Raw genomic sequence first — 115,343 nt, 5'->3', positions numbered from 1 at the left:
GAGCCTAGCAGACACTAGATTGCAATTTTAAATTGTATATCAGCATAAAACCACCATGACCAAACTCAGCTTTGCGCGCAAGCTTCGGCAGAACGGAACGGATGCGGAAAGACGTTTGTGGCACCATCTGCGGAACAGAAACCTGAATGGCTGGAAGTTCCGGCGACAGGTGCCCATCGGCCTATTCGTGGCCGATTTCATGTGTAAGGAAGCCCGTTTGATCGTCGAAATCGACGGCAGCCAGCATGCGGATGATTTGGCTCGGGATGGAGCACGCACAGCTCACTTAAACGAACTGGGCTATTCGGTCATCCGTTTCTGGAATGCAGACGTTCTGACCGCGACTGACGCTGTCCTCGAAACCATTCTGGCGGAGTTGAACCGGAAGACGGGTATTGAGAGGTAAATTCACCATCGGGATAATTCCCTCACCCTAGCCCTCTCCCAGAGGGAGAGGGAACCGGCTCAGACGTGCGGAGATGCACCAGCCCGAAAAAACCGTTCCCAATCAACGCCCTCATCTCAAATCCAGCCCCTCCGCATTCCCAAAACCTCTCCTCCGGACACCTCTCCCAAGAATGGGAGAGGTCGGCGCGAAGCGGCGGGTGAGGGTTGGGCGTCAGAAGTGACGGAACCCGGGGATTGTTTCGAGGTCGAGCGGTTGATCGTTTCGCATGAGAGAGATTGCCCCCTCGCCTTCGCATGCCACGCCGATGCAGGTGACCGGGCAGCCTGAGGACAGCGCAGCCGCCTCGAAGGCTGCCGTTTGTTCAGGCGGGACCAGGGAAAGGATCTCGTAGTCATCCCCGCCGCTTAAAGCCGAAAGGAAGAGATCGGGAGCGGATCCTTGAAGCACCTGCATGGGTGCAGACAGGGGCACCTTGTCCAGGTCGATGGTCAGGGACAGGCTTGAGGCCTTGGCCATGTGGGCCGCATCGGCCAGAAGCCCGTCAGAGACATCCATCGCGGCGCTCGCATGAAGACGTATGGTCCCGGCCAGCCGGACCCTTGGCTGAGGCAGGAGATAGCGTGTCAGAAGATGCTGGATGCCAGCCTCGTCCAGACCATGGCGGGAAAGAAGCCCCGGATCCAGCCGCTCCTTCAAACCGGCCGCCGCATCGCCGATGGTGCCGGTCACATAGAGAAGATCGCCTGCCTGCCCGCCGGAACGGCGGACAGCCGTTCCCTCGGGCACTTCACCAATCGCGGTGATGGAAAGCTGCAGGGACTGGCCGCTGCGGATCGTATCGCCGCCGATCAGGGCCACGTCAAAGGCCGCCTGATCGCCACTGAGGCCGGAAGCGAAACGTTCCAGCCAGGAGGCGGACCAGTCATCCGGCAGACCGAGCCCCAGGAGATAGGCGCAGGGGCGCGCGCCCTTGGCCGCAAGATCCGACAGATTGACCCGCAGCGCCTTGGCCGCAATCGCTTCCGGCGGATCGCCCGCAAAGAAATGCACGTCCGCCGCCAGCATGTCCTTGGTCAGAACCAGTTCCATGCCGGGGGCGGGCTTGAAGACGGTCGCGTCGTCGGTCAGCCCGAGGCTGCCCGGGTCCGTCGCCAGGGGCGCAAAATAGCGCCGGATCAGCTCGAACTCATGCGGCCGGTCTGCGGCCATGCTTATGCCTCGCCGGAAGCGGCATCCCCATCCGCGCCGACCGTGCTGTCTTCATCGATCTCAGCGGGCGGCGGCGGGGTGAATTCGGCATTGCGCAGATCATGGGCAAGACGGTCGAGAACACCGTTGACCAGTCCCGGTTCGTCATCCTCGTAGAACGCCTTGGCGACGTCGATATATTCGGAGATGATCACGCGGGCAGGCACATCCCGGCGGCGCAGCAGCTCGAAGGCACCCGAACGCAGGATCGCGCGCAGCAGGCTGTCGATGCGCTTCAGCGGCCAGCCTTCCATCAGCGCCGTGTGGATGAAAGGGTCGATCAGGCGCTGGTCGGCGACCACACCCTTCACGATATCCTTGAACCACTGCTCATCCGCATCACGGTACTGGGCACCGTCCAGCTCCTTGCCGAGACGGAAAGCGGTAAACTCGCTGATGACCGTGCTCAGCGGAACTTCGCCCACATCCATCTGGTAGAGCGCCTGCACCGCGCCAAGACGGGCCGCGCCGCGCTTGTTCGCAGGACGCGGGCCATTGTTGTTCGCCTGATTGGTCTTTTCAGCCTTCTCGGACATATCCATTACACTCCGAGGCGGTCGCGCAGCTTGATCATGGCCAATGCCGCTTCGGCTGCTGCGCCGCCCTTGTTCTTTTCGCTTACCCGGGCACGCGCCCAGGCCTGATCGCTGTTTTCGACAGTCAGGATGCCGTTGCCGAGCGCGAGATCCGCATCGACAACCAGATCCATGATCACCCGGGCAGATTCGTTTGCCACGATGTCATAATGAGAAGTTTCGCCGCGGATCACGCAGCCGAGCAGAACGAAGCCATCATAGAACTCGCCCTCGTCGCTTTCCATGGACGTCAGCACCATGGAAAGGGCAGCCGGGATTTCCAGAACGCCCGGAACGGAAATCCGGTCATAGCTGGCGCCCGCGGCCTCAAGAGCCTTCTGCGCCCCTTCGACCAGGGCGTCGGCGATGTCTTCGTAAAAACGGGCCTCAATGATGAGGAGCTTCGGGGCTGCGGTCATGGCGTCGTTCTCTCGTCTTTAGGGCGGCGAGAGGAACCACGCCAGCCGGGATTTGTCCACCCTGTATTCCCCATTCCCTTGCGGAACTGGGGAGAACATAAAGCATCGCGCGCTCTGAAGAACGCCCTAAGATGCGTCGGTATTCTAGAACCGATCCGTTTGCAGTCCATCAACCGTTACCGGCCGGGACCCGCAAATCTCTCTGGTGGTAAACGCGGATCACGGTCGCCCGCGCCCTGCTCGTGCACTCAGTTACGCCTCGCGGGGAAATTCCGCAAGCCGCGCGGCATACCGCGCCATCATGTCAACTTCAAGATTCACCTTGTCGCCAACCTTGCGCTGCGACCAGGTGGTCACTTCAAGCGTATGGGGAATGAGGAAAACGGAGAAGAGAAGCCCGTCGGCCTCATTCACGGTCAGGGACGTGCCATCCAGCGTGACCGATCCCTTCTTGGCAATGAAGGGGGCGCAGGCCAGAGGGGCCTCGAACTGGAAATAGACCGAATCCGGGTGGTCTTCCCGCTTGGTGATGGTCGCAAGACCGTCCACATGACCCAGAACCAGATGACCTCCGAGCTCCGCCCCGAGGGTCAGGGAGCGCTCCAGATTGATCTTCTGCCCCACCGCCCAGGTGGAGACATTGGTGATTGCCAGCGTCTCGGCGGCCGATTCCACTTCAAACCAGTTGCCGTTGGACGAATTGGCCTTGGCCGTCACCGTGTGGCAGACCCCGGCACAGGCGATGGAGGCGCCGATGTCGAACCCGTCCGTGTCATAAACCGTGCGGATCCGGGTGCGCAGGCCCGCAGGAACCTGTTCCACCGAGAGGATCTCACCAAGGTCAGTCACAATACCCGTAAACATGTCAGGCTCCTCGCCGGCGCAGAATTTCGATACGGTCGCCGCCAAGCGAACCGATATGGCAGACCCCATAATTGGGGTTGGCGTGAACCTCATCAAGGCTCAATCCGGCAAAGGGCGGAATGCCCCCCTGCCCCACATTGATGTTACCGGTCACGAGCGAGAAGACATCCACCACGCCGGACTGCCAGAAGGAGGCGGCGACGGATGCCCCGCCCTCGACCATCAGCCGGGTAATGCCCCTGACGCCAAGCGCCCGCAGCGCCGTCATCGGATCGACCCGGCCTACGGGCGCAGGCACCTTGATCACCAGAACCCCTGCTTCGCTCAGCTCCGCCAGACGATCCCGGTCCGCGTCATTGCCACAGATCAGCCAGACCGGAACATCAGCCGCCGTGCGCACCAGTTTGGAGGTGAGCGGCAGACGGGCATCCGTGTCCAAAATAACCCGAACCGGCGAACGGCCGGAAAGCCCCGGAAGGCGGCAGGTCAACTCAGGGTCATCGGCAAGTGCCGTACCGATTCCGACGAGAATGGCATCGTGATTGGCCCGCATGCCATGGACGAAATCACCGGCTTCCGGACCGGAAATGCGGACCTGGCCATCACCCTCACGGCCAATGAAGCCGTCGAGCGACATGGCCATCTTGAGGGAAACCATCGGGCGCTGATCGGTAATCCGCCGGATGAACCCGCTTTGAAGATCCCGGCAGGCGGTTTCCTCGACACCGGTGACCACCTCGATGCCGGCCTCCTTGAGCATGGCAACACCGCGGCCGGACACCCGCGGATTGGGGTCAAGACAGCCGATCACCACACGGGCAACACCAGCGGCGATCAACGCGTTGGCGCAGGGTGGCGTGCGGCCATGGTGGGAACAGGGCTCCAGGGTGACATAGCAGGTCGCCCCGCGCGCCTTTTCGCCAGCCTGCCTCAGGGCATTGACCTCCGCATGGGCAGAGCCTGGACGGGAGGTCACACCGCGGCCGACCAGGATGGGCGTGCCATCCTCCGCTTGCCCCACCACCAGGGCGCCGACGGACGGGTTCGGCCAGACCCGGCCCAGCCCCCGGCGGGCCAGCGCGACGGCGGCCTGCATGAAGCGGCTGTCCTGACGGGTCCTGGCGGCTGAAGGCTTAGGGGCTGTCATGTCACCGGAGAGTTCAGAAGAGAGAATGAGGCTCACGCCCTCGGAAGAGGCTGGCCGTCCGGTCCGCTCAATTCATCGAGCAGAGCTTCGAAGTCCTTGGCCTCGCGGAAATTCTTGTAGACGGAAGCAAAGCGCACATAGGCAACGTCATCGATGCCCTTCAGGCCTTCCATGACGTGATTGCCAATGGTTTCCGCCGTGATGTCGTTTTCGCCGAGGCTTTCCAGCTGGCGGACAATGCCGCTCACCATGCGCTCGATCCGCTCCGGCTCCACCGGTCGCTTGCGCACGGCGATCTGAACGGAGCGCATCAGCTTGTCCCGGTCGAAGGGAACGCGGCGCCCGGAGCGCTTGACCACCATGAGCTCGCGCAGCTGCACCCGCTCGAAGGTGGTGAACCGGCCGGCGCAGGTGTTGCACACCCTGCGCCGGCGGATTGCCGTGTTGTCTTCGGTCGGACGGGAGTCCTTCACCTGGGTTTCATCGCCGCCGCAATAAGGACACCGCATTCAGGTCTCTCCGTTCAACACACCCTTGTTCAGGGTCTTTCGGTTCAGGCTGGCGGTTCAGGCCGGGTAGATCGGGAACCGTGCCGTCAGGGCTTCAACCTTGGCCTTCACAGCAGCTTCCACGGCTGCGTTGCCTTCTTCCGAATTGGCTGCCCGCAGACCATCCAGAACTTCGGTGATCAGCAGACCGATCTCGCGGAATTCGGCAACGCCGAAGCCACGGGTCGTGCCGGCCGGGGTGCCGAGACGGATGCCGGAAGTCACGAACGGCTTTTCCGGGTCGAACGGGATGCCGTTCTTGTTGCAGGTGATGTTCGCGCGGCCAAGGGACTTTTCCGCCACCTTGCCGGTTGCGTTCTTCGGGCGAAGGTCGACCAGCATCAGATGGTTGTCCGTGCCGCCGGACACAATGTCCAGACCCTGGGACTTGAGCGTTTCGGCCAGCGCCTTGGCATTGGCAGTCACGGCCTGTGCATAGGCCTTGAATTCCGGCTGCAGCGCTTCCTTGAAGGCAACGGCCTTGGCCGCGATGACATGCATCAGCGGGCCGCCCTGAAGACCCGGGAACACAGCGGAATTGATCTTCTTGGCGATGTCTTCATCGTTGGTGAGGATCAGGCCGCCGCGCGGGCCGCGCAGGGACTTGTGAGTAGTGGAGGTGACCACATGGGCATGGGGCACCGGCGACGGGTGTTCACCGCCAGCAACCAGACCGGCAATGTGAGCCATGTCGACCATCAGGTAGGCGCCAACGCTGTCGGCGATCTCGCGGAACTTCTTCCAGTCCCAGATGCGGGAATAGGCGGTGCCACCGGCCAGAATCAGCTTCGGCTTGTGTTCCTTCGCCAGACGCTCGATCTCTTCCATGTCGAGCAGGTGGTCTTCCTTGCGAACGCCGTAGGACACGACGTTGAACCACTTGCCGGACATGTTGACCGGAGAGCCGTGGGTCAGGTGACCACCGGAGTTCAGGTCGAGACCCATGAAGGTGTCGCCCGGCTGCAGCAGGGCCAGGAACACGGCCTGGTTCATCTGGCTGCCCGAGTTCGGCTGAACATTGGCAAAGGCGCAGCCGAAGAGCTGCTTGGCGCGCTCGATGGCCAGCGTTTCGACCACATCGGCATATTCGCAGCCGCCGTAGTAGCGCTTGCCCGGATAGCCTTCGGCATACTTGTTGGTGAAGATGGAGCCCTGAGCTTCCAGAACCGCGCGGGAAACGATGTTTTCCGAAGCGATCAGTTCGATCTCATGCTGCTGACGGTGCAACTCGTTGCCGATCGCGCCGAAGATATCGGCATCGGTGTCCGCCAGGTTGCGGTTAAAGAAATCGTGGAGGAATGACTGGCTGGCTGCGCTATCAGACAGGGACATCGTAGCTTCCTTTTCAACTTGGCTCGCCGGAGTGTCACGCGCTTGAAACAGCGCAGTGACCCTCGAACACTTTTGGATCGCCCGGCAGGTTCTGGCCGGTCGACACGGTCTGGATCCGTCGGCGAGGGACGTAGCATAGTGCTGCCCCGGAACCAAGTAGTCCCTTGCGGTTTATGGTCACAAAACGGGCATATCTAGCCTGCGGAATTGTCACGGCTACAAGACCTGCCAGCCAGGCGGCAAGTCAAACAGGACCGGACTCCCCCACCAAAAGGCAGAAAGGCCGTCTCAGCCCTGCAGCTGTTCCAGGCGGCGCTGAAGCTTGCGTATGGCAAGGGTCTGGAGATCGGCCTGGGAAGCGGTAGATGGCCCCATGATGGAGACCTCCACGCCTGTCGTGGCATCAACAGCGGTCACCTTCACCTGACGTCCGATCGGGTGAAACTCGATATAGACTTCCGACTTGCCAGACTGCGTCGACATCTGTGGTCCAGATCCCTGAAACATCCATACTGCATCCGCCACCAAACCTTCCCGCCTGCATTCAGGGCAAGCGCGACTCGGCAGCCTTCGCAGCTTCAAAACGTAAAAAAGCCACGCCCGCCCCTGACTGGCAAGGGCGGGCGTGGCGAAAGCTTGAACAGGTTGTGAAAAGCCCCTGCCCTGGCCCCGTCTCAGGCGCTTTTGATCACAGACGAGCCTGAACCGCGGATGCGCCCTGATCCGGAACATCGCCGAACACGCCATCCCGGTTATAGATGTCATCGCGGAAGTTCACGACGCCATCGGAATTGGCCCATGCGGTGATGTAGGTCAGATAGAGCGGGATCTGGGTCTTCAGCTTCACGTCTTCACGGGTGCCGACGCGGATGACGTCATCGACCTTGGAGCGGTTCCAGTCTGGCGTGGTCGATTCCAGCAGCCAGGTCACCAGTTCGCGGACGTTCTGAACGCGCACGCAGCCGGACGAGTGGAAGCGGTAATCGCTGCCGAACAGGGTCTTGGACGGCGTGTCGTGCAGATACACCTGGTGGGTGTTGTGGAAGTTGATGCGGACCGAACCCAGGGAGTTTTCTTCGCCCGGCTCCTGGGTGAAGCGGTACTGGGTCGCTTCATCCGTGTTCCAGTCGATGTCCTGCCAGTTCAGCTCATTGCCCTTCCAGTCGAAGATACGGATCTTGTTCTTCGCCAGGTACTGCGGATCCTGCTTCATCTTCGGGATCAGATCCTTGCGGATGATGGAGACCGGAACCGTCCAGTAGGGATTGAAGTTCAGCTCATAGATCTTGCTGTTCAGGATCGGCGTCTGGCGGTCGATCTTGCCCACAACCGCCGTGTGGCGCGACCGCACGCGGCCGTTTTCGACAGCCTCGATCTCGGCAGCCGGGATGTTCACCATCACATAGCGGTCGCCCAGGAAGCCGGACATGGCGCGCAGACGCACCAGATTGGTTTCCAGCTGGCGCAGGCGCACATCTGCCGGAATGTTCAGCGCGGTCAGCGTGCCCTCGCCCAGAACACCGTCCGGCAGCAGGCCGTGGCGCATCTGGAAGCGGCGCAGGCCACCATCCACATAGGAATCGAACGTGTCGGACATGCCGGCGGTCTGCTCCAGATCACCGGAAGCCATCAGGCGGTGGCGCAGCTCGACAACGCGGCCGTCACGGGCACCGATGCGCAGCTTGTTCTTGCCGTCGCCGGAGACAGTGCCCCAGCCACCGTTCTGAACGATGCGCGAATACTGATCGATGGCAGCAGCAATATGGTCGGCGGTCTCGGGCGACAGGGTCGGCGACGAGGACTGCATGGCCTGAAGGCTCTGCATGGTCTGGTCGAACTTGTCTTCCCATTCCACCCGCTGCTTGTACTGGCGAAGCGCCTCAAGCGGCGTCTGTGCCATGGAGGGCGATGCGGCAGCCAGCGCGGCGAGCGCAACGGCACCAGCCAGAAGCGTGCGTCCCTTCAGGAACAGGGCAAGCGGAGACAAGGCGGCTTTGACACTCTTCACAGACTTCCCGGCCGGAAGGAGAGCGTTCAACGTCGGCATCGAAACAATCATTGCGCACATCACCAATCAATTAGACGGGGCCAGAGGCGGCCCCGGAAACCTTCTACCACCAAGGTCATTAATATTTTGGCGGCAGACAAGGCTGTTTGGCCCGTCCGCATTCTGCATGGTCAGGCCCTGATACTCAGTCCATACACATCCAGCCGGACGATTGTGACGTTCTGGCCCGGATGTCTCTGACGCAGCGGCACTGCCCCCTTCGGCCAGCCAGTCACGCAGAATAAGGCATTGTAAGCCATCCCATTGTGTCCAGATCATGTCGCAGTGCCGCAAATCCTAACGGCACCCGAAAGGAAAGCCGACTCGCTGTTTTCCAGGGCTTCGGTGTGTTGATGCTGCCACATTGTCGGAGATGCGGAGCCCAGACATGCGAACGCCGCCCCGGTTGGCCGGGACGGCGTTTCTCATCTGGATCTGCCGCTGAAAATCAGAGACGGTAAAGGATCTGGTCGGTCCAGAAACGCTCCAGCCGGCGCAGCGAACGGTTCAGGGTCACGAAATCGTCTGCCCCGATTTCCCCGACCTGCTCAACCGACAGCATGTGACGCTCATAAAGATCATTGACGATCTGAGCGACGTCGCGACCCTTCTCCGTCAGGCTGACACGAACCGAACGGCGGTCCATGCGCGAACGCTGATGGTGAATGTAACCGGTCTCGACCAGCTTCTTCAGATTGTAGGACACGTTCGAGCCCAGGTAGTAACCACGGGTCCGCAGCTCGCCGGCCGTCAGTTCCGAGTCGCCGATGTTGAACAGAAGCAGTGCCTGCACACTGTTCACGTCGGACCGGCCCATACGGTCGAACTCATCCTTGATAACGTCAAGAAGACGTCTGTGAAGTCTTTCTACAAGCGTCAAAGCTTCAAGATAAAGCGGCTTGATTTCCGCTTCATTCTCTACTTGTGACACTGCATCGACTGCCCTTGTTGCGGTGATCATTTGTTTGCGCCTCTTTTGCCTGTTCTGTAGGTGGATATTTTTCCCACCTTGAGATCGACACTACCGGAGCGTTTCTAAGAACCGCTTAAGAGACACACTGAATCAACGGTAAATTGCTTCCGGACAATTTGGGATCGCCCGGAAACTATTGATTTACGATGTTCCGCGCAGGTACTTCACGATGCCCGAGAAATCCACGCCGCGCCCGCCTGAGTTGCAGAAAAGCGCATAAAGGGCAGCCGCCTGCGCCCCCAGCGGAGTGGCAGCTCCAGCGGAACTTGCAGCCTCCTGGGCCAGTTTCAGATCCTTGAGCATCATCTCCGCGGCAAAGCCCGGCTGATAGTCCCGGTTGGCCGGAGAGGACGGCAAGGGTCCGGGAACCGGGCAATAGGATGTCAGGGACCAGCACTGGCCGGATGCGGTGGAGGAAATATCGAACAGCTTCTGCGCGTCGAGGCCCAGCTTTTCCGCCAGAACGAAGGCTTCACTGACGCCGATCATCGAGATGCCGAGGATCATGTTGTTGCAGATCTTGGCTGCCTGTCCCGTGCCTGCATCGCCCGTGTGAACGATGGTCTTGCCCATCACGTCCAGATAAGGCTTTGCCTTGCCGAATGCCTCCTCAGGACCGCCGACCATGAAGGTCAGCGTGCCGGCTGCAGCGCCGCCAACACCGCCGGAAACCGGCGCATCGACCATGGGCATTCCCTTGGCGCTGGCCGCTTCCGCGACAGCGCGGGCGCTGTCGACGTCGATGGTGGAACTGTCGATCATCAAGGTGCCGGGACGGGCCGCCTCCAGAATACCGCCCTCCCCCATGTAGACCTTGCGCACATGGGCGCCTGCCGGAAGCATGGTGACGATCACATCGCTGGACGCTGCAAGCTCCTGGACCGAGGCCGCCCGCTTGCCGCCGGCTGCTTCAAGCGCGGAAAGGGCCGCTTCCGAAAGATCAAATCCGGAGACTATGTGCCCGGCCTTGACCAGATTGGCCGCCATCGGGCCACCCATGTTTCCAAGACCGATAAATCCGATAGTGCTCGCCATGTCAGTTCCTCCCGATGGCACTCAAGACACGCCGTCCCCTCCCGGGACGTATACATTAAGGCTCAAAAGCCCTTGAAAAGGGATTTTGATGGTTAGCAAACCTTTCCAGCAGCATCCCAATCTGGCCCAGCGCACGACCGGATGACATGTTGGGAGGGGTTTGCCAGTGTCCCAATCGGTAACGCGGACCGGATCGGGACACTTTTTTCTGCTGCATTTTTTTAATGGCCTGGCCGATTCCTCACCGGCCGAGACGTCTCTTTTCCCGTCATTTGGAGAAATGCACCCGGAAATCGCACCCCAAGCCCTTCGCCTGCATGGAAAGACAAGCTGGACGTCAGGTCTTCCGGTTTTCCCGTTCCATCAGATAGACGATCAGGAGATAGATCCCGATCGTAAGCAGATAGAAGGCGATCTCGTAGGGACGGCGGCCGAAGACGTCGGAAAACAGCGAGTGCATGACGATCTGGCTGATTGCCCGGAACAGCCACATCACGGTACCCCAGGAGACCGCCAGCCAGAGGCCCGTTGCCGCCACAAGGTCGAGAACCGCAAAGAAGACGGTTGCCGCCTGCCATTCCACCGGCATGTCCCAGAACCACTGGCCGCGCCAGGGCACCATGCCCACGATCCGCGCCCAGTGAATCACGCCGCCACCGATCAGCAGGATGGCCATGGCCCTCAGATACCAGACCAGAATCGTGCTCCAGGGCGGACGGGTCTTAACGATATCCTCGAAACTGGTAATCATGGCCGATATCCGGTCCCTGTTCTTGGGGTGCTGGAAAGCACTCAGGAGAGCGCCAAGTCTCCCCCTTCAGGCTCTTGGAAATACGACGCAATCTCTGCGCTGTCCACCTGATCAAGCTGTGCCGGCTTCCAGTCCGGTGCATGATCCTTGTCGACCAGCACTGCCCGCACCCCTTCAAAGAAGTCATGTCCCTGAAGGATCCGGCTGACAATCCGGTACTCCATGCGCATGTTGGCATTGAAGTCGAGGCTGGCGCCACGGCGCACCTGCTCCAGGGCCAGATGCACGCTGGTCGGAGACTTGGCACGGATATCTGCCGCCGTCTTTTGCGCCCATTCGCCTTCCGCCGCATCCAGACGACTCATGATTTCGGCAACTGTCGGCGCGCAGAACACACTTTCAATCAGGTCAGCATGGGTCATGAGGTCGGAGGCTCCCGGGTCCTGATGGAAGGCCGCGAGCAGCGCGTCTACATCTCCGGCAGTCTCGAGCGCCTTGGCGAGCTCCGCTATCTTCTCGCGCGGCACCGCATGAGTCAGGATGCCGGCGGCCAGACAGTCTGCCTGCTTCAGGCGGCCGGCGCTGAGCGCACAATAGGTTCCGACGAACTGCGGCAGGCGCGGCAGGAAATAGCCGCCGCCCACATCCGGGAAGAAACCGATGCCTGTTTCCGGCATGGCAAAGAGTGTGAATTCGGATCCGACCCGATACCGCCCATGGACGGACAAGCCCACGCCGCCGCCCATGACAATGCCGTCGATCAGGGAGACATAGGGCTTGGAATAGGCCTTGATCCGGGCATTCAGCACATATTCGTCACCGAAGAAGTCGGCCAGTCCCGGTTCTCCGGCCTTCTTCATCTCATAGACCTTGCGGATGTCGCCGCCGGCGCAAAAGGCCTTCTCTCCTGCACCGGTGATGACCACGTGGCGGATGCTGTCATCCTTCTCCCATTCATCCAGCTTGGCGGCCATGGCCTTGACCATCGGGTGATTGAGCGCATTGAGCGCCTTCGGACGATTGAGAATGATGAAGCCTGCAGCCCCACGCTGCTCAAACAAAATCTCGTCGGTCAAACCGGCATTCCTCCAACTGGCGCCTCTCCCGGGCGCAGGTGACAATGGACCGGATGAGATCCGGTGAAGATTGATCGCACCCCTCTCCTCCGTCATCCTCGGGCTTGACCCGAGGATCTGCAAGCCATTGACTTGTTTAGGTCCTCGGCTCAAGGCCGAGGATGACGGTGGAGAGGTGGCAGCTTTGTAAGCGGTCTGGGAAGCTTACGCCTCATCAGAAGGAGTGGCATCCTCCTCCCCCCTCTCCCCTCTCACCCGCGCAAGAGCTGGCGGGCGATGATGAGGCGCATGATCTCGTTGGTGCCTTCCAGGATCTGATGCACGCGGACATCGCGCAGGAACCGCTCGACCGGATAGTCGCGCAGATAGCCGTAACCCCCGTGAAGCTGCAGCGCCTCATTGACCACCTTGAAACCCGTGTCCGTCGCCAGCCGCTTTGCCATGGCCGCCATCATGGTGGCATCCGGTGCCTTGGCATCCACCAGACTGGCAGCCTTATGCAGGAGAAGCCTTGCAGCCTCCAGCTCTGTCGCCATGTCTGCCAGCCGGAATTGCAGCGCCTGGAATTCCGCCAGCGCCTTGCCAAACTGCTTGCGCTCCTTGAGATAGGCCGTTGCCCGCTCAAGACAGGTCTGCGCCGCGCCAAGGGAACAGGCACCGATGTTGAGACGTCCGCCGTCGAGCCCCTTCATGGCGATCTTGAAGCCGTCGCCCTCATTCCCCAGCCGGTTGGCCTTTGGCACGCGGCAGTCCTCGAAATTCACTTGCGCGGTTGGCTGGCTCTTCCAGCCGAGCTTCACCTCCTGAGCGCCGAAGCTCAGACCCGGCGTGTCCTTGTCGATGACCAGACAGGAAATACCCTCCGGTCCACTGCCGCCGGTGCGCACCATGGTGACATAGACATCGCTGACACCGCCGCCGGAAATGAAGGCCTTGGAGCCGTTGACGATATAATGGTCGCCATCGTCCCTGGCAGACGTCCGGAGGCTGGCCGCATCCGAGCCAGAGCCGGGCTCGGTCAGGCAGTAACTGGCAAAGCGGTCCATTGTGCACAGATCCGGCAGATAGGACTGACGGGTCTCTTGCGAGCCGAAGCTGTCGATCATCCAGCTGGCCATGTTGTGAATCGAGATGAAGGCCGAGGTGGACGTGCAGCCCTTGGAAAGCTCTTCGAAGATGATCGCCGCATCCAGCCGGGTCAGCTGAGACCCGCCCACATCCTCGCGCACATAAATACCGCCGAAGCCAAGACTTGCAGCCTTGCGCAGGGTCTCGGCCGGAAAATGGCTCTTCTCGTCCCACTCCCGCGCATGGGGCTCCATTTCATCGCGGGCAAATGCCGCTGCCATGTCCTGGAACGCGCGCTGGTCCTCATTCAGGGAAAAATCCACGACTCATCCTCCCGACACCCCGGCGAAAGCCGGGGCAAAGCCTTGGTTTTCAATTGCAAATAGAGCTAGCGCGTTTTGACGTAAACGTCAATCAGAGCCATTTTCATCATATTTTCCTGTTGCATTACCGGGAGTTGGAGCGAAGGACCTGTCGTGATAGTGTCTCGCCGAATTCCAAAAGCCCGACGGCCTGTGACCAGCCCCTGGCAAGGCCGCCCTGACCACATCAGGAAAACCGAGACCCATGACGTCCTCTCACCGCACGCCGCCGTTTCCTTCCGCCCGTATGGACGAACTTCTTGCCGGAAGGCGCATGCGCCGCAACCGCCGCACGGATTGGTCCCGTCGGCTGGTGCGCGAGAGCACTCTGACCGTTGACGACCTGATCTGGCCGATCTTCATCGTCGACGGCACCGGCGTGCGTCAGCCTGTCCCCTCCATGCCGGGCGTCGAGCGCCTGTCGGTGGACGAAGCGGTCAAGGACGCCATCAAGGCGGAGAGCCTCGGCATTCCGGCGCTGGCCCTCTTTCCCTATACGGATCCGTCCCTGCGCGATGCCATGGGCAGCGAAGCCCTGAACCCGGACAATCTGATCTGCCGCGCCTGCCGGGCGATCAAGGCAGCCAAGCTGAACATCGGCCTCATCACCGACGTGGCGCTTGACCCCTATACCAGCCACGGCCACGACGGCATTCTGGAAGGTGAGCGGATCCTCAATGACGAGACCGTATCCCAGCTGGCCCTGCAGGCTCTGATCCAGGCTGAATCCGGCGCGGACATCATCGCCCCTTCGGACATGATGGACGGGCGCATCGGCGCGATCCGCACGGCGCTGGACGAAGGCGGGTTCCGCGATCACCAGATCATGGCCTATTCGGCCAAATATGCCTCTGCCTTCTATGGCCCGTTCCGGGATGCCGTCGGCACCAACGCCACCCTGATCGGTGACAAGCGCACCTATCAGATGGACTATGGCAACACCGACGAGGCGCTGCGCGAGACCGAACTCGACATTGCCGAGGGCGCAGACATGGTGATGGTGAAGCCGGGCATGCCCTATCTGGACATTGTCTGCCGCATCAAGGACACGTTCCGGGTGCCCACCTATGTCTATCAGGTGTCCGGTGAATACGCGATGATCTGCGCGGCCAGTGCCAATGGCTGGATCGACGGCCACAAGGCCATGGTCGAAAGCCTGATGGCCTTCAAGCGCGCCGGAGCGGACGGCATCCTCACCTATTTCGCCCCGCAGGTGGCCGAGATCCTGGCAGGAAAGAAGTGACCGGCACCCCGACCAGCGATCAGGCAAGCAGCATGGCCAGCTCCTTCTCGACTGATCCGGCGCAGATCACCCTGGAGCGGATCCAGGCGGCGGCAAATGTGCTGAAGGGCGCGATCCTAGAGACGCCCTGCCTTCCTGCACCGCGCTTGTCCGCCCTGACCGGTGCCGAGATCTTCGTCAAATACGAGAACATGCAGGTCACCGGCGCGTTCAAGGAACGTGGTGCCCTGGTCAAGCTGCTCAGCCTGACAGATGACGAACGCAAACGCGGCGTGATTGCGGTTTCAGCCGGAAACCACGCCCAGGGCGTTGCCTATCACGCCGGCCGTCTCGGCATTCCGGCGACCATCGTCATGCCCGCCATGACGCCGTTCGTAAAGATCGCCGCAACCCGCGGCTTTGGCGCAGAAGTGGTTCTGGCCGGAGACACCCTGGCCGAAGCCAAGGCGGAAGCCGACCGGCTGTCCGAGGAAAAGGGGCTCATCTGGGTCCACCCTTACGACGATGCCCATGTGATCGCAGGTCAGGGCACCATCGCCCTCGAGATGCTGGCCGCCCGGCCGGATCTCGACGTTCTGGTGGTTCCGGTCGGCGGTGGCGGCCTGATTGCCGGCATGGCCGTTGCGGCCAAGTCGATCAAGCCGGAGATCGAGGTCATCGGCGTCGAAACTGTGCTCTATCCGGGCATGTGGGGCGCCCTGAAAGGCAAGGATGTGCGCTGCGAGGGACCGACCATTGCGGAAGGCATTGCCGTGCGCGACATCGGCCTCCTGACCCAGGAAGTGGTCAAGCTCTGGGTTGACGACATCATCCTTGCCAAGGAAAGCACGCTGGAACAGGCGATCAACGCCTATCTGGTGCTGCAGCGGACCATCGCGGAAGGCGCAGGGGCTGCCGGGCTCGCCGGTCTGCTCACAGACCGGGAACGCTTTGCAGGCAAGCGCGTCGGCCTGGTTCTGTGCGGCGGCAACATCGACCCGCGCCTGCTCTCCTCCATCGTAATCCGGGAACTGGCCCGCGACGGCCGCCTTGTCTCCGTGAGAATCGACACGCCGGACCGTCCGGGCGTTCTCGGCGACATCACCACCGTGATCGGCCAGTTGCAGGGCAATGTGGTGGATGTGGCCCACCACCGCCTGTTCCTGAATGTTCCGGCCAAGGGCGCAACGCTCGACGTCACGTTCGAGGCCTTCGATGCCACGCATGGCGAGGAGATCGTCACGGCTCTGCGCTCAAGAGGCTATACGGTCCGCCGTCTGGATGTGGCCGAAGCCATCGACTGAGCCATTTGCAACATCAAGGCGCAATCCCCACATGTGGATTGCGCTTGAACCATGGCTGGAGCCTTGCCAATGACCACACAGACCGAGCCGATGATGCAGACCGGACATCGTTTTGATCCCTTGAGCGAACCGGATCTTTTCGACAATGTCCGCACGAAGCGGATCTTCGCGTTCTTCATCGACGTGATCGCGGTCGCGATCCTGACTGCCTGTGCGGCCGTCGTGGTGTTTCTGCTCGGCATCTTCACCTTCGGACTCGCCTGGATCCTCTATGCGTTTCTCGGCCAGGCCATCGCACTGATCTACACGGCCGTGACCCTGGGCGGCCCGGCAGCCTCCACCCCCGGCATGCGCGCCATGGGACTGGAGATGCGCCTGTGGCATGGGGCCCGCCCCTACCCGCTTCTGGCCGCCATGCATGTGCTTTTGTTCTGGTTTTCCGTTTCGCTGCTGACGCCCTTCGTGCTGCTGGTGTCGCTTTTTGCCGACCGCAAGCGCCTGCTGCACGACCTCGTTCTGGGCACAGTCGTGATGAATTCGGAAGCACTTCGCCAAAGACACGCCTGAGACGGAAATTCGTTTCCACAATCAGGCTGCTAACGCGCTCATTATCCTTCCTATCGGGCTTGCCCCTGTTCTAAAGTGCCCCCGATAGGAATCCGGATAAGGCGGCAGCGGACCCTGAATGCAGGCACTTGATATTCCAATGGCAATGACCTTCCTGATCATTGCCGCGACAGTGGTTCTCTATGCGACCGAGCGCTATTCCATTGAACTGATCGCGCTCGGTTCCGTCGTCGCCTTCATGGTGTTATTCGCGGTCTTCCCGGCCAGCGGGCCGGACGGACCGATCACCGCAGGGTCTCTTCTTTCCGGCTTTTCCAACCCGGCCGTCGTCACGGTTATCTGCCTGCTGATCATCGGCCAGGGCCTGTTCCAGACAGACGCATTGGAAAAGCCTGCACAGGCCCTCGTCAAATGGAGCCGTGGCCGGTCCCAGATGGCGACCATTCCGGTTCTTCTGGTCGTGGCTGCCCTCAGCGCCTTTTTGAACAACACCCCGGTCGTGGTGATGTTCCTGCCGATCCTGAGCGCCGTCGCCGCCACCATGGGCACCTCCCCGTCCCGGGTCCTGATGCCTCTGTCCTTCATGACGATCCTGGGCGGCATGACCACTGTGATCGGCTCCTCCACCAACCTGCTGGTGGCCAATTATGCCGCGCAGACTTCGGACCTGAGGCTCACCTTCTTCAGCTTCACGCCCATCGCGCTGATCCTTGCCACCGCCGGCTCGATCTATGTGCTCTTCATCATGCCGCGTCTCCTGAAGGCCCGCCGCACGATGGCCGAGGAAATCCAGAACTCCTCCGGCAAGCAGTTCATTGCCCAGATCAACATCGGCTATGGCCATCCGCTGGTCGGCGTGGAATCGATCTCCGGCATGTTCCCGGCCCTCAAGGACATGACCGTCCGCCTGGTCCAGCGCGGCGAGCAGCCGCTGCTTCCCCCGTTCGAGAATGTCATCCTGTCCCCCGGCGACACGGTGATCGTGGCTGCGACCCGCAACGCGCTCGCCAATGCCCTGTCCCGCCGCCAGCCCCTTCTGGAGGCAGATCCGTCCGGACAGACAAGCGCTGCGGATGCCGCCCCGTCTTCCGCCCAGCCCGGCACCATGACCCTTGCCGAAGTGGTGGTTGCGCCCGCCTCCCGCATGACCGGGCGAACGCTGGTCCAGACCGGATTTCACGCGGACACCGGCTGCGTGGTCATGGGCATTCAGCGCCGCAGCCGCATGCCGCGCATGGCCATGAACGATATCCGCCTGGAAGCCGGTGACGTGCTGCTGATCGCGGGGACCTCCGCCCAGGTCTCCAGCCTGCGCGGCAACCGGGATGTTCTGCTGCTGGACTGGTCGACCGCCGAAGTGCCACGGCGCCGCTATGCCCCCCGTGCCCTGGCAATCTTTCTCGCAGTGGTCGCGGTTGCCGCCGTCGGCATTGCACCGATTGCCGTCACCGCCGTCGCCGGCACCTTCGCGATGATTGCCTCCGGCTGCCTGAACATCCGTCAGGCGCTGCGCGCTATCGACAGCCGCATCCTGATGCTGGTGGGTTCGTCCCTAGCGGGCGCCGCCGCGCTGGAAGCAACGGGCGGCGCGGCCTATATCGCCAACGGACTTGTTGAGATCCTGCGCGGTTCCTCGCCGACGGTGATCCTGTCGTCGCTGTTCATGATCGTGATGATCCTGACCAACTTCCTGTCGAACAACGCAGCAGCCGTTCTCTTCACCCCGATCGCGATCAAGATGGCCAATCAGCTCGGCCAGTCGCCGGAAGCCTTCGTGGTCTGCCTGATCTTCGCGGCCAATGCGTCCTTTGCCACGCCGATCGGCTATCAGACCAACCTGATCGTGATGGGCCCCGGCCATTACCGTTTCTCGGATTTTCTGAGAGCCGGAACCCCGCTGTCCCTGATTTTGTGGTTGACCTTCTCTTTAGTCGCTCCATGGTATTATGGTTTGTAGAAGGTCCCATTTATTCCGGAACAGCATTTGACACGGCACCCGACCGATCATCCGCAGTTTTACCTGACCGCTCCGGCCCCCTGCCCCTATCTGGAGGGCCGTCAGGAGCGGAAGGTCTTCACGCATCTCATCGGCCAGCACGCCAGCGCCCTGAATGACGTCCTCACCCAAGGGGGCTTCCGGCGCAGTCAGAACATCGCCTACCGGCCCGCCTGCGAAGACTGCAAGGCCTGCGTATCGGTCCGGGTCAGGGTGCGGGATTTCGTCTGGACCAAGTCCTTCCGCCGTCATCTGAAGCTTGGTCAGGAACTCGTCGGTGCGCGCCTGCCCGCCTCCCCGTCTGCCGAACAATATGACCTCTTCCGCAGCTATCTGCTCGCCCGGCACGAGACCGGCGGCATGGCGGAAATGAGCGTCCTCGACTATGCCATGATGATCGAGGACACCCATGTGGAGACCATGGTCATCGAATACCGCCGCAGGGGACCGGACAGTTTCCTGACTGGAGCTGGCGAAGGGCCCTTGATGGGCGTGGCCTTGACCGATCAGCTCGCCGACGGCCTGTCGATGGTCTATTCCTTTTATGATCCGGACGTGTCCGGCCTCAGCCTCGGCACCTTCATGATCCTGGATCACATCCAGCGGGCGCGGCAGATGGGCCTGCCCTATGTCTATCTGGGATACTGGGTCGATGGCTCGCCGAAGATGGCCTACAAGGCCAGGTTCCAGCCACAGGAACAGCTCGGCCCCAATGGCTGGGCCATCAGCTCCCCGGACAAGTAATACCAACCTTAAGAAATAACGACCTATTTGATGGCCTCAGCCGGGTTCCCGGCTAGGCGCGGTGCGCCGCCCGATGCCGGGCATCGGGCAAGCAGCGTAACGACGTCCGGGGAGCCGGAAGTGGCCACCGGAGGCCGCGTTTTCGAACCGCCCGGGCTACGTCGCGTCCCTTGGAAGATGCACCGCATCGCCCTGCGAAACGCTTCTTGCCGGACAATCCGAAAACGCGGTCAAATAGGTCGCTATTTCTTGAGGTTGGTATAATGCACCAACCTCGGGTCAGACCCGCGGCAGATCGATCCGGATCGACGTGAACACGGACTTGAACATTTCCGGGGTCAAACGGCCCGTGTTCGTGTTGTAGCGGGAGCAGTGATAACTGTCGAACATCAGCAGATTGCGCGTTCCAAGATCATGGCGGGCGCCATGGGCAAAGGGAAACTGCGCCTTGCGGAGGTTCAATGCTGTCAGGAATGTGTCATGGGCGATCCGGCCAAGGGCCAGGACCGCACGGACCTGCGGGTTCGCATCGAGCGTCGCCATGAGATAGGGCCGGCAAGCCTTGATCTCGGGCCCGGTCGGCTTGTTCTCCGGCGGAAGGCAGCGCACCGCATTGGTGATCATCGCGTCGGTCAGCGTCAGGCCATCATCAGGACGGGCCTGATACTGCCCCTTCGCAAAGCCGAACTCGACCATGGTCTCGTAGAGAAGGTCTCCGGCATAATCGCCGGTAAACGGACGGCCGGTGCGGTTCGCCCCACGCATGCCCGGCGCAAGGCCAATCACCAGCAGACGCGGGTTCTCACCCAGAAAGCTGGGTACGGGAGCATTGAACCAGTCAGGAAAGTCCCGTTGCAGCCCCTCGCGGAATTCCACGAGACGAGTGCAGACGGGACAATCCAGAGGCGGATCCGTAACCAGAGTCGAGGTCATCGGCAAAAGACGGCTTAGTAGTCGTCGTCTTCGTCAGCGTTGTCGACCGGAGCCTGACGAACCGGACGCTCGGAAGGGTCGCGGCCGATCTTGTTGGCAAGGGTCGCAAGGTCGATGAAATGGTCGGCCTGACGGCGCAGGTCATCGGCGATCATCGGCGGCTGTGTCTTCAGCGTGGAGACGACGCTCACCTTGCGGCCCTTGCGCTGCAGCGCTTCGACCAGGGAGCGGAAGTCACCGTCGCCGGAGAACAGAACGATATGGTCGACATGATCAACGAGTTGCATCGCATCGACGGCGAGCTCGATGTCCATGTTGCCCTTGACCTTGCGGCGGCCCGAGCTGTCGACGAATTCCTTTACCGGCTTGGTGATGACCTTGTAGCCATTGTAGTCCAGCCAGTCGATAAGCGGACGGATCGAAGAGTATTCCTGATCCTCAATCAAGGCCGTGTAATAATAAGCTCGAAGAAGATAGGCCTGCCCCTGAAATTCCTTCAGGAGACGCTTATAGTCAATGTCGAACCCGATTGCCTTAGCAGTCGAATAAAGGTTCGCACCATCAATAAATAAAGCAACCTTTTCCCTAGCATCAAACATATTATTGGGAACCTTTCTTATTGTATCTTAAGACTTCCCGAAGCTACAGGACAGAGCTTCATCCCCAACCAATGCTCAGAAACCTGCGATTGGAGTCTTATATAAGAGGGTCGAAAGACCCTCTCTGGCGATATTGCATTCTACCCGGCGTCTGTTTTTGTTTTTAACAGTTCGCGATAATGCCCCTACACTAGAAATCGGCACTATCGCAATCGGAAAGTCCGCAGGACGCCGTGCTTCACGATAGTTAAGCACCCAAATGCTTGGCTTCCATACCTAACTGAAAATAACCTATTCTGTGAGTTATGACAGATTGTGGCCGATCCGTGCAACGCGAGATATACGCCACAGTAAACAAAGACTGCATGATTCCCTTGATCAGCAATGACCTGAGGGGTTGCATTAGCACCGGACCAACAGTATACGCTGGTCGTTCTGGATCCCTAACTTATGGAGACGTCGTATGGCGCGCGTGACCGTCGAGGACTGCATCGACAAGGTCGAGAACCGATTTGAGCTGGTACTTCTGGCCGCTCATCGCGCTCGCATGATCTCGAGCGGTTCGCCGCTTACCGTTGACCGCGACAACGACAAGAACCCGGTCGTGGCCCTTCGCGAGATCGCCGAGCAGACCGTCAGCCCGGAAGACATGAAGGAAGACCTCATCCACTCGCTGCAGAAGTATGTGGAAGTGGACGAGCCGGAAGCCGAAGCCGTGCCGCTGGTTCCCTCTTCCAACAGCTCCGTTACCCAGGTCAACGCCGTGGACGACAGCGCCGTCGAATTCGACCGCATGTCCGAGGAAGACCTGCTGCGCGGCCTGGAAGGCCTGGTGCCGCCGGAGCGCAACGACGACATCTGATCCCGCATTCTTGCGGATCACACGGACTTTGAGGCAGGCGGTGACAAACCGCCTGCATTCCCTCAAGATCGTAATTAGAGACTTGCCGGTCTCTGTTCTCCGGCTGTCAGACGAGTCGGTTCAGTTAAGTCGGTTCCGGCCATGATGCGCCAATATGAACTCGTTGAACGAGTAACCCGTTACAATCCCGAGGCAGATGAAGCCCTTCTGAACAAGGCGTATGTTTACGCCATGCAGAAGCACGGCCATCAGATCCGCGCCTCCGGTGACCCTTATTTCTCCCATCCGCTTGAAGTGGCCGCCATCCTCACGGACATGCGCCTGGACGACGCGACCATTGCCGTCGCACTCCTGCATGACACGATCGAGGACACGGATGCGACCCGCACCGAAATCGACACGCTGTTCGGCGAAGAGATCGGCAAGCTGGTCGAGGGCCTGACCAAGATCAAGCGGCTGGACCTTGTCTCCCAGCAGGCCAAGCAGGCCGAGAACTTCCGCAAGCTGCTTCTGGCGATCGCCGATGACGTCCGGGTTCTTCTGGTCAAGCTTGCAGACCGTCTGCACAACATGCGCACCCTCCACCACATGCCCGAGCACAAGCGCGGACGCATTGCGGAGGAGACCATGGAAATCTATGCGCCCCTGGCGGGCCGCATGGGGATGCATGAAATGCGCGAGGAGCTGGAAGACATTGCCTTCCGCACCCTCAATCCGGATGCATTCGAAACGATTTCCGAGCGGCTCAACGAACAGCGCGCCACCAACAAGGACCTGATCCACGAGATCGAGGAGACCCTGACGGAACGGCTCGCAGAGCGCGGCATGGCTGCCAGCGTCAAGGGCCGGGAAAAGCGCCCCTACTCCATCTTCCGCAAGATGCAGCAGAAGTCACTCGGCTTCGAGCAGCTCTCGGATATCTACGGCTTCCGGGTCATCGTCGGCACCGTCGAGGCCTGTTACCGGGTACTCGGCGTGATCCACACGGCCTGGCCGACCGTTCCGGGCCGCTTCAAGGATTACATCTCCACTCCGAAGCAGAACGACTACCGCTCGATCCACACGACGATCGTCGGCCCCTCGCGCCAGCGTGTGGAACTGCAGATCCGCACGGTCGCCATGCACCGGGTCGCCGAATACGGTATTGCCGCCCACGCCCTCTACAAGGACGGCGAGATGGGCGGGCGCAACATTGCCCGGCACACCGATGACAGCCGCGCCTTCGAATGGCTGCGGCGGACCATCGACATGCTCTCGGATGGCGACACTCCGGAAGAGTTTCTGGAGAACACGAAGCTTGAGCTCTTCCACGACCAGGTTTTCTGCTTCACGCCGAAGGGCCGCCTGATTGCCCTGCCGCGCGGCGCCACCCCGATCGACTTTGCCTATGCGGTTCACACTGGCGTCGGCAACACCTGTGTCGGCTGCAAGGTCAACGGCAAGATCATGCCGCTGGTGACCGCGCTCCGGAACGGCGACGAAGTCGAGATCATCCGCTCCCAGGCACAGACGCCGCCGCCGGCATGGGAATCCATCGCTGTCACCGGCAAGGCCCGCGCCGCGATCCGTCGGGCAACCCGCGAATCCGTGCGCAAGCAATATGGCGCTCTTGGCGAGCATATTCTGAAGCGGGCTTTCTCCCGGGCTGAAAAGGCCTATTCGGAAGACCTCCTCGAAACCGCCCTGAACGATCATCATCAGGACACGATCGCCGATCTTCTGGCGGCCGTCGGCAGAGGCGAGATCAACGCCCAGGCCGTCCTGAAGTCCGCACACCCGGACTACCAGGACCAGCGCGTCCATCACATCGAAGCCCGGCCCGAGGATGGCTGGTTCGATCTGGAAAAGGGTGCAGGCCTCAAGTTCCGCATTCCCTCCACCGACGTCGGTCAGGAAGGAAGCGAGAATGATGAGACTCATGGCGCCTCCCTGCCGATCCGCGGCCTGACGGGCGACGTGCCCGTAACCTTTGCCCCCAATGGCGGCGCGGTTCCGGGCGACCGGATCGTCGGCATCCTGATGCCGACCGGCGGACTGACGATCTATCCGATCCAGTCTCCGGCGCTCAAGGAATTCGACGACCAGACAGATCTCTGGGTGGATGTGCGCTGGGATATCGATGTAAACAATCCGGAACGGTTCCCGGCCCGCCTCGCCATCAACGCGGTCAATGAGCCCGGCTCCCTCGCGACGATTGCCCAGGTGATCGGTGAGAACAGCGGCAATATCGACAACGTGAAAATGATGCGTAAAGCACCGGATTTTCACGAGATGATCATTGATCTTGAGGTATGGGATCTGAAACACCTGAACCGGATCATCAACCAGCTCAGATCCAAGCCGAATGTATCGAGCGTTTCCCGCGTGAACGGTTAAGTGCCGCGGACAGGACAAGAAGGACACCCCACACTCATGACCCGCGACGAAGTCTTGCAGCAGTTCCGCGATTCAGGTGCGATTCTGGAAGGGCATTTCATCCTTTCCTCCGGCCTGCGCAGCCCTATTTTCCTGCAGAAGGCCCGCGTGTTCATGTATCCGGACCGGACCGAGGTGCTCTGCAAGGCCCTCGCCGAGAAGATCAGCGCTTCGGGTCTTGGCCAGATCGACTACATCGTTTCGCCGGCCCTCGGCGGCCTGATCCCGGGCTATGAAACCGCCCGCCACCTCAAGGTTCCGGCCATGTGGGTCGAGCGCGAGGATGGCGAGTTCCGCCTGCGCCGGTTCGAATTGCCGGAAGGCGCCCGCGTGATCGTCGTCGAGGACATCGTCTCGACCGGCCTGTCCAGCCGCGAAACCGTCGATGCGCTGACCAAGGCTGGTGCCAATGTGCTGGCCGTCGCCTGCCTGATCGACCGCTCCGCTGGCGAAGCCGATGCCGGCGTGCCAATCATCGCCCTGGCACAGTACAAGGTGCCCGCATACGAGGCCGACAAACTTCCGCCGGAACTGGCGGCCATTCCCGCTGTGAAGCCCGGCAGCCGAGGTCTCTCCTGAGCCTTTGGCGCCAGGATCCCTGATCTTTAACCGAAGGCCCAGCAATGCTTTTCCGCCGCCGCCAAAAGCCAACACGGATTGAAAGCCTGCGGGTTGCAGTGTGGCCGCGGCATAGCTGGGTTCGCTCCACGCGCTATTACGGCAAACGCGTCTTGCGCCTGACAGCCACCCCGCATGCAATTGCCCTCGGCTTTGCAGCGGGGGCCTTCACGTCCTTCACCCCGCTGATCGGGTTCCACTTCGTCATCTCCTTCGCCATTGCCTATGTGATCGGCGGCAATCTGATTGCCTCCGCTCTCGGCACGTCCGTTGGAAACCCGCTTACGTTCCCGTTCATATGGGCCTCGACCTACAAGCTCGGGAACTGGATCCTGCACGGGGAGGCGGCACGTGGCCATGGCGGAGAGGTTCACGAGCAGTTCCAGCAGCGTCTGCTGGCCAAGTCCCTCGACGTGCTTCTGCCCATGCTCAAACCCATGATGGTGGGCGCTGTCCCCTTGGGTCTGATCTGCGGGGCTATCTGCTATGTAATCGTCCGCAAGAGCGTCGAGGTCTATCAGGCCCGCCGCCGCAAGACGATGGACGAGCGCCGATGCTGCCTGGGTGGTCCCGGCGAAGACCAGGGCAGATCTTCCGAGTGAGAACCGGCTCCAGGAACCCTGCAATGCTTGCTCGGAACCTTGAATTACCACGTGCGCGACACAACTTTCTCACTCATGTGGGGCCAAAACATCTGGCCCATCCGCGGACAGGAACCCCGTCATGATTCTAGGTATCGGCAGCGACCTGATCGACATCAGGCGGATTGAAAAGACCCTTGATCGCTTTGGAGACCGGTTCACGAACAGGGTTTTCACCGAGATTGAACGTGCCAAATCCGACAAGCGCAAGGAACGTGCAGCGTCCTATGCCAAGCGGTTTGCCGCCAAGGAGGCCTGCTGCAAGGCCCTTGGCACCGGCATCCGCATGGGCGTTGCCTGGCGGGAGATGGGTGTCGTCAATCTGCCGTCGGGAAAGCCGACTGTGGCTCTGACAGGCGGCGCGGCGGAACGCCTCACTTCAATGATCCCGGACGGGTTCAAGGCACGGATCGACCTGACCATCACCGACGACTATCCGCTCGCACAGGCCTTTGTCGTCATAAGTGCCTGGCCTGCGGACTGGCCCGAACCGCATGATGCCGCCTAAATTCAGGCAACTCCGGCATCGGGTTCTGATTGCCTATGGCGCCCCAAGCGTCTAAGACTGGCGCAGCATTCGGCACCCATACATTGACCCAATACGGCCCTTTCCGGCCCTGCAATTCATCCAAGGACAGACATGAGCGCGACGGAAAACAAGAAGGACGAAGACGGTGGCCTTTATGAAACGGTCAAGATCATCGTTCAGGCCCTGGCTCTTGCCCTGATCGTCCGGACCTTCCTGTTCCAGCCGTTCAACATTCCGTCCGGCTCGATGAAGGACACGCTCCTCATTGGCGACTACCTGTTTGTCTCCAAGTTCAGCTACGGCTATTCCAGCCTGTCCCTTGGCCTGCCCTTCTCGCTCGTGCCGTTCGATGGCCGCATCATCGGTTCCGAGCCGGAGCGTGGCGATGTTGTCGTCTTCAAGCTGCCACGCGACACGTCTGTCGACTATATCAAACGCGTTGTCGGTCTGCCCGGCGATCGCATCCAGGTCCGTGAAGGCGTGCTTTACATCAATGACGAGCCGGTCAAGCGCGAACGCATCGATGACTATATCGAGAACACCGGCTATGGCGTTCAACGAGTCGCCCGCTATCGCGAAACCCTGCCCAACGGCGTGACCTATGACACGCTGGATCTGACCCAGAACGGCAGCCTGGACAACACCCGGGTCTATGAAGTCCCGCAGGGCCAGTATTTCATGATGGGCGACAACCGCGACAATTCCACGGACAGCCGCGTATCGCCGCTGGAAGGTGGCGTCGGCTTCGTGCCGCTGGAAAATCTGGTTGGCCGCGCCGAAGTCATCTTCTTCTCCGTCGAAGAAGGCAATGCCGCATGGATGTTCTGGAAGTGGCCGTGGTCGGTCCGCTGGAGCCGCCTGCTCTCCGGCATCTGACCGGACCCGTAACTGACAACGTATCAAGGACGCAGCGATGTCGCGCGACGATACGGCGAGGATCATGGCCAGCCTTCAACAGAGGCTCGGCCATACCTTTGCCGACCTTAAGCTTTTGACCGTAGCCCTGACGCATGCCAGCGCGCTGGATCCATCGGACAGCGTCAATGGCAGCTATCAGCGGCTGGAGTTCCTGGGAGACCGGGTGCTCGGCCTTGTCGTGGCTGCCATGCTGCACAAGCAGTTTCCGAATGCGGACGAAGGCGAACTGGCCCGCCGTTTCAACCATATGGTCAAGCGCGAGACCTGCGCCGAGATCGCCGTGGAACTGAAGATCGGCGACGCCATGCGCATTGGCCAGAGCGAGGCGCAGACCGGCGGGCGCAAGAAGACCGCCCTTCTCGCCGACATCTGCGAGGCCGTGATTGCCGCGATTTACCTCGATGGCGGCTTTCCGGCAGCCGAAGCATTCGTGCAGCGCCTTTGGACGCCGCGTATGCTATCCTTGAGCGGTCAGCTGCGCGATGCCAAGACCACTTTGCAGGAATGGGCCCAGTCCCGTGGCCTGCCAACCCCGCGCTATGACGTGATCAGCCGGGATGGCCCCGACCATGCCCCGACCTTCGTCGTTGGCGTGACCGTGCAGGGCCTTGCCCAGGGCGAAGGCCGCGGCGGATCCAAGCGGATTGCAGAACAGAATGCGGCGGAAGCCGTCTTGCGCCGTGAAGGCGTGTGGAACGAATAGGACCAGACTTGAACGAGACCAGCAACACGGCCGGTGAAGGCCGCGAAGATGATGAATTTCATGAAGATGCTCTTCACGAGGAAGAGCTTCTTGATGATGAGGACGAAGAGGATGAGGGCTTTGACGCCCCGCGCTTCGACATGCCCCTGCCCGAGCCTCTGGCGGCCATGCCCGAGGACACGCGCGCAGGCATCATCGCGCTGATCGGCGCCCCGAATGCAGGCAAATCCACCCTGATCAACCAGCTGGTGGGCACAAAGGTCTCCATCGTCACCCACAAGGTTCAGACCACCCGCGCTATTGTCCGCGGCATCGCCATGCACGACAAGGCGCAGCTGGTATTCGTCGACACACCGGGCATCTTCCAGCCCAAGCGTCGGCTTGACCGGGCCATGGTCGACACGGCCTGGGGCGGCGCCCGCGACGCGGATGTGATCGCGCTTCTGATCGACTCCCGCAAGGGCATCGACGAGGAAGCCGAAGCCATCATGGAAAAGCTGGAAGCCATCCAGACGCCCAAGGTGCTGATCCTCAACAAGATCGACATCACCAAGCGGGACAAGCTTCTGGACCTTGCCCAGGCGGCCAATGAGAAGCTGCGGTTCGAGCGCACCTTCATGGTCTCCGCCCTCAACGGTTCGGGCACGGACGACATCCTGTCCTATTTCTCCGAAAAAGTGCCCGAAGGTCCCTGGCTCTTCCCCGAGGACCAGCCCTCGGACCTGCCGCTTCGCATCCTCGCCGCCGAAATCACCCGCGAAAAGCTGTTCGAGCGGCTCCATCAGGAGCTGCCCTACATCTCGACCGTGGAAACGGAACTCTGGCAGGAGCGCAAGGATGGCTCCGTCCGCATCGAGCAGACCATCTACGTGGAGCGCGACAGCCAGAAGAGCATCGTTCTCGGCCGCAAGGGTCAGACGATCAAAACCATCTCCCAGCTGTCCCGCAACGAGATCTCCGAGATCATCGAGCAGCCGGTGCATCTGTTCCTGTTCGTGAAGGTGCGCGAGAACTGGGCCGACGACCCGGAACGCTACCGCGAAATGGGCCTGGAATTCCCGCGCTGAGGGCTTTCCCCTCACCCGGACCTTCAGTCGGGCCTCTCCTTACGGGGAGAGGCCGCCATTGCTGCAAGGCTCGGGACACACACAGCGGAAACTCAGCAGCCTTTCCAGGCACTCTGCGCGCTTCCTCTCCCTCAGGGAGAGGGCTGGGGTGAGGGCGAAATCTCTCTGCAAGCCCCCCTCACCCGGACCTTTCGGTCCGGCCTCTCCCCACCGAGGAGAGGTAGTCACTGCCGCAAGGCTCGGGACAAATACACCACGAGAGCTCCGCAGCCTTTCCAGGCACTCTGCGCGCTTCCTCTCCCTCAGGGAGAGGCTGGGGTGAGGGCGAGTTCTCTCTGCAAGCCCCCCCTCACCCGGACCTCCGGTCCGGCTACTCCCGACCGGGGAGAGGTCGTCACTGCCGCAAGGCTTCGCCACCCAATTGAGATCCTGATTACCCTTCCCTCAATGAGGGCTCTTGAAGCTTTCTACAACTTATGATTTAAATTTATCATAGTTCGCGTGAGTGCCGCACAAGAAACTGACTGCGGAGTTCCTGGAAGACATCAAGTTCCGGCCGGCCGAAGCCAAAATCCGCAGGGCCTGGAAGCAATGGGGGGAACGATCATGACCAATGCAGCAAACGCTTTTCCAGGTCTCCGGTTCGGTCTTGCGGCAAGTATCAAGCCAGCTGATTTCAGCTATGCGATTTTCTTCCGGCAAGGTCCGCATGAAAACGATCCCTGGAGTTATTGGAGTGCAGCGAACAGCGCCTATGAACAGTTCAGCAGCGCAGCAAGTCCCCAAACCGATTGCCTGAACACAGCTCCCGGATCGAACTTCACCGTGTCCTTGCCCTCAGACACAAGTATGAACAGCGGCGTGGTTGTGATGTTTCACGGTCAAACAAAGGGCATCCCGGTCCATGACAGCAAACCCAGCTCTCCAACACCATCGTCGAACCCGGACGACCACTTTGCCCTGTTCGAGTTGACCTATACAGCCCCATCCTCAAATGGGAGCGGTGCGCTTCTCGACGTCGATATCTCCAACGTCGACCAGATCGGCCTGACCTTCACGGCGGCGAGTTCCTCGGCCCCCTTCCCGCTGGAGACCGTTGGCATTCCCCTCAAGATCGGAGAGCTTGTCAGCAAATATCAGACGCGGTTTCCGGGTAGTTCTCCCTATTCCGACTGTTTGAATGTTCCGAACAACCAGCTCATTGCGCCGCAGGACGTGCTTAATGCGGTACGCGCCCCCAAAACACTCTCCTATGTAGCCCCGAGCGGGGTGCCGCCGGGGTCCAAAACCGGATTTCTCAGTCACAGCTACTTCTACATGGTCAGCGAAACGAACTCCTCGGGCGAGACGGCCGCGTCTACCCACGTCTTTGGCGGGCCTTTGCTGTCTGACAGCGGTGACCCCGCAGCCTCAGAAATAAAGCTTGGCTGGCAACAGGATGGCACCCCGGTGGCCTATACTCCGGAAAACCCCCTTGCTACTGGTCTTAAAATCTATCGTGCAGCCGTAGCACCGCAGAATGCGCCGCTCCCTGGACAGCCCTTCAAAGTTCCACCTACGCCAGCCTTGTCCGAGTTCGGTCTGCTCACCTCAATGACGATTAAGGCGTGGAACGAACAGAATGACTATTGCTACGTCGATGAAGCAATAAGCGTCAAAAGCCCGTCGCAAAATCCGAAGACGACGTCTTACGGCTTCAGCCCATTGTCAACCTGCTTGGATTTACCGCTGCAAAACTTCTTCGCGCATTACATGAAAGAGACTTTCTGGATCTATCAGTCGTCGCAAATGAATGGGACCAGCAACGGCACCATGTGGACCGGACAGGTCACGCTGGTGACACCCGATCAGGGAGAACCGATCACAAGCTCCCAATATGTCTCAAGCGACGGCACGCAGAAGTCCATCGCCGCCACATGGCAATGGGGAGACGGCAAACAGAGCTATTATGTGCTCCAGCTTGTCGGCAATGCCTATGATCAGAACGACCTGAGCAATCACAAATTGGCCGGCAAAAGCAGCCTCACGAAAGGGGAATATGAGGGCGCCGTGATCAATCTCTACTTCCCCTATTTCCAGGATAATACTGGCCGTACGAAAATGCCTTTTCCCGCGCCTACCTCCCCGCCTTATACCCTACCAACTGCGCCTACGTGGCTAGTAAACGCAACGAGCAGCCCCTCAGAACAGGTCTTCGCTTGCAATGGCGTTTTTTCCACGGTCAACGATCCGGACGCGACTGCGCAGCAAACAAGTTTCGCAGGTCTGGCGGTGAACGCCCTGACCAACCTGGAAAACGTCATTGTCTCTGGTCTTAACCGGGGCCTTGCAACCGACAAACAGGGCTGGCTGGCGCCAATGCAGTACACGTCCTTGTTTCAGTTCTCTCAAGCCGCAATCGTGACGCCTGCACCGAAAGGAACTTCACAACTGTCAGCAGGGCGTTACACCTATGCCCTTGCCGGAGTTCTCAAGGCGGGCGGGCAGACGGCCCTGTCCTGGACACAGACCGTTGTGTTGACATCAGACAGTTCGGTCGAGCTGTCCTGGTTGCCGCAATCTGCTGCACTTTATGAAAAGGCCCTCGTGTACCGGCGTAGCGGTTCCGGCTCTTACGTCTTGATTGCCGAACTGGAGAACACCGGGGAAAATCAGGCAACGAGCTACACAGACACCGGAACTTCGTGCAAGGGGCCGGCCGCAATTGTCTTTTACCCGGACTTCGACGGCGTTACGGCCCCGCTTTCAAATCTCTATTCAGCCTTCCTGCACCAAAATGTCTCGGCCGACCCGGTGAACGGCATCAGCATCAACGGCCTGGTTTACGGTTATCCGTTCGATGATCAGGGAAGTTTTTCCACCAACATCAATTTTGGCAAGGCCTTGCCGACATCGATCACGATCGCCGTCAACAATTGAGCCTTTCAAAGAACAACAACGTGCATACAACCCCGTTCGAGGAAACAGCGCGCCCAACCTGACAAGCCGCAGGACAATTGCCCACCGGTGCTGCTAAAACAGCGCCATGGAATGGACCGGTGAAGCAATCGTTCTGACGGCCCGCAGGCTGGGTGAGAGCAACGTGATCCTCGAGATCATGAGCGAAAGCCATGGCCGACACGCAGGCGTGGTGCGCGGCGGGAAATCCCGCCGCCTTCAACCGGTGCTTCAGCCCGGCAATCAGGTGCAGGTGACCTGGCGCGCGCGGCTCACGGACCAGATGGGCCAGTTTGCCATCGATCCGGTGAAGTCACGCGCCGCCCGATTGATGGAAACACCGCTCGGGCTCCATTCCGTCCAGCACCTTGCCGGTCTCCTGCGCCTGATGCCCGAGCGCGATCCCCATCCGCGGCTTTTCCATGCCCTGTCGGTCGTTCTCGACCACATGGACAGCCCGCAGGTGGCTGCCCCGCTTCTGGTCCGCTTCGAGCTGGAACTATTGGCCGAACTGGGCTTCGGCCTGGATCTGACCGCTTGCGCTGCAACCGGGCGGATGGATGACCTTGCCTATGTCTCCCCCAATTCCGGCCGGGCGGTAAGCCGGGAGGCGGGCCTGCCCTATCACGACAAGCTCTTGCCCCTGCCCGGTTTTCTGGTGGAAGGCCAGCGCCAGCAAGGTGGTGAGATCAGCTTTACCGATATTGCGGAAGGCTTCAGGCTCACCTCGTTCTTTCTGGAGCGGATCCGCGAGGCCGGGCACGACACCCTGCCTCAGGCCCCGTCCCTGGCGCTTCTGCGCGCGCCCGTGCTCAGCGCTGTCGAGAAGGGCTACCGGGAGGCCCAGCCCTGGGATTTCATGACCTGACGATCCGGGCCTGATGATCTGGCCTGACTTTCTGGCGTTCCCGGTCTTTTGAAAACGTGGAAAACCCGCAGAACTCCGCGATTTCCCCTCCCCTCTGATTGTGTCAGCGCCCCAAGCGCGTTAGCTCTTGAAGCATGGGAAAAGAAGTAGCTCCGCCAAGCGGCATTGAAGGAATTGAACTGCGGGAAGCGCTGGAAGAGCGCTACCTTGCCTATGCCTTGTCGACAATCATGCACCGGGCCCTGCCCGATGTGCGCGATGGCCTGAAGCCGGTTCACCGGCGCGTGCTTTATGCCATGCGCCTCCTGAAGCTGGATCCGGGGTCCGGCTTCAAGAAATGCGCCCGTGTGGTCGGTGACGTGATCGGTAAGTATCACCCGCACGGTGACCAGGCGGTCTATGACGCCCTCGTGCGCCTGGCGCAGGATTTTGCCCAGCGGTATCCGCTGATCGACGGCCAGGGCAACTTCGGCAACGTGGACGGCGATAACGCTGCCGCCATGCGTTACACCGAAGCCCGGATGACCGACACGGCCAAGCGCCTGCTGGACGGCCTGGACGAGAACGCCATCGACTTCCGCGAGACCTATGACGGGGAAGACAAGGAACCGATCGTTCTGCCGGGCGGCTTCCCGAACCTGCTCGCCAACGGCTCCTCCGGCATCGCCGTGGGCATGGCAACTTCCATTCCCCCGCACAATGCCTATGAGCTGTGCGAGGCCTGCCAGCATCTGATCAAGAACCCGGATTGCGATCCGCTCCAGTTGCTGGACCACATCAAGGGCCCGGATTTCCCGACCGGCGGTCTGCTTGTGTCCGACGAAGGCTCGATCCGCGAGGCCTATGCCACGGGCCGCGGCAGCTTCCGCGTTCGCGCCCGCTGGGAAGTGGAAGACCTTGGCCGGGGCCAGTGGGTCATCGTCGTCACCGAGATCCCCTATCAGGTGCAGAAGTCGCGCCTGATCGAAAAGATCGCCGAGTTGCTGACCGCCCGCAAGCTGCCGCTTCTGGAAGATGTGCGCGATGAATCCGCCGAGGATATCCGCGTCGTTCTGGTGCCGCGCTCGCGCAATGTCGACCCGGCCTTGATGATGGAATCCCTGTTCAAGCTGACGGACCTGGAAAACCGGTTCTCGCTGAACATGAACGTGCTTTCCATGGGCAAGGTGCCCATGGTGATGGGGCTGAAGCAGGTCTTGACCGAGTGGCTCGCCCACCGTAAGGACGTGCTGATCCGCCGTTCCGAACACCGGCTCGACCAGATCAATCACCGGCTCGAAGTGCTGGAGGGCTATCTCAAGGCTTATTTGAACCTTGATGAAGTCATCCGCATCATCCGCGAGGAAGACGAGCCCAAGGCCGAACTGATGCGCTTCTTCGACCTGAGCGATGTTCAGGCCGAAGCCATCCTCAACATGCGCTTGCGGTCCTTGCGCAAGCTTGAGGAAATGGAAATCCGCAAGGAGCACAGCAAGCTTTCCAACGAGAAAGACGAGCTGACCAAGCTGCTTGGCTCGGATGCCCGCCAGTGGACCCGGATCGGCAAGGAAATCGGCGAAATCGCCAAGGCCTATGGTCCCGAAACCGAAATCGGCAAGCGCCGCACCAGCCTGACGGAAGCGCCTGAACACGATCTGGAAGACATCCACCAGGCCATGATCGAGAAAGAGCCGATCACGGTGATCGTGTCCCAGAAGGGCTGGATCCGCGCTCTCAAGGGGCATCAGAGCGATCTCGGCTCCGTCGCCTTCAAGCAGGGTGATGCGCTGAAGCTGTCGTTCCATGCGGAAACGACGGACAAGGTGCTGATCTTCACCACCGGTGGCAAGTTCTTCACCCTGGGGGCTGACAAGCTGCCGGGCGGGCGCGGTCATGGTGAGCCGATCCGCCTGATGGTGGAAATGGACGAGGCGCAGGACATCGTCAGCGCCTTCGTGCACAAGCCCGGCCGCGTTCTCCTGGTTGCCAGCGATGAAGCGAGAGGCTTCGTGGTGCCGGAAGAGGATGTCATCGCCAACACGCGCAAGGGAAAGCAGGTTCTGAACCTGACCCTGCCGAATGAGGCGGTGATCTGCGTTGAAGCTGCCGGCGACCAGGTTGCCATCATCGGCGAGAACCGCAAGCTGCTGGTCTTCCCGCTGAACCAGATCCCGCAAATGGGCCGCGGCCGCGGTGTCCGCCTGCAGCGCTACCGCGATGGCCGGGTGTCCGACATCAAGGTCTTCAAGGGCGAGCAGGGCCTGATCTGGACCGACAGCTCGGGCCGCACCTTCAACCGGTCGATGGAAGAGCTGACCGACTGGAGCGGCGAACGCGGACAGGCTGGACGTCTGCCCCCCACCGGCTTCCCGCGCACCAACAAGTTCGGTACGGGCGGTCTTTAAGACCGCCCCAAGCAGCACGAGTAAAAGAGGAAAGATGCGTATTTGTCTTGCAGGCAGTGTCCGGAACTGCGCGTCCTATCTGCCAGGTCTGTTTGCGGAAATAAGCGAACAGAAAGACATCTTCGATGAATTCCATTTTATCTTTGCCGAAAATGACTCGAGCGATGGATCCGCGGAGCTCCTGGCAAGCTTTGCAAGGGAATTCCAATGTGGCCAGGCTCTTCTACTCCCCTCTCTGGAAGAGCGTTTTCCCCAGCGCACAGACAGGATCGGCTACACGCGGCAGCTCTGTCTGGACGAAGCCCGCAAACTGAACTGGACCCGTGAGGACGACTATTTCATCCTCATCGATTGCGATGACGTAACAAACGGACTGTCACTTCAAAAGATACGTGATGTCATTGTGCGCTCGACCTTCGAGTGGCATGCGCTCTTTGCAAATACCGAGGGTGCTTACTACGATCTGTTCGCCTTGCGACATCCGGTCTGGTGCCCGAACGACCCACTTCAGGAACTTGAGCAACGGCCGTCTTTCATGAGCTGGGACGATGCTCACAGATTATATATCCGCTCCAGACGTATAACGATCAGCCCTGATCAGGCGCCAATTCCGGTGATCTCGGCCTTTGGCGGAATTGGGATTTACAAACTGAATGCCCTGGCTTCCGCAAGCTATGCTCCGTCGCAAGTGAACGACTACGAAACCTGCGAGCATATCTGGCTACATGAAACGATGCGTCAGAGTGGGCATGGGAAGCTTTTCATCCACCCTGAACTGTTGGTCCACCCAAAGACAAAACGCCTGACCCGGATTCAAAGACTAAAAAGAAGCATCAACAAGAGACTTCGCAAAACAGTACGGTCGTAGTTCGAATTTTATCAAATTCTGAAAATTGAAAATAACCAATATAAAATTCATTTTCCTCCATAACCTGATGAAATCTGTACGGACCCGACCTCCAAGCACTTACTTCGACGCATTTCAAGACATCTAGAGATCTACCAGACAGGCCACATCTTGAAAGCCTCCGGGCGAATTAATGACAGGATCGCCGTCCGGGGACGTTTAAAAGCAGCCGATTAAAGAACTTCGAGACTTTCAAGATTTGTTTTGATCCAATTTTCTGGAAAGCCATTTTATGCGCCTTTGCCTCGTCGGATGCGTGCGAGATTGTGAGCCCTATCTGCAGGCCTTGTTCTCCGAGATCGAGAACCGGCACCATATTTTCGATGACTTTCGATATATATTTATCGAGAATGACTCCAAAGATTATTCGGGTCGAATACTCGAAAGGTTTCAGGCGAAGAACCCTTATGGGAAAATCCTTCGCCTACCGTCACTGCTTGAAACCCTGCCCGACCGAATTGCCCGGATTGCTCACGGAAGGCAACTTTGCCTCGACGAGGCGCGAAAACTTGGCTGGGACAGGCCAAGCGACCTTTTCCTCATTCTGGATTGCGATGACGTCTCCAGGGGCTTCTCCCTTCAACATGTGAAAAGCATTGTTGAAGGCTCAGAATTTGAGTGGGATGCGCTCTTCGCCAATAATGCTGGCTGCTACTACGATATCTTTGCGCTCAGGCATCCGCAGTGGTGCCCCGAGGATTGCTTTTCCGAGATGCGCGACAAGCCTGTTTTCATGTCAGATGCCGATGCCTACAACCTCTATGTCAAAGCCAGGCAGATAGTGATTTCCCCGAAAGGCGACCCGATCCCCGTCAATTCCGCATTCGGGGGCCTCGGGATTTACAAGTTCTCCTCGCTCAATGGATCGAACTACTCTGCCATAGGGAAGATCTGCGATGAAACCTGCGAGCATGTTCGGCTGCATGAACACATGAGAAGAGCGGGTTTCGGCAAATTATTCATTCACCCCGAGCTTCTGGTGCACCACAGGCATAAGCGGCTCAGCTTCCCGCAGAAGCTCAAACGCAGCGTGCTCAAGCGCTGGCGGCGCCTCAAGAGCAACCTCGATCTGACTTAGTGTGCCAATCTGTCGAATGGAGCAGACGTTGCCAATGCCCCGGAGTCATGCCGTAAGTTCTCTTGAAATGCCGGCTCATGTGAGCCTGATCGGCAAAACCCGCATCCACCGCCGCGGAAGCCAAGGGCACACCGGACCGGATACCTGCCCTTGCCCGCTCCAGCCTGCGCATCACCTGATAGCGGTGGGGCGATGTGCCGAAAGCTCTTTTGAACTGCCGGGCGAGCGTGAACCGGTCCAGTTCGGCGACGGTCTCAAGTTCCTCTGACTGGACACTGCCTACAGCATTCTCGCGCAGATGCTCCGCACAACGCTGCAGGCCGGGCCAGTGCAGCACGGACTTGCGCAGCCTCGCCCGCCCGCCATGACGCTGCAGACATTGGGTCAGTGCAGCGATGAGACTGTCCCGCCGCAAGCTGCCAATCGGCTCATCAAGATCGCTCAAGCCTTCGCGCAGTGCCAGCTGGAACTCCGGATCGGAAATAACCGGCGTGCTCACGAAGGGAAGTTCCGAGGCCTGTCCGGCGCTGAGAGTTGCTTCCGCCACATCCTCAGGCGGCAGATAGAGCATCCGGTAGCTCAGCCCCTCGTCTGTGCCCGCCCCGCCATCATGAAGTTCATCCGGGTGCAGCACGATGATCTGCCCCGGCAGGGAAGCCCGCGCCGCGCCCCTGTAGTGAAAGGTCTGCACGCCGCGGACGGTCAGCCCCAGCGCATAGGTATCATGGCGATGCGGCGCATAGCCCTTGCCGCTGAAACGGGCGTCGATCCGCTCAATGCCGCCCTCCTCCGCAGCCATCAGGATCCGGTCACCCGGCCGCTTGCACAAACGTTCAAGATCGACCTGATCCTCAGCTGCTAGTGTCCGCTCCATTTCCGGATTCAGGAAGCCCTTGAAGGAGTTATGCTTCATGTTCGACACCAAGTTCGTGATCACGGTCCGCGAGGATCTCGCCACCTGGCAGAAACTGAATGTTACGGCGTTTCTGGCCACCGGCGTTTCGGCCGGAACACTCGGGCTTATAGGCGAGCCCTACAAGGATGCAGCCGGTCATGATTACTATGCCATTTGCCGCCAGCCAATCATCGTTCTGAGCGCCGATGCAGCGGGCATGGACAAGATCCAGGAACGCGCCCTGTCGCGCGGCGTAGACGCAGCGCTTTATATCGACGACATGTTCTCCACCAGCCACGACGCCGCCAACCGGGAAGTCTTCAGCAAATGCGCGCCCGGCACCGCGAGGATCGCCGGCATTGCCTTTCATGCGGACAAGAAGCTGGCAGACAAGATCACCAAGGGAGCGAAAATGCACCCCTGACCAGGGGAAACTCTCCCGGTCGCAAGTTTCGCTCGACGGACGCAGTTCCTGCGGCCAATCTGGAGAGGCATGGTTCTTCATCCCAATTCCAGACTGCCCGCAGGACATCCCTTCATGACCAGCCCATCCAAGCCGGAGCGCCCCTTGCCCTTAGGCAGGGACGCCTATCCGGCATTCCAGAATATCCCCACCCGCTGGATGGACGCCGACATCTACGGCCACGTCAACAACGTCCAGTATCTGAGCTTTTTCGACACGGCTGTGAATGGCTGGTACGTCAGCCAGGGGCTGCTTGATCCGCGCAGCTCACCGACGGTCTTCCTCGTGGTCGAAACCGGCTGCCACTATTTCTCCGAACTGATCTTCCCCGAAACTGTTGAGGCAGGCATCAGAATCGAGAAAATCGGTTCGTCTTCAGTGATTTATCAGATCGGACTGTTTCAAGCGAGCAAGGAAAAGCCCGCAGCGCAAGGCCGGTTCGTACATGTTCACGTCGACCGTGAAACGCGCAGACCTCTGGCTATCCCGCAGGAAACCCGGGACAAGCTCACCCTGTTGACCGCTGGTTGAAAAGCCGTGCAAACATAGTGGACAGCATGGGAATTATCCCAAAACTATCCACAGGCTCCCCACAGCTTATCCGAAGGTTTTGAACACCCGAGCCTTTTCCCGCTGCCAATCGCGCTGCTTCTCGGTCTCGCGCTTGTCATGCAGCTTCTTGCCCTTGGCAAGGGCCAGTTCGATCTTCGCCCGGCCGACCTCGTTGAAATAGAGCTTCAACGGAACGATGGTCTTGCCTTCCTTCTGGACAGCGCCTGCCAGCTTGCCGATTTCGCGCTTGTGCAGGAGCAGCTTGCGCGGACGGCGGGGCTCATGGTTGAACCGGTTGGCCTGAAGGTATTCCGGGATATAGACGTTGTAGATCCAGATCTCGCCCTGATATTCGGCGGCATAGGACTCGGCGATATTCGCCTTGCCGTTGCGCAGCGACTTCACCTCGGTGCCCTTGAGCTCGATCCCCACTTCCAGTGTGTCTTCGATCTCGAAGTTGAACCGGGCCTTCCGGTTGTCGGAAATGATCTTCCGACCGGGCGCATCTCCGCGTTTCGGGGCCATTGTCTCTACTCTTCGGTCTTCGTTTCAAAAACATTGCCCGGCGCAGGAATGAGCCGGGCAATGGTGTCTCTATTCATTTAGCGCATGTCCTGGTCCCAAAACCGGTAGCCACTTTTGGGAGACAGGCTCTAGATAGTGCTCTTCGCCGCTTTTTAAAGCGGCAGTCAGTTCAGCAGGCCGGCATGAACCATGGCTGCGCGGATTTCGGCCTGGGTGCTTTCGGCAACAGGCACCAGCGGCAAGCGCAGGTCATTGTCCATCTTGCCGATCAGCGACAGGGCATATTTCACCCCGGCCGGGTTCGGCTCGATGAAGAGCGCCTGATGCAGAGGCGCGAGGCGGTCCTGGATCTCCAGAGCCTTCGCATAGTCCCCTGCCTTGCAGGCTGCCTGCATGTCCGCACAAAGGCGCGGCGCAAGGTTTGCCGTCACCGAAATGCAGCCCGAACCGCCATGGGAATTGAAGGCCAGAGCCGTGATGTCCTCACCGGACAGCTGCACGAAATCCGGTCCGCAATGATGGCGCTGCATGCTGGCCTTGGCCATGTTTGCGGTCGCATCCTTGACGCCCTTGATGTTCTTGCAGCTCTTGTAAAGCTCCGCCATCGTTTCCGGCAGCATGTCGATCACCGAACGGCCCGGAATGTTGTAGATGAAGATCGGAATTCCGACTTCAGCATCAATCGCCCGGTAATGCGCCTTCAGGCCCGCCTGATTGGGCTTGTTGTAATAAGGCGTGACGATCAGAAGACCATCTGCCCCGGCCTTTTCGGCAAACTTGGCAAGATCGATCGCTTCCGCGGTGTTGTTCGAACCGGCACCGGCCATGACGGGCACGCGCCCGCCGGCAGCCTCGATGCAAAGCTCGACAATCCGCTTGTGCTCATCATGTGTCAGCGTTGGGCTCTCACCGGTCGTCCCGACCGGAACAAGCCCGTCAGAGCCCTCTTTTATCTGCCAGTCGACGAAATCCTGGAACCGTTTCTCATCAAGCGCTCCGTTCGTGAACGGGGTAACAAGCGCTGGAATCGATCCGCTAAACATTTCTGGTTTCCTTAATCGTACTGACAGTTTCCACCTGCCGTCTTGGTAGGCTGGACCGGCACCATAATCCTCAGAATTGCCCGGAGCAATGGCGAAGTCCTTCGCCAGATCAGGTTCTTGATCAAGGCTGCAGCGAAGCAACAGAAACCCGTCTGGCCACCTGACAAACCACGCAGTAGTCTGCCTGAAAGCATCCCTTTCAAAGGCCTTCCTGATGTCCGTTTCCCACGCTTCTCTCACCACCGACTCACTTGCCCTGGATGTCAGCCGTTTTGCCTGGACAGGGTCTGGCGGACTTCTTCTGAGCGGCACGCGCTGGACGGCGAAGACCAGCGCCTCTGGCCAGATTTCAGGCCAGCTGGACGATCTTTGGGAACGCGCAGCAAAGCTCCCCCTCCTCTGCCTGCCCGGACTTTCGAGAAACACCCGGGATTTCGACGCTATAGCCCGGGCGATGGCAGCCAAAGGCCATCCGGTCATAGCCCTCGACTATCGCGGCCGCGGTTCCAGCTCCTGGACGAGCGACTGGCAAAGCTATTCCATTCCAGTGGAAGCAGAAGACATCGCGGCCGCGATCAAGCATCTCGGGCTGGAGCGGTTTGCAGTCCTCGGCACCTCACGCGGCGGGCTGCATGCCATGGCAATGGCGGCAACCTATGGTCCCGAGCAGATGGCCGGAATGATCCTGAATGACATTGGACCTGTTATCGAGTTCGATGGATTGAAACGGATCTCAGGCTCTGTTGGCTCAAAGATGACCTATGACAGCCTCGCATCTCTGGCCTCCAGCCTGAAGTCCGGGCTCAAAGGTCAGTTTCCAGACCTCGACAGCGCGGGCTGGGAGCAGCTTGCAATGCAGCTCGCCTCCCTTTCGGAGGCTGGCGTGACGCTGAATTACGATCCAAATCTTGGCAAGACGCTGGAAGGCTGGGACAAGGGCGGAGCGTTTCCGGACCTTTGGCCTCTCTTTGAAGCCTCAAGCCGCATTCCGGTTCTGGTCATCCGTGGTGCCCTCTCGGACATTTTGTCCGCTGAGACCGCTCAGACCATGTGTCTGCGTCATCCGGACACAAAGTGCCTCGAAGTCTCAGGCGAAGGCCACGCGCCACTTTTGTGGGATCAGCAAACACAGAACGCCATTGGCGATTTCCTGGAGCGGCTGATCTGAGCAGCACACTCCGAGTTGCAATGCCTCTGCACTACTCAAGGGCGCAGGATTTCCGCATTGAGCCGACTGATATTCTGAAGATCCACGCCTCACTTCGAGGCGCAGCAGGGCTGTGGCTTTAGGGGCCCGAATGAGTGGGGTGAAAAATCCACATTCAGAACCATGCACAAACCATAAGCCGAACTTCACATCACAGACGGCAAGAAAAAAGCCCGGCGTTTCCGCCGGGCTTTCTCATTCAAACCTTAGGAAAGGTATGAATTAGAAGGTGCGCTGTACGCGAACACCGAAGAGCAGCTCGTCCAGGTCGGCGTTGCTGTTCTTGACGTCGGTGGAAGCGTAACCCATGTCAGCACCGATCTGCAGGCCGGAAACCGGCTCCCACACGACGGAACCATCAAGAGCCCAACGGGTGACGTCGTTGTTGCTGTTAGCAACGTCTACGTCGAGGTAGGTGCCGTCCAGGGCCAGACCAACGGTCGAGGTTGCCTGGAAGTATACGCCGGCGCCAACGTTCCAACCGGTGTTGGTCTTGTTGCCGTTGTAGTCAGCAATGCCGGTGCCGAGGTAGTTCAGAGCGCCGTCTGCGTAAGCAGCCTGGAACGCAATGTTCGAACCGGAAGACAGCATCGGCAGGTTGATGGTCACGCCACCCTGGATTGCGTAGCCGGTGTGATCCTTGGTGGTGTTAACAGCCGGGTTAACGTGGTGCAGAGCACCGGCCAGCTGTGCGTTACCCCAACCCTGGTCAACACGCAGGTTAGCAACGATATCCGGGTAACGGTTGCCGCCGTATGCACCGTTTTCACGGAAGTCGCCGTCTTCGAGAGACAGGGTAGCGGAGAAGCCGTTGCCGAATGCAGCGGTGTAAGCTGCCAGGTTAACGGTGGTGTCGGACCAGTTACGGCCAACAACGCCCATGAATGCCTGACCGGTGAAGTAGTCGAAGAACGACGTAGCATGACCGAAGGTCAGGCCGCCCCACTGGATGAACGCCTTGTCCAGATCGAAGCCTTCAGCGCCATTGGTGTTGGTGCCGTAGATCGAGGTGTAGGTGCGCAGCAGACCGAATTCGGTGTTGGTGCGGCTATCGAGGTAGATGTAACCGCGAGCGCGGAAACGGTAACCATCGGCAGCGTGGTTGTTCCAAGCGCTGAGGCCCTTGGTGGTGTCAGCGAAGTTGTTGATCTGGTAGTCAGCGCGGATACGGCCGCCGACGCGCAGGCAGGTGTCGGTGCCCGGGATGTAGTAGAAGCGTGCGCCGTAAGCGTCGCAAACCTTGACGTAATCAACCGGCTCAGCAGCGACCGGCAGGTCGGCAGCCTGGGCAGAAGTGGCAGCAGCAACAGCGGCGGCGCCGAGCATAAGGCTCTTAAAGTTCATTTCTGACCTCCAAACAGTCATGTTACTGACGACTTCCTCATCTGAGGTCCGGCGCTTGCCGTAGTCATCGTTTCCCCGCGAAATTCTCTGACTTGGCCGCCGGTCGGAGGTTGGACGTCCGAGGCGGGCAAAGCAGCGCGACCCGAAAGCCGCTCGCAGTTCGAACATACGCATCCGCACCGGCGGCGCAATCTCGAAAAGCGGCAAGTACGCCTCCAGACGGCCTTTCAAAATCCGGTGTTGCCCGAATGTCACAAAATCAGGGTCAAAAGTAAGAATTCGTTAGGAATTGAGGGACTTGGCGGGGATTTTCGCTCCAACAGACGAGACTCCCAAACCGTTTCAGCCAACCGGACCCGGCGGTGCTTTGGGCAGATTTCCGCCCGATTCCGGTCTCGATTCGAGTTTCCAGCCTCTGCCTTGCGCCAGTTGGCAGGAAGGTTTTCTGATCCCGGCCTTGGCCGGCCTCATTCTCAAACGGAAAGAAATACCGGATCGGAATCACCCCGGGCGCGTCTCTTCCATGCCTTTGGCGCAGAAAGGATTCGCGAGACTGGCGGCGGAAGGAATCAACATCTCGATTTTTATCAACTCTGTTCTCAAGAGTGTTGAAAAGAGAAACCGGCCTTTCCTCTCGCCGTCGATCCGGGCTTGATCCGGCATCCATGCCGTTCCGCCTCCTGAAGGCACAGCTTTTCTGTGGGGTGAGGTTACGGCATGGATGCCATGGTCAAGCCATGGCAGGACGAAGACGGATGGGACTTCTCATGCGGAAAGGCTGACTTGGCCAGCTCCCCTTGCAAACCCATCCGCTTGTCACCCCGGGCGAGCAATGCGAGACCCGGGGCCTGCTCGCCTAGCTTTTCGCGAGAGAGCTACAGGATATCGCCCGACGCTGAGAATTGCACTTCGGTGTAAAAGTTCAGCTGAGTGTGTCTGTGCTGAAACTCTGCAAATGAGTGGGTCCCGGATCTCTGCTTCGCTGCGTCCGGGAAGACGGTTTGAGAGGTTTGGTATCAACCTCTGAATCGAAACCCCTATTTCAGGGAGATATCGATCCTGGACGCCTGACCGTCCGCATCCAGCACCGAGACACTCGCGAATCCTGCCCCGTCCGGTGTCCAGACCAGCTCCTTGCGGAACAATGCCGTTTCGACCGGCGCGCCGTTGACGAACCAGGTATAGGGACGCCGCCCGCCTTCCAGCTTCACGGTCAGGGCATGCTGCTCCTGAGGGCCTTGGGCAAGCCCGAGATCCACCAATGCGCCATCCGGCGGATAGGTGATCTTGAGCGGACGGGACTGGGCAGTGCTCTCCGGCTGAGCAACGCGGGCATGGCGAAGCGGGATCGGCAACTCGCCCGTGGTCATGGCAAGCACTCCCGCTGGGCGCTCTTTCAAGGGCTGCCTTTCGCCCTTCAGTCTCTGAAAGGCTTCGAACAGAAGCGGAGACGCACTCAAGGCACCAGTCTGCCCCGGAACCGGGGTCCCATCCGCCCGCCCTGTCCACACCGCAATGACATGCCGCCCGTCGAATCCCACGGCCCAGGCGTCTCTATAGCCATAGGATGTGCCGGTCTTGTAGGCGATCTTGGCAGCTCCGGCCGCCCAGGGCTGGGGCAGGCCGGTCAGAATGTCGCCCACATGCCATGCGGCAATCGGGTCAAGCAGCGGCAGCAGCGGATCTTGCCCGCCCCTGTCCGGGCGCACGGGCAGACCATGAGAATCGCGATAGAGGCTCAAGGGGCGGATCCGCCCCCCTTCCGCCAACGCCGAATAGAGCGTCACCAGATCCTTGAGGCTGAGCCCCAGTCCGCCGAGACCAATGGCGAGGCCCGGAGCCTTGTCCCCGGACATTGCCGGCGACACCCCTGCCCGCTTCATTCGCGCCATCAGCTTGGAAGGACCGACAGCTTCGAGCAACTGGATGGCCGGCGTGTTCAGCGACATCTGCAGCGCTTCACGAACCGTGACCCGCCCCTGATAGCCCATGTCGAAGTTGGTCGGACGGTAGCCGGCAATGTCGATCGGCCGGTCATCAACGAAGCTTTCCGGGTGGGCAATGCCCTCTTCAAAGGCCAGGCCATAGATAAAGGGCTTGAGCGTCGAGCCCGGAGACCGCAGCGCCTCGGTCATGTCTACATGGCCAAGACGCGCCTCATCCAGAAGACCGGGCGAACCGACGGAGGCGAGAATCTCGCCCGTGGCATGGTCGGCCACCAGAACGGCGGCAGAGATGCGCGGCCCGAGGCTCTGCACATAGCGCCGCACCAGCGCTTCGAGATTTGATTGAAGGTCCCGCTCAAGCGTCAGACGATGGACCGTCGCCTCCGGATTACTGGTCACGGCCTGCCGGGCGGCGTGGGCTGCCAGGAAGGGCATGTCCCGCCGTGCAGCCGGAACACTGTCTTTCTTCGCAGCCTCTGCTTCCTCGGCACTGATGACAAGAGCTCCGGCAGCCCGGGCCAGCACCCGGTCACGGGCAGCGCGAGCATTGTCCGCAAACCGGTCCGGCCGGCGGGCCTCAGGCGATTGGGGCAAGGCGACAAGCAAGGCGGCCTCTGCCGGTGTCAGGCGCGACGGCTCCTTGCCGAACCAGACGAGACTGGCGGCGCGGACACCTTCCAGATTGCCCCCGAAAGGAGCCCTGAGAAGATAGAGATGAAGGATCTCTTCCTTGGAATAGGTTTCCTCCAGCTTCAGCGCCGTGATGGCCTGATCATATTTGGCCTGGAGGGAGCGTGTGGAGCCTTCCCGGAGCAGGCGGGCAACCTGCATGGTCAGGGTCGAGCCACCGGATACGATCCGGCCGGAGGTGAGCATCTGACCGCTTGCGCGCAGAACGGCCAGAGGATCCACGCCGTGGTGCTCATGGAAGCGGCCATCCTCATAGGCCAGCAGCATCCGGATATAGAGTGGATCGACGTCGGCGAGCTCGACCGGCAGCCGCCACTTGTCATCCTTGCTCGTAAAGGATCTGAGCAGCCTGTCATTCCGGTCGAGAACGACCGGCGACAGGGTAATGCCTGCGGCACCCGCCAAGGGCGGCAGGCTCGAGACATCATAGGCGATCTTCGCGCCCGCCCCGATGGCCAGCGCGAGACAGAGAGCAGTCCCGCCGGCGGCATAGCGCATGCGCCGCCGCCAGCTTGCCCGTCTCCCGTCCCGCGCCTTGTCTTTCATCTGGGTGACAGCTCTTAGCGGACCGGTCCGAGAACCGTGAACTGGCTGGTTTCACCAATCGCGTGGCGCTCGGGGCGGTACATGTCCTCAACCGTTGCCGGCGGATGGGCATAGGTGCCGGGCGTCACCGCACGGGCCAGATAGACGAAGCTGTGCTCCGACCCATCCATGCGCGATTCATTGATGGCCACTTCAAAGCTGTCGTTCCGGAACTGGGCATGTTCGGGCTGATCCACAGAGGTCAGCCAGTCCAGAGCCGCAATGCTGCCCGACCGCACCAGCCGCGGGTTGTCGATGGCAAGGCCTGCCGGAATCCGGTCGACCACCATCAGACGTCCCGGCACTTCGCTCAGAGCCCGGACGGTGATCACCACGGCAATGCGCGTGTTGACCGGAACCGCATCCGGGTCGACCGGATTGCCGTCGAGATCATAGAGCTGACGCTCGATGGTATAGTCGTTGCCGCCTGCGGGTTCCGGCGTCACCGGCTGACCGGCGACGCTGACCAGAAGATCCGAGGCCGAAGAGCCCTGATTCTGGATCACCGCACCGTCATTTTCCAGGCTGGCCGCATCGAAGGACCAGACCAGCCGGCCATCCGACATGGTGCCATTGACCGAAAGGCTCGTCGCCTGCGCCTTGGCATTCAGCTCCTGAGCCGCCATCAGCAGCCAGGCCATATCCTGTGTGGAATAGCTCTTGGACGCTTCCTGCTCCTGCTGGACGATCTGGCTTGCCTCTTTCTGTTCGGCTTCCAGAGCGGCAGTTGATCCCGCCACATAGGTCAGGACGCCGGCACTGTCGCGCAGCGGCGTGCCGTAGTCTTCCCGGTAGTTGCGCGACGGCATCATGTCCAGAGCCTGGATCGCCGCGTCAAAGCCGGTCTTGGCACGCGCCTGCTCCCCATAGAGCGACAGGCTTGCGGCCAGCTGGGCCTTGGCAAGCGGCGTTGCGAACTGGGCAAGCTTGGCATCCAGATAATAGCGCAGGTCCCCCATGGAGGCGCGGCCATTGCGGGACAGGACATAGAGCCCGTAAGCAATCGCTTCACCGCCATTCTGGAAGTCGGACGCATAGGACAGCTGGTTTTCCAGATTGTCGAGCGCCTGGGTAAAGGCCAGATCCGGAACGGAATAGCCCTTTTCCTTGGCCCGGGTCAGGAAGTCCGCCACATAGGCATCCAGCCATGGGTCGTCATTGCCATAGCTGTTCCAGAGGCCGAAAGAGCCGTTGGAAGACTGGTTGGCCAGAACCCGGGCGATGGCCTTTGTCACCCGTTCCCGGATTTCCGGATCGGACCCAAGGCCAGCCGCACTTGCCACTTCATTGAGATAAAGCAGCGGCAAGGCCCGGCTGGTGGTCTGTTCCGTGCAGCCATAGGGATACCGGTCCAGCGCATCCAGAAGACCCGCCACATCAATACGGGCAGCCCCGCCCGCCGTGACAGTTACCTTCACCGAGCCCGGACGCAGGCCCTCATAAAGGTCGCGGTCCAGGGTCACGCTGTTGCCCGCATTGAGCGAGAAGAGCGAGCGGCGCGTCAGTTCCGGCTGGGTGTCCTTGATCGGCAGCGACATGCGCTTGACCGTCTCGGAGCCATCGGGTGCCGTCAATGCGGCATAGACCGTGGCCATGCCGGTTTCCGTGCCCGCAGCCAGCGGAACCAGAACACGGGCTTTCTTGCCAGGCTCAAGCTCAAGCTGACGGACCTCGGCAGCCCCTTCCCCGAGCTCTGCCTGTCCTTCCACCGACAGGGTCAGGTCATAGGATCCGGCGGCCCCGTCCACATTGTCGATCTCAAGCTGCATACGGGAGGTGTCGCTAGGCGCAAGGAAAGCCGGGAGGCTGGAGGTCATGACCACCGGCGCCCGCACTTCCACATCCGCCACACCGTGGCCGACGCCCTTGGCCGACCAGGCCACAGCCATGATCCGCACCTTGCCGTTGAAAGCCGGGATGTCGAAGCTGACCGTCGCCTTGCCTTCATCATCCACCTTGATCAGGCCGGAGAACAGCGCAAGCGGCTCTTCTTCCGGCGGCGGAGCATTCAGGCGCATGGCACCGCCATCCCCGCCCGAGCGGACCTTGCCGAGCGTTCCGACGGTCCGGTCGATGAGCTGGCCGTAAAGATCCCGCATCTCTGCGCCCAGACGGCGCTGGCCGAAATACCAGTCTTCCGGTGCCGGAGGCTCGAAGCCGGTGAGGTTCAGGATACCCACATCGACAGCCGCAAGCGTGACATAGGCTTCCTCGCCCGCCTTCAGATTGGCAATGCGCAGCGGCACGTCCAGCGTGGTCGACGGCAGGATATGATCCGGCGTGTCGAGCTGAACATCCAGATCCCGGTCGCCCGGCTCCACCTGAAGCCAGGTCAGGCCGACAGAGCGGCTGGGCATCCGTCTTTCCGCCAGATCCATCGGGCGGTAAAGGCTGGCCGTGACATAGGCCCCTGCCCCCCAGTCGTCGGTGACCGGCAGGGAAACTTCCGCCGTGCCTGCATCGACCGTCACTGTGCGCGAGCTGATCAGACCGCCCGAGACCACGTTGACGAGCGCAATGCCGCCTTCCTGGGAAACAAGCCGCAGAACAGCTGTTTCACCGGCCCGGTAAGTCTTCTTGTCGAGACCGACGTCGAGATAGTCCGGGGTCTCGGAAGTTGCGTCCGCGCTGTACCAGCCGGCCGAAAACTCGACGCTGGTCGCCGTCGGCATATCGCCCCGGGCCTGGATTTCCAGACGGTAGCGGCCCCATTCGACAGGCAGCGCCAGGCGGGCCGGCTCACCAGCCCCCAGATCCAGCTTGCCATTGGCAACGCGGGAGACGGAGGTAATGGGCTCGTAAGACCAGGACCCGTCACTGCGGTACCACTGATAACGGCGGTTGATCTTGGACAGGGACCAGGCGAGGCCATCGGCGGCAATCGTCTTGCCTTCCGCGTCTACCAGGATCACCTGGAATTCAGCCTGTCCGCCTTCATCCACTCCGCTTTCAAACAGCGGACGGATGCCGACGCGCGGGCCATCAGCCGTCACCGGCAGATCCAGCCGGCGCTCGACGTAACGGCCGCCGGCCTCGACCAGACGGGCAACCAGCTGGCCCTTGTAGAGCGCCGTGGTTTCCTGCAATTCCGGCAAGGTGACGTTGAAGCTCAGCTTGCCTTCGTCATCGGTCGTGAGACCGCCCGGCAGGCTGTCGCGGGACGGGTAGGTTTCGCTGTCGGCAAGACCGAACACATAGCCAGGGCGGGCCGCAAGGCTGCGCACCGGGGTCACGATCACATCCCCTTCAAGGCTCTGGCCGCTGGCCGGGGAGCCATAGAGGAACCGGGCCTCAAGCGATATCGGCGTCGGCGCCTGACGGTCGAAGACCTTTGCTTCGGTTTCCAGGGCGAAATCCACGCGCTCCGGCTGGTAGTCCTCAACGAGGAACGTCGCCTGCGACAGGGACGCGCCCTTGGGATCTGCATAGACCTCCCAGGACCAGACGCCCTGCTGGGTTCCGGAAGCCAGCGGCACATCGAGAACATAGCCGCCAAGGCCCTGATCCTGCACCACCTGACGGGAGTGCTCGACCCCATCCGGGCGGATGATCTTGAAGGTCAGCGGCAGTCCTTCCTGCGACACGGCCTTGGCCGTGCGGATCATGGCCTGGGCGTGAACGGTCTCGCCGCCCTTGTAGATACCACGGTCGGTCCAGGTGAAGACATCAAGCGGACCTGGAGCCGGACGGCCTTCAACGCCTCGGTCGGACAGATCGAAGGCGGGCTTGCGCAGATCTAGGAAGGAATAGTCCCCTTCCGCCGTCTCCGCGATCACGAGACCGGGCGCCATTCCGCCCCGGCCACGGGTGAGACCGGCCGCAAAGCGGGCCAGACCATCGCTGTCGCTTTTCGCTTCGCCCAGAATCTCGTTGTTGATGGCGACCAGACGGACGGTCACGCCTTCCAGGGCCTTGGCCGTGTTGAGCGACCGGACGTTGACGGCCACCCCGTCAGGCGCGCTGAGCGAGGTCAGCCCCAGATCGGACACGATGAACCACTGGGTCGCCATCAGGCCCCATTCATCCTTGTCGAGTTCGGAGCGGGCAGTCATGAGATAGACGCCGGGCTTCATCTCGATGCCCAGGTCCTTGAACGGAATGGCCGTGGTCACGTCGTCATTGAGGCGGTTTTCCGTCTCGACCGTGCCGGTCCAGACCTTCTCCCCCTGCTCATCGGTGATCTGTTCGCTGCCATAATTCGAGATCTGGTTCAGGAAGCGGTCATCCCGGATGGCGCTGGCCAGGGACCGGTCGCCAATGCGGAAGACTTCCGCCTTCACCTTCGAAGTGTTGACGGAGACGACCGGAATGGTCGGCTCGCCGCCGGAGGGCAGCACATAGGCCCGGCCAAGGAAATGCACGGCCGGAGACCGGTCGCGGACATAAACGGTCAGGTCGGACGACTTTTCCAGAACCTCACCATCGGCCGCGGGAAGACCCGAACGGACGGTCACCTGGTAGCGTTCCCCATGCTGGACGCCATCGACGCAGACCTGGGCATCGCCGGTCTCGACGGAAACCGAGCCCTTGCCGGTGACGGAGACATAGGGAGACATGTCCTCGCCCTTGGGCAGGGTATCGGACAGGATGATGCAGATCCGGGGCGCGGCGGCATCGGAATCCACCTGGTGATCGACAATACGGAAGCCGTATTTGTTGACCGCATCCTCATAGCGGCTGCGGACAGCGGTGCTGTCGTTCAGGGCCAGAGACGCCCGCCAGGACTTGATGGCGACCTTCCAGAGACTTTCGTTCGACAGGGCTGTTCCGAGCAGATCAAGAGACCGGGCGCGCTCATTGGGTTCGATCGAGCGCAGATAAGCGTTGATCGAAGCGGAGATGGCGTCGCGGCGCAGGCGCACGCGCTCGTTCCAGTCATCCGGGTTCTGCTGCACAAGGGCAACGACCATGCCTTGCCAGGCCTCCAGATCGGAGGGAGCAAGGGAAAGCAGGGACATCAGGCGGGATTCAGCGGTCGAGAAACTGCGGCTCGACAGAGCCTGCGCGGCCTCATCGCGCAATTGCTCAACGGTGCGGCCGCCCGGGTCCCCATTCTTCTCCACTTTCCTGGCGTAGGTGGTGGCAGCCTCAAACTGCGGCTTGTTCAGGAAGGTCAGTTCCGCCTTGCGGTCTGCTTCCTGGCTCGGGCGGCTCTGGGCCACTTCCACCACACGGCCGGCAATCGCGCCGCCAAAGCTCTGGAGCTGGCCGTAGTCCGATTTCAGGAAACACCAGCCAGCGGAGGTGTTGAAGGTGAAGGCCCGGCACTGATTGTCGCCAAGGCAGGCCAGCTTGCAGCCGTCCAGATCCACATTCTTGACCGTGCGATAGTCGGATCCGAAGAAATCGGCATCATCGATCGTGACGATGCGCCGGTCCTTGCCCGACTGCTGGGCACTGGCAGTTGAAAGGGCATCTGCGCCCAAAAGGGCGGCCGAAACTGCCGCGAGGGCAAGAACACTCCGCCAACGCGCGGACGTCTTGCGATGTGGCTGATCTGCTTTCGAAAAATGGCTCAAAAGGTTCGTGGCGCGTAAAAACATGACGCCCTCCCAGACTGAATAAAAAAACTTCAGGGGAACGGAACACGAGAACGCCGCCCGGCTCAAGGTCAAAAGTTCCCGCGTTGCGGAAAACCATTTCAATTCACCACTTGAACGAGTCTTTTTTCGCTGGCCGCCGAAGCGCGGAAATCAGAGTTTTCCGACGAGCTCTGCAATCATGGCACTGACCTCGGCCGCAGCTTTTCCTGAAGCATCAGTTTCCAGAACCGTGCGCCCGCTGCCCATGGAGGCGGCATAGGCCGTCCGGTTGCCGAGGCGCGAAGCCAGGGCCTCGTAACCAGATTCGCCCATGGCCTGCGCCATTTCGACAGTTAACGCTGCGCGTGGCGGCACCCGGTTCAGCACCAGAATGGCCGGAGTGTCTTCCCTGGCCGCCAGCTGGATGGTCTGGCTGGTCGCCCACAGATCCACCGGCGTCGGCTGGATCGGCACCACGACAAGATCCGCCGCATCGATGGCAGGCTTGGCATCCACATCGGTTTTCGGCGGCGTGTCGATGATCACATAGGCGTGATCCCTCGCCAGAGACCGGGCCTCGCGCCGGGCACCCCAGCCGGAGGCCGTGCGGAAGACGAGACCGGTCTCATCTTCGCCAAGCATCTGCTCGCGGGCCTCGAACCAGGTTCCGAGCGAGCCCTGCGGATCGACATCAAGAATGGCGACAGGGTTTCCGGTCTGGCGGGCAAGGCCGACTGCAATATGCGCCGTGAGCGTCGTCTTGCCGGAGCCGCCCTTTTGCTGCGCAACCGTGAGTATTCTTCCCGACATCCGGTGTCTCCTGTTTCCGGCTCCCATATTGCGCCGCAATATCGCCGCTGACAACAGGTCACGCAGCGGCAGAACAGACAAGCCCTTTTCTGCACTGGACGGCCCTCTCCAGATCCGGTCTGCTGTGCCCAGACTGGCAATTCAAGTTCTGGGAGGAATTCATGAGACTCAAGCCTTTGGGACAGACCGGCGTCCAGGTGTCGCAGCTTTGCTTCGGCACCATGTCCTTTGGCGGGGATGCGGATGAGGCAACGTCCGGACGCCTCTATGGCGCCTGCCGCGATGCTGGCATCAACTTCTTCGATTGTGCCGATGTCTATTCCTCAGGCGCGGCCGAAACCATTCTCGGCAAGCTGATCGCCCATGAACGGGACGAGCTGGTCATCACGTCAAAAGTGCATGGCAAGATGGGGAGCGATGCCAATTCCGGAGGCACCAACCGCCGCCACGTGGCCCGTGCCGTCGAGGCCAGCTTGAAGCGGATGAACACCGACCGGCTGGACGTTTATTTCGTGCACCGGTTCGACGACACCCTGCCGCTGGAGGAAACCCTGCGCGGACTTGAAGATGTGGTGCGGGCGGGCAAGGTTCTTTATCTCGGCGCCAGCAACTATGCCGCCTGGCAGGTGGCCAAGGCCCTGGGCATCAGCGAGCGGCGCGGCTGGAGCCGGTTCGACGTGCTTCAGCCCATGTACAATCTGGTCAAGCGCCAGGCCGAAGCGGAAATCCTGCCGCTTGCGAAATCCGAGGGTCTTGGCGTCATTTCCTATAGTCCCGTCGGCGGCGGCCTTCTGTCCGGCAAGTTCCGCCCCGGCGTGAAACCGGAGGGCACACGGCTTTCAGACAACAGCATGTATGCCGCCCGCTATGGTGAGGACTGGGTCTATGAAGTCGCCGAGCGCTTTACCGTGTTTGCGGAAGAGATGGGCGTTCACCCGGTGTCTCTGGCTGTCGCCTGGGTGGGTGCTCACGACGCGATCACCGCCCCCATTATCGGCGCGAGAAACCCCGAACAGCTTGCTCCTGCCCTGAAAGCGGCAGAGATCCAAATGACCGCGGAGTTGCGCAAGGAAATCGCCAACCTCTCCCGCACCCCGCCGCCGGCCAACGACCGGCTGGAAGATCAGAAGGGCTAACGCCGCCCCCTCACCCTAGCCCTCTCCCATCGGGAGAGGGGATCTTCTCAGGCATGGTGAGAGACCAATTTCCAAATCTCGATCGCGGAGCTCCCTCCGCTTTGCCCCTTTAACTTGGCAACGCCTCTCCTCCTCGCACCTCTCCCAAGCCTGGGAGAGGTCGGCGCGCAGCGCCGGGTGAGGGTTGACCGCTTACTTGCCACCCAGCGCCATATAGACCTTGTAGGCAGGACGGCCGGTAACGGGCAGGCCGTGGCGGGCCTCGGCCTGTTCGATTGCCTTGCGGGTTGCTGGACCAACCTTGCCGTCCGGTTCCCCGACATTGAAGCCGTTCCGGTTGAGGAGATGCTGCAGTTCCAGCCGCTGGGCCCGGGACAGGCCCGGATCATCGGTCGGCCACGGGGACTGGAACGGCTTGCTGCCTTTCACCAGCTCCGACAGGAGCGCGATGGCCAGACCATAGGACTGGGAGGCATTGTAGGACCGCAGGGCGTCGAAGTTGCGAGTCACCAGAAAGGCCGGACCCTTGTTGCCAGCCGGGCGGATCAGGCCGGTTTCAAGACCGCCGCTCAGTGCCTTGCCATCGATCCGGGTCATGCCGCGCTTGGCCCAGGTGGTCAGGTTTGCCCGCTTGGTGCGCCCCTCCGGACCGTCATAACCATCAGGCACCTTCACTTCTATGCCCCAGGGGCGGGAGTTGCTCCAGCCCGCATCCTTGAGAAAATTCGCCGTTGAGGCCAATGCATCCGGCACGGAGTTCACCAGATCCCGGTGCCCGTCGCCGTCAAAGTCGACCGCAAGACGGTTGTAGGTCGTGGGCATGAACTGGGTCTGTCCAAAGGCACCTGCCCAGGACCCGACAAAGCCTTCCACCGGCACGTGACCGGCGGAGGCGATCTTCATGGTGGTGATCAGTTCGCCCTTGAAATACTTGGCGCGCTTGCCGCCCGCACAGGCAAGGTTCGCGAGAGCATGGGGCGTATAAAAGTCGCCGCGGAACTGGCCGTAGTCGCTCTCGATGCCCCAGACCGCCAGCACCACATGCCGGTCCACCCCATACCGCTTTTCAACCGAAGCCAGCGTCTTGGCGTGTTTCTTCAGCAGCGCCTTGCCGTCCTTGATCCTCTGCTCATCCACGAGGAAGGCCATGTAGTCCCAGATCGGGGTTTCATACTCGGGCTGGGAGGAGGAAAAGCGGATGACCTTCTCATCGAACTTGGCGCCATCCAGCATGCGGGCAGCCACCTGTTGGGACACACCGGCGGAAATGGCCTCTTCCTTCAACCCCGCAACGCACCGGTCGATCGAAGACGCTTCCACGGCTTCTGCACTGGCCAAAGCCGCAAAAGCTGCTGTTACCGTTCCCAAGGCTTGCCGTCTGCCAAACATAGTCACCCCCGCATTTTGCTCAAATCAAAGGTGATTCTGTCACGTGGCAGTGCCGCAATTGGGGCAAAACCAAGTCATCCACGGCTTTCGCACCGTTTTGCGAAGTTTTTCTGCCTTTCTTGACCGTGCCCTCACGATTTCGTGAGCACCTCCAGCTTCGGGACCAGCTTCCGCAATGTTAATATTGTCTCAATCCGACACCCCTAGGCTGGACCGAGTAATTCTTTGACCAACTTGTAATATCGATCACTTCAGGAGACTTTCAGAATGCGGAAAGGTCTAGTTGCAGCCGCCATTCTTGCTTTGGCTGCCTTGACAGCCACTGCCAGCGCGAACCCGGGTGGCCAGTTCTTTGATCCCAATACGAAGAAGTGGGTGGATTTCGGCCCGGCATACGGCGGCAAGTCTCCGATCAAGCGGCAGACTGTCCGCTACGACGGCCCCTATTCCGCAGGCACCATCATCGTCGACACCACCGAGCGCCGCCTCTACCACGTGCTGCCCGGCGGCAAGGCGATGAAATACGGCATCGGCGTTGGCAAGGAAGGGTTCCAGTGGGCCGGATCCAACCGCATTTCCCGCAAGGCCGAATGGCCGGGCTGGACACCTCCGCCGCAGATGCGCGCCCGTGAGCGCGCCAAGGGCCGGATCCTTCCGGCTCACATGGTCGGCGGCCCGAACAATCCGCTGGGCGCCCGCGCCATGTATATCGGCTCGACCCTGTACCGCATCCACGGCACCAACCAGCCCTGGACCATCGGCAGCGCCGTTTCCTCCGGCTGCATCCGCCTTGCCAATGACGACGTGATCCACCTCTACAATCACGTCCAGGTCGGCTCGAAGATCATCGTGAAGCGCTAAGCTTCTTACCGCAAAGTCCCTGCGCCCCGTCGCTTTTGGCGGGGCGCAGACGTCCTGGTTACCCGGCCGCTCCCGCGCCCAGCGCCTGAGCCAGAAGCGCTTGCGCGGCGGACTTGGCCGCCTGTGACGGATCCGGATCAAAGCCCATGTGGGCTGCAACGATTGCCCCTTCCTTCAGGATCAGAAGCTGACGGGCCAGCAGACCGGGATCAGTGGCACCCGCTGCCCTGGCCATCGCCTCAAGATCCTTTTTCAGAAGCCGCTTGTGCTCGGCAGACTGGGCGTGGATCGGATGTCCGGCTTCCGGATATTCCCCGGCCGCCTTGATGAACATGCAGCCGCGAAAATCCGGCTCGGCAAACCACTCTCCCAAGGCGTCAAAGACTGCGATCAGCTGTCCGGCAGGTGACGGAGACAGGTCCGCGATCCGCCGCATCAGCCAATTGCGGAAGTTCTCGTCGCGCAGACGCAGGACCGCCAGGATCAGCTCTTCCTTGGTGCGGAAGTGCTTGAACATGGTGGTCTTTGAAATGCCCGTCTCCAGCACCAGCGTGTCCATGCCTGTGGCATGAAAGCCATCCCGGTAGAACACCGTCAGCGCCTTGCGGACAAGCTCGTCCCGTTTGCTTGGTCTCATTCTTCCCATTCCGAACTGACCTGTACAGTTAGCAAGCCGGCCTGCCCTTGGCAAGAAGGGCGGGTTTTCTGTTGTTAATCCGCATTCTGAGCGAAACCAAAGCGACCCTGACAGCTCCAGACGGAAAAAACTTTCTGGCTCACCAATTGACAAACTGTAGAGATCTGTCCACTTATAAGCAATCAAACTGAACAGATCAGTTCATATACAGGAGATTGTGATGTCCCGCCCGCCCCTGCCGCCCTTCACCGAGGAAACTGCCCGCCAGAAAGTCCGTACCGCCGAAGACGGCTGGAACAGCCGGAATCCGGCCAAGGTCGCCCTCGCCTACTCGCCGGACAGCCAATGGCGGAACCGGTCTGAGTTTCCGAAGGGCCGGAGCGAGATCGAGGCCTTTCTGGCTGCCAAGTGGGAAAAGGAACAGGACTACCGCCTGATCAAGGAACTCTGGGCCTTCACCGGCAACAGGATCGCCGTGCGGTTTGCCTATGAATGGCGGGACAAGACGGGCCAGTGGTACCGGTCCTACGGCAATGAAAACTGGCAGTTCGACGCCGACGGCCTGATGGAGTTGCGCTACGCCAGCATCAATGATCTTCCTATCGAGGAAGGTGACCGCCTGTTCCACTGGCCGCAGGGCCGCCGCCCGGACGATCATCCGGGTCTGACCGATCTCGGTCTCTGACAGCTCTCCGGAGCACCAGAACCGGAACCTGAAAAGGAACCAGCCATGTCTCAAGGTCTCGCCGATATTGCCTTCACCCCCGCCGTGAAGGCCCGCCAGGAAGAAGAGGGTGTCAGCGGCCTCTATGCGGACAGCGCTTATTTCGTACCGGGCAAGCCGGTGCTGGGTGACGCAGAGCGTGAGTTCATCGAGGCGCGCGACGGGTTCTACCTGTCGACCGTATCCGAGACGGGCTGGCCCTATTCCCAGTTCAAGGGCGGTCCTCAGGGGTTTTTGAAGGTGCTGGATCGCCACACCCTTGGCTACGCGGAATTCCGGGGCAACCGGCAATATATCTCATCCGGCAATCTGACGGTGAACGACCGGGCCTTCCTGTTCCTGATGGATTATGCCAACCGGCGCAGGATGAAGGTCTGGGCAAAGGTCCGGGAACTGCCGCTTACCGGCAATGAAGATCTGGCAGCCAGATTGATCCCGGAGGGCTACCGCGCCCTGCCCGAACGGCTCGTGGTGCTGGACGTGGAAACCTATGACTGGAACTGCCCCTCGCATATTCCGCAAAAGGTCAGCCGCCAGGCCGCTGAAGCCCAGATTTCCCGGCTCCTGCTGCATATCCGCCAGCTGGAAGAGGAAAACGCCGAGCTGAAGTCATTTCTGGCGCCAGGAGAGTGACGGCACGGAATACTGGATCCCGGATCTCCGCTTCGCTGCGTCCGGGATGACAAACGGTTGCGTTTGTCTGCTCCCCGCCTCAGCGCTCCCGGCTCAGGCCCTTCTCGCCGAGCTCCTTGAGATACCCGCCCCAGTGCTTGTCCTTCTCATGGGCCAGTTCCAGGAAATAGTTCCAGGTGAAGATGCCGCTGGAATGCATGTCGTCGAAATGGATGCGCACGGCGTAATTGCCGACCGGATCGATCCCCATGATCTCCACGTTGCTCTTGCCCGGGATGGTCCTCTTCTGGGAGGGATTATGCCCCTGCACCTCGGCGGAAGGGGAACAGACGCGCAGATATTCGGCGCTGTAATCGTGGGTCTCGCCATTGTCGAAGCCAACGGTCAGGGTCTTCTTGTCGGACTTCAGCCGGATTTCAACCGGCCATGCCTTTTGCGCGTCACTCACGTCTCATTCTCCGGTGCAGCAAGAGCCCGTGACCATAAGCCCCTGACTTCAAAGATCAAGACGGGGATGAGCGGCAAGCACGAACTGGTATTGTTCCAAACAAAATACCCTCCCTGAAACCAAAGCCCGCTGCCGTTCCCATTTGGGCTATTCTGCCCGGAGAGGTCACTGCGTGGATGCCATGGTCAAGCCCTGGCAGGACGGATGAGAGGGACTTTCTCTTTCAGGAGGCTGATTTCGCTAGTTCTCCCGTCCCGAACCCAGCAATCCGTCGTCCCGGACGAAGCGGAGCGGAGATCCGGGATCCACTCGTTCGCAGAGCTTGTCTTGGAGCACCAACGGCTCGCAGTCCAAAGGACTCAGAATGCCGTTTCGGCAGAACTGCTGCAGCGTCCCTTGACCGCTTGCGCTCCCGGACAAGCAAGTGGGCCCCGGGTCTCGCCATGCTCGCCCGGGGTGACGTGGTTGGGTGCGGAGAGGTCTCCAAGTGACTGCGGCTCATGGAAGGTGCATCACCCGTCCTGCCCGGCCTCCTTTACCGCCTCATAGCCGTCGAGAGCAGCCTGGCGGGCCTTGGTGTGGTCGACGATGGGCTTCGGATAGGTCTTGCCAAGCTCGACCCCCGCCTTGCGCAATGCAGCCTCCGGAGCATCAAACGGCGCATGGAGATAGGCCGTGTCGAGCTTTGCCAGTTCCGGCACCCACTTGCGCACGTAATCTCCTTCCGGATCGAATTTCCCGCCCTGGGTCATGGGATTGAAGATCCGGAAATAGGGCGCGGCATCCGCGCCGCTGCCGGCCACCCATTGCCAGCTGGCCGAGTTGTTGGCCAGATCCGCATCCACCAGCGTGTCGCGGAACCACTCCTCGCCATGGTGCCAGTGAAGGCGCAGATGCTTGATCAGGAAGCTGGCCACGATCATGCGCACCCGGTTGTGCATCCAGCCGGTCTGCCAGAGCTCGCGCATGCCGGCATCCACGATCGGATAGCCGGTCTGGCCAAGCTGCCAGGCCTTCAGGTCCTCCGCGCTGTCCCGCCAGGGATAGGCATCGAAGGTTGGCTTCCAGTTTTCTTCCGGCAGCTTGGGGAAGTGATAGAGCAGATGATAGGAAAATTCCCGCCAGGCCAGTTCGCTCAGGAACTTCCAGCCATCGCCCTCGTCCTTCGGAGCCTGTTCCAGATGGCGCAGGGTCTCGTGCCAGACCTGCCGCGGCGAGATTTCGCCGAAATGGAGATGGGGCGAAAGGCGCGAGACATTTGGCAGATCCGGCCGGTTGCGCAGCTCGCCATAGCCCGTCAAGCCATCTTTCAGGAACCCGGACAGGCGGCGGGACGCCCCCTCCTCGCCCGGTGACCAGAGGACGTCCCAGCCCTTTGCCCAATCGGGACGCTTCGGAAGCAGAGAGAAGCTCTCCAGATCGTCGCTGCCGCAACCGGATACGACCTCGATGGTTTCCGGCTTCGGCAAGGCCTCGGGAACCTCGATCTCCTTCGCGGCGCGCCAGAAGGGCGAATAGACCTTGTAGGGGCCACCGGTCTTGGTCTTCAGCTCGAAGGGCTCATGCAGCAGCGCCGCCTTGAAGCTGCGCACCTCGATGCCCTTTGCCTTCAGATCCGCCTTGATGTCGCTGTCACGGGCAATGGCATGAGGCTCATAGCACCGGTTCCAATAGACGGCCTCAAGCCCCATCTCCTCCACGAGATGAGGCAGGATCAGCCGCGGATCGCCCTTGCGCAGCACCAGACCGGGCAACGCCTTTTTCAAGGCGGCCAGAGAGTGATGCAGCCACCAGTGGCTCGCCCCCGTCAGCGGATGGGTGTCCCCCACGGCCTTTGCGTCTTCCAGAATGAAGAGCGGCAGGACCTTGCCTTTTGCGGCGGCTTCACAAAGGGCGGGATTGTCGGCAAGGCGCAGGTCCTGGCGGAACCAGACAAGGGTGGTCATGAGATCAGCGGTCCAAATCATCTAGCAAGATCAGATAGGTGATACGGCATATGGCGCGATCGGATCACGTGAACAGATTGCCAGATGACGCAAATCCGCACATTTGTGATGCCCTCTACGCATATGCCCGCCTTGAAGCCGGTCACGTTAGGAGACATATTGCAGTCATGATGACGCGCCGGGCCAAACCGGCGGGTATGAGGGAGCATGCAATGAGCAATGGTGAAACCGGGCAGCCGATCCTGGCCGCGAGCGCAGCAATGCGCCCAGCCGAGCCTGCCAATGCGGCCACCAGCCCTTCCCCGCTGATGATCGACCCCTTCGGCCGTGCCGTGACCTATCTCAGGGTCTCCGTGACAGACCGTTGCGATTTCCGCTGCGTCTATTGCATGGCGGAGGACATGACCTTCCTGCCCAAGCGCGAGGTTCTGTCGCTGGAAGAGCTGGACCGGCTCTGCACCGCCTTCATCGAGAAGGGCGTGCGCAAGCTGCGGCTGACCGGCGGCGAACCCCTGGTGCGCAAGAACATCATGACCCTGATCCGTGGCCTGTCGCGCCATCTGGACAGCGGCCTTCTGGAAGAGCTGACGATCACCACCAACGGCTCCCAGCTCGCCCGCCTCGCCAATGAGCTTTATGATGCGGGCGTGCGACGGATCAATGTGTCGCTGGATACGCTGGACGAGCAGCGCTTCAAGGCGATCACCCGCTGGGGAGAGCTGGGCAAGGTGATGGACGGCATCCGCGCTGCCAAGGAAGCCGGACTGCAGATCAAGATCAACATGGTCGCGCTCAAGGGCGTCAATGAGCATGAGATCATTCCGATGATGGAATGGTGCCATGCCAACGGCCATGACCTGACCCTGATCGAGACCATGCCGCTTGGCGAGATCGACGGCGACCGCACCGACCAGTATCTGCCCCTGTCGCTGGTCCGCAGCCGGCTGGCCGACCGCTTTACCCTGACGGACATCCCCTACAAGACCGGCGGCCCGGCCCGCTATTCCAAGGTGGAGGAAACCGGCGGGAGGATCGGCTTCATCACGCCGATGACCCATAATTTCTGCGAGAGCTGCAACCGGGTGCGCGTCACCTGCACGGGCCAGCTCTACATGTGCCTCGGCCAGGACGACATGGCGGATCTTCGTGCCCCGCTCCGGGCATCCGAAGGCAATGAGCTCTTGAGCGACGCCATTGACGAGGCCATCGGCCGCAAGCCCAAGGGCCACGACTTCGTCATCGACCGCCGCACCCGCCAGCCCGCCGTCTCCCGCCACATGAGCGTCACAGGCGGCTAAGCCCCCTCACCCGGACCTTCGGTCCGACCTCTCCCCAGGGGGAGAGGTGGAGCTTGCCGCGGGTGTTTGGGACCACTCCGACGCTCACGGCATCCTGCCTTCAGACACTTGGCAGCCCTTCACGGCACAGCCCGCAGCCTCTCCGTCAGGGAGAGCGCTGGGGTGAGGGACCGCTTTCTCTGCAAATCCCCCACACCCGGACCTTCGGTCCGACCTCTCCCCAGGGGAGAGGTGGCGCTTGCCGCGGATGATTGGGACCACTCCAACGCTCACGGTATCCTGCTTTTCGGAACTCAGCACATTCTCATGGCACAGCCTGCCCCCTCTCCCTCAGGGAGAGGGCTGGGTTGAGGGAATTCTGCTGAGCAGCCCTCAGGCTTCAGGCTGCCGCTCTCTGGAAAAAATCCCGAGAATTCCGAACCATGTCAGCAGGATATAGACGGCCATGACCGCGATCATCGGCCAGGTATCCTGCGGATACATGGCATCGGACAGGAGCCAGGCGACAATCGTGCTGCTGACCGCGCCCATCCCGATCTGAAGCGAGCCGCTGAGACCGGAGGCGGAGCCTGCCAGATCCGGGCGCACACTGACGGCACCGGACAGGGCGCTCGGCAGGCACAGGCCATTGCCGAGACCGACCAGAACCATGGGCAGGAACAGCATGAGTTCGGAACGGATGCCCATCCCCATGGTTCCGATCACCAGACAGGCGATGGCAAGGCTTGGGAACACCGTTCCGGCAACCACCATCGGCACCAGCCCAACCCTTGAGGCAACCCGGCCGGATATGCCGTTGCCGACGAAATAGCCAAGGCCCACGAACATGAAATAGAAGCCCATTTCCTCAGGCAGCATGCCCAGCTGCCCGGCAGCGATGAAGGGCGTTCCGCCGAGATAGGCGAAATAGACAGAAGAGGTGAAGCAAGCCGTCAGGGCAAAGGCCCAGAACACCGGTTCGCTGACGAGAGACTTGTAATTGCGCACAAGACCCTGAACGCCTCCGGAGGCCTGGCCGCGCAACTTGTTGGTCTCATGCAGGGTCAGATAGGCGACCGCCAGCACGGAAATGCCCAGGATCAGCATGAGCCAGAATCCGCCACGCCAGCCGTAGCTGGCATCCAGAAAGCCACCGATCGCCGGGCCGAAAGTGGGGCCGACCGTCATGCCCATGGTGACATAGCCGATCATGCTGGCTGCCTGATCCCGGTCATAGAGGTCGCGCACGATGGCGCGGGCAAGCACCATGCCCGCGCTGCCGCCGACGGCCTGAATGATCCGGGCGGCAATCAGCGCTTCAATCGTGGGCGCCAGAAGGCACAGGACGCTGCCCAGCACGTAGAAACTCAGGCCGATCAGCACCACCGGACGCCGTCCATAGCGGTCGGACAAGGGCCCCAGCACGATCTGGGACAGGGCAATGGCCACGAAGGACAGGGACATGGTCAGCTGCACTTCGGCAGCCGTCGCCTCGAAGGCCTGCATCATGCCTGAAAGGGACGGCAGGTAAATGTTCATGGACAAGGGCGAAAGGGTCGAAATGGCGACCAGAACCGGAATGGAGGGCGCACTTGCCTGAGCGGTAGGGGACGGCTGCAACATGATCTTCTTTAAAGGCGGCGAACAATGAGACTGAGAAAACGGCGGCAGAGCCAGCCCCTCACCCTAGAAACAGTTCGTTTCCCTTACAAGTCATCACTTGCGCCGCAGCGCAACCAGACCGATTGCCGGTGGTTTGTCAGGCCTTGGCCGGAAGACGCGACAACCGCCGCTCGCGCAGGAAGGTATAGATGCCTGTCAGCACGACGATGATCGTGCCGGCGACCGTCATCAGATCCGGCACCTCGCGCCAGATGAAATAGCCAAGGCCCAGCGCCCAGAGAACCGATGAATAACGGAAGGGGGCAACGACGGAAATATCGCCGGAGCGCATGGCCAGAATGATGAAGATGTAGCCGACGGTGACAAAGCCCGTTGCCCCGAGCAGCAGTGCCAGGGAGGTAACGTTCAAGGCAGCCCAGCCCTCGGTGAGGGACATGGTGCCGCCCAGGGCCGCCACACCGATGCTGGTGGCAAGCGCCACGCCGAAGGTCGGCACGGTGGCCGGCATCTGCCGGGTCGCCAGATCCCGAAGGGCCATGAACATGACCGCAGCCAGAGCCAGCAGTGACCAGGCGTTGAAGCCCTCCAAGCCCGGCCGCACGATCAGCACGACACCGCAAAAGCCGACGAGGATGGCCGTCCAGCGCCGCCAGCCCACCGGAGCCTTGAGAAAAATCGCAGCGGCCGCCGTCACCACCAGCGGCAGGGCCTGAAGGATCGACGTGATGTTGCCGATCGGCATCTGCATCAGGGCTGTCAGGTAGAGGACGGTGGAGCCCACTTCCGCGAAGGTGCGCAGCAGAACCAGCGGATGCACCAGCCCGCGCCAATTCCGGAACACGCCGGTGAAGTGGCAGACAACGGCCATGATCAAGGCCGTCATGACCCCGCGCAGGAAGATGATCTGGCCGAGCGGAAGCTCATCGGCGACCACCTTCACCAGGCTGTCATTGATGATGAAGGCTGCATTGGCAACCAGCATGGCCGAGATCGCACGGCCGTTCCCCATCAAATCCAAGGTCGCTCTCCCAGCAGGGCACCGGCCCGGTCAGGGTTGCCTGCCGGGCTTTTCATAATCTCTCGAGTTTCCGGCTTGAAGCGGCGTTCGGGAGGCTTGTCCATCCCCTTCGCCAATCATGCAGGCACTTGCCGGAGCCTCCGCCATGCGGCCCGTTCCGGCAAGTGCGTTTAGCACCAAATCAGGTCCGTTGAAAATCTGATTCAACCACCTTGCGGATTGATTCAAACGAACCGGATAAATGGTTGGAATTTAATATAAATCCCAGCCCTGTCAGCGCTGAGGCATCACTCGAAGACGATTTTGGGGGCCGCTCTCTGGCCGCCTTCTTCGTTCTGACGCACCTCATCCATCACCTTTGCCGCGATCTCGCGGTAGACCTTTGCGTGGACGCCCTCCGGTTCGCTGGCGACAATCGGCGTTCCGGCATCGGAGGTCTCGCGGATACGGATGTCGAGCGGCACTTCGCCCAGGAACGGCGAGCCGAGCTTTTCCGCTTCCGCACGCGCGCCGCCATGACCAAATATGTCGTGACGTCCGCCGCAGTCCGGACAGATGAAGTAGCTCATGTTCTCGACGATGCCGAGGACAGGCACATCCACCCGCTTGAACATGTTGAGACCCTTGCGGGCATCGATCAGGGCAAGGTCCTGCGGGGTGGAGACGATCACGGCCCCTGCCAGCGGCACCTGCTGGGCCATGGTCAGCTGGGCGTCACCGGTTCCCGGGGGCATGTCGACCACCAGAACATCCAGCTCGCCCCAGGCGACTTCCCGCAGCATCTGGGTCAGGGCGGAAATCACCATCGGCCCGCGCCAGATCATCGGCGTGTCTTCTTCCACCATGAAACCGATGGACATGACCTTGACGCCATAGCCTTCGAGCGGCTTCAGGATCCTGCTGTTGGCGGGATCAACAGGCTCCGGCCGTCCGGAAACCTTGAACAGCCGCGGCACGGAAGGGCCATAGATGTCCGCATCCAGCACGCCGACCTTCAGCCCGTTGGCCTGCATGGCCAGGGCAAGGTTCGCCGTTGTCGTCGACTTGCCGACACCGCCCTTGCCCGAGGCAACCGCGATGATGTGCTTGACGCCCGGCACGCCCGGCTTCTGGCCCGGCTTTTCCGGAGCGGTCGCCCGCCCCCCTTGGACAGGCGCTCCGATGGAGGCCCTTGGTGCTGCCGGCGCGGGAGCACGGGCAGCACCGCTTCCGGCGGCCCGTTCTGCAGTCAGGGCGACCATGGCCGTCTCGACGCCCGGAACCTCGCGCACGACCTTTTCCGCAGCCTGACGCAGCGGCTCAAGCTCACGTGCCCGTTCGGCCGGAACAGTGATGGAAAAGGCCACACGGCCATCGGACACAAACACATCGGAGATCAGGCCGAGGGAGACAATGTCTCCTTCCAGGTCCGGTCCCTTGATCGTGGACAGCCGCTCAAGAACGGCCTTCTTGACAGTTTCGCTCATACCTTGCGCCTTCCTTGCGCCTTCCATGCGGCGCCTTGGTTCGCATCCGCTGATCCGGCAGGGCGCCGGACAAAACTCAGGCGACTAACGTAGTCATGGATCGGCAAGCGTCAATCGCAGCGGGAGAGACCTTTCGCCTCCCCCTCTGCCGCCTTTCCGGTTTTCCCCAGCCCATCGCAGCTGGAAGGGCGCAGTCGAAGCGGCAAGACGCCCTGGCAGGGCCCGGCTGTCACACGGCGTTCATACCGCTGGGGCAGAGGATCCACCAACCGTGAGCTGTTCCACTCCGGCCTCTCGCTCTTGACCGCCCCTGCCGTAAGGGACGCTTGCGCCAGACGTCCGGGTGAGGCAGCCTGCTGTCGGTTCAATGGGTTCCAGCCTCTCCGGAGTAGCCGTCATGTCTTTGTTTTCAAGCACTTCCCTTAGCCGCCGCACTCTGTTGAGAGGGGCAGCGGCAACCGGCTTTGCCGCCTTCCTTCACCCCTACTCCCTGCGCGCCGCCGAAGGCACCGCCCATTTGCGGCTGATGGAAACCACGGATCTGCACGTCCATGTGTTTCCCTATGACTATTATGCCGACAAGCCCATCGATACCGCCGGTCTTGCCCGAACAGCCAGCCTGATCCGAGCCATCCGCAACGAGGCGACCAACTCGGTTCTGGTCGACAACGGCGACTTCCTTCAGGGCAATCCGCTCGGCGACTACATCGCCTATGAGCGCGGCATGAAGGACGGCGACCTGCATCCGGTGATCAAGGGCATGAACGTGCTCGGCTTCGACGCCGGCACTCTGGGCAACCACGAGTTCAATTACGGCCTGGAGTTCATGAGCAAGGTGCTGGCTGGCGCTAACTTCCCCGTTGTCTGCGCCAACCTGGCCAAGGGCGACCTGGCAGCCAATGCCCGGGACGACAGCCTGTTCCTGAAACCCTATGTCATCGTTGAAAAGACGATCCAGGACGGTGCGGGCAAGAGCTATCCGATCAAGATCGGCTTCATCGGCTTCGTGCCGCCGCAAATCATGAACTGGGACCGCGGCCACCTGGAAGGCAAGGTCAACACCCGCGACATCGTCGCCGCGGCCAAGGCCTTTGTGCCGGAAATGCGCGAACAGGGCTGTGATCTTGTTGTAGCCCTCTCCCACTCGGGCATTGATGGCTCCACCTATGCGGAAGGCATGGAAAACGCCTCCCTGCATCTTGCCGCAGTCGACGGCATCGATGCGGTCTTCACCGGTCACCAGCACCTTGTCTTCCCGGGCCCGGACTTCAAGGACGTGCCGGAAGTGGACGTCGAAAAGGGCACGCTCTTCGGCAAGCCCGCAGCCATGGGCGGCTTCTGGGGCTCGCATCTCGGCGTCATCGACCTGATGCTGGAGCGGGAAGGCAATGGCTGGAAGATCGCCGGCTTCACCACCGAAGCGCGCCCGATCTATGAAAAGGAAGGCCGCACCGTGAAGCCGCTGGTGGAAAGCCAGCAGGACGTTCTGGATGCGGTGAAGGAAGACCACGAGGCGACGCTTGCCTATGTCCGCCGCCCGGTCGGCAAGACCTCCGCGCCGCTCTATTCCTACTTTGCGCTGGTGGCCGATGACCCGAGCGTCCAGATCGTCTCCAAGGCCCAGACCTGGTACATCGAGCAGATGATGAAGGGCACCGAATGGGAAGGCCTGCCGATCCTGTCGGCTGCGGCTCCCTTCAAGGCTGGCGGCCGCGGCGGCCCGGACTATTACACCGACGTTCCGGCCGGTGACGTTGCCATCAAGAACGTCTCGGACCTCTATCTCTATCCGAACACCGTCCGCGCGGTCGCCATCACCGGCGCAACCGTCAAGGAATGGCTGGAGCGGTCTGCCGGCATGTTCCTGCAGGTCGAACCGGGCAAGGCCGATCAGCCGCTGATCAACCCGGATTTCCCGAGCTACAATTTCGACGTCATCGACGGGGTGACCTATCAGATCGACCTGAGCCAGCCGTCGAAATACGGCCCCAAGGGCGAGGTCCTGAATGAGAGCGCGAGCCGGATCATCGACCTCAAGTTCAACGGCCAGCCGATCGATCCGAACGCCAAGTTCGTGGTTGCCACCAACAACTACCGCGCGGGCGGCGGCGGCAACTTCCCCGGCATCAACGACAGCGTGATCGTCTTCGTCGGCCCGGATACCAACCGGGACGTTCTCGTCCGCTACATCGTCGAACAGGGCACGGTGAACCCGTCCGCCGACAACAACTGGACCTTCAAGCCAATGGAAGGCACCACGGTGCTGTTCGACACGGGCCCTGGCGGCAAGGGCTATGCCTCTTCGGTCAAGGGTGTGAAGATCGAACCGGCTGGTGACGGCGAAGGCGGATTTGCCCGCTACCGCATCACGCTCTAAGTAGGTTCACACCCCATTGTTTCGCACCGCCGGGGCCTCTCCGGCGGTGTTTTTATGTGCAAACAGGAGCCATCCAGATGACGTCCATACTGATCACCGGCGCAAACCGGGGCATCGGCTTTGCCCTTGCCAAAGCAGCCCTTGCCAGGGGATGGACCGTTTATGGCTCTGCCCGTTCCGCAGATCAGGCGGAAATCATGGCCAAGGACCTGCCGGGATTGACCCCGCTCGTCTTTGACGTGACCGACCGCGCCGCAATTGCCGCAGCCGCCGCGCAGGTGGATGGCAGTCTGGATATCCTGATCAACAATGCAGGCATCATCGGCCCTTCCCGCCAATCCACCCTCGATATGGATTTCGACGGCTTCCTGAAAACCCTTGAGGTCAATACGGTTGCCCCGCTCGCCGTCGCCCAGGCGTTCCTGCCCAAACTGAAGGCGTCCGGCTCCGGCCGAATTCTCAGCGTTTCGAGCCAGATGTCCTGGATGGGCTATCGGGCCTCCGACCGCATTGCCTACAGGGCCTCCAAATCAGCCCTGAACAAGGTCATGCAAGGCCTCGCCACCGATCTTACACCCGACCGCATTCCGGTCGTGGTTATCGATCCGGGCTGGGTCAAGACCGACATGGGCGGCTCTGCAGCAGACAATGATCCGGCACGGGTCGCAGAGGGCATTCTGGCAATCGCGGACGAGCTAACCATTTCTGTCACCGGCACATTCTTCAAGTGGACGGGCGAGGAAAGGCCGTTCTAGAAATTGTCTGTCCTTTAGTTCCGGAGAGATATCTGATGCCCTGGCCCGAGCCCGTTACCCTGGAAGGCAAGCTTGCGACCCTCGTTCCCCTGACACAGGCACATGCCGGAGAGCTGGCGGAAGCAGCGGCGGAGGGCGGGGTTCACCGTCTGTGGTACACGGCGGTCCCTGCACCGGAAAAGGTGCCCGCCGAAATCGAGCGCCGGCTCAAGCTTCAGGAAGCAGGGTCCATGCTCGCCTTTACCATTATTTCCTCGGAAACCGGCAAGGCGGTCGGCATGACGACCTATATGAACATCGACGCCGCCAACAAGCGGGTGGAGATCGGCTCAACCTGGTACCGGCCTGCCGTGCAGCGCACCGGCCTCAACACCGAATGCAAGCTTATGTTGCTGCGCCATGCCTTCGAGACACTGGGCTGCATTGCCGTGGAGTTCCGCACCCATTTCATGAACCGCCAGAGCCGGGCCGCGATCGAACGGCTGGGCGCAAAGCTGGATGGCATCCTGCGCTCCCACCAGCAGCTTCCCGATGGCTCCCTTCGGGACACCTGCGTCTATTCCATCATTGCTAGCGAATGGCTGACGGTGCGCAATCATCTGACCTGGCAAATGGAAAAACCGCGCTGAAACTGCGGGCAAACGCGACAGGGCGGGCGCAACCCGCCCCTTCGCACTTGCGTTAGGACACTGCGACGCCTACCTTTTTTGGAAAGGATCTTTCAGGGAGTCGGCATTGCCTGACAGTTGCTCGCCCTCAAACTGCGACGAACCACCAAGCAGACGACTGCCTCTCTCCCCTCTTGGCGAGACACCCCTCCGGCACGGGAGGCTTTCATGATCCGTGGCGCGCAGCGACCTCCCTCAGACGGAGAAGACGAGCTTCTGACCCTGATCCTCGCAGGCGGGCAATCAAGGCGCATGGGCGGCGGCGACAAGACCCTGCTGCCGCTCGGTGGCAAACCGATGCTTTCTCATATTCTGGAACGCCTCGAGGGCCAGAGCGCCCGCACAATCCTGAACGCCAATGGCAATCCGGAGCGGTTTTCCGGCTTCGGCCTACCGATCATTCCAGACAGTATCGCAGGGTTCGGCGGTCCTCTTGCCGGCATTCTCACCGGCATGCTCCATGCCCGGCAATTCTTCCCGCAGGTGCGCTCCATCGTCTCAGTCGCAGCGGACACACCCTTTTTTCCAAGAGACCTGATTGCCCGGATGAAGGCAGCAGTGCCCCGGGACAAGCCGGTGATTGCCCTGGCCACATCCAGTGACCGCCTGCATCCTGTCTTCGGCCTGTGGCCGGTGGAACTGGCCGATGATCTGGCCTTCTGGCTGGCCAGCGGTCAGAACGGCAAGGTCCTGGCCTGGGTCGACCGGCATGATAGCATCGAGATAGACTTTGGCCCCGATCCCCTGACTGGACTGGATCCCTTCTTCAACGCCAACCGGCCCGAGGATCTTGAGACCGCCCGGCAGGCCCTCAGCCAGGCCACCGCATGAACGGTGTAAAAGTCTTTGGCGTCACCGGCTGGAAGAACTCCGGCAAGACCACGCTTCTCACCCGGCTGGTGAGCGAGTTCACCCGCCGGGGTCTGCGCGTCTCCACGATCAAGCATGCTCACCATGCCTTCGACATCGATCACGAAGGCACTGACAGTTTCCGCCACCGCGAAGCCGGTGCGGGAGAAGTTGCGATCGTCTCGGGTACCCGCTGGGCCCTCATGCATGAGCTGCGCAACGAAGAAGAGCCGTCCCTTGAGGACGTGCTCACCCGTCTTGCCCCTTGCGATCTCGTCCTGATCGAAGGCTACAAGCGGGAGGGACATCCCAAGCTTGAAGTTCGGCGCCTTGAAGCAAGGGAGCGCGGGCCGCTCAGCGATACCGACCCGGCTATCCTCGCCATTGCAGCCGATCACGACATCAGCGACGACCGTCTCCCCTCCTTCCGGATCGATGACATTCCGGCCATTGCGGACTTTATCGCAGCAACTCTCGACCTGCCGCCCTATCCCTGACCGCCCCTCTCCCCACCCCTAAGGGCAGGTCTTTCCATGAGGCACAATCTGCCCGGCAAATCCCGCAGGCTCTTGGGTCTGGTCCAGATATCTGATCTGCAAGCCATTGAAGTGACCGCAGATCATGTTTCGGCATATGTCTTGCTGTTTCCGGAGGATCGAACCCCTTCCCTTCCTTCGCACCAGCGGATGTAGAGATGAGCACGATCACCACGAGTGGACAAAACGAGACGGCAGCCAGCGCGTCCTCAACAGTGCAGCCCCGCAAGCATGGCGCCATGTTCGATATGGAAGCCTTCAAGCAGACCCTTGAAGACCGCTACCGGTCCTGGACCGAGTTGCCGATGGAAGAGCGGATCCGGGACAAGTATCTCAACGATCACAAGCTGTCGGAAAGCGGCCTTGCCAATCTGCCGCCGGAGGAACGGCTGCTGCACGAGGAACGGATCGCCAAGCAGATCAAGCAGCCAATGCTCAAGAGCTACAGCGCCGAGGATCTGGACAAGGCCAAGAACTCCCTGTCCCTCCTGTCCGAACGCACACTCACCGACGTCATGACCCTGAAGCTTCGGGAAGAAGAGTTCGCAGCCAGGAACGCGACGGCCCCGGGCAATGCAAGCGCGGAACAGGCCGAGGAATCAGACGCAGGGACCGGCACGCAACCATGGCTGAACTGGATCACTCCGGTAGATCTCACACAAAGTTAGAGTTCCCTCCGGCCGCGAGGCTTACTATAGTGCCCGGATGTTTTTAATGATCCGGACATTCTGATGACCTTTATTCGCCTCTTGAGTGCAACTGTTCTGAGTTTCACCTTTCTTTTTCTTCCCTTCTCCGCCAGTGCGAAGACATGGAAGACAGTTCGTATTGGATTTGAGGAAAACTTTCCTCCCTTTTCCTTCATCGATTCCAAGGGCAAGCTGGATGGCTTCGATTTCAAGCTGGCCGAAGCGCTTTGCAGCAAGATGGGCGTGACCTGCCAGTATTATACTGTCACCTACGACGCGGCCCCCGTTGCCCTGACCGGCATCCGTGACAGCTCCACCAACAGCTACAAGCGCGAACCGCAAGTCGATGTGCTGATCAACTCGATGACGATCACCGAGCGGCGCAAACAGTTCTTCGCCTTTTCAAAACCATACTACTACCTGCCCCACGCCATCCTGATCCGCAAGGAAAGTGGCATCGACATCAAAGGCTCGAAGGACACGGCAGGCATGAAAGTCGGCGTTGTCACCGACTCGGACGAGATGGCCTATGCGCAGAAATACTTCCGGGAGGCCGACCTCAAGACTTTCTATGATCTGGACAGCCTCAAGGACGCGGTGAAGAACCGGGAGATCGAGATGGCCCTCATGGATGCCGCCTCAGGCTATGAATGGGTCGATACGGATGCAGGCAACTGCTGCAAGACGAACGGCCATTTTCGCGCGATGCCGGACCTCAGTCCGGGCGCGGGAATTGCCGTGCGCCACGAGGACACGGAACTTCTCGATATGATCAACGCCGCCCTGACGCTGATCAAGGGCGACGGCACCTACGAGAAAATCCGGAAGCAGTTTTTCAGGTTCACACTTGATGCAGGTTGAATCTGTAAAGATTTCAACCACAAAGGTGCTTGCGGAATTTCGCAAGTACCCGGTTCCCGGAGCCAGTTCGAACGACGGCGCAAACAAGGTTACGTAAGGTCCTTGTTGACGCATGCGAAACAACGCTGTTTTTTTGTTAGGCACGGTTGAAATTCATGCAGAAAAGTATGGAATAGAATCTTCGAGCGGGTAATGGCGCTGAACAGCCAGCCCGCCGCAAAACAGAAGATAGGGGAACATCTCATGCGTATCATGCGTTTGGCAGCCGCTGCTGCAATGGTTCTGGCAGCCGCCGGCGGCGCCGAAGCCAAGGAATGGACGAAGGTCCGCATCGGAACGGAAGGCGCATATCCTCCGTTCAACGTTCTGAGCTCTGACGGCCAGCTCAGCGGCTTCGACGTCGACATCGCCAAGGCGCTGTGCGAAGACATGAAGGTCGAGTGCGAGTTCATCGCGCAGGATTGGGAAGGCATCATCACCGCCCTTGAAGCCGGCAAGTACGACGCCATCATCGCCTCCATGTCGATCACCGAAGAGCGCAAGCTGAAGGTCGATTTCACCAACAAGTACTACAACACCCCGCCGGCGATTGCCGTGCCGAAGGACAGCGCCCTTGCCGGCGTGACCGACGCGGATCTGGCTGGTGCAGTGCTTGGCGCCCAGGCCTCCACCACCCACTCTAACTATGCCGAAGCCAAGCTGCCCTCCGCAGCCCTGAAGCTCTACCCGACCCCGGACGAGTACAAGCTCGACCTTGAAAACGGCCGTATCGATGCCGCCATCGACGACGTGGTCGTGCTCGACGAATGGGTCAAGTCCGACGCTGGCGCCTGCTGCAAGATCCTCGGCACCCTGAAGCCGGATCCGGTCATCAACGGTGAAGGTGCAGGCATTGCCATCCGCAAGGAAGACCAGGACCTGAAAGAGATGTTCAACAAGGCAATTGCGAACATCCGTGCCAATGGCAAATACAAGGAAATCAATGACGCCTACTTTGACTTTGACGTCTACGGCGACTAAGACTTTCTCATCGTGAACACTTGAAGCGCGGCCCTTTCATGCGCCGCGCTTCGTTTGTTTTCAGGTCCTTTTTTCAGCACGAGTGAGGAAGCCAACCTCGATCATGACTGAGGCTTTGACACTGCTCTCTTTCGGTGACGCAGGCTGGGGCGATCAGATCGCCATGGGCGTGGTCGTCACGGTAACCCTCGCCCTTGCCACCCTGCCCTTCGGCCTGACCCTCGGCTTCCTCATTGCGCTGGCCAAATTGTCGGACGAACCGTCCCTGAAGGCGGCGGCAAACATCTTCACCACCATCTTCCGGGGCCTGCCCGAGCTGCTGACCCTGTTTCTGGTCTATTTCGGCATCCAGATCGGCGTTCAGGAGCTGGCCAAGCTGCTTGATCTCAACTTCACCATCGAGATCAACTCGTTTGTTGCCGGCATGGCCGCCCTTGCGGTGGTGTTTTCCTCCTATGCGTCGGAAGCCTTCCTGTCCGCTTTCCGGGGCATTTCGAAGGGCCAGTATGAAGGCGGTTATGCCCTCGGCATCAGTAAGGGCCTGACCATGCGGCTGATCATCGTGCCGCAGCTCATCCGCCTCGCCCTGCCCGCCCTCGGCAATCTCTGGCTGATCCTTCTGAAAGACACCGCGCTGGTCTCCGTGATCGGCCTTGCGGATGTCATCCGGCAGACCGGCATCGCCGCCCGCGTCACCAAGGAACCCTTCCTGTTCTTCAGCATCGCTTGCGGCATCTACCTGGTCCTGGCGGTGATTTCCTCCTTCGGCCTTGCCCGTATCGAGCGCTGGAGCAAGCGCGGGGAGGCCTCAAGATGACCATGACCACCGGCTTCATCGAGGCGCGCCGCCCGCCTGCAGCCCCTGCCCGCTCCTGGACCGGCGCGCGGATTACCGGCCATGTGCTCATGGCCTTGTGGGCGATCGCCGGCTTCTTCCTGCTCTGGTATCTGACGGAGGCCTATTTCAGCCCGTTCTTCGAGAAATACGCCGAGAAATACGTCTCGGGCTTTCTCGTGACGCTTCAGATCGTCGGCATTTCGCTGGTCATCGGCGCGCTTCTGTCCGTGCCGATCGCGATGGCCCGGAATTCGCGTTTTGCGCTGCTCCGCTGGCCCGCTTATGCCTATGTCTATTTCTTCCGCGGCACGCCGCTGCTCGCACAGACCTTCCTGATCTACTACGGCTCGGGCACCTTCCGCCCGGAGCTGGCCTCTGTCGGCCTCTGGCCTTTCTTCCGGGAAGCCTGGTTCTGCGTGATCCTGGCCTTTTCCCTGAACACGGCTGCCTATCAGGCGGAGATCCTGCGCGGTGCCATCGCCAATGTGCCGAAAGGCCAGTGGGAAGGCGCCATGGCCCTTGGCCTGTCGCGCCCGGTGATCCTGTTCAAGGTGATCCTGCCCCAGGCGATGATGGTTGCGCTGCGCCCCTATGGCAACGAGATCATCCTGATGATCAAGGGCTCGGCCATCGCCTCCATCGTAACCGTGTTCGACCTGATGGGTGAGACACGCCGGGCCTATTCCCGCTCCTATGACTTCCAGGCCTATATCTGGGCCGCCGTCTTCTACCTCTTCCTGGTCGAGGTCCTGCGGCGCGTCTGGGACATGCTGGAAAGGCGCCTGACACGGCATCTAGCGCGCTAGGGCTCGGCAACCGGCACCGGCAGGTTTCTCCCGCAGAAGGGTACCGAAACCTGCCGAACCGTCCCTGACAGACCTGCCCGGATAGGCTAAAACCCTCAAAGAGATACGGCCAGCCCGCCTCGATCCGGCTGGCCACACAAGTGGAGGACGAGACGTTATGGCTAAGGTTGCATTCATCGGACTGGGCGTCATGGGCTACCCGATGGCAGGCCATCTGAAGACCCGGGGCGGACACGATGTGACCGTTTACAACCGGACCACCGCAAAGGCAGAAAAATGGGCGGCGGAGTTCGGTGGCAACTTTGCACAGACCCCGCGGGAAGCGGCCGAAGGCGCGGATTTCGTATTCTGTTGCGTGGGTAACGACAATGATCTGCGTTCGGTGACCACGGGTCCGGACGGCGCCTTCCACGGCCTGAAGTCCGGCGCCATTTTCATCGACAACACCACCGCATCGGCAGAGGTTGCCCGCGAGCTTTATGCAGCCGCGAAGGACAAGGGCTGCGGCTTCATCGATGCTCCCGTTTCCGGCGGACAGGCCGGTGCTGAAAACGGCGTCCTCACCGTCATGTGCGGCGGCGATCAGGACATCTTCGACAAGGCCAAGCCGGTCATCGACTGTTTCGCCAAGTTCTCCGGCCTGATGGGCGAGGCCGGCGCAGGCCAGCTGACCAAGATGTGCAACCAGATCTGCATCGCCGGACTGGTTCAAGGCCTGTCCGAAGCAGTTCATTTTGCCAAGAAGGCCGACCTGGACGTTGCCAAGGTCATTTCCGCCATCCGGGGCGGTGCAGCCCAGAGCTGGCAGATGGAAAACCGCTGGGAGACCATGAAGGATGGCAAGTTCGACTTCGGTTTCGCCGTCGACTGGATGCGCAAGGACCTCGGCATCTGCCTTCAGACCGCCAATGAAACTGGCGCGCGACTGCCGGTAACTGCTCTGGTCGATCAGTTCTACGCCGAAGTGCAGGCCATGGGCGGCAAGCGCTGGGACACGTCCAGCCTCATCGCCCGACTGGAAAACGCAGACAAGAAATAAGCGCAAAAGCTGCGTCAGGTCCCGGCTTATTCAGGCCGGGGCCTGACGGCAACAGCCAGTCCCCATGCTGTTGCCCTCCCCTCAATGAACCTTTGCTCCCGTTCCCGGCACATACGGACACTCACCGCCCATGGCTGCCGCCATGGCCACGATGAACACCGAGCCGAGACAGAAAGACGGGAGCCGAGCAGAATGGCCATTACGATTGAGGGTGTCACCTACAGGACCAGTGTCCTGAAGATCATCGACAAGAAGAACGATCTCGCCTGCAAGGCCTATATCGCCTTTGCTGCCGCAAATGGGCACAAGGACACCATCATGTTCCTGCTCGACACCGTAGACCAGGATCCGAAGAAGGACTTCCCGGTCTATTTCTCCGGGAAGCCGAAGAAGAAGCTCAGCGCGATTTCTTCCAAGATCCGGGATCAGGCTGACACGCTCGCCACCCTTGACGACTGGAAGAACAGAGGCTGGAACGATGTCTACAAGGACGCTCGCGAAGCCGTGGCCAAGAAGATCGAGACCGACATCACCAAGGCGTTCTATTCTTCCGACACCTTCAAGAAGCTCCATCAGAAGTACGCCGGCAAGAAAAAGGAAGCCGAAGCGGAGATGCAGGACCGCCGCAAGGGCGTCCGGCTGACGGGCAATCCTGACGAAACTCTTGCCAAGGCAGGCAAACGCGAAGGCGTCCGCCTGACCAAGGGCACCTGAGCCACCAGATTGGGCTGCGGGCGGTCACTCCGCCTGGGCCAAATGCAAGCAGACAGCAAAAGGCCCTGGAACCTCCGGGGCCTCAGATCGCTGACAGAGTCCCAATGACGCTTGAAAGCGTCAAATAGCGAAGAGCTGGATGTCATCCCTGCGAAGGCAGGGATCCAGTAACCACCTGAGGTAGCTACCTTTTTCAAGTCTTTGCGCTACGGGATACTGGATCCCGGTCTTGGTGCTGTGCACCAAACCGGGATGACCACCAAACCTGGCTACTTTGTCATCGATCTCAGACCCTGGAACCTCCGGGGCCTTTTTGTCATCTCCATGCCGGAAACCTACTGCCCGGCGGCTTCGCGCGCCAGCGCGTCCAGAAGCAGGTTGACCTCTGCAATCGCCGCTCTGGAGGCGTCGCTGCCGCGCTCGGTCAGCGGCATGTAGCCGACGGTCACCTCGCCCGGCGCATCCGGCGTGTCAAAGACAAAGACCGAGTACGGGCAATAGCCGATGTTGAGCGGATCGGCTTCCATCACCTTGCGCGACAAGGCAGCAGAACAGAACAGCATCACGTCGCCATTGCCGAAGACATCCTTCGTGCCGCCCACATCGTCCTTGGTGCGGGCCAGCATTTCGCCAACGTGAGACGTGTGATCGACCACAAGCCCCCGGTTGATGATGGCGCTCTCAAGATCGAACCGCACATCGTCAAAGGGGGCTTCGACCTTGAAGGTCACGGGCTCATCCGCCTGAGCAGAAAGACTGCCCAGAGCGAGAAGGCAGAGGCTGAAAAGACCAGCGGCGCTTTGCCTCTGAAGTCCACGTCTGATCATGCTGTTTTCTCCCGTACGGACGGGAAAGCCGCGTCCGTTGTCTTTCCCGACACTATGCCGGGAGCAGCGCACCGGGTCCAGCGCGCAGCGGAAGATGAGACCCATCAAGGGGATACGGCAGTGGATCCTGCCATATGCCCTGTTACGGTTCGGCAGCCTGATCGTCTTCCAGCTAGGCGAGCTCTTTCAGACTCTTGCCGGATTGAAAGGCCTTGATCAGGTCTTCCGGCTTGGCCTTCACGCCCTGCTTGCGCAGCAAAACCTTCGCCTTGGCCACCGCTTCGTTTTTTTGCTTCTTGACCAACAGGATGATGATTTCATCCACCTCGGGCGCGTATTTGATCCCGGCACGGACAGCAACCATCGTCGGATTGCCGAACTTCTTCACGAGCTTCTGATCCTCGGCCTTCGTCTCCTTCTGATGCATCTTCTGGAAGGCCCTGCTGCTGAAAAACTCCTCAATCACCTTCTTCTGCTGCACTTGCGCACGCGCATGGCGATGGATTTGCGAAACGACATCCGCCCAGCCAGAGGAGCCGAAATCCTTGGTTGGCGCGTATGTTTCGACGGCCTTCATGATCGGGGTGGGCAACTTGAACTTATACTTTGCGCTCTTTGACAGATAATAAAAATAGATGTCCGTCGGTTTTTCTGGAAACAACACAAAGCGAAGCATGTTGTAGATTTCCTTCTTGCCCTTGAAGGACAGCAGGAATTCATAGCAGAATGTCTTGTTCCGGCTGATTTCGACCAGTGTATTGGGATAAGCGATCCCATCAATGGTTGTCGTCATGGCTCACCTCACCGCAAGATCCAGGGTGCACGAGCCTGCCTGATGCGGGCCCGTCAACACTAGGTCCTTGCGGCGAAGCAGAAGGTTCATCCCTGGCGGCATTATGCTGGCCAGCACAGGAAAGCTTTTCTGGAAGTGCGGAAAGACGTTCAGTCCGCCTTCGGCTTTTCCGGCACCACATAGCTCAGGGGCAGCTCGGTGGTGTATTTGATCTGCTCCATGGCGAAAGTGGTCGATACATCGGTGATGTCGATCTTCGCGATCAGGCGCTTGTAGAAGGCATCATAGGCGCCAATATCCGGCACGGTGACGCGCAAGAGATAGTCCACCTGACCGGCCATGCGGTAGAACTCCACCACTTCCGGAAAGTCGCGGATCACATCGGCGAATTTCTTCAGCCAGTCTTCCGTATGCTGATTGGTGGTGATGGCCACGAAGGCCGTGACCTTGGCATTGACCTTGGCCGGATCGAGCAAGGCCACACGGCCCGTGATCACCCCGTCCTCTTCCATCTTCTGGATACGGCGCCAGCAGGGCGTGGTCGACAGGCCAACCCGGCGGCCGATCTCGGCGACAGGCACCGTGCAGTCCTCTTGCAGGATGGACAGGATGCGGCGGTCAATGCGGTCAATCATGTGTTTCAGACCTGATTTGGGACGATGCCCGATGGATTCGATTTCTCTTGAAAGGGTACAGGACTGAAACGGTTTTTCACATCATTCCAAACATGCAAAAAACTAGATTTTTCTTCTACCGACCCTGCCGATATCCCTTGCCGCCTCCGGCATTCAATGTCAATTCCTTCGCTCAAAGGGAATAAATTTTCCCAGCACGCAGTTCTGGAGACCATCCATGACCGGACATCTGATCCGCTTCGCCCAAAGCTCTCTGCGGGCCGCCGCAGGCGCGGCCTTTTCCATCGCGCTGACGGCAACCGCCGCCCTGGCAGCCCCTGCTGTCACGCCGCTCGTCTCCACGGACTGGCTGGCCGGTCACACTGGCGCAAGCGATGTCGTGATCCTCGACATTCGCTCCAAGATGTCCAAGTCCGGCAAGGAAGACTATCTGAAGGGCCACATCCCTGGTGCGGTCTGGTCCGAATATCCGGGCTATTGGCGCACGGACCGCGATGGCGTGACCGGCATGCTGCCCGCAGTCGAAAAGCTTGAAGCTGTTCTGTCCGAAGTCGGCCTGTCGGAAGACAAGGCGCTGGTCATCGTACCGGGCGGCTTCAACAGCTCCGATTTCAGCGCAGCAGCCCGTGTCTACTGGACGCTGAAGTATCTCGGCCATGACGCTGTTGCCATCCTGGATGGCGGCTTTGCGGCCTGGGCTGAGGAAAACCGCCCGCTGCAGACTGGCGACGTGACCCCGATAGGCGATCTCTTCGTGGCCGAACCGGATGAAGCGCTGCTGGTCTCCACCAATGAAGTTGCTGAATTGCTCGGCACCGGCACCCTGCTTCTGGACGGCCGTCCGGCCAACCAGTTCGCCGGAGCACAGAAGCACAGCGATGCCACCCGCTTCGGCCATATTCCAGGTGCAGTCAATCTGGATCAGGATCAGTTCTATGACCGCAAGACCAACCGCCTGAAGTCGAAGAGCGAACTTGCCCGCCTGCTGCCCGCTTCCGTGCAGGGCTCCAACGGCAAGATCGTTTCCTACTGCAACACCGGCCATTGGGCAGCCGCCAACTGGTTCATCCTGACCCAGGTCCTCGGCCGCGACAATGTCACGCTCTATGATGCAAGCATGGTTGGCTGGTCGCAGGACAAGTCCCTGCCGATCGAAGCCACCGTCGCCCCGGCAGAGCCTGCAAAGGCAAAGTGATCTCCGGGCAGCATGACTGCTCTACAGAGACGGACCAAAGCCCACCCTTCGCGGTGGGCTGAGGTTGATGACAAAGGGGGCCTTCTCCCTGTTCGTCATGGTCGGGCTTGACCCAACCATCTGCAAGCCATTGACTTGTTTAGGTCCTCGGCTCAAGGCCGAGGATGACGATGGAGAGGTGGCAGCTTTGTCTGCACTTTGAGCCCACCCTTCGCGGTGGGCTTTTTCATTTGTGCTTTGCGAGATCTCAAGGGCATTTTCCTGCCAGGCACTGTTGCACCGGAGAATACGTGCGAGACCAATCGACAGGCATAGCCTGCTCCCTCTCCCTCAGGGAGAGGGTTGGGGTGAGGGACCGAGCGCTCTGCAAGCTCCCTCACCCGGACCTTCCGGTCCGACCTCTCCCTCAAGGGAGAGGTGGAGCTTGCCGCAGATGCTTGCGACCACTCCAACGCTCACGGCATGCTGCCTATCGGAACTCAGCACATCCTCACGGCTGAGCCGGCGCCCTCTCCCTCGGGGAGAGGGGTGGGGTGAGGGACCGAGCGCTCTGCAAGCTCCCTCACCCGGACCTTACTGTCCGACCTCTCCATCAAGGGAGAGGGAATTCCCCGCACCTCACCGCCTGACTTCAAAGATCTTCCGGTTCAAAAGCCCCTTCCCGGACAGCCTGAGTTCATCGCACGAGCCGCGCGACTTCCTCTCTAAGGACCGGGAGCAAGTCCGTTTCGAACCAGGGGTTCTTGCGCAGCCAGGCATTGTTGCGCCAGGAGGGATGGGGCATGGGCAGCACGCGCGGCCTGCGGTCTGTGGTCCAGTAGTCCTGCCAGGAGGCAACGGTCTCCGTCAGCGATCCCTTGCGGGCCTCTCCCAGATGATAGGCCTGCGCATATTGCCCAATCACGAGGATCAGCTCGATCTGGGGCATCTGGGCGAAGATCCGGTCGTGCCAGATCTTCCGGCATTCGGGCCTAGGCGGCAGGTCTCCGCCCTTGGCATCGAGCCCGGGAAAACAGAGACCCATGGGCACGATGGCCAGTTTCGCCGCATCGTAGAAAACCTCCGGCCCGACCCCCATCCAGTCCCGCAGCCGGTCTCCGGAAGGATCCGTGAAAGGGCGGCCGCTGGCATGAACCCGCGTCCCGGGCGCTTGGCCGCAAATGCAGATCCGGGCTGAAGAAGACAGCTGAATGACTGGCCTGGGGTCATGGGGCAAGGGTTTGCCCTTCGGGCTGTCCAAACAGACCCGGCAGGCAGCTATTTCCCGGGCCAGGGCGGCCAGTTCACTCACGGGCATGTCCACTCGTTCAAATTGTCAGGCAAGTGTTAAGGGGTGATTCACCAACCCTTTGAGGCTGATCTTAAGAAATCATGAGTCAAAGGTTATAAACAGGGAGAGACCCTACAATCTTTCGATAGGCATAGGGGGAAGATGTTCTACGGCGCGAACATTGAGAGCGACGCCAAGACCGCGATCAACCGCAAGCGGGCGATCAGGCGGCGGGAGCTTGCACGCACGATCACGGATGTGCGCGGCCGTATTGGACAGACCGGCAGCCTTCACAATGACTATGAGCTGGAACGCCAGCATCTCTTTGCCGACACGCGCATCAGCTCCGCCTATGCGGTGCCCATGCTGGCCATGATCGTTGCGGCGATCTCCAATCTCTGGCTGGACCCCTATACGGTCGCCACCTGGCTTGTGTTCACCCTGAGCCTGCATTTCCTCACCGTTGGCACCTGCCGCACCTATGAGCGCCAGTCCACGTCCAAGCGCTCCTTGCAGCACTGGCTGCGACGCTTCGTCATCGGCGATCTGCTTTATGCCTGCAGCTGGGCGGCCTTCTTCCTGCTGCCGCCAAAAGAAAACGCCGGGGCAGGCTTTCAGGTCTTCCAGTTCGCCACCATGCTGATCGTGGTGGCCATGAACACCATGCTGTCCGCGACCCTGCCGAAGGCGCTTCTGGCCGGCACTCTGCCCGTTTCCCTGACGGTGACGGCAGCCTTGCTGCAGCAGAAGGAACCGATCCATTACACGCTGGCCGCCATGGCCGTCGGTGCGCAGGGCTTCTTCTTCATTCTGGGCAGCCAGCTTCTGAAGACTGCCAACACCATGTTGGAGTATCGGGCGGAAAAGGACCATCTGATCGCTGAGCTGGAAACGGCCAATGCGCTTTCAGATGAATCCCGCAGGCGGGCAGAAGAGGCAAACCTTGCCAAGAGCCGGTTCCTGGCCACCATGAGCCATGAGCTGCGCACGCCGCTGAATGCCATTCTCGGCTTTTCGGAAGTGATGAAGGACGAGATCCTTGGCCCGATGCACAATGCCAATTACCGAGCCTATGCAGGCGACATCCACGCTTCCGGCGATCATCTCCTCAACCTGATCAACGAGATCCTGGACCTCTCCCGCATCGAAGCGGGCCGGCACCAGCTTCAGGAAGAGGCCTTGTCGCTGACGGATGTCCTGGAAGAATGCTGCTCCATGATGCGCATCCGGGCGAATGCCAAGAGCATCAACCTGACCGCCTCCCATCCGGATGTGATGCCGAGGGTCTGGGGCGACGAGCGCGCCCTGCGCCAGGTGATCCTCAATCTTCTGTCCAATGCAGTGAAATTCACGCCGAGCGGCGGCACTGTTGAGGCCCATATGGGCGGCACGCAGGACGGCGGGCTGTTCGTTTCCATCAAGGACAATGGACCGGGCATTCCGGAAGAAGAAATTCCGGTGGTGCTTCAGGCTTTCGGCCAGGGGGCGATCGCCATCCAGAGCGCGGAACCGGGAACGGGCCTTGGCCTTTCCATCGTCCAGGCGCTGGTCGGCATGCATGGCGGCAAGTTCGAGCTGAAGTCCCGCCTCCGGGAAGGAACCGAAGCCATCATGACCCTGCCCGCCTCCAGAGTTCTGGAAGCCATGCCGGTCTATGACCAGCCGGTCATCCGCCGCCACGCCTCAGCGCGCAAGATTGCCTGAGAACTCCCACTCACCATGGAAGTCCCCTCACCCTGCCCTCTCCCCAAGGGGAGAGGGCGTGCGGAGGAAAGGTTCGGACAAACATCAAAGCATCATCTGCCTTGCGGTCTCTCCCGCGCCAATGGTTCTCCCTGCGCCTCTCCACAGCGGCCTTCTCCCTTGAGGGAGAAGGTGCCCGAAGGGCGGATGAGGGTGAGTGCTCTTGAAAGGCGCTCAGGCGTCCTTGCCGGAAACGCCCGCATCGGCAAAGGTTGCCATGCTGTTGTGCGCTTCCAGGGCTGCCTTGACGAGACCGGCGGCAAGGGCTGCGCCCGTGCCTTCCCCAAGACGCATGCCGAGGTTCAAAAGAGCTGTCTTGCCCATGATCTGAAGGGCGCGCTCATGGGCAGCTTCCGCGGAAACATGGGCAAAGAGGCAATGGTCAAGGCCAGCCGGGTCCATGGCATAGACGACAGCCGCAGCCGCCGTGGTGACGAACCCATCAACGATGACCGGAACGCGCTGCAGGCGGGCCGCGATGATCAGGCCTGCCATTGCGGCAATCTCGCGGCCACCGATGCGGCGCAGGATCTCCAGCGGATCCTTCTCACCGTTCAGGCGGGCGACGGCGGCTTCAACAGCGGCTTGCTTGCGGACCAGACCCTGGTCATCGACGCCCGTGCCGCGGCCAACCCATTCGGCAGCCGTGCCGCCGAAAAGAGCCATCAGAACGGCGGCAGCAACGGTCGTGTTGCCGATGCCCATCTCGCCCAGGCACACCATGTCGATGCCGCCAGCAAGGGCTTCCATGCCGTACGCCATGGTCGCTGCGCAATTGGCTTCGTCCATCGCATCTTCTTCGGTGATCGCCGGTGTGGGAATGTCCACGGCCAGATCGAAGACCTTCAGGCCGATGTCGTTGATCCGGCAGATCTGGTTGATGGCGGCGCCACCGGCGGCGAAATTCTCGACCATCTGGCGGTTGACGGAGCTCGGATAGGCAGACACGCCTTTGTCCGCGATGCCATGGGCCGTTGCGAAGATCGCGACCAGCGGACGGGTCACCTTCGGACGGGCATTGCCCGACCAGGCCGCAACCCACTCGGAAATCTCTTCCAGCCTGCCGAGCGATCCGGCCGGCTTGGTCAACTGGGCTTCACGTGCCCGCACAGCCGCAAGCGCCGCTTCGTCCGCTCCGGGGAAGGACTTCACCAGATTGCGGATATCGGTGAATGGCAGGGCGGTTTCGGCGAGCGACATAGGCTTCTGGCTCCAACATGGCCCATCCCAGCGTGGACGGGCTTGGTCTGTCTGTGGCGCCGATCTATAACGTCCGTCTGACAAATTACAAGGCAAGGCAGAGGCGTGACCTTTCAAGACGAACCCGGCGAAGGCCAAGAGCCCTCCCTGCCGCAGCGGATCCTGTGTGACACGGCTGCCTGCCTGCGCTTTTTCTCCCGCCTGCCCCTGCCGCGCCTCTCTGCCTGCGACAATCCAGCCGCCCTGCCAGATTTCAGCGCCATTGCCTGGGCGATTCCCATTGCTGGCGTGCTGATCGCCCTGCCCGCCGCCCTTGCCGGTGTCCTGCTTGGCTACACCGGTCTGCCGGCATTGGCTGTTGGCCTGATCGTGACCGGATTGCTTGCGGCGGTCACGGGAGCCTTGCACGAGGATGGCCTTGCCGACATTGCGGACGGCTTCTTTGGCGGCGCGACTGCCGAACGCAGGCTTGCGATCATGAAGGACAGCCAGATCGGCAGTTTCGGCGCGCTGGCCCTGATCGTCTCGGTCGGCCTGAAGGCGGTTCTCATCGCCACGCTTCTGGAAAGACTGGGACCAGTCTCCGCAATGGTGCTGGTGCTGGGCAGCGAAGCCCTCTCGCGTTGCCTGATGGCCTGGCAATGGTCGGTGCTTCCGGCTGCCCGCCCTGAGGGCCTTGGCCACCGCTTCGGCTGCCCGGATCAGGCTGCCGTGGTTCTGGCGGCTGTCGCCACCCTTGTCCTGCTGATACCCTCCGCCAGCCTGCTGCCCGTGCCAGCGCTGCTTGTCGCGCTGGTCCTGTCTGCGGGAGCAGCTTTTGCCGTTGGCCGGTTGGCCATTGCCAAGATCGGCGGCTTCACCGGCGACGTTCTGGGGGCCGTTCAGCAAGTCAGCGGTCTTGTGTTCCTCATCTGCATCACCGGCTGAGGTTCACTCGCCCAATCAGCAGCTTTTCCTTGTGTTCCAGGGCGCGCCTGTCATTGATACAGGAACTCGCAAACAGTCTAACAGGTGTTCAGTGGCGTTCATGCGTAGTTTGCCGGTCTTCCGCCAGAACTTCAGAGGGCTCAGCCTCGTTCTCGGCCTTGCCCTATTGCTGGCCGCCTGCGCCTCGCGCCCGGAAAACGGCGCGCTCCTGATCAACGACAAGCCAGCGGCCGACGCCACCACCCATGACATCCTGATCGCCACCACCCGCGAGCGGGACGAGCGCCCCGGCACCTATTTCAACGGCGAACGGACCCAGCGTCTGGACTATGCGGAAGCGGTGATATCCGTTCCTCCCGCGCACAAGGCCAGCCAGATCGAATGGCCGGAGACCTTCCCAGGCGATCCGGAAAAGGAATTCGTCACCAGGTCTGCGCACTATATCGATGGTCAGGATGCCTTCCGCGCCCGGCTGAACCAGCGCCTTGGCAAGTTGCCCACCCAGAACCGCACGACCTTTCTTTTCATCCACGGCTACAACACGCTGTTTGCCGAAGGGCTCTACCGGTTCACCCAGTTCGTCCATGATGCGAATTTTCCGGGCGTTCCGGTGTTCTTCACCTGGGCATCACGCGGCAAGCTTACCGACTACGTCTATGACCTGAACAGTGCGCTGGCTGCCCGCTCGGCTCTGGAAAAGGCCCTGATCGATATTTCGCGCAGCAACACCCGCGAGATCGTCATCCTGGCCCATTCCATGGGCAATCAGCTGTTGATGGAAACCATCCGTCAGATGACGCCGAAGGACCGGGAAGCTCTGTTCCGCAAGATCGAGACCGTCGTCCTCGCGTCGCCGGACATCGACATCGACGTCTTCAAGGAACAGCTGCGCCGGATCGGCAAGCTGCGTGAACCGCTGATCATCCTCACCTCGAGTGACGACAAGGCCCTGCGCGTTTCCGAAGTGATCGCCGGCGGCAAGCAGCGGGTCGGCTCCTACGCGGACGACAAGGAACTGGCGGATCTCGGCGCGATCGTGCTCAACCTGACCGAACTCAGCGCCCCGGATTCCATCAACCACAGCAAGTTCGCGGAACTGGCCCAATATGCGCCGGAACTCAGATCCGTTCTGTCCCAGCGCTCGCTGGGCGCCCAATCCACCAGCGGCAATGGCCTGCAGCAATCCGGCACTGATCTGAAGAGCTTCGTGACAAGCACCGCCCAGGTGGCCATCACCCTGCCGATCAGCCTGGTCACCGCCCCCCTGTCCCTGGTGACCGGCGGCAATTGATCTGCGGCAGATAGTGATGAAGGTTCCCCCGTCTGGCCAAAGCCGGACGGGCAGCCTATATCCATCCCATGCTGTCGCCCTGCACCAAGATCTGCCAGATAGACCCCAAGACCCGCCTTTGCCTCGGCTGCCTGCGCAGCCTTGAGGAAATCGGCGGCTGGTCTGCCATGACCGACGATCAGCGGCAGCAGATCATGGCGGAGCTGCCGGATCGCCGTGCGCAATCCGGACTCAAGGCCTCAGCCCCCGCAAGAACGGACCTTTGCCAATGAAGACGCCCCGCGCTGTTGCAGCCCTTGTTCTGCTGGCCCTGATCATTGGTGGCGGTTTCTGGGCCTATTCTGCCGGGGTGTTTACCCCTGACGAGCCGGATTTCGACGAGACCGGCCCGCGTATCGTTGCCTCGACCACACTGCTGATGATCTTTGTCGCCAGTCTGGTCTTCGGTCCGGCGCGCCTGCGTGACGTGCTGCAAGGAGTCTTGATGTGGGGAGGTCTCGCCCTGCTGCTGGTGACCGGCTACGCCTACAAGGAAGACCTTGTCCAGGGCGGGTACCGGGTTCTGGGCGCGCTGGCACCTGGACTTGCGGTTCCCCATCAGGATGGCTCGATCCTGGTGATCCGCGATGCCTCCGGTCACTTCCAGGTGGAAGGGACCGCCAACAAGGCCCGCGTCCGCTTCATGCTCGATACGGGCGCTTCCGCCGTTGTGCTGACCTATGGGGATGCGATGGCCGCCGGTTTCAAGCCTGCCAATCTCGCCTTCACCGTACCGGTCAGCACCGCGAATGGCCGGGCGATGGTCGCCCCGGTCCAGCTTGAAACCCTGAAGATCTCGGACATGACCCTGCACAATGTCAGGGCCTTCGTTTCGCAGGAAGGCGCGCTGAACAGCAGCCTTCTGGGCATGAACGCCCTCGACCGCCTGTCCAGCTGGCGGATCGAAGGCGACAAGCTGATCATGGTCCCCTGAAGCCTCAGGGACCCCGTGATCAATAGCCGTTCAGGCTGAGCAGGAAGCGGACCGCCACCACCAGCAGGAAGCAGCCGAAGAAGATTTCCATCTTCCGGCGTGGCAGCGCATGAGCCACCTTCACGCCGAAGGGGGCGGCAAAGGTCGTCACCGGAATAATCATGGCAACGCCCAGAAGGTTGACATAGCCGGCAGAAAACGGCGGCAGGCCAGCCGCGCCCCAGCCCGCCCAGATCAGACCGATGGTGCCGGGAATGGAGATCATGAGACCGGTTCCCGACGAGGTCGCAACCGCCTGGTGGATCGGACGCCCGTAAAGGGTCATGAAGGTGTTGTTCATGACGCCGCCGCCGATGCCCATCAGCGTCGAGAAGAAACCGATGCCGAAACCGCAGATCGGCCGGATCGGTGCGCCCGGGATATCACTGCCCAGCCGCCAGTGCGGCTTGTCCATCAGCATGCGCAGGCCAAGCACCAGGGCGATGCCGGCAAAGATGCCCTTGAGCCCGCTGCCGGAGACATGCGCTGCGACAAGCGAAGCGGCAATCACCCCGAGCGGCAGCGGGATCAGCCAGGACTTCAACAGCTCCAGATCCGCAGCGCCGCGCTTCTTGTGCGCCATGAAGGACCGGATGGAGGTTGGCACGATGATGCCAAGGGAAGTCGCGACCGACACATGCATGCGAACGCCTTCATCGACACCAAGCACAGTCAGGAACTGGTAGAGCACGGGCACCAGAACCGCACCGCCGCCAATGCCGAACATGCCGGCGAGAAAACCGGCGATCAGACCCGATGCCAGCAGGGCAAGGCCCAGACCGGCAACTTCCATGAGCTGGCCCTGAGCTGCGAGGGCTGAAAAATCCATAGTGGGAGATCCTTGAGAAGCGGCAAGCGAACCACAGGGTACGCCGATTCGAGACGGCGATCACCCATCGTTTAACGGAGGCTCTGCGAATGATTAGGCCCCGGATGTCACGGTGTTCGTCCGAGGTGACCGGTGGGCTTCCTCCGGATGTCACCCCGGACGAAAGCGAAGCGGAGATCCGGGGCCCACTCATCGCCGGAGCAGAACACATTTGAGGAAAGCAGCCCCAACAAACTGGGCCGTCAGCCGCGGATGCAAAAAACTGCCGACCCCATGCTTGATCGCGCTCACGCCGCGCTGCCGGCCTCTTCGCCCATCAGGTCCATGGGACGCACGGCGGCCAGCGCCTGCTGGATCACTTCAATTCCCGCATCCGGGCGGATTGCCTCGACGGTCAGGATCCGCCGCCAGCTGCGGGCGCCGGGCCGCCCATGGAACAGGCCCAGCATGTGCCGGGTCATGCGGGCAAGCTTCACGCCCTTTGAAAGCTGGTCTTCCACGTAAGGCAGATAGGCCTCGACCGCCTGCCAGGGCGAGACATCCTCGACATCGCGGCCATAGAGCCTGCGGTCCGCCTCGCCCAGGATCTGCGGCGTGTGATAGGCAGCGCGGCCAAGCATCACCCCGTCCAGATCCGGCAGGAACGCTTCAGCCTCGTCCAGGGTCTGGATGCCGCCATTGATGCCGATGAACCTGTCCGGATACCGGGCCTTCAGGCGGCGCACCCGGTCATAGTCGAGCGGCGGAATGTCCCGGTTCTCCTTGGGGCTAAGACCTTTCAGCCAGGCCTTGCGGGCATGGACCCAGAGCGCATCGCATCCGGCCGCAAAAACAGCATCGGCCATGGCATCCAGCGCCGGTTCCGGGTCCTGCTCATCGACGCCAATGCGGCACTTGACCGTCACCGGAATGGAGACCTCGGCCTTCATCGCCGACACGCAGGCGGCAACCACCTCCGGCTCCTGCATCAGGCAGGCGCCGAAGCTGCCGGACTGGACCCGGTCGGATGGGCAGCCGACATTGATGTTGACCTCGTCATAGCCCCAGTCCGCAACGATCTTCGCACAGGTGGCCATGTCCTTCGGATCCGAACCGCCAAGCTGACAGGCAATCGGATGTTCGCAGTCGGAAAAGCCCAGCAAATGCTCCCGGTCACCGTGTATGACAGCGCCCGTGGTGACCATCTCCGTATAAAGCAGCGCCTCACGGCTCAACTGGCGGTGAAACGCCCTGCAATGCCGGTCCGTCCAGTCCATCATCGGTGCAATGGCGAGTTTGTGCGCTTTGTAATTCACAGTGTTCTTCCGCAGTCCCAACGAGTTGAACGAAAGCTCCGGCCTTCCGTTTCGCGATCAGCCAGGCCTCACTCAGGCCTCAAAATTGCGCCGGTTAATCCTGTGGGGCTTCAGTTGCCCCCAACGGCACCGGCCCCAACCGCCGAGCGTCCCAAGGCCACATGAGACATCCAGACAGGATGCGGCGGCCACGCTTTCCACGATGTCCAATCCAGGCCGGGAAACCAGCGGCACCGAGGATGCAGGACTTCGGGAGCAGGATTGATCGAGGCGAACCTATACACGCAGCTTGTTGCCCGGCCAAGACCTTCGCGAAATGCGGCGATTTTCACAGATAAGTTCAAACACGGTTTGGCGCGAGACCGGCAGGCCTGACCATGCATCGGGATGCTGCCCCGGCAGGCCAGCTTTTCCGTTCGGCAAAAGATCTTAGCTTGGGAAAGGCCATACCCGCGGCCCCTCTGCTTAGCGCCCCTTCCGGCAAAAATCCGTTTGCTCCGCAGGGGCAAATTCAACCCTGCGGTGCCGCTAGAGGCCTGGCTGGATAGAAGCTGTTAACCTTCTTTTCCTAATTCTCTTTCAAGGCGTTCACCAGCAATTCGAGTCTTCTCCGTCCATGCGTATCTCCCGGCAGAACTTCTCACTTACCAATTCAAAGGACAGCGATCAGAAGGTTCCTCTCCAGGCTGCAAAGCGGGAAGAGCCAGTGCGGGCCCCTGTCCGGGAAGAGAGACGTCCTGTCGAGACCACCTTGCAGGATGAGCGGGACCTGCCTCAGGTCATGGATGACCTGCAGGAAGAGCCTTTCGACGAATATCCGTCCGCCGACGCCATTCGCGACGAATCTTGCCAGAGCCATTTCTATCTGGCTCCCAATGTCCGCTTTACCCGGACGCCGGACCGCCGCGCCCGGCGCCGGGACGCAAACGAGCAAGGCCCGGAAGCTGAGAGCTTTGCCGAAGACATCCTGCCGGCAGAGGAGTTCAGCGCTGCACCGGAACCAGTCGCTGCTCCTGTTCTGGCCTCTGCCCCTGTTGTGGCCACAGGCCCTGTTGTGGCCCCTGCAATGCCCGCGGCATCCGCAGCCACGACTGTTGTCCCGGCTGTAGGAACGCCCCCTGCCCCGGTGTCCGTTGAAAGCTTGGAAGTATCCGCGCCCGTTGCGGCCGAAAGCGCGCCTTCCGCGACACCTCTTGGTTTCCTGTCCGATCATGTCTTCTTCGAATTCATGTCCGAGGATGTCCTTCCCGCACCGGTCGAGCCCGTAACCCCGGCTCAGAAAATCGAGCGGCAGGTCCAGCCGGCTGCAGCGATCTACAAGGAAGTGCCGCCAATCCCGCGGCCAGTCACCCGTCCATCCAATCCGCCGGCAGCGCAGCAGCAGCGCGCCAGGATCGAACTGCTTTACCGGACCGTCGAGTGCCGCAACCCGGCCCCGCTGGAACGGGCGCAGCGCACCGTCGAGCCGGTTTCCGGGAGCCCCGCGCAGGCTGCTCCCCAGCATCCGGTCCCGATGCCTGTTCACGTGCCAGCTCAGATTCAGGGTACGATCGAAAGCGCAAACAGCAACCAGCGTGATCCGGCTCCCGTCCGGACTTCAATCTCGCTTCCGGCCTCATCGCCCCGGCCGCTCGGCCAATTCGGCTCGTCCTTCCGGCCAAACGAAGGCCAGCGTGCGCCGCAGGTGCGGGAAAGCTACGAATTCCCGTCCGACGACCTGCTGCAATGGCCAGAAGAAGGCGCCGGCTATTTCATGTCGCAGGAGCAGCTGGAGCAGAACGCAGGAATGCTGGAAAGCGTTCTGGAAGACTTCAAGGTGCGCGGTGAAATCATTCATGTGCGTCCCGGCCCGGTCGTCACCCTTTATGAATTCGAGCCCGCCCCCGGCGTAAAGTCTTCGCGCATCGTCAATCTGGCCGACGACATCGCCAGGTCCATGTCGGCGGTTTCCGCCCGTGTTGCCGTCGTTCCCGGCCGCAACGTGATTGGCATCGAGCTGCCGAATGTCGAGCGCGAGACGGTCTATTTCCGCGAGCTGATCGATTCCAGCGACTTCCGCAACTCCAGCTGCAAGCTGCCCCTGTGCCTGGGCAAGACCATCGGCGGCGAGCCTGTGATCGCAGAACTGGCAAAGATGCCGCATCTTCTGGTCGCAGGCACCACCGGCTCGGGCAAGTCGGTTGCCATCAACACCATGATCCTGTCCCTGCTCTACCGGCTGAAGCCGGAAGAATGCCGGCTGATCATGATCGATCCGAAGATGCTGGAACTCTCCATCTATGACGACATTCCGCATCTGCTGACCCCGGTCGTGACCGATCCGAAGAAGGCCGTGACGGCGCTCAAATGGGCCGTGCGCGAGATGGAAGACCGCTACCGCAAGATGGCGCGTCTGGGCGTCCGCAACATCAACGGCTTCAATCAGCGCTCCGCCGTGGCCAGCCAGAAGGGCGAACCGGTCTTCGTCACGGTGCAGACCGGCTTTGACAGGGACACGGGCGAACCGCTTTACGAACAGGTGGAGATGGATCTCACCCCGATGCCCTATATCGTCATCATCGTTGACGAAATGGCCGACCTGATGATGGTCGCGGGCAAGGAGATCGAAGGCACGATCCAGCGTCTGGCCCAGATGGCCCGCGCGGCCGGCATCCACCTGATCACCGCCACCCAGCGCCCCTCCGTCGATGTCATCACCGGCACGATCAAGGCCAATTTCCCGACCCGGATCTCCTTCCAGGTCACCTCGAAGATCGACAGCCGGACGATCCTTGGCGAACAGGGAGCAGAACAGCTGCTCGGCATGGGCGACATGCTGCACATGTCCGGCGGCGGCCGCATCAACCGTGTCCACGGCGCCTTTGTCTCCGACGACGAGGTCGAACAGGTCGTGGCCCATCTGAAGACCCAGGGACGCCCAGCCTATCTCGAAACCGTAACCGCGGAAGAAGAGCCGGAACTGGACGAAGACGAAGACACGGCCGTCTTCGACAAGAGCGCGATGGGGGCGGAAGATGGCGACGACCTTTATGAAAAGGCTGTCCGGATCGTCCTGCGCGATCAGCGCTGCTCGACCTCCTACATCCAGCGCCGCCTGGCGATCGGCTACAACCGCGCCGCTTCGCTGGTGGAGCGCATGGAGAACGAAGGCCTCGTCGGCGCGCCGAACCATGTGGGCAAACGCGAAATCCTGACCGCAAGCAGGGATCATTCGGAGGAGTAAACCCTTCCTCCGAATGGGCCCCTTCGGCCGGGGCGTTGCCGCCCCGGCCTGGACATCTGGTCGTCAGGCGTCGACGGAGAAGCAGAGATATTTGATCTCCACATAGTCATCGATGCCGTATTTGGAGCCTTCGCGGCCAAGGCCGGACTGCTTGACGCCGCCGAAAGGCGCGACTTCCGTTGAAATCAGACCGGTGTTGATGCCGACCATGCCGGTTTCCATGCGCTCTGCAACGCGCCAGATGCGATTGATGTCACGGGAATAGAAATAGCCTGCCAGACCGAACTCGGTGTCATTGGCCAGATCCAGTGCCTCTTCTTCCTTTTCGAAACGGTAGAGCGGTGCCAGCGGACCGAAAGTCTCTTCCACGGAGATCTTCATGTCCGGCGTCATGCCGGTCAGAACGGTCGGCTGGAAGAAGGTGCCGCCCTTTTCATGAGGCTTACCGCCGACGGTCACCTTGGCCCCCTTGGCCAGGGCATCGCTCAGATGATCCTCAACCTTTGCAACAGCGGAAGAGCTTATCAGGGGACCGACCACTGCATCCTTGTCGGCAAGGCCATCGCCCACCTTGAGAGCCGCAACCTTCTTGGCCAGCTTCTCGGCGAATTCCTCATAGACACCGGACTGGACATAGATGCGGTTGGCGCAGACGCAGGTCTGGCCACCATTGCGGAACTTGGCAATCATCGCGCCATCGACAGCCGCATCCACATCCGCATCGTCAAAGACGATGAACGGCGCATTGCCGCCGAGCTCAAGCGACATCTTCTTGATGGTCGGTGCACACTGGCGCATCAGGATCGTGCCGACACGGGTGGAGCCGGTGAAGGAGATCTTGGCGACCTTCGGATTGCGGCACAGCTCCTCGCCGGTCTCGGCAGCGGACTTGGACGGAATGATGTTGAAGACACCTGCGGGGATCCCTGCCCGCTCGGCCAGCACGGCCATGGCAAGCGCGGACAGCGGCGTCAGTTCGGCTGGGCGCGCAACAAAGGTGCAGCCTGCGGCCAGCGCCGGAGCCACCTTGCGGGCGATCATCGCATTGGGGAAGTTCCAAGGGGTGATCGAACCGACCACGCCGATCGGCTGCTTGAGGATCACGATGCGCTTGTCGCGCTGATGGCCCGGAATGGTGTCGCCATAGACACGCTTCGCCTCCTCGGCAAACCACTCGATGAAGGACGCCCCGTAAAGAATCTCGCCCCGCGCTTCGGCAAAAGGCTTGCCCATTTCAGCGGTCAGGATGGTTGCCAAATCATCGGCGTTCGCCACCATCAGCTCGAACCACTTGCGCAGGATTGCGCTGCGTTCCTTGCCGGTGTGAGCAGCCCAGCCCTTCTTGGCCGCATAGGCCGCATCAATGGCAGCCGTCACGCCCGGCACGTCCACATGGGTGACCTTCGCAATCACCTCACCCGTGGCCGGGTTCGTCACGTCGAAAGTTTCCTCTCCCTCGATCCATTTGCCATCAACATAGGCCTTTGCCGTCAGCAGCGTGGGATCTTTCAGCGTCAGCATTTCTTGTTCCTCGAGTTCTGGATGTAGTTTTTCGAGACTGTATCCGGCAGCTGGCCCTCCCGCCAGCGGTTCAGATAAATTAATTGCTCTGTTAATTAAATACATCTGCGGACACGACCGCGTCAAAGCATCAGATAGAGCAGCGCCCGAAAAATTCCGCAGGCAACCTCTCACTTTTCTTTCCACTCGAAGGAAACAAAAACACCTCCGGCAGGGGTGCCGGAGGTGTGCGGGGAAAGCTTGCGGCCGGTATGGACCCGGCCGTCAAATCGAAAACAGGGCTTAGAACTTGTAGGTCAGGTTCGCCTTGAAGGTCCGGCCGCTCTCCGAATAATAGAGGTCCGACTGGGACAGAGACGATGTCGGCAGACGCACTGCGTTGTAGTAGGTCTGGTCAAAGACGTTCTCGACGCTCGCCGAAAGGCTCAGGCCTGCAATCTGCTCCGGCTTGTAGCTGGCGCGGAAATCCAGAAGGCCATAGCCCGGTGCGTTGCCGCGGGACAGGCCCACATTGTCGCGGCCGCTGGCGACGGTCCAGGTGGCGCCAGCGCCCCAGGTGCCATCATCATAGGCCAGATCCAGAATGCCCCGGAACGGCGGGATCGACTTGATGGTCTCGCCCGTGTCCGCATCCTCACCGTTGATCAGAGCGACAGAGGCGCTGACTTTCCAGTTCGGACGGAAGCGCCAGTGAACATTGGCTTCCGCGCCATAGATGCGCACATCCTGACGGTTGATGTACTGGGTGATCCCATAAGGATAGCCGGACAGGCCAAGGGAGGCAGCCGTGACGGAGCGGGTGTCGATGAAGTTCTTGTAGAAATTCAGGAACGTTGCCGCACCACCGCCGAACTGATCATCGCCCAGCTGCAGACCCAGTTCGAAGTTGTTGCTGGTCTCCGCCTTCAGGTTCGGATTGCCGATGGTCAGGTAGGTTGCCGGCGAGCCGTAAGTGGTGAAAAGCTCGTCTGCAGTTGGAGCGCGGAAGCCCTGGGCCCACTGACCATAGACCCGGCCGAAGCTCCAGCCATACTCGGCCATGAACTTGCCCGAAACTGCGCTGTCCGTGTTCTTGTCCAGGTCAAATGCCGAGTCATTGGCAGCATAGCCGGCAGAAACGGACGGGTTGTGCGTGTACCAGTCAAAGCGCACGCCCGGCGTGATCGCAAATCCGGAATTGCCAAGCGCAATACGGTCTTCCAGGAAGGCTGCGAAGGTGCGCGTGTCCACGTCCGGCTGATAGGACTGGTTGGTGTGGTAGAAGCTGCAGGCAAAGCTGTAGGACACCGAGCAGGCATCCTTGCCCGACGTGTACTGGGTGGATTCGCCGAAATAGCCGTCCATGCCAAACAGGAAGCGGTTTTCCTGACCGAGAAGCTGCAGGGTCTTGGAACCGTCCAGATGCCCCCCGAAGCCGTCCCGGGTCAGCTCGTCACCACGGTCGTATTGACCAGCCAGAGATCCGGTGCGGATGGCTTCGCTGTCATAGTTGAGCTTCAGCTGCTGCCAGTAGACCAGGGCGTGACCTTCATCCAGGAACGGGTTGTCGCTCTGGGCGTCATAGTCATATTGCAGCGAGACGCGGGTGCGTTCGCTCTCTTCGATCGTGTCATAGTCCGAATAGGTGGAGCTGCGCGAGGTCAGCGCATCAACATCGTCCTTGCTGCGGTAGTGCTCGGCGATCACACCGACCCGGTGTCCGCCGTCGAAGTCGTGGAAGATCTTGCCCAGAACATTGTACTGGTCATAGTCGGCCGGATTGGCCTTGGTACGGGTCGTGCCCGTGCCGCCGATGTCGCCCTGGGTGTAGGTCTCGTGACCCATCTTGTAACCGCCCTGCAACAGGACAGAGGTGGCACCAACGCGGGCCGCAGCTGCCTGGCTCAGGCTGACGCTGCGGTCGGAGCTGTCATAGGAAACCTTGCTTTCTCCGCCCCAGGTCTTGCCACCGGAGATAATGTCTTCGGCGGTGATCGTGCGCAGGCCCATCATGCCGCCCAAAACGCCGGAGCCGTAGCGCGAGGAATCCCCGCCCTTGAGGATGTCCACCTGGGACAGCGCGTCAAAGCCGAAGGTGCTGACACCGCCCTGCGCGCCGAAGATCGGCTCGTTCATCCACGGCACGGGCACACCGTCGATGGTGGTCAGAACGCGCGAGCCATCAAGACCGCGGATGTTGACGCTGCCGTTGTCCGTGTTGAAGTCGACGCTCGGATCGATCTTGTTGAGATCCTTGAGCGTCGTGACCTGCCGTTCGTCGAGCTGCTGCGAGGTAACGGTGCTGACAGTTGCCCCAGTCACTTCCGCTTCCTGGAATTTGCTGACCAGCTTCTGCAGCAGCGTTGCCTGATCGGCAGTGCCTTCCTCGGCAGCTTCCGTGGCAGCGGCCGCTGCGTTCTGGGCATGGGCGGAGGTCCAGCCTCCCAACGTTCCGATCACGGTCCCGGCAAGCAGGAGCGTCATGCGCGCATGATGTGACATACGGCTATCCTTGTAGGTTTCAATTGTCTGGAGAGAACGCTGGCTGAGGTCCCGGAAAAGCGGGGCTGGCTGGCACTGTCAGCCCGGTTTCACCGCAAGGGCAGCGGCAAGGCGCTACGCCGGAGGAACCGGAGACTTATTCATGAGTATTATACTCATATATAAGTTTTACCGAGTCCACATTTGCGCCACAAACATCAATCCACAGGTGATGTGTCCCTTTGGCAACACAGCAGAATCCTTGCCCCAGCGGCACTTTTCATCGCATCGGAGAGCAAGGGCACAACTCAAAATCGCCAAAAAGTTGCAACTTCGAAATCTTCCGAAGCCACAAGGTGGGGAAAACCGTGAAAAGGGGATGCGAAGACCATCCAGCCATGGTTGTAATTCACCGCTTTCAATCACGGTATTTTTTATCGCATTCATTAAAGCTTCACTGGCTGGCGGTTTTGCGCTGCCTGCTGCATTCATGCCCGTTTGGGCAAACCCGAAATGTCACTTTCAAAGCCGGCTCAGCCGGCTTTTTTTTTCATCTGCGCACTCCACCCCCGCAAGGCCTGTGGGCAGATGAAAGGACGGCAGACACTCCTGACAGAAGGCTGTCAGGAGGCCTTAACTATTGTTCCGGTCATGGGGCAAAGCGCTTTGCGGTGCTTATCCCTCCCCGCGCGAAAACGCGGCCAAGACTTAGAAGCCATGACACACCGGAGACAAAAATGACTGCCACCCAATCCCCCGCCAGCCCTTGCCTCGAACTCGTCATTTACCGGATCAAAAATCCTACCGACGCCGCCAAGGCCCGCCGTGCGGCTCAAGACGCCATTAGCCAGTATGAGGGCTTCCTGTCCTGGGCGGCCTGGGAAAGCGAAGACGACGCAAAGGTCTTTGCGGATGTGGCCATGTGGGAAAGTCTGGAAGCTGCCAAGGCCGCTGGCGAACGGCTGCGCAGCGATCCGGTCTTCGGCGCCTTCATCAGCGCCCTCGACGGGATCATCAGCATGTCCCACTACCGGCTGGACCGCCAGGTGGAAGCAGCCACAGCCAACCTCCGCAAAGCCGGATAATCCGCCCGAAACAAAAACGCCGCCCGGAATGGGCGGCGTTTCGTGGGGATCACAAAAAATGAGGGGCAAAAGTCCAGAAGTCAGATCGCTGGCGGACTGCAACTGACTTGCTGCGGTCTCGACGCCGCAAGCGACTTACCCTCGACCGCGTTCGCCCGTTCCATCGCTCCACCGGAGCGATGGATCCGGGCCAAGGCCCGGACCGGGTCTTACTTCATCGTCGGCATGACGAATTCGGCACCGTCCTTGATGCCGGACGGCCAGCGGCTGGTGATCGTCTTGGTGCGAGTCCAGAACTTGATGGAATCCGTGCCGTGCTGGTTCAGATCACCGAAGGAAGAGGACTTCCAGCCACCGAAGGAGTGGTAGGCAAGCGGAACCGGGATCGGCACGTTGACGCCGACCATGCCGATGTTGATGCGCGAGGCAAAGTCACGGGCAGCATCCCCATCACGGGTGTAGATCGCAACGCCGTTGCCGTATTCGTGCTTCATCGGCAGGTCGAGGGCTTCCTCATAGGTCTTGGCGCGCACCACGGAGAGGACCGGGCCGAAGATTTCCTGCTTGTAGATGTCCATGTCCGGGGTGACGTTGTCGAACAGGCAGCCGCCGACGAAATAGCCGTTTTCATAGCCCTGAAGCTTGAAATCACGGCCGTCGACCACGAGGTTTGCGCCTTCTTCGACACCGCGGTCGATCAGGCCCAGGATGCGCTCACGGGCTTCCTTGGTGACCACCGGGCCCATGTCTGCCTTCTCGTCGGTGTAAGGTCCGATCTTCAGCGACTCGATCATCGGGGTCAGCTTTTCGACCAGACGGTTGGCGGTTTCCTCACCCACCGGCACAGCAACGGAGATCGCCATGCAGCGTTCGCCGGCAGAGCCGTAGCCTGCGCCGATCAGGGCGTTGGCAGCCTGGTCCAGATCCGCATCGGGCATGATGATCATGTGGTTCTTGGCGCCGCCGAAGCACTGGGCGCGCTTGCCGTTCAAGGCAGCGGTGCCATAGACGTAGCGGGCGATCGGCGTGGAGCCGACGAAGGACACGGCGCTGATATCCGGGTTGGTCAGGATCGCGTCAACCGCCCCCTTGTCCCCGTTGACGACGTTCAGGATGCCTTCCGGCAGACCTGCTTCGATCATCAGTTCGGCAAGACGGATCGGCACGGACGGATCGCGCTCGGACGGCTTCAGGATGAAGGCGTTGCCGCAGGCAATGGCCGGAGCGAACATCCACATCGGGATCATGGCCGGGAAGTTGAACGGTGTGATGCCTGCACCGACGCCGACCGGCTGGCGGATGGAGTACATGTCGATGTTCGGGCCAGCGCCTTCGGTGAACTCGCTCTTCTGCAGATGCGGAATGCCGATGACGAATTCACAGACTTCCAGGCCGCGGATCACGTCGCCCTTGGCGTCTTCAACGGTCTTGCCATGCTCCTTGGAGAGCATCACGGCCAGCTCGTCCATGTTCTCGTTCAGGAGCTGAACGAATTTCATGAACACGCGGGCGCGGCGCTGCGGGTTGGTCGCGGCCCACTTGGGCTGAGCCGCCTTGGCGTTTTCCACGGCCGCTGCCAGCTCGGCGTCGCTTGCCAGCGCCACCTTGGCCTGAACCTCACCGGTGGCCGGATTGAAAATGTCGGCAAAGCGGCCCGAGGTGCCCTCTACCTGCTTGCCGCCGATGAAATGACCAATCGTGCGCATGGCGTAATCTCCCTGCTGTCGGGCCAGGTTTGACCGGCCCATTTGAAGTGACCCTTTAGTGCCTTTTATTTTTGCCGCAAACAAGGGTATGGTTTCCGCATCCGTTGTGCGAAAATTAAAGCAATAAACACTTGACCCGCAGACCTTGCCAGACGGGAGCCTGCCTGTGAACTGGGACGATATCCGCATTTTCCTCCGGGTTGCCCGGTCCGGGCAGATCCTGGCAGCCGCCCGGCGCCTGAACCTGAACCATGCGACCGTCGCCCGAAGACTGACCTCGCTGGAAACCGCGCTGGAAACCCGGCTGTTCGACCGCTCGACCAACGGCTGCTTCCTGACCGAAGCAGGCTCCCGCTTTCTGGAGCGGGCCGAGCGGATGGAAGCGGAAATGCTAGCAGCCACCGATGACCTGGGTGGCAATTCGGTCGAGGTGACCGGCACCGTGCGCATCGGCGCGCCGGACGGCTTCGGCGTTGCCTATCTCGCCCCGCGCCTTGCCCGCCTTGCCCGCGCCCACCCGGGCCTCACGATCCAGCTCGTGCCCGTTCCCCGCTCCTTCTCCCTCTCAAGACGTGAGGCGGATATCGCGGTCACGGTCGAGCGGCCCGAACACGGGCGTCTGATTGCCAGCAAGCTGGTGGACTATGCGCTGGGGCTCTATGCCTCGGAAAGCTATCTGGAAGAACGCGGCACGCCGGAGACCCCGGCGCATCTTTCTGGGCATGATCTGGTCGGCTTCGTCGAGGACCTGATCTACTCCCCCGCCCTCAACTATGCGTCCGATGTGGTGAGGGACTGGTCCTCCCGCTTCGAGATCGCATCGGCCCTTGGCCAGACCGAAGCGGTGAAGGCGGGGGCAGGCATCGGCATCCTGCACCATTTCATTGCCCGCAGCCTGCCAGGCCTCAAACCCGTGCTGCCCGACCTCAGGATAGAACGGGCCTACTGGATGGTCACCCACGAAAGCTCCCGCCCCCTCCGCCACGTCTCCACAGTCCAGGATTTTCTGCGTAACTGCGTGGCGGAAGACCGGGGGATGTTCGGGTGAGGCTTTTATTCGCTGGCCGTCCCCCCGGTCGCAGCGAAGCGGAGAACCGGAGGAGCACGTAACGCTATTCCAGCTTCTGAATCACCAGCCGGGCCATGACGTGCTTGTCGGAGTTGTCGACATAGACCTCCAGATAGATGCCCTCCACGTCGCGGCCGGCCTGGTGCATCAGCACGATCTGGGTGTCCTGATCGAATGTCAGGAGCGTGTCGACAAGGCTCGGAACCATGTTTGCGGTGGCGACGGTTCCCAATGCCAGAGGCTCCACGTCCCGGCTGGCCTTGCCCGGATGGAGCAGCATGGCATAGCTCGCATTGGGCCGGGCTGCTGCCGACACCCGGCCATCCGTATCTGCCTTGGCATCGAAATAGGTCACCACGGACACACCGGAGATCCGGTAGGTGCCCGCCTTGAGCGAGACGATGCCGGTTTCCGTGTCCAGATGGATCGCATCGCCCGTCTGGGTGATCACCCGGTTCAGCGTCCGCAGGTTACCGCCCGGCTGCATCGGCTTGGTTTCCGGCGAATGCTCTTCATAGACGGCGTAATCGGCCGAATGGGAAATGGTTGTCGTCAGCCCCAGACCGCTGAGCGCCACGACCAGTGCCAGACCAAAGCTCCGGCAAGAGGCACGCCTCCCCCCCTGTCTCCGCCGTCCGGCCTGCGGTGCGGTACCTTTTTCCAACCTGAATTTGCCAAGTCCGAACATGACTGCCCCCAGCCTCTTGATGAATGCCCTGCTCCATGGAGCAAGTCCGCTTCAGCAATCCTAGGTCATTCTGTCGGGCAGGAGCAATTCCTGATGGGTCAAACAGAGAAAGGCTGAAGCCTCGCATCCTTCGAGACGCAGCTTCGCTGCTCCTCAGGATGAGGCGGCCGTGTTGATATGCGGTGCCAAATACAATCTCATCCTCATCCTGAGGATGCCATCATAAAAGGCCGGGCGGCAGGCCAAAGTCCTGCTGAGCGTGACAACGCCCCGTTCAGCGCTCGAACCCATCCGCCGGGCGGATCAGCTCCGGTTCTCCGAAGTCGATGATGATGTTGAGACGGCGCACGGCGGTCGGGTCGCCGGTGAGGTTCGGGTCCTCTGGGGCAACGGAGAGGCGCACGCCCCGGTCCGTTGTCTCCAGCGGCTTGAAGTCCCGGATGGCCTGAAGGAATTCATCCGGCACGGCCCAGCCATAGCGGTCGGACAGGGCAGAGATGACCAGACGGGCCGCTTTCTCGCCCACTTCCTTTTGCTTGGGATCTTCCACATTCAGCTTCAGCCGCAGGTAATCCACCTTGTCTGCAGCCTTGCCTCTGAGAAGAAAGAACAGGGTTGCCGGGCCATAATCCACGCTGGGCGTGGTCAGGGGCACAAGGGTCGACGCGCATTGCCAGGCACCGGAGATGAAGGGCGCGCGGTTCCAACCGTTGTTCTCCAGCCCCATGGCGCCCATCTCGTCGCACAGGGACTGCGGATCCCCCCTGAAGCCGAGCTTCAACGTTGCCGGCACCATGACTTCCGGTTCCGTAAGGGTCTGGCGGGTGCCTGCATCGAACCCGGCCAGGGGATCCGGTGTCACCGGGGCCAGTACGGGAGCAGGCGCGGGCTGGGTCAGACCGAGCTCTTCGCTGAACATCACCGCACCGGTCAGGCCTGCGGCAAGCACCAGGGGCAGGCCAATCATCAGCATGCGGGCGATGATCTGGCCCTGGGTTGCCGGCTTGAGCTTTTCCCCTCGCCAGGGGGCCCGTTGAAGCTGCCGTGGAGGCGCAGCCGCAAAGGCAGCGTCCTCGCCCCAGATCCGGCGGCGGTTGTCCTGCCGCATCCAGTCCGGTGCCCGGCGTTTGCCCTGTTCAAATTCGCGCTTGCGCTTGTTCATGTGCGGCCTCGACCGGCAACGGGTGCGAGACGCCCGGCTGCCTCCATCAGGATCCCGTACGGCAAAGCCTCCGCCACAGAGCACCGCACATCTTTCCTTTCTCCCTTCTGGTCCCAAAACCTGACCGTTTCAACGGGTTTTCGATAAGTTCGTGAACGGCCGCCGCTTCAAGCCACTTGAAACGCTGCAACGGCGCCGGTTACATGGCGCCGCTCGCAGCGTTTGAACCGGTTTGGGTCCACGCTGGTCAAGACTTTGAAAATTCTGGAGGAAGCATGCGGTTAGGCATCGATTGGGGCGGCACGAAGATGGAGATCATCGCCCTTGGTGACGCGGGAGAGGAACTTTTCCGCGAGCGCATGCCCACCCCCCGGGATGACTATGACGGCTGTATCGAAGCCGTCGCGACACTGGTTGCCAATGCGGAAAAGGCGACCGGCCAGACCGGCAGCCTTGGCCTCGGCATTCCCGGATCGATTTCTCCCGTGACCGGTCTCGTCAAGAACGCCAATTCCACCTGGATGAACGGCCGCCCGCTGGACAAGGACCTTGAAGCGCGTCTTGGCCGCGATGTCCGCATCCAGAACGACGCCAATTGCCTGGCTGTCTCCGAGGCAACCGACGGCTCCGGCGCAGGCTGCCACATCGTCCACGCCATCATCATCGGCACGGGCTGCGGGTCCGGCATCGCCATCGACGGCAAGGCCCACCGGGGCGCGAATGGCATCGGCGGCGAATGGGGTGCAATCCCTGTGCCGTGGATGAAGCCGGAAGAGTTTCCCGGTCCGGTCAACTGGCTCGGCCATCCCGGCGCGATCGATCACTGGTGCTCGGGCACCGGCTTTCAGGCCGATTATCTGGAGCGCTCCGGCACGCCGCTGAAGGGCCATGAGATCATGGCGGCCAAGCGCGCAGGGGATGCCGTGGCAACGGCGGCCTATGAAGCCTATGCCAGCCGCCTTGCCCGCGCCCTTGCCATGTCCGCCAATCTTCTCGACCCGGACTGTTTTGTCCTGGGCGGCGGCATGTCGAATGTGGAAGAGCTCTACGAGGACCTTCCCGCTGCCATGGCGCCATTCATCATGTCCGATGTCTATGAAGTGCCGATCCGCAAAGCCCGCCACGGCGACAGCTCGGGCGTGCGCGGCGCGGCCTGGCTCTGGAACGACTGAGCGAAGTTTCGGCCATTGCAACCACAATCCCGCCGGAATGACCCGGCAGGCTCCCGTCATCTGAAACTGCGAGAGATTCACACATGATCCGCAAGCTGTTCAAGTTCCTGCGCCCCGGCCTGGCCGCCGGCGTCATCGCCTCCACTGCCGCGATTGCCCATGCCGAAGAACTCAAGATCACCGACCTGAAGGTTGGAGACGGCGCGGAAGCTGTCGCCGGACAGACGGTCACCGTGCATTACACCGGCTGGCTGATGGACGGCACGAAGTTCGATTCCTCCGTTGACCGTGGCGATCCCTTCTCCTTCCCGCTCGGCGCAGGCCGCGTGATCCGTGGCTGGGATGAAGGCGTTGCCGGAATGAAGGTTGGCGGAAAGCGCCAGCTCGTCATTCCGCCGCAGATGGGCTACGGCAGCCGTGGCGCTGGCGGCGTCATTCCGCCGAACGCGACGCTGAAGTTCGAAGTCGAGCTGCTTGGCGTCAAGTAACCACTGCTTGCCATGAATTTGGGAAAGCCTCCGGAGCAGCCGCTCCGGAGGCTTTTTCGTTCTGACGGCTGCTACCGGTCGAGCGGCGGCATCCGGTTCCAGGCGTCCAGCGCCGCGATCTTGTAGGCTTCGGCAAGGGTCGGATAATTGAAGGTGTTCTCGACGAAATATTCGAGCGTTCCCTTCAGGTTCAGCACCGCCTGGCCGATATGCACCAGTTCGGTCGCCCCCTCACCCACGATATGGCAGCCGAGCAGACGCCGGGTCTTCAGCGAGAAGATCATCTTCAGCATGCCGGAATTCAGCCCCATGATATGGCCACGGGAGGTCTCACGGAACCGGGCAATCCCGCATTCATAGGCAATGCCGCGCTTCTGCACTTCTTCTTCGGTCATGCCGACCGTCGAAATCTCCGGCACCGCATAGATGCCATAGGGGAAATACTCCGGCGGGTCATAGGCCTTTTCTCCGAGCGCATGGCAGGCGGCGATGCGCCCCTGCTCCATGGAGGTGGAGGCAAGGCTTGGAAAGCCGATGACATCGCCGGCCGCAAAGATATGCGGCACATCGGTCTGGAAAGTGGTCGGATCGACCTTGAGGCGGCCGCGATGGTCCGCCGGCAAGCCGCAAGCCTCCAGATTGAGACTGTCGGTCGCCCCCATGCGCCCGGCCGCAAACAGCACCACGTTGGAACGGACCGAGCGTCCCCCCTCCAGCGTGATCTCGCATTTGCCCGGGGCATGCTTTTCGATCTTCTCCACCTTGGCGCCAAAGCGCAGGGCAATGCCCCGGTCGCGCAAGTCATGGGTGAAATCGGCAACCAGTTCGCTGTCGATGAAGTCCAGCATGGAGTTGCGCGGTTCGACCAGGGTGACATGCACATCCAGCGCCGAGAAGATCGTGGCATATTCAACGCCGATCACCCCGGCACCGATCACGGCAATCGAACGGGGAAGGTCCCTGAGCTCAAGGATCTCGTCGCTATCGAGAACATACTCCCCATCAAAAGGCACATAGCCTGGCCGGAACGGCTTGGTGCCGACGGCAATCAGAAACCGGTCTGACGTGAAGCACAGCTTCTCCCCTGCGTCTCCCGTGACTTCCAGCGTGTGGGCATCCAGGAACCTTGCTTCCCCGCGCAGGGTATCAACCTTGTTGCGGGCAAACTGGTGCTCAAGCACTTCGATTTCATGGTTGAGCGTGATGTGCAGGCGGGCCCTCAGGTCATCTGCAGAGATGTCCTGCTTGACCCGGTAGGCGCGGCCGTAAAAGCCCCGCTCGCGCCAGCCCGTCAGGTTGAGTGCCGTCTCGCGCAGCGTCTTTGACGGAATGGTGCCCGTGTGTACGGAGACCCCGCCAACACGGCGCCCCTTTTCAATGACGAGAACATCCCGCCCGAATTTCGCTGCCTGGATTGCCGCCCGGCGTCCGGCCGGCCCGCTGCCGATCACGATGAGCTGATAATGGTCCATTGGCTACCCTCTGCTGCTTGCCCCTCGCCGGACAGACAGTCTCCATATTGCACCGCAGTATAAGCAAAAAGGTAAGCGCCAAACATGAAGGCCGCGTCAACCCGGTTTCCTTGCTTTCCGCCGCTCATTGCGAAAACACAACCTCAAGCGGCGCCAAAATAAAATACCATGCGCAAAAGTGACAATTTTAAGTACATTTTAATGAAAATCACGACTTATGACTGATGTGCGACCACGCAGGACAGCAGACACCTTCAGCAATCTTTGGAAAGCCGGCACAAGATCTTTCGAACGAAAGGCCTGCCGGGTGACTGCGCCACCAAATTCATAACCGGCGTAGACAAGCCATCGCGACCAGCTTCTTCAAGCTCTGATTTTTTGAATCTTGCAGTTGACCGAGGAGACTTACATGAAGACCAACGATCTCGAAAAGATGAAGAACGTCATTCACTCCTATGACCTGTCCAAGGTCATGGATGCCTTCAAGACCAGCCATCCTGAATATGATGCGGCCAAGATCGCACGCATCGAGACGGAGTTCCGCCGGTTCTTCGAAGTCTGCGGCTCAAGCGATCTCAAATACGGCACCATCGACACGATCGATGAGCTGCTGCACACGTTCATTCTCTTCACACGGGACTATGTCGACTTCTGCGACAAGGCATTCGGTGAATATCTGCATCATACTCCGATGTCGATCGAGAAGGAGCCGAAGCTCCCGATCATGTATATCCGCTTCTTGATCGACTATGCCCGGACCTTCAAGCAGTATCCGCCGTTTGATATCTGGCCGCTGAGCCAGGACCTGTTCGGCAAGCCGGGCGAATCTGGCCCCGATGGCTGCGAAGTCGTGTCGGATTGCTTCATCTGCTCTGACTGCTTCATCGGATCAGACTGCTACATCGACAAAGGCTGAGCAGATCAGCCCATTTGAATCCAGAACACCGCAGGAGGTCAGGCTTCCTGCGGTGTTTCTTTTTAACGATCAGCCTGCCACCATCTCGCGGACGAGCGGCATGACCTTGGTGCCATAGAGCTCGATGCTCTTCATCAGCTGGCTGTGGGGCATGGTTCCGGTGGCGTATTTGAGATCGAAGCGGGACAGGCCGAGGGTCTCGATCGTCTTGGCGATGCGCCGGGCAACCGTCTCCGGAGAGCCGGCATAAAGGGAGCCGCTGCGTGCCTCCTGAATGAAGGTTTCCTTGCCCATGGAGGCCCAGCCGCGCTCGCGGCCCAGACGGTCATGGAAGGCTTTGTAGTGAGGCCAGAGCTGTTCGATCGCCTCTTCATCCGTCTCGGCCACATGGCCCGGAGAATGTACGCCCAAGGGCTTCACCTCATGGCCCATCTGGGCACAGGCCTGATGATAGAGCTCGACATAAGGCTTGAAGCGGGCCGGATTGCCGCCAATGATCGCGAGCATCATCGGCATGTTGTAGGTCACGGCCCGGACCACGGACTCCGGGCTGCCGCCGACACCGATCCAGCAGGTCAGCGGCCTGGACTCGACCCGCGGGAAGACGCGCTGCTGCTTCAGCGGCGGACGGATCTGACCGGACCAGCTCACCACCTCGTTGTTCAAAAGCGCAGAAAGAAGATCCAGCTTCTGTTCAAACAGGACCTCATATTGGTCCAGCTTGAAGCCGAAGAGCGGAAAGCTCTCGGTGAAAGACCCGCGCCCCAGCGTGATTTCCGCACGGCCGCCGGACAAGGCGTCGAGGGTCGAAAAGCGTTGAAACACCCGGATCGGGTCATCCGAGGAAAGGACCGTGACCGATGTCCCGAGCTTGATCCGGCTGGTCCGCGCCGCCAGATAGGACATGAGGATTTCCGGAGCGGAAATGGCGAAGTCTGCACGATGATGTTCACCCAGCCCCAGGAAATCGACGCCGATCTCATCTGCCAGCACGCCCTGCTCGACCAGATCGCGCAGAACCTCTGCTTCATGCTTGAGAGAGCCATCCTGGGCAGCGGTGATGTCACCGAATGTGTCCAGGCCAAGTTCAAGTGCTTGGGTCATCGTCTTGTCATTCATCCTGTTGATGCTGCTTCGCGAGCAGCTGGCATCCTGTTGATGCTGCTTTGCGAGCAGCTGGCATCCTGTTGATGCTGCTTCGCGAGCAGCCGGGTGTTTCCCGGAGCGCGGTCAAATCCTGATCGCCAACTTAAGACGCCGGGGCGCGCCCTGAAAGGGAAGATTGTCTTCTCGAGCTGAACGCTGTGTTCGCACCGCCCGCCGAGCCGCTTTCCAGAACTTTCCTGCCGGAAATGCCTAGTATCCTTAAGTAGTTATTACAGGGCCGTATTTCTGGAATCTCATGCTCTTGATCCTGCTCCCCGCCCCTCATTTCAGGGGACTCAGCCCGGATTGGAGAAAATGATCCTACCGCCGGACCGGCCCTTAACGCTTGTGGCTCCAGAGGGGTGTCAAGCCGGGGACAACAGTCACATCACCGTCATGCAGCTCTGTTGCCTTGCAGCAAATCTGACAGAGGCGGGCAAAAATCCCTGCCTCGAGAGACACTGCTGGGGCAAATGCATGTTCGGAATCCGCAAATTCTCTGATCTGAAATTCGGCCACAAAGTCTGGGGCGGGCTGGGGACCATCCTGTTGCTGACCGGAGTTCTGGGCGGGACCGCCGTCTATAACCTCTTCGCTCTGACACAAAACGCCGAAGTCACGGACAAGGCGACAGGCTCCCTCACCGCGCTTCATCAGGTTCTCGGTGCCCAGCGCAGTTTCCTGGACAGACCGACCAGGGAGCTGGCTGAAGTGACCCAGGCCGAGATCCAGGCCCTGTCCGCAAGCCTTTCCAATCTTGAGGCCGCCATTGCGGGCGGATCCGCCAGCCGGGACAGCGTCCACGCCGCCAGAACCCTGCTCGAAGAGTACACTGCCCGTTTCGGCAAGGTCACCGGAGAGATGAAGGATCAGGTGGATGCGAGCCGCTCCATAGCGGCCGCAACCGCGCAACTGGCAGAACTCGCGTCCGCCATCAGCCGGGAGGTAACCGGCGAACAGAAGGCGGCAGCCCAGGCCGCGACGGCGGCCCGCGAGACCCAATCCTCGGCCCGTGGATACGGCGGCCGGGCCAGTGTTCTTCAGGAAGAGGCCACCAGGCTGGACGAGAAATTCGGCAAGACCTCCCAGTTCAAGCAGAAAGACCTGACGCCGGAGATCCTGGCGGAAATCGAGACCAGCCTCGCCAACATGGTGGAAGCCGGAACAGTGCTTGAAACCGCGAAGATCGAAGGCGTCAGCGAGGATGTCCTGAAAGGCATGGCTGAGAACACCCGTCTGCTTCAAAGCGGAATTCCAGATCTTTTGGGCGAGACCAATCTCTTCAACAAGATGGGCAAGAAGAAAACCGTTGCCGACCTCATCGACGCGGTGAAGACCCTCGCCCCTGAACTGCGGGTCGCGGCCTACCGGTCGCTCGACAGCCAACTCGGCGATGCCATCGAGCGGCAGAGCCACCTGTCATCCCTTGCGGATATCAGCGCCAGCGGCAACACGCTCGCCCTCACCGCCGCAAGCCTACAGGCTGACACCCTGTCGTTCAAGAAAGGCTCCTCCGGTCAGGATGCGGCAATCCTCTATAAGATCAAATTGCTCAAAACCTCTGCAGGGGAGCTGGCGAAATCCGGCACCGTTCTGCCTGCCACCGCAGAGGCTGTCAGCGCCATGCCGGAGGCTATCCAGACTTTCGAGCAGGCCTTCCAGTCCATGAGCCAGTCCAAAAAGGCCTCGGATGCGGGCGTTGCGGATCTGCAGCACCTCTCCGATCAGCTTGCTGCCCAGATCTCCGAAGTTGTTTCCACCCAGAGCGAAGACAGCCGGGCAGCCGGATCAAACGCCGTCCTGGTCATTTGCGCAGCGCTCGCCGTCACCCTCGCCCTTGGCATCGTGCTCGCCATGCTCCTGCACCGGGCGATCGCCCGGCCCATCCGCGCCACGACGGAGCTGATGCTGCGTCTGGCTCACGGCGAAACCGGCATCAAGATCACCGGCACCGACCGGGGCGACGAGATCGGCGACATGAACCGGACCGTGGAAGTCTTCAGGACGAATGCGCTGGAGCGCCAGAAGCTTCAGGAAGAACAGGCACGCGAGGAAGATCAGTCGAGACAGCGTCAGATGCGGGTCGAGCAGCTGATCAGCAGCTTCCGCGAGACAGCCGCCTCGATCCTCTCCGCCGTCGATGGCACTGCTCAGGATCTCGACAACACCGCCCGCTCCCTGACCGAGATCGCAAGGGAAAGCTCCGGTCATGCGGACCGCACCCTGCATGCCACTGGCGATGCGAGCCAGAGCGTCCAGACAGTCGCAAGCGCTGCGGAAGAGCTCTCTGCTTCCATCGGCGAGATTTCCCGTCAGGTGAACCAGACCTCGGACGTGGTGGATCAGGCAACGGCTTCCACGCGGGCAACCAACGAACTGGTCTCCGGCCTCTCCGCCTCTGCGGCCAAGATCGGCGAGGTCGTCACCTTGATCCGGGCGATTGCCGAACAGACCAACCTCCTCGCCCTGAATGCGACCATCGAAGCCGCACGCGCGGGCGATGCAGGCCGTGGCTTTGCGGTGGTTGCCCGCGAGGTCAAGGAACTGGCGACCCAGACCTCCCAGGCAACCGAGGACATCGCCAGCCAGATTGCCTCCATCCAGGGCGCGACCCGCAATTCCGCGGAAGCCATCCTGGGTATTTCCAGCATCATGGAAGAGGTCAGCCGCTACACGAGTGCCATTGCCTCTGCCGTCAGCCAGCAGGGCACGGCCACCACCGAGATCACCCGCAATGTCCAGCAGGCAGCCCAGGGCACCGAAGAAGTGTCGATGAACATGTCCGAACTGTCCCAGACCGTCGGCCTGACCAGCAAGTCCGCTGACCATGTCCTGACCGCGTCCGGCGACCTGACGGAAAAGACCGGCCGGCTGAAGGCGGAAGTCGAGCGTTTCCTCTCGGAGGTTGCCGCAGCCTAACGCACCTACACACCCTGATGCGGGCGGAATTTCCTTCGTGGAACTTCCGCCCCATTGCCACGCCTTACAGCATCGGCTATTCAAGTCGCATGAACACGATCATGAACACGATTTGGTGGTGGCGGGACGTCTGACGGCGGCCAGCGATTTCTCATGTTCTAACGTGTTCGAAGTTGACCAAAAGGCCGCCGCGGGGCTCCCCGCCAGCGGCCTTTGGTCTTTCTGGGGATGCCTTCCAACAGCGCCCCATGGAGGATTAGACAGATGCCGGAATTGGCAGACCAGACTTACGTGACCCAGGGTGGCATCGCCATCCACCGCTCTTCCCGCCCCGCTGACTATGACGAAGGCACTTCCCGCTGGATCGACCGGCTGGATGCGGAACGCGGTGCGGTCCTGTCCTCGTCCTATGAGTATCCGGGACGCTACACCCGCTGGGACATGGCGCTGGTCAACCCGCCGCTGGTGATGGAATCCGCCGGACGTGACGTTTCCATCCGGGTCCTGAACGAGCGCGGAAAGGTTCTGTTTCCGGCCATTGTCTCGGCCCTTCGCGACCATCCGGATGTAGGCAGCTTCAGCGCCACGGACGAGCGTATCGACCTCACGGTCAAGACGCCGGACCGGGTGTTCCAGGAAGAGGAACGCTCCCGCCAGCCCTCCACCTTCTCCATCGTGCGTGCGCTGAAGGATCTCTTTGCCTGCGGCGATGACCAGCTCGGCCTCTACGGTGCCTTCGGCTATGACGTTGCCTTCCAGTTCGAGCCCATCGACCTGAAACTGCAGCGCCCGGACGACCAGCGCGACGTCGTGCTGTTCCTGCCGGACGAAATTCTGATCGTCGACCACCATGGCAAGCGTGCCTACGTTCTTGAATATGAATTCGAGGTCGATGGCCGTTCCACCCGCGGCCTGCCGCGCGACGGCGAAAAGAGCCAGTACTCCCCCGCCAATGAAGATCCGGGCCGCGGCGATCATGAGCCTGGCGAATATGCCAAGCTGGTCGAGAAGGCCAAGGACTACTTCCGCCGGGGCGATCTGTTCGAGACGGTGCCCGGTCAGACCTTCTATGAGCCCTGCGCCAATCCTCCGTCCGCCGTGTCCCGGCGCCTGCAGCAGATCAATCCCTCGCCCTATTCCTTCTTCTTCAACCTGGGCAACCGGGAATATCTCGTCGGCGCATCGCCGGAGATGTATGTGCGGGTGACCGGTGGCCGTCGGGTGGAAACCTGCCCGATCTCCGGCACCATCCGGCGCGGCAAGAATGCCATCGAGGACGAAGCCCAGATCCGCAAACTGCTGAACTCCGCCAAGGATGAAGCCGAGCTGACCATGTGCTCGGACGTGGACCGCAACGACAAGAGCCGCGTCTGCGTGCCCGGCTCCGTCCGGGTCATCGGCCGCCGCCAGATCGAAATGTATTCCCGTCTGATCCATACGGTCGACCATATCGAAGGCATCCTGCGCGAAGACATGGATGCGCTCGACGCGTTCCTCTCCCACACCTGGGCCGTGACTGTGACCGGCGCGCCGAAACGGTGGGCGATGGAATTCATCGAAAGCCACGAAAAGTCCCCGCGCGCCTGGTACGGTGGCGCCATCGGTGCGGTCCTGTTCAATGGCGACATGAACACCGGACTGACCCTGCGCACAGTCCGCATCAAGGATGGCGTGGCCCAGATCCGGGCCGGTGCGACCCTGCTTTACGACAGCATTCCGGAAGACGAGGAAGCCGAGACCGAGCTGAAGGCGGAAGCCATGCGGGCAGCCGTGCGCGAGGCAGGCCTTGCCACCAAACCGGAAGACAAGGCAGCCAAGGCCAAACTCGGCGCCGGTCTCAAGATCCTGCTCGTCGACCATGAAGACAGTTTCGTTCACACGCTGGCGAACTATTTCCGTCAGACCGGCGCACAAGTGGTCACCTACCGTACGCCGGTTGCCGATCACGTCTTTGACGATGTGAAGCCGGATCTGGTCGTGCTGTCGCCTGGTCCTGGCAATCCGAAGGACTTCGACTGCGCCGCCACCATCGGCCGGGCCCGCGCCCGCGCCCTGCCGGTCTTCGGCGTCTGCCTCGGCCTTCAGGCTCTGGCAGAGAGCTTCGGCGGGGAACTTGGCCAGCTCGACGTGCCCATGCACGGCAAGCCGTCACCGATCTCGATCACCGGCAATTCTGTCCTGTTCGAGGGCCTGAGCACGCCGGTCGTCGTTGGCCGCTACCACTCGCTCTTTGCCAAGCGCGACAAGCTTAACCCGCATTTCCGGGTCACGGCAGAGACCGAGGACGGAGTGGTCATGGCCATCGAGCACGACGAGGAGCCGATCGCAGCCGTTCAGTTCCACCCGGAATCGATCATGTCCCTCGATCAGGACGCCGGCCACAAGATCATCGAGAACGTGGTCTCCCGCCTGGTGAAAGCGAAGGTCGCAGAGCCCGCCTGAGCGGCCTTGGCATCAGCCCCCCTCACCCTAACCCTCTCCCCAGTGGGGAGAGGGAACCTGCTGCGGCATGTCGAGAGACCGCATCCCTCTCCTTTGGCCCAGCCTCTCAACCTTCAAATGCCTCCCCTCCGGACACCTCTCCCAAGCCTGGGAGAGGTCGGCGCAATGCGCCGGGTGAGGGTTGGGCGCGCAAACTAAGGCTCTGCCCCCTCACCCTGGCCCTCTCCCCAGCGAAGAGAGGGGAACTGCTGCGGCACAACGAAGGACCGAGTTCCCCCTCCTCTGTCCCAGCCCCTCCTCCTTCAAAAACCTCTCCTCCAGACACCTCTCCCAAGCATGGGAGAGGTCGGCGCGACGCGCCGGGTGAGGGTTGAAAATTCGGCAGGTTTCCATTTCAATCCGCCCTGCAGCGGAACGCCTTTGCCTGCAACCAGCCTTGCCCCCCCTGCCATGAAGTGAAACCCTTTCTCGCAAAGGGAAAACGGAAGAGCCATGCTAACGATCCTGCGTCAAAACCCGCGGCACATTCTGGTCGGCGTGCTGCTGACGTTTGTGTCCAGCTTCGGCCAGAACTTCTTCATCGCGGTCTTTGGCGGCGAAATCCGCGGTGCTTTTGACCTCTCCAACGGCGCCTTCGGGGCGCTCTACACCACCATCACGATAGCCAGCGCCTTAACGCTGATGACAATCGGGCGTCTGGTCGACCGGTATTCGACTGTCCTGATCGGGGCCTTGACCATCTGTGCGCTGGCCGCCGCATCCGGTCTTGTCGTTCTGTCCCAGAACATCTTCATGCTCGGACTGGCTCTCTACGGGGTGCGCCTGATGGGACAGGGCATGGCGCCCCATGTCTCCGTTTCAGCCATGGCCCGCTGGTTTCCCGCCCAGGCCCGTGGCCGCGCGCTGTCTATGGCAGCGCTCGGGAACCCGATTGGCGAGGCAACCCTGCCGCTTGCGGCTGTTGCCCTGATGGCCTTTCTCGACTGGCGCCAAACCTGGCTGACCATCGTGGTCCTGCTGATGGCGGTCTGCCTTCCACTTTTCCTGGCGCTGACCCGGAACGTATCCCCTGCCCGCACGGATACAGTCAGGGAACAGCCAAAGGGAGACATTCCCGCCCGCCCGGCGGAGGCTGCCCGCTCCTGGACCTTGGGTGAGCTGTTGCGCAGCCCCCTGCTCTATTTGCTGGTTCCCGGTCTGCTGTCGCCGGTCATCATGAACATTGCCATCTTCTTCCATCAGGTTGCCCTGACTGAGGCGAAGGGCTGGGACCCGGCCTGGTTTGTGGCGGGCTACCCTCTGGCGGCCGCAGCCAATATCGGCGGATCGCTCCTGACCGGCACGCTCGCCGACAGGATCGGCCCCTTGAGGCTCCTGCCTGTCGTGCTCCTGCCCCAGATGGCTGCACTGCTTTCCTTTGGGGTCGCGCCGACACCAGTCGGCATCGCGCTCTATCTGGGATTTGCAGGCATGGCGATGGGCATGGTGATCCCGCTGAAGGATGTGCTTTTGTCCCGCCTCTTCGGGCTTGGCCACTTCGGCGCGATCCGTTCCTTCACCACCGCCTGCGGGGTGCTGCTGGGAGCGCTCGGCCCAAGCATCATCGGCGTACTGCTTGATACTGGCACCAGTGTCGCGGCGCTGTTTTACGGGATGACAGCGCTCAGCGCTGGCTTCGCCATGCTTTTCCTGGCAGCCCTGCCCATGGCCAGGAGCTTGGACAAGGGCAGCAGCGAGAACTGCAAGGGCTGATCGCCAGGATCAGCCGCCGGACGCCTCGTCCTGCCGTTCCTTCAGTTGATCGGCCGCCACCCGTTCG

100 protein-coding genes (1 of these 100 only partly in view) are annotated in these 115,343 nt (G+C 61.0%); 55 read left to right on the top strand and 45 right to left on the bottom strand.

Annotated features, from left to right (window positions below; genetic code table 11):
- Positions 1-55: 55 nt before the first annotated feature.
- The gene (locus tag BUA94_RS06455) at positions 56-406 is read left to right on the top strand and encodes an endonuclease domain-containing protein (protein WP_073010262.1); all 351 of its coding nucleotides are present in this window, start codon (positions 56-58) and stop codon (positions 404-406) included.
- A gap of 213 nt (positions 407-619) precedes the next feature.
- Here BUA94_RS06455 and thiL read toward each other — a convergent pair whose 3' ends face one another.
- The 14 genes from thiL to BUA94_RS06385 all read right to left on the bottom strand — a co-directional run bounded on the left by thiL (position 620) and on the right by BUA94_RS06385 (position 13,815).
- Entirely contained in the window at positions 620-1,618 is a 999-nt protein-coding gene (gene thiL, locus BUA94_RS06450) for a thiamine-phosphate kinase (RefSeq protein WP_073010261.1), read from the bottom strand.
- Positions 1,619-1,620: 2 nt separating this feature from the next.
- Positions 1,621-2,193, bottom strand: a complete 573-nt coding sequence (gene nusB / locus BUA94_RS06445) for a transcription antitermination factor NusB (RefSeq protein WP_073011107.1) — start codon at positions 2,191-2,193, stop codon at positions 1,621-1,623.
- Positions 2,194-2,198: 5 nt separating this feature from the next.
- Entirely contained in the window at positions 2,199-2,651 is a 453-nt protein-coding gene (gene ribH, locus BUA94_RS06440; RefSeq protein ID WP_073010259.1) for a 6,7-dimethyl-8-ribityllumazine synthase, read from the bottom strand.
- 252 nt (positions 2,652-2,903) lie between these two features.
- The gene (locus tag BUA94_RS06435) at positions 2,904-3,515 is read right to left on the bottom strand and encodes a riboflavin synthase (RefSeq protein ID WP_073010257.1); all 612 of its coding nucleotides are present in this window, start codon (positions 3,513-3,515) and stop codon (positions 2,904-2,906) included.
- Between the two features lies 1 nt (position 3,516).
- The gene (ribD, locus tag BUA94_RS06430) at positions 3,517-4,662 is read right to left on the bottom strand and encodes a bifunctional diaminohydroxyphosphoribosylaminopyrimidine deaminase/5-amino-6-(5-phosphoribosylamino)uracil reductase RibD (protein ID WP_073011103.1); all 1,146 of its coding nucleotides are present in this window, start codon (positions 4,660-4,662) and stop codon (positions 3,517-3,519) included.
- Between the two features lie 32 nt (positions 4,663-4,694).
- Positions 4,695-5,171, bottom strand: a complete 477-nt coding sequence (nrdR, locus tag BUA94_RS06425; protein WP_073010255.1) for a transcriptional regulator NrdR — start codon at positions 5,169-5,171, stop codon at positions 4,695-4,697.
- 57 nt (positions 5,172-5,228) lie between these two features.
- Positions 5,229-6,542, bottom strand: a complete 1,314-nt coding sequence (gene glyA / locus BUA94_RS06420) for a serine hydroxymethyltransferase (RefSeq protein WP_073010253.1) — start codon at positions 6,540-6,542, stop codon at positions 5,229-5,231.
- A 288-nt stretch (positions 6,543-6,830) separates the two neighbouring features.
- Positions 6,831-7,025, bottom strand: coding sequence for a DUF6898 family protein (locus BUA94_RS06415; protein WP_073010250.1), 195 nt, complete (start codon positions 7,023-7,025; stop codon positions 6,831-6,833).
- 205 nt (positions 7,026-7,230) lie between these two features.
- A complete protein-coding gene (locus BUA94_RS06410; protein ID WP_408011909.1) occupies positions 7,231-8,550 on the bottom strand; it encodes a L,D-transpeptidase family protein in 1,320 nt (439 codons plus the stop codon).
- 487 nt (positions 8,551-9,037) lie between these two features.
- Positions 9,038-9,550 (bottom strand): transcriptional regulator LdtR, encoded by a 513-nt coding sequence (gene ldtR, locus BUA94_RS06405; protein ID WP_073010248.1) that lies wholly within the window; start codon positions 9,548-9,550, stop codon positions 9,038-9,040.
- Positions 9,551-9,703: 153 nt separating this feature from the next.
- Entirely contained in the window at positions 9,704-10,597 is an 894-nt protein-coding gene (mmsB, locus tag BUA94_RS06400; RefSeq protein ID WP_073010245.1) for a 3-hydroxyisobutyrate dehydrogenase, read from the bottom strand.
- Between the two features lie 337 nt (positions 10,598-10,934).
- Positions 10,935-11,348 carry a DUF6163 family protein gene (locus BUA94_RS06395; protein ID WP_073010243.1) on the bottom strand — a complete coding sequence of 138 codons (414 nt, stop codon included), beginning with the start codon at positions 11,346-11,348 and terminating at the stop codon, positions 10,935-10,937.
- A 41-nt stretch (positions 11,349-11,389) separates the two neighbouring features.
- Entirely contained in the window at positions 11,390-12,424 is a 1,035-nt protein-coding gene (locus BUA94_RS06390; RefSeq protein WP_073010240.1) for an enoyl-CoA hydratase/isomerase family protein, read from the bottom strand.
- A 251-nt stretch (positions 12,425-12,675) separates the two neighbouring features.
- The gene (locus BUA94_RS06385) at positions 12,676-13,815 is read right to left on the bottom strand and encodes an isobutyryl-CoA dehydrogenase (protein WP_073010237.1); all 1,140 of its coding nucleotides are present in this window, start codon (positions 13,813-13,815) and stop codon (positions 12,676-12,678) included.
- A gap of 244 nt (positions 13,816-14,059) precedes the next feature.
- On the opposite strand from BUA94_RS06385, the gene hemB reads away from it, so the two are divergent.
- The 5 genes from hemB (at position 14,060) to BUA94_RS06360 (ending at position 19,687) form a co-directional block, all read left to right on the top strand.
- Entirely contained in the window at positions 14,060-15,097 is a 1,038-nt protein-coding gene (gene hemB, locus BUA94_RS06380) for a porphobilinogen synthase (protein ID WP_073010234.1), read from the top strand.
- A gap of 32 nt (positions 15,098-15,129) precedes the next feature.
- Positions 15,130-16,380, top strand: coding sequence for a threonine ammonia-lyase (locus tag BUA94_RS06375; protein ID WP_073011097.1), 1,251 nt, complete (start codon positions 15,130-15,132; stop codon positions 16,378-16,380).
- A 69-nt stretch (positions 16,381-16,449) separates the two neighbouring features.
- Complete coding sequence (locus BUA94_RS06370; protein WP_073011094.1) at positions 16,450-16,947, top strand: RDD family protein; 498 nt, start codon at positions 16,450-16,452, stop codon at positions 16,945-16,947.
- 118 nt (positions 16,948-17,065) lie between these two features.
- A complete protein-coding gene (locus BUA94_RS06365) occupies positions 17,066-18,904 on the top strand; it encodes an SLC13 family permease (RefSeq protein WP_073010231.1) in 1,839 nt (612 codons plus the stop codon).
- Positions 18,905-18,931: 27 nt separating this feature from the next.
- The gene (locus BUA94_RS06360) at positions 18,932-19,687 is read left to right on the top strand and encodes an arginyltransferase (protein WP_073010227.1); all 756 of its coding nucleotides are present in this window, start codon (positions 18,932-18,934) and stop codon (positions 19,685-19,687) included.
- A gap of 279 nt (positions 19,688-19,966) precedes the next feature.
- Here the strand turns inward: BUA94_RS06360 and BUA94_RS06355 are convergent, their stop codons facing one another.
- Positions 19,967-20,620: a uracil-DNA glycosylase gene (locus BUA94_RS06355; protein WP_073010224.1), complete on the bottom strand. Its 654-nt coding sequence runs from the start codon at positions 20,618-20,620 to the stop codon at positions 19,967-19,969.
- Between the two features lie 14 nt (positions 20,621-20,634).
- Positions 20,635-21,219: a LabA-like NYN domain-containing protein gene (locus BUA94_RS06350; RefSeq protein ID WP_073010221.1), complete on the bottom strand. Its 585-nt coding sequence runs from the start codon at positions 21,217-21,219 to the stop codon at positions 20,635-20,637.
- 463 nt (positions 21,220-21,682) lie between these two features.
- Between BUA94_RS06350 and rpoZ the strand changes: the two genes are divergently transcribed.
- The 13 genes from rpoZ (at position 21,683) to BUA94_RS06285 (ending at position 37,146) form a co-directional block, all read left to right on the top strand.
- A complete protein-coding gene (rpoZ, locus tag BUA94_RS06345; protein WP_073010218.1) occupies positions 21,683-22,081 on the top strand; it encodes a DNA-directed RNA polymerase subunit omega in 399 nt (132 codons plus the stop codon).
- Between the two features lie 141 nt (positions 22,082-22,222).
- Positions 22,223-24,457 (top strand): RelA/SpoT family protein, encoded by a 2,235-nt coding sequence (locus tag BUA94_RS06340; RefSeq protein WP_073010215.1) that lies wholly within the window; start codon positions 22,223-22,225, stop codon positions 24,455-24,457.
- 36 nt (positions 24,458-24,493) lie between these two features.
- Complete coding sequence (gene pyrE / locus BUA94_RS06335) at positions 24,494-25,075, top strand: orotate phosphoribosyltransferase (protein ID WP_073010212.1); 582 nt, start codon at positions 24,494-24,496, stop codon at positions 25,073-25,075.
- A gap of 44 nt (positions 25,076-25,119) precedes the next feature.
- Complete coding sequence (locus BUA94_RS06330; protein WP_073010210.1) at positions 25,120-25,716, top strand: DUF2062 domain-containing protein; 597 nt, start codon at positions 25,120-25,122, stop codon at positions 25,714-25,716.
- Between the two features lie 121 nt (positions 25,717-25,837).
- The gene (acpS, locus tag BUA94_RS06325) at positions 25,838-26,263 is read left to right on the top strand and encodes a holo-ACP synthase (protein ID WP_073010207.1); all 426 of its coding nucleotides are present in this window, start codon (positions 25,838-25,840) and stop codon (positions 26,261-26,263) included.
- 132 nt (positions 26,264-26,395) lie between these two features.
- Complete coding sequence (lepB, locus tag BUA94_RS06320; protein ID WP_073010204.1) at positions 26,396-27,160, top strand: signal peptidase I; 765 nt, start codon at positions 26,396-26,398, stop codon at positions 27,158-27,160.
- 37 nt (positions 27,161-27,197) lie between these two features.
- The gene (rnc, locus tag BUA94_RS06315) at positions 27,198-27,905 is read left to right on the top strand and encodes a ribonuclease III (protein WP_073010201.1); all 708 of its coding nucleotides are present in this window, start codon (positions 27,198-27,200) and stop codon (positions 27,903-27,905) included.
- 140 nt (positions 27,906-28,045) lie between these two features.
- A complete protein-coding gene (gene era / locus BUA94_RS06310) occupies positions 28,046-28,972 on the top strand; it encodes a GTPase Era (protein ID WP_073011091.1) in 927 nt (308 codons plus the stop codon).
- 606 nt (positions 28,973-29,578) lie between these two features.
- Positions 29,579-31,891 (top strand): hypothetical protein, encoded by a 2,313-nt coding sequence (locus tag BUA94_RS06305; RefSeq protein ID WP_139251025.1) that lies wholly within the window; start codon positions 29,579-29,581, stop codon positions 31,889-31,891.
- A 106-nt stretch (positions 31,892-31,997) separates the two neighbouring features.
- Positions 31,998-32,777, top strand: a complete 780-nt coding sequence (gene recO, locus BUA94_RS06300) for a DNA repair protein RecO (RefSeq protein ID WP_073010194.1) — start codon at positions 31,998-32,000, stop codon at positions 32,775-32,777.
- A gap of 134 nt (positions 32,778-32,911) precedes the next feature.
- Positions 32,912-35,161: a DNA topoisomerase IV subunit A gene (parC, locus tag BUA94_RS06295; RefSeq protein WP_073010191.1), complete on the top strand. Its 2,250-nt coding sequence runs from the start codon at positions 32,912-32,914 to the stop codon at positions 35,159-35,161.
- Between the two features lie 34 nt (positions 35,162-35,195).
- Positions 35,196-36,029 (top strand): glycosyltransferase family A protein, encoded by an 834-nt coding sequence (locus BUA94_RS06290; RefSeq protein ID WP_073010188.1) that lies wholly within the window; start codon positions 35,196-35,198, stop codon positions 36,027-36,029.
- A gap of 271 nt (positions 36,030-36,300) precedes the next feature.
- Positions 36,301-37,146, top strand: a complete 846-nt coding sequence (locus BUA94_RS06285; RefSeq protein WP_073010185.1) for a glycosyltransferase family A protein — start codon at positions 36,301-36,303, stop codon at positions 37,144-37,146.
- On the opposite strand, the gene BUA94_RS06280 is transcribed toward BUA94_RS06285, so the two are convergent.
- The gene (locus tag BUA94_RS06280) at positions 37,121-38,059 is read right to left on the bottom strand and encodes an AraC family transcriptional regulator (RefSeq protein ID WP_235860450.1); all 939 of its coding nucleotides are present in this window, start codon (positions 38,057-38,059) and stop codon (positions 37,121-37,123) included. The genes BUA94_RS06285 and BUA94_RS06280 overlap by 26 nt on opposite strands.
- On the opposite strand from BUA94_RS06280, the gene BUA94_RS06275 reads away from it, so the two are divergent.
- Positions 38,058-38,465: a DUF2000 family protein gene (locus BUA94_RS06275; protein ID WP_073010181.1), complete on the top strand. Its 408-nt coding sequence runs from the start codon at positions 38,058-38,060 to the stop codon at positions 38,463-38,465. The two genes, BUA94_RS06280 and BUA94_RS06275, sit on opposite strands and share 2 nt — an antisense overlap.
- 114 nt (positions 38,466-38,579) lie before the next feature.
- Positions 38,580-39,035 (top strand): acyl-CoA thioesterase, encoded by a 456-nt coding sequence (locus BUA94_RS06270; RefSeq protein WP_084081726.1) that lies wholly within the window; start codon positions 38,580-38,582, stop codon positions 39,033-39,035.
- A gap of 66 nt (positions 39,036-39,101) precedes the next feature.
- Here BUA94_RS06270 and smpB read toward each other — a convergent pair whose 3' ends face one another.
- Both smpB and dapA read right to left on the bottom strand, forming a co-directional pair.
- Positions 39,102-39,581: an SsrA-binding protein SmpB gene (smpB, locus tag BUA94_RS06265; RefSeq protein WP_073010179.1), complete on the bottom strand. Its 480-nt coding sequence runs from the start codon at positions 39,579-39,581 to the stop codon at positions 39,102-39,104.
- Between the two features lie 164 nt (positions 39,582-39,745).
- A complete protein-coding gene (gene dapA / locus BUA94_RS06260) occupies positions 39,746-40,624 on the bottom strand; it encodes a 4-hydroxy-tetrahydrodipicolinate synthase (RefSeq protein WP_073010175.1) in 879 nt (292 codons plus the stop codon).
- A 214-nt stretch (positions 40,625-40,838) separates the two neighbouring features.
- On the opposite strand from dapA, the gene BUA94_RS06255 reads away from it, so the two are divergent.
- Complete coding sequence (locus BUA94_RS06255) at positions 40,839-41,792, top strand: alpha/beta fold hydrolase (protein ID WP_073010171.1); 954 nt, start codon at positions 40,839-40,841, stop codon at positions 41,790-41,792.
- Positions 41,793-42,053: 261 nt separating this feature from the next.
- Here the strand turns inward: BUA94_RS06255 and BUA94_RS06250 are convergent, their stop codons facing one another.
- Positions 42,054-43,175: a porin gene (locus tag BUA94_RS06250; protein ID WP_073010168.1), complete on the bottom strand. Its 1,122-nt coding sequence runs from the start codon at positions 43,173-43,175 to the stop codon at positions 42,054-42,056.
- A gap of 298 nt (positions 43,176-43,473) precedes the next feature.
- Between BUA94_RS06250 and BUA94_RS23270 the strand changes: the two genes are divergently transcribed.
- The gene (locus BUA94_RS23270) at positions 43,474-43,830 is read left to right on the top strand and encodes a hypothetical protein (protein ID WP_139251024.1); all 357 of its coding nucleotides are present in this window, start codon (positions 43,474-43,476) and stop codon (positions 43,828-43,830) included.
- Positions 43,831-44,212: 382 nt separating this feature from the next.
- Here BUA94_RS23270 and pbpC read toward each other — a convergent pair whose 3' ends face one another.
- The 3 genes from pbpC to parA all read right to left on the bottom strand — a co-directional run bounded on the left by pbpC (position 44,213) and on the right by parA (position 52,728).
- Positions 44,213-46,357, bottom strand: a complete 2,145-nt coding sequence (gene pbpC / locus BUA94_RS06245; RefSeq protein ID WP_139251023.1) for a penicillin-binding protein 1C — start codon at positions 46,355-46,357, stop codon at positions 44,213-44,215.
- Positions 46,358-46,371: 14 nt separating this feature from the next.
- A complete protein-coding gene (locus tag BUA94_RS06240) occupies positions 46,372-51,939 on the bottom strand; it encodes an alpha-2-macroglobulin family protein (protein ID WP_073010162.1) in 5,568 nt (1,855 codons plus the stop codon).
- Positions 51,940-52,089: 150 nt separating this feature from the next.
- Entirely contained in the window at positions 52,090-52,728 is a 639-nt protein-coding gene (gene parA / locus BUA94_RS06235; RefSeq protein ID WP_073010159.1) for a ParA family partition ATPase, read from the bottom strand.
- Positions 52,729-52,889: 161 nt separating this feature from the next.
- Here parA and BUA94_RS06230 point away from each other — a divergent pair, with 161 nt between their 5' ends.
- On the top strand, positions 52,890-53,864 hold the full coding sequence (locus BUA94_RS06230; RefSeq protein WP_073010156.1) for an aldo/keto reductase: 975 nt from the start codon (positions 52,890-52,892) through the stop codon (positions 53,862-53,864).
- 192 nt (positions 53,865-54,056) lie between these two features.
- Here BUA94_RS06230 and BUA94_RS06225 read toward each other — a convergent pair whose 3' ends face one another.
- The gene (locus BUA94_RS06225; protein ID WP_073010153.1) at positions 54,057-55,253 is read right to left on the bottom strand and encodes a lytic murein transglycosylase; all 1,197 of its coding nucleotides are present in this window, start codon (positions 55,251-55,253) and stop codon (positions 54,057-54,059) included.
- Positions 55,254-55,520: 267 nt separating this feature from the next.
- Between BUA94_RS06225 and BUA94_RS06220 the strand changes: the two genes are divergently transcribed.
- Entirely contained in the window at positions 55,521-56,114 is a 594-nt protein-coding gene (locus BUA94_RS06220; RefSeq protein WP_073010150.1) for a L,D-transpeptidase, read from the top strand.
- 58 nt (positions 56,115-56,172) lie between these two features.
- Here BUA94_RS06220 and BUA94_RS06215 read toward each other — a convergent pair whose 3' ends face one another.
- A complete protein-coding gene (locus tag BUA94_RS06215; protein ID WP_073010147.1) occupies positions 56,173-56,751 on the bottom strand; it encodes a TetR/AcrR family transcriptional regulator in 579 nt (192 codons plus the stop codon).
- 220 nt (positions 56,752-56,971) lie between these two features.
- On the opposite strand from BUA94_RS06215, the gene BUA94_RS06210 reads away from it, so the two are divergent.
- Both BUA94_RS06210 and BUA94_RS06205 read left to right on the top strand, forming a co-directional pair.
- Positions 56,972-57,436: a nuclear transport factor 2 family protein gene (locus tag BUA94_RS06210; protein WP_073010144.1), complete on the top strand. Its 465-nt coding sequence runs from the start codon at positions 56,972-56,974 to the stop codon at positions 57,434-57,436.
- Between the two features lie 45 nt (positions 57,437-57,481).
- Positions 57,482-58,108: a pyridoxamine 5'-phosphate oxidase family protein gene (locus BUA94_RS06205; RefSeq protein ID WP_073010142.1), complete on the top strand. Its 627-nt coding sequence runs from the start codon at positions 57,482-57,484 to the stop codon at positions 58,106-58,108.
- A 79-nt stretch (positions 58,109-58,187) separates the two neighbouring features.
- Here the strand turns inward: BUA94_RS06205 and BUA94_RS06200 are convergent, their stop codons facing one another.
- Together BUA94_RS06200 and BUA94_RS06195 are read right to left on the bottom strand one after the other, a co-directional pair.
- Positions 58,188-58,556, bottom strand: a complete 369-nt coding sequence (locus BUA94_RS06200) for a gamma-butyrobetaine hydroxylase family protein (protein WP_073010140.1) — start codon at positions 58,554-58,556, stop codon at positions 58,188-58,190.
- 512 nt (positions 58,557-59,068) lie between these two features.
- A complete protein-coding gene (locus BUA94_RS06195) occupies positions 59,069-60,502 on the bottom strand; it encodes a cryptochrome/photolyase family protein (protein WP_073010136.1) in 1,434 nt (477 codons plus the stop codon).
- Positions 60,503-60,762: 260 nt separating this feature from the next.
- On the opposite strand from BUA94_RS06195, the gene moaA reads away from it, so the two are divergent.
- On the top strand, positions 60,763-61,800 hold the full coding sequence (gene moaA, locus BUA94_RS06190) for a GTP 3',8-cyclase MoaA (protein WP_073011083.1): 1,038 nt from the start codon (positions 60,763-60,765) through the stop codon (positions 61,798-61,800).
- A 372-nt stretch (positions 61,801-62,172) separates the two neighbouring features.
- Here moaA and BUA94_RS06185 read toward each other — a convergent pair whose 3' ends face one another.
- From BUA94_RS06185 to apbC, 3 genes are all read right to left on the bottom strand, one after another.
- Positions 62,173-63,402, bottom strand: coding sequence for a multidrug effflux MFS transporter (locus BUA94_RS06185; protein WP_073010134.1), 1,230 nt, complete (start codon positions 63,400-63,402; stop codon positions 62,173-62,175).
- A 136-nt stretch (positions 63,403-63,538) separates the two neighbouring features.
- Positions 63,539-64,411 carry a DMT family transporter gene (locus tag BUA94_RS06180; protein WP_073010132.1) on the bottom strand — a complete coding sequence of 291 codons (873 nt, stop codon included), beginning with the start codon at positions 64,409-64,411 and terminating at the stop codon, positions 63,539-63,541.
- Between the two features lie 296 nt (positions 64,412-64,707).
- A complete protein-coding gene (gene apbC / locus BUA94_RS06175; RefSeq protein ID WP_073011080.1) occupies positions 64,708-65,886 on the bottom strand; it encodes an iron-sulfur cluster carrier protein ApbC in 1,179 nt (392 codons plus the stop codon).
- 397 nt (positions 65,887-66,283) lie between these two features.
- On the opposite strand from apbC, the gene BUA94_RS06170 reads away from it, so the two are divergent.
- From BUA94_RS06170 to BUA94_RS06115, 12 genes are all read left to right on the top strand, one after another.
- The gene (locus tag BUA94_RS06170; RefSeq protein WP_073010129.1) at positions 66,284-68,263 is read left to right on the top strand and encodes a bifunctional 2',3'-cyclic-nucleotide 2'-phosphodiesterase/3'-nucleotidase; all 1,980 of its coding nucleotides are present in this window, start codon (positions 66,284-66,286) and stop codon (positions 68,261-68,263) included.
- Between the two features lie 77 nt (positions 68,264-68,340).
- Positions 68,341-69,018: an SDR family oxidoreductase gene (locus BUA94_RS06165; protein ID WP_073010126.1), complete on the top strand. Its 678-nt coding sequence runs from the start codon at positions 68,341-68,343 to the stop codon at positions 69,016-69,018.
- A gap of 35 nt (positions 69,019-69,053) precedes the next feature.
- Positions 69,054-69,647 (top strand): GNAT family N-acetyltransferase, encoded by a 594-nt coding sequence (locus tag BUA94_RS06160; protein ID WP_073010123.1) that lies wholly within the window; start codon positions 69,054-69,056, stop codon positions 69,645-69,647.
- A gap of 207 nt (positions 69,648-69,854) precedes the next feature.
- Positions 69,855-70,517 (top strand): molybdenum cofactor guanylyltransferase MobA, encoded by a 663-nt coding sequence (mobA, locus tag BUA94_RS06155; protein ID WP_073010120.1) that lies wholly within the window; start codon positions 69,855-69,857, stop codon positions 70,515-70,517.
- Positions 70,514-71,032, top strand: a complete 519-nt coding sequence (mobB, locus tag BUA94_RS06150) for a molybdopterin-guanine dinucleotide biosynthesis protein B (protein WP_073010116.1) — start codon at positions 70,514-70,516, stop codon at positions 71,030-71,032. The genes mobA and mobB overlap by 4 nt, the downstream gene beginning before the upstream one ends.
- A gap of 197 nt (positions 71,033-71,229) precedes the next feature.
- The gene (locus BUA94_RS06145; protein WP_073010114.1) at positions 71,230-71,739 is read left to right on the top strand and encodes a hypothetical protein; all 510 of its coding nucleotides are present in this window, start codon (positions 71,230-71,232) and stop codon (positions 71,737-71,739) included.
- Positions 71,740-71,802: 63 nt separating this feature from the next.
- Positions 71,803-72,621, top strand: a complete 819-nt coding sequence (locus tag BUA94_RS06140) for a substrate-binding periplasmic protein (RefSeq protein ID WP_073010111.1) — start codon at positions 71,803-71,805, stop codon at positions 72,619-72,621.
- Between the two features lie 243 nt (positions 72,622-72,864).
- Positions 72,865-73,641, top strand: a complete 777-nt coding sequence (locus BUA94_RS06135; RefSeq protein ID WP_073011077.1) for an ABC transporter substrate-binding protein — start codon at positions 72,865-72,867, stop codon at positions 73,639-73,641.
- 103 nt (positions 73,642-73,744) lie between these two features.
- Complete coding sequence (locus BUA94_RS06130; protein ID WP_073010108.1) at positions 73,745-74,458, top strand: ABC transporter permease; 714 nt, start codon at positions 73,745-73,747, stop codon at positions 74,456-74,458.
- Positions 74,455-75,285: an ABC transporter permease gene (locus tag BUA94_RS06125; protein WP_073010105.1), complete on the top strand. Its 831-nt coding sequence runs from the start codon at positions 74,455-74,457 to the stop codon at positions 75,283-75,285. Before BUA94_RS06130 ends, BUA94_RS06125 begins: the two co-directional genes overlap by 4 nt.
- A gap of 157 nt (positions 75,286-75,442) precedes the next feature.
- On the top strand, positions 75,443-76,324 hold the full coding sequence (locus tag BUA94_RS06120; protein WP_073010102.1) for an NAD(P)-dependent oxidoreductase: 882 nt from the start codon (positions 75,443-75,445) through the stop codon (positions 76,322-76,324).
- 192 nt (positions 76,325-76,516) lie between these two features.
- Entirely contained in the window at positions 76,517-77,038 is a 522-nt protein-coding gene (locus BUA94_RS06115) for a hypothetical protein (protein ID WP_073010099.1), read from the top strand.
- Positions 77,039-77,373: 335 nt separating this feature from the next.
- Here the strand turns inward: BUA94_RS06115 and BUA94_RS06110 are convergent, their stop codons facing one another.
- The 3 genes from BUA94_RS06110 to BUA94_RS06100 form a co-directional block, all read right to left on the bottom strand.
- Complete coding sequence (locus BUA94_RS06110) at positions 77,374-77,865, bottom strand: DUF302 domain-containing protein (RefSeq protein WP_073011074.1); 492 nt, start codon at positions 77,863-77,865, stop codon at positions 77,374-77,376.
- 172 nt (positions 77,866-78,037) lie between these two features.
- Positions 78,038-78,541: a hypothetical protein gene (locus tag BUA94_RS06105; protein ID WP_139251021.1), complete on the bottom strand. Its 504-nt coding sequence runs from the start codon at positions 78,539-78,541 to the stop codon at positions 78,038-78,040.
- 266 nt (positions 78,542-78,807) lie between these two features.
- Entirely contained in the window at positions 78,808-79,290 is a 483-nt protein-coding gene (locus BUA94_RS06100) for an Lrp/AsnC family transcriptional regulator (protein WP_208980017.1), read from the bottom strand.
- A 220-nt stretch (positions 79,291-79,510) separates the two neighbouring features.
- Between BUA94_RS06100 and BUA94_RS06095 the strand changes: the two genes are divergently transcribed.
- A complete protein-coding gene (locus BUA94_RS06095) occupies positions 79,511-80,488 on the top strand; it encodes a sulfurtransferase (RefSeq protein ID WP_073010089.1) in 978 nt (325 codons plus the stop codon).
- A gap of 676 nt (positions 80,489-81,164) precedes the next feature.
- Here the strand turns inward: BUA94_RS06095 and BUA94_RS06090 are convergent.
- On the bottom strand, positions 81,165-81,785 hold the full coding sequence (locus BUA94_RS06090) for a uracil-DNA glycosylase family protein (protein ID WP_073010086.1): 621 nt from the start codon (positions 81,783-81,785) through the stop codon (positions 81,165-81,167).
- A gap of 135 nt (positions 81,786-81,920) precedes the next feature.
- Here BUA94_RS06090 and BUA94_RS06085 point away from each other — a divergent pair, with 135 nt between their 5' ends.
- A complete protein-coding gene (locus tag BUA94_RS06085) occupies positions 81,921-83,462 on the top strand; it encodes a sensor histidine kinase (protein ID WP_073010083.1) in 1,542 nt (513 codons plus the stop codon).
- 213 nt (positions 83,463-83,675) lie between these two features.
- On the opposite strand, the gene cobT is transcribed toward BUA94_RS06085, so the two are convergent.
- A complete protein-coding gene (gene cobT, locus BUA94_RS06080) occupies positions 83,676-84,701 on the bottom strand; it encodes a nicotinate-nucleotide--dimethylbenzimidazole phosphoribosyltransferase (RefSeq protein WP_073010080.1) in 1,026 nt (341 codons plus the stop codon).
- A 105-nt stretch (positions 84,702-84,806) separates the two neighbouring features.
- On the opposite strand from cobT, the gene BUA94_RS06075 reads away from it, so the two are divergent.
- The 4 genes from BUA94_RS06075 (at position 84,807) to BUA94_RS06060 (ending at position 87,892) form a co-directional block, all read left to right on the top strand.
- On the top strand, positions 84,807-85,628 hold the full coding sequence (locus tag BUA94_RS06075; protein ID WP_208979978.1) for an adenosylcobinamide-GDP ribazoletransferase: 822 nt from the start codon (positions 84,807-84,809) through the stop codon (positions 85,626-85,628).
- A gap of 100 nt (positions 85,629-85,728) precedes the next feature.
- Positions 85,729-86,919, top strand: coding sequence for an alpha/beta hydrolase (locus BUA94_RS06070; protein ID WP_073011068.1), 1,191 nt, complete (start codon positions 85,729-85,731; stop codon positions 86,917-86,919).
- Positions 86,920-86,987: 68 nt separating this feature from the next.
- The gene (locus BUA94_RS06065) at positions 86,988-87,191 is read left to right on the top strand and encodes a DUF1289 domain-containing protein (RefSeq protein WP_073010076.1); all 204 of its coding nucleotides are present in this window, start codon (positions 86,988-86,990) and stop codon (positions 87,189-87,191) included.
- Positions 87,188-87,892, top strand: coding sequence for a retropepsin-like aspartic protease family protein (locus BUA94_RS06060; protein WP_073010073.1), 705 nt, complete (start codon positions 87,188-87,190; stop codon positions 87,890-87,892). Before BUA94_RS06065 ends, BUA94_RS06060 begins: the two co-directional genes overlap by 4 nt.
- A 19-nt stretch (positions 87,893-87,911) precedes the next feature.
- On the opposite strand, the gene BUA94_RS06055 is transcribed toward BUA94_RS06060, so the two are convergent.
- Together BUA94_RS06055 and dusA are read right to left on the bottom strand one after the other, a co-directional pair.
- Positions 87,912-88,760: a sulfite exporter TauE/SafE family protein gene (locus tag BUA94_RS06055; RefSeq protein WP_073010070.1), complete on the bottom strand. Its 849-nt coding sequence runs from the start codon at positions 88,758-88,760 to the stop codon at positions 87,912-87,914.
- Positions 88,761-89,047: 287 nt separating this feature from the next.
- Positions 89,048-90,019, bottom strand: coding sequence for a tRNA dihydrouridine(20/20a) synthase DusA (gene dusA, locus BUA94_RS06050; RefSeq protein ID WP_084081823.1), 972 nt, complete (start codon positions 90,017-90,019; stop codon positions 89,048-89,050).
- A 742-nt stretch (positions 90,020-90,761) separates the two neighbouring features.
- On the opposite strand from dusA, the gene BUA94_RS06045 reads away from it, so the two are divergent.
- Positions 90,762-93,278: a DNA translocase FtsK gene (locus tag BUA94_RS06045; protein WP_408011908.1), complete on the top strand. Its 2,517-nt coding sequence runs from the start codon at positions 90,762-90,764 to the stop codon at positions 93,276-93,278.
- A 63-nt stretch (positions 93,279-93,341) separates the two neighbouring features.
- Here the strand turns inward: BUA94_RS06045 and BUA94_RS06040 are convergent, their stop codons facing one another.
- The gene (locus tag BUA94_RS06040; RefSeq protein ID WP_073010064.1) at positions 93,342-94,799 is read right to left on the bottom strand and encodes an NAD-dependent succinate-semialdehyde dehydrogenase; all 1,458 of its coding nucleotides are present in this window, start codon (positions 94,797-94,799) and stop codon (positions 93,342-93,344) included.
- A 282-nt stretch (positions 94,800-95,081) separates the two neighbouring features.
- Positions 95,082-97,280 carry a TonB-dependent hemoglobin/transferrin/lactoferrin family receptor gene (locus tag BUA94_RS06035; protein ID WP_084081723.1) on the bottom strand — a complete coding sequence of 733 codons (2,199 nt, stop codon included), beginning with the start codon at positions 97,278-97,280 and terminating at the stop codon, positions 95,082-95,084.
- A 716-nt stretch (positions 97,281-97,996) separates the two neighbouring features.
- Between BUA94_RS06035 and BUA94_RS06030 the strand changes: the two genes are divergently transcribed.
- Entirely contained in the window at positions 97,997-98,344 is a 348-nt protein-coding gene (locus tag BUA94_RS06030) for a hypothetical protein (protein ID WP_073010061.1), read from the top strand.
- A 209-nt stretch (positions 98,345-98,553) separates the two neighbouring features.
- Here BUA94_RS06030 and BUA94_RS06025 read toward each other — a convergent pair whose 3' ends face one another.
- Entirely contained in the window at positions 98,554-100,050 is a 1,497-nt protein-coding gene (locus tag BUA94_RS06025; protein WP_073011055.1) for a CoA-acylating methylmalonate-semialdehyde dehydrogenase, read from the bottom strand.
- A 166-nt stretch (positions 100,051-100,216) separates the two neighbouring features.
- Between BUA94_RS06025 and BUA94_RS06020 the strand changes: the two genes are divergently transcribed.
- Complete coding sequence (locus BUA94_RS06020) at positions 100,217-101,098, top strand: LysR family transcriptional regulator (RefSeq protein ID WP_073010058.1); 882 nt, start codon at positions 100,217-100,219, stop codon at positions 101,096-101,098.
- 64 nt (positions 101,099-101,162) lie between these two features.
- Here BUA94_RS06020 and BUA94_RS06015 read toward each other — a convergent pair whose 3' ends face one another.
- Both BUA94_RS06015 and BUA94_RS06010 read right to left on the bottom strand, forming a co-directional pair.
- Positions 101,163-101,696: a hypothetical protein gene (locus tag BUA94_RS06015; RefSeq protein ID WP_073010056.1), complete on the bottom strand. Its 534-nt coding sequence runs from the start codon at positions 101,694-101,696 to the stop codon at positions 101,163-101,165.
- Between the two features lie 385 nt (positions 101,697-102,081).
- Positions 102,082-102,969: a DUF6030 family protein gene (locus BUA94_RS06010; RefSeq protein WP_073010053.1), complete on the bottom strand. Its 888-nt coding sequence runs from the start codon at positions 102,967-102,969 to the stop codon at positions 102,082-102,084.
- A gap of 275 nt (positions 102,970-103,244) precedes the next feature.
- On the opposite strand from BUA94_RS06010, the gene BUA94_RS06005 reads away from it, so the two are divergent.
- Together BUA94_RS06005 and BUA94_RS06000 are read left to right on the top strand one after the other, a co-directional pair.
- A complete protein-coding gene (locus tag BUA94_RS06005) occupies positions 103,245-104,141 on the top strand; it encodes an ROK family protein (RefSeq protein ID WP_073010050.1) in 897 nt (298 codons plus the stop codon).
- Between the two features lie 83 nt (positions 104,142-104,224).
- Positions 104,225-104,629 (top strand): FKBP-type peptidyl-prolyl cis-trans isomerase, encoded by a 405-nt coding sequence (locus BUA94_RS06000; RefSeq protein WP_084081722.1) that lies wholly within the window; start codon positions 104,225-104,227, stop codon positions 104,627-104,629.
- A gap of 71 nt (positions 104,630-104,700) precedes the next feature.
- Here the strand turns inward: BUA94_RS06000 and sthA are convergent, their stop codons facing one another.
- Complete coding sequence (sthA, locus tag BUA94_RS05995) at positions 104,701-106,101, bottom strand: Si-specific NAD(P)(+) transhydrogenase (protein ID WP_073010047.1); 1,401 nt, start codon at positions 106,099-106,101, stop codon at positions 104,701-104,703.
- 409 nt (positions 106,102-106,510) lie between these two features.
- On the opposite strand from sthA, the gene BUA94_RS05990 reads away from it, so the two are divergent.
- The gene (locus BUA94_RS05990) at positions 106,511-107,017 is read left to right on the top strand and encodes a glycine-rich domain-containing protein (RefSeq protein WP_139251020.1); all 507 of its coding nucleotides are present in this window, start codon (positions 106,511-106,513) and stop codon (positions 107,015-107,017) included.
- A gap of 69 nt (positions 107,018-107,086) precedes the next feature.
- On the opposite strand, the gene BUA94_RS05985 is transcribed toward BUA94_RS05990, so the two are convergent.
- Positions 107,087-108,121, bottom strand: a complete 1,035-nt coding sequence (locus tag BUA94_RS05985) for an LLM class flavin-dependent oxidoreductase (RefSeq protein ID WP_073011049.1) — start codon at positions 108,119-108,121, stop codon at positions 107,087-107,089.
- Between the two features lie 519 nt (positions 108,122-108,640).
- Between BUA94_RS05985 and BUA94_RS05980 the strand changes: the two genes are divergently transcribed.
- The 3 genes from BUA94_RS05980 to BUA94_RS05970 all read left to right on the top strand — a co-directional run bounded on the left by BUA94_RS05980 (position 108,641) and on the right by BUA94_RS05970 (position 115,276).
- Complete coding sequence (locus BUA94_RS05980) at positions 108,641-111,082, top strand: methyl-accepting chemotaxis protein (protein WP_073010041.1); 2,442 nt, start codon at positions 108,641-108,643, stop codon at positions 111,080-111,082.
- Between the two features lie 264 nt (positions 111,083-111,346).
- Positions 111,347-113,524: an anthranilate synthase gene (locus tag BUA94_RS05975; RefSeq protein WP_073010038.1), complete on the top strand. Its 2,178-nt coding sequence runs from the start codon at positions 111,347-111,349 to the stop codon at positions 113,522-113,524.
- 492 nt (positions 113,525-114,016) lie between these two features.
- Positions 114,017-115,276, top strand: coding sequence for an MFS transporter (locus tag BUA94_RS05970; RefSeq protein ID WP_073010035.1), 1,260 nt, complete (start codon positions 114,017-114,019; stop codon positions 115,274-115,276).
- A 9-nt stretch (positions 115,277-115,285) separates the two neighbouring features.
- On the opposite strand, the gene BUA94_RS05965 is transcribed toward BUA94_RS05970, so the two are convergent.
- A protein-coding gene (locus BUA94_RS05965) for a MarR family winged helix-turn-helix transcriptional regulator (RefSeq protein ID WP_073010033.1) crosses the window boundary here: on the bottom strand, positions 115,286-115,343 show its 3' end. 455 nt of this gene lie beyond the right edge of the window; only the last 58 of its 513 coding nucleotides appear in the window; its start codon lies off the right edge, out of view; its stop codon occupies positions 115,286-115,288.

The organism is Roseibium suaedae, from assembly GCF_900142725.1.
GTDB classification, from domain to species: domain Bacteria; phylum Pseudomonadota; class Alphaproteobacteria; order Rhizobiales; family Stappiaceae; genus Roseibium; species Roseibium suaedae.
Note: the sequence above shows the minus strand (reverse complement) of the source record. Positions and strands in the feature narration are given on the sequence as shown.

Coding starts and splice junctions, on each gene's coding strand:
- BUA94_RS06085 (WP_073010083.1), top strand. CDS start 81,921: ATGTTCTACGGCGCGAACATTGAGAGCGACGCCAAGACCGCGATCAAC.
- BUA94_RS06120 (WP_073010102.1), top strand. CDS start 75,443: ATGGCTAAGGTTGCATTCATCGGACTGGGCGTCATGGGCTACCCGATG.
- BUA94_RS06040 (WP_073010064.1), bottom strand. CDS start 94,799: ATGCTGACGCTGAAAGATCCCACGCTGCTGACGGCAAAGGCCTATGTT.
- BUA94_RS06065 (WP_073010076.1), top strand. CDS start 86,988: ATGCTGTCGCCCTGCACCAAGATCTGCCAGATAGACCCCAAGACCCGC.
- BUA94_RS06215 (WP_073010147.1), bottom strand. CDS start 56,751: ATGAGACCAAGCAAACGGGACGAGCTTGTCCGCAAGGCGCTGACGGTG.
- BUA94_RS06250 (WP_073010168.1), bottom strand. CDS start 43,175: ATGAACTTTAAGAGCCTTATGCTCGGCGCCGCCGCTGTTGCTGCTGCC.
- BUA94_RS06435 (WP_073010257.1), bottom strand. CDS start 3,515: ATGTTTACGGGTATTGTGACTGACCTTGGTGAGATCCTCTCGGTGGAA.
- BUA94_RS06340 (WP_073010215.1), top strand. CDS start 22,223: ATGATGCGCCAATATGAACTCGTTGAACGAGTAACCCGTTACAATCCC.
- cobT (WP_073010080.1), bottom strand. CDS start 84,701: ATGTCGCTCGCCGAAACCGCCCTGCCATTCACCGATATCCGCAATCTG.
- BUA94_RS05985 (WP_073011049.1), bottom strand. CDS start 108,121: ATGACCCAAGCACTTGAACTTGGCCTGGACACATTCGGTGACATCACC.
- BUA94_RS06255 (WP_073010171.1), top strand. CDS start 40,839: ATGTCCGTTTCCCACGCTTCTCTCACCACCGACTCACTTGCCCTGGAT.
- glyA (WP_073010253.1), bottom strand. CDS start 6,542: ATGTCCCTGTCTGATAGCGCAGCCAGCCAGTCATTCCTCCACGATTTC.
- BUA94_RS06105 (WP_139251021.1), bottom strand. CDS start 78,541: ATGCTTCGCTTTGTGTTGTTTCCAGAAAAACCGACGGACATCTATTTT.
- BUA94_RS06370 (WP_073011094.1), top strand. CDS start 16,450: ATGACCACACAGACCGAGCCGATGATGCAGACCGGACATCGTTTTGAT.
- BUA94_RS06205 (WP_073010142.1), top strand. CDS start 57,482: ATGTCTCAAGGTCTCGCCGATATTGCCTTCACCCCCGCCGTGAAGGCC.
- BUA94_RS06125 (WP_073010105.1), top strand. CDS start 74,455: ATGACCATGACCACCGGCTTCATCGAGGCGCGCCGCCCGCCTGCAGCC.
- BUA94_RS06095 (WP_073010089.1), top strand. CDS start 79,511: ATGACCGGACATCTGATCCGCTTCGCCCAAAGCTCTCTGCGGGCCGCC.
- acpS (WP_073010207.1), top strand. CDS start 25,838: ATGATTCTAGGTATCGGCAGCGACCTGATCGACATCAGGCGGATTGAA.
- moaA (WP_073011083.1), top strand. CDS start 60,763: ATGCGCCCAGCCGAGCCTGCCAATGCGGCCACCAGCCCTTCCCCGCTG.
- BUA94_RS05980 (WP_073010041.1), top strand. CDS start 108,641: ATGTTCGGAATCCGCAAATTCTCTGATCTGAAATTCGGCCACAAAGTC.
- recO (WP_073010194.1), top strand. CDS start 31,998: ATGGAATGGACCGGTGAAGCAATCGTTCTGACGGCCCGCAGGCTGGGT.
- BUA94_RS06350 (WP_073010221.1), bottom strand. CDS start 21,219: ATGTTTGATGCTAGGGAAAAGGTTGCTTTATTTATTGATGGTGCGAAC.
- BUA94_RS06070 (WP_073011068.1), top strand. CDS start 85,729: ATGCGTAGTTTGCCGGTCTTCCGCCAGAACTTCAGAGGGCTCAGCCTC.
- BUA94_RS06000 (WP_084081722.1), top strand. CDS start 104,225: ATGATCCGCAAGCTGTTCAAGTTCCTGCGCCCCGGCCTGGCCGCCGGC.
- BUA94_RS06035 (WP_084081723.1), bottom strand. CDS start 97,280: ATGTCACATCATGCGCGCATGACGCTCCTGCTTGCCGGGACCGTGATC.
- nrdR (WP_073010255.1), bottom strand. CDS start 5,171: ATGCGGTGTCCTTATTGCGGCGGCGATGAAACCCAGGTGAAGGACTCC.
- pyrE (WP_073010212.1), top strand. CDS start 24,494: ATGACCCGCGACGAAGTCTTGCAGCAGTTCCGCGATTCAGGTGCGATT.
- BUA94_RS06290 (WP_073010188.1), top strand. CDS start 35,196: ATGCGTATTTGTCTTGCAGGCAGTGTCCGGAACTGCGCGTCCTATCTG.
- BUA94_RS06060 (WP_073010073.1), top strand. CDS start 87,188: ATGAAGACGCCCCGCGCTGTTGCAGCCCTTGTTCTGCTGGCCCTGATC.
- BUA94_RS05970 (WP_073010035.1), top strand. CDS start 114,017: ATGCTAACGATCCTGCGTCAAAACCCGCGGCACATTCTGGTCGGCGTG.
- mobA (WP_073010120.1), top strand. CDS start 69,855: ATGATCCGTGGCGCGCAGCGACCTCCCTCAGACGGAGAAGACGAGCTT.
- rpoZ (WP_073010218.1), top strand. CDS start 21,683: ATGGCGCGCGTGACCGTCGAGGACTGCATCGACAAGGTCGAGAACCGA.
- BUA94_RS06240 (WP_073010162.1), bottom strand. CDS start 51,939: ATGTTTTTACGCGCCACGAACCTTTTGAGCCATTTTTCGAAAGCAGAT.
- parC (WP_073010191.1), top strand. CDS start 32,912: ATGGGAAAAGAAGTAGCTCCGCCAAGCGGCATTGAAGGAATTGAACTG.
- nusB (WP_073011107.1), bottom strand. CDS start 2,193: ATGTCCGAGAAGGCTGAAAAGACCAATCAGGCGAACAACAATGGCCCG.
- BUA94_RS06005 (WP_073010050.1), top strand. CDS start 103,245: ATGCGGTTAGGCATCGATTGGGGCGGCACGAAGATGGAGATCATCGCC.
- BUA94_RS06115 (WP_073010099.1), top strand. CDS start 76,517: ATGGCCATTACGATTGAGGGTGTCACCTACAGGACCAGTGTCCTGAAG.
- BUA94_RS05990 (WP_139251020.1), top strand. CDS start 106,511: ATGAAGACCAACGATCTCGAAAAGATGAAGAACGTCATTCACTCCTAT.
- hemB (WP_073010234.1), top strand. CDS start 14,060: ATGACGTCCTCTCACCGCACGCCGCCGTTTCCTTCCGCCCGTATGGAC.
- BUA94_RS06025 (WP_073011055.1), bottom strand. CDS start 100,050: ATGCGCACGATTGGTCATTTCATCGGCGGCAAGCAGGTAGAGGGCACC.
- pbpC (WP_139251023.1), bottom strand. CDS start 46,357: ATGAAAGACAAGGCGCGGGACGGGAGACGGGCAAGCTGGCGGCGGCGC.
- BUA94_RS06160 (WP_073010123.1), top strand. CDS start 69,054: ATGCCCTGGCCCGAGCCCGTTACCCTGGAAGGCAAGCTTGCGACCCTC.
- lepB (WP_073010204.1), top strand. CDS start 26,396: ATGAGCGCGACGGAAAACAAGAAGGACGAAGACGGTGGCCTTTATGAA.
- BUA94_RS06395 (WP_073010243.1), bottom strand. CDS start 11,348: ATGATTACCAGTTTCGAGGATATCGTTAAGACCCGTCCGCCCTGGAGC.
- BUA94_RS06195 (WP_073010136.1), bottom strand. CDS start 60,502: ATGACCACCCTTGTCTGGTTCCGCCAGGACCTGCGCCTTGCCGACAAT.
- BUA94_RS06055 (WP_073010070.1), bottom strand. CDS start 88,760: ATGGATTTTTCAGCCCTCGCAGCTCAGGGCCAGCTCATGGAAGTTGCC.
- thiL (WP_073010261.1), bottom strand. CDS start 1,618: ATGGCCGCAGACCGGCCGCATGAGTTCGAGCTGATCCGGCGCTATTTT.
- BUA94_RS06110 (WP_073011074.1), bottom strand. CDS start 77,865: ATGATCAGACGTGGACTTCAGAGGCAAAGCGCCGCTGGTCTTTTCAGC.
- BUA94_RS06225 (WP_073010153.1), bottom strand. CDS start 55,253: ATGTTTGGCAGACGGCAAGCCTTGGGAACGGTAACAGCAGCTTTTGCG.
- BUA94_RS06355 (WP_073010224.1), bottom strand. CDS start 20,620: ATGACCTCGACTCTGGTTACGGATCCGCCTCTGGATTGTCCCGTCTGC.
- BUA94_RS06130 (WP_073010108.1), top strand. CDS start 73,745: ATGACTGAGGCTTTGACACTGCTCTCTTTCGGTGACGCAGGCTGGGGC.
- BUA94_RS06415 (WP_073010250.1), bottom strand. CDS start 7,025: ATGTCGACGCAGTCTGGCAAGTCGGAAGTCTATATCGAGTTTCACCCG.
- BUA94_RS06165 (WP_073010126.1), top strand. CDS start 68,341: ATGACGTCCATACTGATCACCGGCGCAAACCGGGGCATCGGCTTTGCC.
- ribH (WP_073010259.1), bottom strand. CDS start 2,651: ATGACCGCAGCCCCGAAGCTCCTCATCATTGAGGCCCGTTTTTACGAA.
- ldtR (WP_073010248.1), bottom strand. CDS start 9,550: ATGATCACCGCAACAAGGGCAGTCGATGCAGTGTCACAAGTAGAGAAT.
- dusA (WP_084081823.1), bottom strand. CDS start 90,019: ATGATGGACTGGACGGACCGGCATTGCAGGGCGTTTCACCGCCAGTTG.
- BUA94_RS06135 (WP_073011077.1), top strand. CDS start 72,865: ATGCGTATCATGCGTTTGGCAGCCGCTGCTGCAATGGTTCTGGCAGCC.
- parA (WP_073010159.1), bottom strand. CDS start 52,728: ATGTCGGGAAGAATACTCACGGTTGCGCAGCAAAAGGGCGGCTCCGGC.
- BUA94_RS06275 (WP_073010181.1), top strand. CDS start 38,058: ATGTTCGACACCAAGTTCGTGATCACGGTCCGCGAGGATCTCGCCACC.
- BUA94_RS06140 (WP_073010111.1), top strand. CDS start 71,803: ATGACCTTTATTCGCCTCTTGAGTGCAACTGTTCTGAGTTTCACCTTT.
- smpB (WP_073010179.1), bottom strand. CDS start 39,581: ATGGCCCCGAAACGCGGAGATGCGCCCGGTCGGAAGATCATTTCCGAC.
- BUA94_RS06455 (WP_073010262.1), top strand. CDS start 56: ATGACCAAACTCAGCTTTGCGCGCAAGCTTCGGCAGAACGGAACGGAT.
- BUA94_RS06170 (WP_073010129.1), top strand. CDS start 66,284: ATGTCTTTGTTTTCAAGCACTTCCCTTAGCCGCCGCACTCTGTTGAGA.
- BUA94_RS06280 (WP_235860450.1), bottom strand. CDS start 38,059: ATGAAGCATAACTCCTTCAAGGGCTTCCTGAATCCGGAAATGGAGCGG.
- BUA94_RS06230 (WP_073010156.1), top strand. CDS start 52,890: ATGAGACTCAAGCCTTTGGGACAGACCGGCGTCCAGGTGTCGCAGCTT.
- BUA94_RS06030 (WP_073010061.1), top strand. CDS start 97,997: ATGACTGCCACCCAATCCCCCGCCAGCCCTTGCCTCGAACTCGTCATT.
- BUA94_RS06285 (WP_073010185.1), top strand. CDS start 36,301: ATGCGCCTTTGCCTCGTCGGATGCGTGCGAGATTGTGAGCCCTATCTG.
- dapA (WP_073010175.1), bottom strand. CDS start 40,624: ATGTTTAGCGGATCGATTCCAGCGCTTGTTACCCCGTTCACGAACGGA.
- era (WP_073011091.1), top strand. CDS start 28,046: ATGCCCCTGCCCGAGCCTCTGGCGGCCATGCCCGAGGACACGCGCGCA.
- BUA94_RS06010 (WP_073010053.1), bottom strand. CDS start 102,969: ATGAACAAGCGCAAGCGCGAATTTGAACAGGGCAAACGCCGGGCACCG.
- BUA94_RS06330 (WP_073010210.1), top strand. CDS start 25,120: ATGCTTTTCCGCCGCCGCCAAAAGCCAACACGGATTGAAAGCCTGCGG.
- BUA94_RS06220 (WP_073010150.1), top strand. CDS start 55,521: ATGCGGAAAGGTCTAGTTGCAGCCGCCATTCTTGCTTTGGCTGCCTTG.
- BUA94_RS06365 (WP_073010231.1), top strand. CDS start 17,066: ATGCAGGCACTTGATATTCCAATGGCAATGACCTTCCTGATCATTGCC.
- sthA (WP_073010047.1), bottom strand. CDS start 106,101: ATGGACCATTATCAGCTCATCGTGATCGGCAGCGGGCCGGCCGGACGC.
- BUA94_RS06145 (WP_073010114.1), top strand. CDS start 71,230: ATGAGCACGATCACCACGAGTGGACAAAACGAGACGGCAGCCAGCGCG.
- mobB (WP_073010116.1), top strand. CDS start 70,514: ATGAACGGTGTAAAAGTCTTTGGCGTCACCGGCTGGAAGAACTCCGGC.
- BUA94_RS06185 (WP_073010134.1), bottom strand. CDS start 63,402: ATGTTGCAGCCGTCCCCTACCGCTCAGGCAAGTGCGCCCTCCATTCCG.
- BUA94_RS06090 (WP_073010086.1), bottom strand. CDS start 81,785: ATGCCCGTGAGTGAACTGGCCGCCCTGGCCCGGGAAATAGCTGCCTGC.
- mmsB (WP_073010245.1), bottom strand. CDS start 10,597: ATGGCGAGCACTATCGGATTTATCGGTCTTGGAAACATGGGTGGCCCG.
- BUA94_RS06270 (WP_084081726.1), top strand. CDS start 38,580: ATGACCAGCCCATCCAAGCCGGAGCGCCCCTTGCCCTTAGGCAGGGAC.
- ribD (WP_073011103.1), bottom strand. CDS start 4,662: ATGACAGCCCCTAAGCCTTCAGCCGCCAGGACCCGTCAGGACAGCCGC.
- BUA94_RS06375 (WP_073011097.1), top strand. CDS start 15,130: ATGGCCAGCTCCTTCTCGACTGATCCGGCGCAGATCACCCTGGAGCGG.
- BUA94_RS06305 (WP_139251025.1), top strand. CDS start 29,579: ATGACCAATGCAGCAAACGCTTTTCCAGGTCTCCGGTTCGGTCTTGCG.
- BUA94_RS05975 (WP_073010038.1), top strand. CDS start 111,347: ATGCCGGAATTGGCAGACCAGACTTACGTGACCCAGGGTGGCATCGCC.
- rnc (WP_073010201.1), top strand. CDS start 27,198: ATGTCGCGCGACGATACGGCGAGGATCATGGCCAGCCTTCAACAGAGG.
- apbC (WP_073011080.1), bottom strand. CDS start 65,886: ATGAGCGAAACTGTCAAGAAGGCCGTTCTTGAGCGGCTGTCCACGATC.
- BUA94_RS06180 (WP_073010132.1), bottom strand. CDS start 64,411: ATGGGGAACGGCCGTGCGATCTCGGCCATGCTGGTTGCCAATGCAGCC.
- BUA94_RS06210 (WP_073010144.1), top strand. CDS start 56,972: ATGTCCCGCCCGCCCCTGCCGCCCTTCACCGAGGAAACTGCCCGCCAG.